This window comes from Cryobacterium sp. TMT2-15-1 (assembly GCF_004402345.1).
GTDB classification, from domain to species: Bacteria; Actinomycetota; Actinomycetes; order Actinomycetales; family Microbacteriaceae; genus Cryobacterium; species Cryobacterium sandaracinum.
Window position 1 is genome coordinate 1 of the sequence record NZ_SOGD01000022.1, and the last position, 115,343, is coordinate 115,343.

Annotated in this window: 106 protein-coding genes, 2 tRNA genes, 1 pseudogene and 1 riboswitch (1 of these 110 running past the window's edge); of the genes and pseudogenes, 73 read left to right on the forward strand and 36 right to left on the reverse strand. The window is 67.9% G+C overall.

What is annotated here, in order from left to right:
- Window positions 1-306 precede the first annotated feature (306 nt).
- Window positions 307-2,826 (forward strand): RNA helicase, encoded by a 2,520-nt coding sequence (locus E3O62_RS04765; RefSeq protein ID WP_241973325.1) that lies wholly within the window; start codon window positions 307-309, stop codon window positions 2,824-2,826.
- Window positions 2,827-2,865: 39 nt separating this feature from the next.
- Window positions 2,866-3,915 carry a Gfo/Idh/MocA family oxidoreductase gene (locus E3O62_RS04770; protein WP_134397717.1) on the forward strand — a complete coding sequence of 350 codons (1,050 nt, stop codon included), beginning with the start codon at window positions 2,866-2,868 and terminating at the stop codon, window positions 3,913-3,915.
- A gap of 98 nt (window positions 3,916-4,013) precedes the next feature.
- Here E3O62_RS04770 and E3O62_RS04775 read toward each other — a convergent pair whose 3' ends face one another.
- From E3O62_RS04775 to E3O62_RS04790, 4 genes are all read right to left on the reverse strand, one after another.
- On the reverse strand, window positions 4,014-4,505 hold the full coding sequence (locus E3O62_RS04775; protein ID WP_134397718.1) for a LysM domain-containing protein: 492 nt from the start codon (window positions 4,503-4,505) through the stop codon (window positions 4,014-4,016).
- Window positions 4,506-4,580: 75 nt separating this feature from the next.
- Window positions 4,581-5,954, reverse strand: coding sequence for an L-serine ammonia-lyase (locus E3O62_RS04780; RefSeq protein WP_134393853.1), 1,374 nt, complete (start codon window positions 5,952-5,954; stop codon window positions 4,581-4,583).
- Window positions 5,955-5,996: 42 nt separating this feature from the next.
- A complete protein-coding gene (locus tag E3O62_RS04785; protein WP_370448886.1) occupies window positions 5,997-6,515 on the reverse strand; it encodes a CoA-binding protein in 519 nt (172 codons plus the stop codon).
- A 119-nt stretch (window positions 6,516-6,634) separates the two neighbouring features.
- The gene (locus E3O62_RS04790; RefSeq protein WP_134397720.1) at window positions 6,635-7,927 is read right to left on the reverse strand and encodes an O-acetylhomoserine aminocarboxypropyltransferase/cysteine synthase family protein; all 1,293 of its coding nucleotides are present in this window, start codon (window positions 7,925-7,927) and stop codon (window positions 6,635-6,637) included.
- A 120-nt stretch (window positions 7,928-8,047) separates the two neighbouring features.
- On the opposite strand from E3O62_RS04790, the gene E3O62_RS04795 reads away from it, so the two are divergent.
- Complete coding sequence (locus E3O62_RS04795; RefSeq protein WP_134397721.1) at window positions 8,048-9,223, forward strand: FAD-dependent oxidoreductase; 1,176 nt, start codon at window positions 8,048-8,050, stop codon at window positions 9,221-9,223.
- A gap of 56 nt (window positions 9,224-9,279) precedes the next feature.
- Here the strand turns inward: E3O62_RS04795 and E3O62_RS04800 are convergent, their stop codons facing one another.
- The 3 genes from E3O62_RS04800 to E3O62_RS04810 form a co-directional block, all read right to left on the reverse strand.
- Window positions 9,280-10,272, reverse strand: a complete 993-nt coding sequence (locus tag E3O62_RS04800; RefSeq protein WP_134397722.1) for a YeiH family protein — start codon at window positions 10,270-10,272, stop codon at window positions 9,280-9,282.
- Between the two features lie 127 nt (window positions 10,273-10,399).
- Window positions 10,400-11,500 (reverse strand): acyl-CoA desaturase, encoded by a 1,101-nt coding sequence (locus E3O62_RS04805; protein ID WP_134393848.1) that lies wholly within the window; start codon window positions 11,498-11,500, stop codon window positions 10,400-10,402.
- Between the two features lie 182 nt (window positions 11,501-11,682).
- On the reverse strand, window positions 11,683-13,170 hold the full coding sequence (locus E3O62_RS04810) for a dolichyl-phosphate-mannose--protein mannosyltransferase (protein ID WP_134397723.1): 1,488 nt from the start codon (window positions 13,168-13,170) through the stop codon (window positions 11,683-11,685).
- A gap of 39 nt (window positions 13,171-13,209) precedes the next feature.
- Between E3O62_RS04810 and rsmI the strand changes: the two genes are divergently transcribed.
- The 23 genes from rsmI (at window position 13,210) to E3O62_RS04925 (ending at window position 41,792) form a co-directional block, all read left to right on the forward strand.
- Window positions 13,210-14,076: a 16S rRNA (cytidine(1402)-2'-O)-methyltransferase gene (gene rsmI, locus E3O62_RS04815; protein WP_134397724.1), complete on the forward strand. Its 867-nt coding sequence runs from the start codon at window positions 13,210-13,212 to the stop codon at window positions 14,074-14,076.
- A gap of 125 nt (window positions 14,077-14,201) precedes the next feature.
- Window positions 14,202-15,764, forward strand: coding sequence for a methionine--tRNA ligase (gene metG, locus E3O62_RS04820; protein WP_134393845.1), 1,563 nt, complete (start codon window positions 14,202-14,204; stop codon window positions 15,762-15,764).
- Complete coding sequence (locus E3O62_RS04825) at window positions 15,757-16,710, forward strand: TatD family hydrolase (RefSeq protein ID WP_241973326.1); 954 nt, start codon at window positions 15,757-15,759, stop codon at window positions 16,708-16,710. The genes metG and E3O62_RS04825 overlap by 8 nt, the downstream gene beginning before the upstream one ends.
- 236 nt (window positions 16,711-16,946) lie before the next feature.
- Window positions 16,947-17,747, forward strand: a complete 801-nt coding sequence (gene rsmA / locus E3O62_RS04830) for a 16S rRNA (adenine(1518)-N(6)/adenine(1519)-N(6))-dimethyltransferase RsmA (RefSeq protein WP_241973333.1) — start codon at window positions 16,947-16,949, stop codon at window positions 17,745-17,747.
- A 52-nt stretch (window positions 17,748-17,799) separates the two neighbouring features.
- On the forward strand, window positions 17,800-18,735 hold the full coding sequence (locus E3O62_RS04835) for a 4-(cytidine 5'-diphospho)-2-C-methyl-D-erythritol kinase (protein ID WP_134397726.1): 936 nt from the start codon (window positions 17,800-17,802) through the stop codon (window positions 18,733-18,735).
- Window positions 18,736-18,883: 148 nt separating this feature from the next.
- The gene (locus E3O62_RS04840) at window positions 18,884-20,689 is read left to right on the forward strand and encodes an ABC-F family ATP-binding cassette domain-containing protein (protein WP_134397727.1); all 1,806 of its coding nucleotides are present in this window, start codon (window positions 18,884-18,886) and stop codon (window positions 20,687-20,689) included.
- 196 nt (window positions 20,690-20,885) lie between these two features.
- On the forward strand, window positions 20,886-21,755 hold the full coding sequence (locus E3O62_RS04845) for a MetQ/NlpA family ABC transporter substrate-binding protein (RefSeq protein ID WP_134397728.1): 870 nt from the start codon (window positions 20,886-20,888) through the stop codon (window positions 21,753-21,755).
- Window positions 21,756-21,821: 66 nt separating this feature from the next.
- The gene (locus E3O62_RS04850; protein ID WP_134397729.1) at window positions 21,822-22,883 is read left to right on the forward strand and encodes a methionine ABC transporter ATP-binding protein; all 1,062 of its coding nucleotides are present in this window, start codon (window positions 21,822-21,824) and stop codon (window positions 22,881-22,883) included.
- A gap of 1 nt (window position 22,884) precedes the next feature.
- Window positions 22,885-23,544 carry a methionine ABC transporter permease gene (locus E3O62_RS04855; protein WP_134393839.1) on the forward strand — a complete coding sequence of 220 codons (660 nt, stop codon included), beginning with the start codon at window positions 22,885-22,887 and terminating at the stop codon, window positions 23,542-23,544.
- Window positions 23,545-23,801: 257 nt separating this feature from the next.
- On the forward strand, window positions 23,802-24,272 hold the full coding sequence (locus E3O62_RS04860) for a hypothetical protein (RefSeq protein ID WP_134397730.1): 471 nt from the start codon (window positions 23,802-23,804) through the stop codon (window positions 24,270-24,272).
- Window positions 24,269-25,078, forward strand: coding sequence for a lytic transglycosylase domain-containing protein (locus E3O62_RS04865; RefSeq protein ID WP_241973327.1), 810 nt, complete (start codon window positions 24,269-24,271; stop codon window positions 25,076-25,078). The genes E3O62_RS04860 and E3O62_RS04865 overlap by 4 nt, the downstream gene beginning before the upstream one ends.
- Window positions 25,079-25,086: 8 nt before the next feature.
- Entirely contained in the window at window positions 25,087-26,943 is a 1,857-nt protein-coding gene (locus E3O62_RS04870; RefSeq protein WP_166786418.1) for a PASTA domain-containing protein, read from the forward strand.
- A gap of 168 nt (window positions 26,944-27,111) precedes the next feature.
- Window positions 27,112-28,152 (forward strand): phosphate ABC transporter permease subunit PstC, encoded by a 1,041-nt coding sequence (gene pstC / locus E3O62_RS04875; protein WP_134397732.1) that lies wholly within the window; start codon window positions 27,112-27,114, stop codon window positions 28,150-28,152.
- Window positions 28,152-29,492, forward strand: a complete 1,341-nt coding sequence (gene pstA, locus E3O62_RS04880) for a phosphate ABC transporter permease PstA (RefSeq protein WP_134397733.1) — start codon at window positions 28,152-28,154, stop codon at window positions 29,490-29,492. Before pstC ends, pstA begins: the two co-directional genes overlap by 1 nt.
- Entirely contained in the window at window positions 29,489-31,141 is a 1,653-nt protein-coding gene (gene pstS, locus E3O62_RS04885; protein WP_241973328.1) for a phosphate ABC transporter substrate-binding protein PstS, read from the forward strand. Before pstA ends, pstS begins: the two co-directional genes overlap by 4 nt.
- Window positions 31,142-31,224: 83 nt before the next feature.
- On the forward strand, window positions 31,225-33,714 hold the full coding sequence (locus E3O62_RS04890) for a hypothetical protein (protein ID WP_134397734.1): 2,490 nt from the start codon (window positions 31,225-31,227) through the stop codon (window positions 33,712-33,714).
- Between the two features lie 102 nt (window positions 33,715-33,816).
- Entirely contained in the window at window positions 33,817-34,959 is a 1,143-nt protein-coding gene (locus E3O62_RS04895) for a hypothetical protein (RefSeq protein ID WP_134397735.1), read from the forward strand.
- Window positions 34,960-35,026: 67 nt separating this feature from the next.
- On the forward strand, window positions 35,027-36,091 hold the full coding sequence (locus E3O62_RS04900; RefSeq protein ID WP_134397736.1) for a hypothetical protein: 1,065 nt from the start codon (window positions 35,027-35,029) through the stop codon (window positions 36,089-36,091).
- A 107-nt stretch (window positions 36,092-36,198) separates the two neighbouring features.
- Window positions 36,199-37,293 carry a WxL protein peptidoglycan domain-containing protein gene (locus tag E3O62_RS04905; RefSeq protein WP_134397737.1) on the forward strand — a complete coding sequence of 365 codons (1,095 nt, stop codon included), beginning with the start codon at window positions 36,199-36,201 and terminating at the stop codon, window positions 37,291-37,293.
- Window positions 37,294-37,338: 45 nt separating this feature from the next.
- Window positions 37,339-38,157, forward strand: coding sequence for a hypothetical protein (locus E3O62_RS04910; RefSeq protein WP_134397738.1), 819 nt, complete (start codon window positions 37,339-37,341; stop codon window positions 38,155-38,157).
- Window positions 38,158-38,315: 158 nt separating this feature from the next.
- Window positions 38,316-39,194: a sortase gene (locus E3O62_RS04915; RefSeq protein WP_134397739.1), complete on the forward strand. Its 879-nt coding sequence runs from the start codon at window positions 38,316-38,318 to the stop codon at window positions 39,192-39,194.
- Window positions 39,195-39,414: 220 nt separating this feature from the next.
- The gene (locus E3O62_RS04920; RefSeq protein ID WP_198413762.1) at window positions 39,415-40,227 is read left to right on the forward strand and encodes a phosphate ABC transporter ATP-binding protein; all 813 of its coding nucleotides are present in this window, start codon (window positions 39,415-39,417) and stop codon (window positions 40,225-40,227) included.
- Window positions 40,228-40,271: 44 nt separating this feature from the next.
- A complete protein-coding gene (locus E3O62_RS04925; RefSeq protein WP_134397740.1) occupies window positions 40,272-41,792 on the forward strand; it encodes a CYTH and CHAD domain-containing protein in 1,521 nt (506 codons plus the stop codon).
- A 3-nt stretch (window positions 41,793-41,795) separates the two neighbouring features.
- On the opposite strand, the gene E3O62_RS04930 is transcribed toward E3O62_RS04925, so the two are convergent.
- Window positions 41,796-42,287 (reverse strand): MarR family winged helix-turn-helix transcriptional regulator, encoded by a 492-nt coding sequence (locus tag E3O62_RS04930; RefSeq protein WP_134397741.1) that lies wholly within the window; start codon window positions 42,285-42,287, stop codon window positions 41,796-41,798.
- Window positions 42,288-42,410: 123 nt separating this feature from the next.
- Here E3O62_RS04930 and E3O62_RS04935 point away from each other — a divergent pair.
- From E3O62_RS04935 to E3O62_RS04945, 3 genes are all read left to right on the forward strand, one after another.
- Window positions 42,411-42,482: transfer RNA gene (locus E3O62_RS04935), tRNA-Gln, on the forward strand.
- A gap of 62 nt (window positions 42,483-42,544) precedes the next feature.
- Window positions 42,545-43,969, forward strand: a complete 1,425-nt coding sequence (gene glmU, locus E3O62_RS04940) for a bifunctional UDP-N-acetylglucosamine diphosphorylase/glucosamine-1-phosphate N-acetyltransferase GlmU (protein WP_134397742.1) — start codon at window positions 42,545-42,547, stop codon at window positions 43,967-43,969.
- Window positions 43,970-44,947 carry a ribose-phosphate diphosphokinase gene (locus E3O62_RS04945; protein WP_104100824.1) on the forward strand — a complete coding sequence of 326 codons (978 nt, stop codon included), beginning with the start codon at window positions 43,970-43,972 and terminating at the stop codon, window positions 44,945-44,947. It begins immediately after the preceding gene.
- Window positions 44,948-45,044: 97 nt separating this feature from the next.
- Here E3O62_RS04945 and E3O62_RS04950 read toward each other — a convergent pair whose 3' ends face one another.
- Complete coding sequence (locus E3O62_RS04950; protein WP_134397743.1) at window positions 45,045-45,413, reverse strand: hypothetical protein; 369 nt, start codon at window positions 45,411-45,413, stop codon at window positions 45,045-45,047.
- Window positions 45,414-45,579: 166 nt separating this feature from the next.
- Between E3O62_RS04950 and E3O62_RS04955 the strand changes: the two genes are divergently transcribed.
- Window positions 45,580-46,539 (forward strand): hypothetical protein, encoded by a 960-nt coding sequence (locus E3O62_RS04955; RefSeq protein ID WP_134397744.1) that lies wholly within the window; start codon window positions 45,580-45,582, stop codon window positions 46,537-46,539.
- 122 nt (window positions 46,540-46,661) lie between these two features.
- Here E3O62_RS04955 and gndA read toward each other — a convergent pair whose 3' ends face one another.
- Window positions 46,662-48,065: an NADP-dependent phosphogluconate dehydrogenase gene (gene gndA, locus E3O62_RS04960; protein ID WP_241973334.1), complete on the reverse strand. Its 1,404-nt coding sequence runs from the start codon at window positions 48,063-48,065 to the stop codon at window positions 46,662-46,664.
- A 392-nt stretch (window positions 48,066-48,457) separates the two neighbouring features.
- On the opposite strand from gndA, the gene E3O62_RS04965 reads away from it, so the two are divergent.
- The 11 genes from E3O62_RS04965 (at window position 48,458) to E3O62_RS05015 (ending at window position 61,189) form a co-directional block, all read left to right on the forward strand.
- Entirely contained in the window at window positions 48,458-49,069 is a 612-nt protein-coding gene (locus E3O62_RS04965) for a 50S ribosomal protein L25/general stress protein Ctc (protein ID WP_134393822.1), read from the forward strand.
- A 38-nt stretch (window positions 49,070-49,107) separates the two neighbouring features.
- Window positions 49,108-49,689, forward strand: coding sequence for an aminoacyl-tRNA hydrolase (pth, locus tag E3O62_RS04970; protein ID WP_134393821.1), 582 nt, complete (start codon window positions 49,108-49,110; stop codon window positions 49,687-49,689).
- Window positions 49,690-49,741: 52 nt separating this feature from the next.
- Entirely contained in the window at window positions 49,742-53,368 is a 3,627-nt protein-coding gene (gene mfd / locus E3O62_RS04975) for a transcription-repair coupling factor (protein ID WP_134393820.1), read from the forward strand.
- A 49-nt stretch (window positions 53,369-53,417) separates the two neighbouring features.
- Window positions 53,418-54,137 carry a MazG family protein gene (locus tag E3O62_RS04980; protein WP_134393819.1) on the forward strand — a complete coding sequence of 240 codons (720 nt, stop codon included), beginning with the start codon at window positions 53,418-53,420 and terminating at the stop codon, window positions 54,135-54,137.
- A 287-nt stretch (window positions 54,138-54,424) separates the two neighbouring features.
- Entirely contained in the window at window positions 54,425-55,681 is a 1,257-nt protein-coding gene (gene hisS / locus E3O62_RS04985; protein ID WP_134397745.1) for a histidine--tRNA ligase, read from the forward strand.
- Between the two features lie 105 nt (window positions 55,682-55,786).
- Window positions 55,787-57,067 (forward strand): phosphopyruvate hydratase, encoded by a 1,281-nt coding sequence (gene eno, locus E3O62_RS04990; protein WP_134397746.1) that lies wholly within the window; start codon window positions 55,787-55,789, stop codon window positions 57,065-57,067.
- A 125-nt stretch (window positions 57,068-57,192) separates the two neighbouring features.
- Window positions 57,193-57,669 (forward strand): septum formation initiator family protein, encoded by a 477-nt coding sequence (locus tag E3O62_RS04995; protein ID WP_134343481.1) that lies wholly within the window; start codon window positions 57,193-57,195, stop codon window positions 57,667-57,669.
- Window positions 57,666-58,187: a DUF501 domain-containing protein gene (locus E3O62_RS05000; RefSeq protein ID WP_134397747.1), complete on the forward strand. Its 522-nt coding sequence runs from the start codon at window positions 57,666-57,668 to the stop codon at window positions 58,185-58,187. The genes E3O62_RS04995 and E3O62_RS05000 overlap by 4 nt, the downstream gene beginning before the upstream one ends.
- On the forward strand, window positions 58,184-59,464 hold the full coding sequence (locus E3O62_RS05005) for a S8 family serine peptidase (RefSeq protein ID WP_370448885.1): 1,281 nt from the start codon (window positions 58,184-58,186) through the stop codon (window positions 59,462-59,464). The genes E3O62_RS05000 and E3O62_RS05005 overlap by 4 nt, the downstream gene beginning before the upstream one ends.
- A 38-nt stretch (window positions 59,465-59,502) precedes the next feature.
- Entirely contained in the window at window positions 59,503-61,035 is a 1,533-nt protein-coding gene (locus E3O62_RS05010; RefSeq protein ID WP_134393815.1) for an NAD(P)/FAD-dependent oxidoreductase, read from the forward strand.
- Window positions 61,036-61,113: 78 nt separating this feature from the next.
- Window positions 61,114-61,189, forward strand: a tRNA-Leu gene (locus E3O62_RS05015).
- Window positions 61,190-61,576: 387 nt separating this feature from the next.
- On the opposite strand, the gene E3O62_RS05020 is transcribed toward E3O62_RS05015, so the two are convergent.
- Window positions 61,577-62,503: a Ppx/GppA phosphatase family protein gene (locus tag E3O62_RS05020; protein ID WP_134393814.1), complete on the reverse strand. Its 927-nt coding sequence runs from the start codon at window positions 62,501-62,503 to the stop codon at window positions 61,577-61,579.
- Window positions 62,504-62,622: 119 nt separating this feature from the next.
- Between E3O62_RS05020 and E3O62_RS16515 the strand changes: the two genes are divergently transcribed.
- Window positions 62,623-62,787, forward strand: coding sequence for a hypothetical protein (locus tag E3O62_RS16515; protein ID WP_166786419.1), 165 nt, complete (start codon window positions 62,623-62,625; stop codon window positions 62,785-62,787).
- A gap of 69 nt (window positions 62,788-62,856) precedes the next feature.
- On the opposite strand, the gene E3O62_RS05025 is transcribed toward E3O62_RS16515, so the two are convergent.
- Window positions 62,857-65,028, reverse strand: coding sequence for a hypothetical protein (locus E3O62_RS05025; protein ID WP_166786420.1), 2,172 nt, complete (start codon window positions 65,026-65,028; stop codon window positions 62,857-62,859).
- A gap of 219 nt (window positions 65,029-65,247) precedes the next feature.
- On the opposite strand from E3O62_RS05025, the gene E3O62_RS05030 reads away from it, so the two are divergent.
- The 5 genes from E3O62_RS05030 (at window position 65,248) to E3O62_RS05050 (ending at window position 70,864) form a co-directional block, all read left to right on the forward strand.
- Window positions 65,248-66,480, forward strand: a complete 1,233-nt coding sequence (locus E3O62_RS05030) for an alanine racemase (RefSeq protein WP_134397749.1) — start codon at window positions 65,248-65,250, stop codon at window positions 66,478-66,480.
- Window positions 66,477-67,790, forward strand: coding sequence for a D-arabinono-1,4-lactone oxidase (locus E3O62_RS05035; protein ID WP_134397750.1), 1,314 nt, complete (start codon window positions 66,477-66,479; stop codon window positions 67,788-67,790). The genes E3O62_RS05030 and E3O62_RS05035 overlap by 4 nt, the downstream gene beginning before the upstream one ends.
- A complete protein-coding gene (locus tag E3O62_RS05040; RefSeq protein WP_134397751.1) occupies window positions 67,787-69,244 on the forward strand; it encodes a glycoside hydrolase family 1 protein in 1,458 nt (485 codons plus the stop codon). Before E3O62_RS05035 ends, E3O62_RS05040 begins: the two co-directional genes overlap by 4 nt.
- A gap of 153 nt (window positions 69,245-69,397) precedes the next feature.
- Window positions 69,398-69,964, forward strand: coding sequence for a LemA family protein (locus E3O62_RS05045; RefSeq protein ID WP_134397752.1), 567 nt, complete (start codon window positions 69,398-69,400; stop codon window positions 69,962-69,964).
- 12 nt (window positions 69,965-69,976) lie between these two features.
- Window positions 69,977-70,864, forward strand: a complete 888-nt coding sequence (locus tag E3O62_RS05050; RefSeq protein ID WP_104170837.1) for a M48 family metallopeptidase — start codon at window positions 69,977-69,979, stop codon at window positions 70,862-70,864.
- Window positions 70,865-70,880: 16 nt separating this feature from the next.
- Here E3O62_RS05050 and E3O62_RS05055 read toward each other — a convergent pair whose 3' ends face one another.
- The gene (locus E3O62_RS05055) at window positions 70,881-72,080 is read right to left on the reverse strand and encodes a winged helix-turn-helix domain-containing protein (protein WP_134397753.1); all 1,200 of its coding nucleotides are present in this window, start codon (window positions 72,078-72,080) and stop codon (window positions 70,881-70,883) included.
- 160 nt (window positions 72,081-72,240) lie between these two features.
- Here E3O62_RS05055 and E3O62_RS05060 point away from each other — a divergent pair, with 160 nt between their 5' ends.
- The 6 genes from E3O62_RS05060 (at window position 72,241) to ilvA (ending at window position 78,721) form a co-directional block, all read left to right on the forward strand.
- Window positions 72,241-73,371, forward strand: coding sequence for an ABC transporter substrate-binding protein (locus E3O62_RS05060; RefSeq protein WP_134397754.1), 1,131 nt, complete (start codon window positions 72,241-72,243; stop codon window positions 73,369-73,371).
- Complete coding sequence (locus tag E3O62_RS05065; RefSeq protein WP_134397799.1) at window positions 73,361-74,221, forward strand: ABC transporter permease subunit; 861 nt, start codon at window positions 73,361-73,363, stop codon at window positions 74,219-74,221. Before E3O62_RS05060 ends, E3O62_RS05065 begins: the two co-directional genes overlap by 11 nt.
- Window positions 74,218-75,045 carry an ABC transporter permease gene (locus E3O62_RS05070; RefSeq protein WP_134397798.1) on the forward strand — a complete coding sequence of 276 codons (828 nt, stop codon included), beginning with the start codon at window positions 74,218-74,220 and terminating at the stop codon, window positions 75,043-75,045. Before E3O62_RS05065 ends, E3O62_RS05070 begins: the two co-directional genes overlap by 4 nt.
- A complete protein-coding gene (locus E3O62_RS05075; protein WP_134397755.1) occupies window positions 75,042-76,142 on the forward strand; it encodes an ABC transporter ATP-binding protein in 1,101 nt (366 codons plus the stop codon). Before E3O62_RS05070 ends, E3O62_RS05075 begins: the two co-directional genes overlap by 4 nt.
- 82 nt (window positions 76,143-76,224) lie before the next feature.
- On the forward strand, window positions 76,225-77,493 hold the full coding sequence (locus tag E3O62_RS05080) for an AI-2E family transporter (RefSeq protein ID WP_134393861.1): 1,269 nt from the start codon (window positions 76,225-76,227) through the stop codon (window positions 77,491-77,493).
- A complete protein-coding gene (gene ilvA, locus E3O62_RS05085; RefSeq protein WP_134393805.1) occupies window positions 77,486-78,721 on the forward strand; it encodes a threonine ammonia-lyase in 1,236 nt (411 codons plus the stop codon). Before E3O62_RS05080 ends, ilvA begins: the two co-directional genes overlap by 8 nt.
- A gap of 113 nt (window positions 78,722-78,834) precedes the next feature.
- Here the strand turns inward: ilvA and greA are convergent, their stop codons facing one another.
- Window positions 78,835-79,326, reverse strand: coding sequence for a transcription elongation factor GreA (gene greA, locus E3O62_RS05090; protein WP_134393804.1), 492 nt, complete (start codon window positions 79,324-79,326; stop codon window positions 78,835-78,837).
- A 107-nt stretch (window positions 79,327-79,433) separates the two neighbouring features.
- The gene (locus E3O62_RS05095) at window positions 79,434-79,835 is read right to left on the reverse strand and encodes a DUF4307 domain-containing protein (protein WP_134393803.1); all 402 of its coding nucleotides are present in this window, start codon (window positions 79,833-79,835) and stop codon (window positions 79,434-79,436) included.
- Window positions 79,836-79,905: 70 nt separating this feature from the next.
- Between E3O62_RS05095 and mca the strand changes: the two genes are divergently transcribed.
- Together mca and E3O62_RS05105 are read left to right on the forward strand one after the other, a co-directional pair.
- Entirely contained in the window at window positions 79,906-80,769 is an 864-nt protein-coding gene (gene mca, locus E3O62_RS05100) for a mycothiol conjugate amidase Mca (RefSeq protein WP_174720106.1), read from the forward strand.
- The gene (locus E3O62_RS05105) at window positions 80,766-81,026 is read left to right on the forward strand and encodes a hypothetical protein (protein WP_134397756.1); all 261 of its coding nucleotides are present in this window, start codon (window positions 80,766-80,768) and stop codon (window positions 81,024-81,026) included. Before mca ends, E3O62_RS05105 begins: the two co-directional genes overlap by 4 nt.
- Window positions 81,027-81,030: 4 nt before the next feature.
- On the opposite strand, the gene E3O62_RS05110 is transcribed toward E3O62_RS05105, so the two are convergent.
- Window positions 81,031-81,732: a hemolysin III family protein gene (locus E3O62_RS05110; RefSeq protein WP_134393801.1), complete on the reverse strand. Its 702-nt coding sequence runs from the start codon at window positions 81,730-81,732 to the stop codon at window positions 81,031-81,033.
- Window positions 81,733-81,802: 70 nt separating this feature from the next.
- On the opposite strand from E3O62_RS05110, the gene E3O62_RS05115 reads away from it, so the two are divergent.
- From E3O62_RS05115 to E3O62_RS05125, 3 genes are all read left to right on the forward strand, one after another.
- The gene (locus tag E3O62_RS05115; protein ID WP_134397757.1) at window positions 81,803-82,588 is read left to right on the forward strand and encodes an isoprenyl transferase; all 786 of its coding nucleotides are present in this window, start codon (window positions 81,803-81,805) and stop codon (window positions 82,586-82,588) included.
- 9 nt (window positions 82,589-82,597) lie between these two features.
- Window positions 82,598-83,719, forward strand: a complete 1,122-nt coding sequence (locus E3O62_RS05120) for an aminotransferase class V-fold PLP-dependent enzyme (RefSeq protein ID WP_134397758.1) — start codon at window positions 82,598-82,600, stop codon at window positions 83,717-83,719.
- Between the two features lie 199 nt (window positions 83,720-83,918).
- Window positions 83,919-85,253 (forward strand): PhoH family protein, encoded by a 1,335-nt coding sequence (locus tag E3O62_RS05125; protein ID WP_241973336.1) that lies wholly within the window; start codon window positions 83,919-83,921, stop codon window positions 85,251-85,253.
- Between the two features lie 130 nt (window positions 85,254-85,383).
- Here the strand turns inward: E3O62_RS05125 and E3O62_RS05130 are convergent, their stop codons facing one another.
- The 5 genes from E3O62_RS05130 to xseA form a co-directional block, all read right to left on the reverse strand.
- Window positions 85,384-86,799, reverse strand: a complete 1,416-nt coding sequence (locus E3O62_RS05130) for an aspartate ammonia-lyase (protein WP_134393798.1) — start codon at window positions 86,797-86,799, stop codon at window positions 85,384-85,386.
- Between the two features lie 88 nt (window positions 86,800-86,887).
- The gene (locus E3O62_RS05135; protein WP_134397760.1) at window positions 86,888-87,529 is read right to left on the reverse strand and encodes a carbonic anhydrase; all 642 of its coding nucleotides are present in this window, start codon (window positions 87,527-87,529) and stop codon (window positions 86,888-86,890) included.
- Complete coding sequence (locus tag E3O62_RS05140; RefSeq protein WP_134397761.1) at window positions 87,529-88,188, reverse strand: DUF4245 domain-containing protein; 660 nt, start codon at window positions 88,186-88,188, stop codon at window positions 87,529-87,531. Before E3O62_RS05140 ends, E3O62_RS05135 begins: the two co-directional genes overlap by 1 nt.
- Entirely contained in the window at window positions 88,185-88,418 is a 234-nt protein-coding gene (locus E3O62_RS05145; protein ID WP_347232351.1) for an exodeoxyribonuclease VII small subunit, read from the reverse strand. Before E3O62_RS05145 ends, E3O62_RS05140 begins: the two co-directional genes overlap by 4 nt.
- Window positions 88,415-89,668, reverse strand: a complete 1,254-nt coding sequence (gene xseA, locus E3O62_RS05150; RefSeq protein WP_134397762.1) for an exodeoxyribonuclease VII large subunit — start codon at window positions 89,666-89,668, stop codon at window positions 88,415-88,417. Before xseA ends, E3O62_RS05145 begins: the two co-directional genes overlap by 4 nt.
- Window positions 89,669-89,757: 89 nt before the next feature.
- Here xseA and E3O62_RS05155 point away from each other — a divergent pair, with 89 nt between their 5' ends.
- On the forward strand, window positions 89,758-90,792 hold the full coding sequence (locus tag E3O62_RS05155) for a 4-hydroxy-3-methylbut-2-enyl diphosphate reductase (protein ID WP_134393858.1): 1,035 nt from the start codon (window positions 89,758-89,760) through the stop codon (window positions 90,790-90,792).
- Window positions 90,793-90,894: 102 nt separating this feature from the next.
- Here the strand turns inward: E3O62_RS05155 and E3O62_RS05160 are convergent, their stop codons facing one another.
- Window positions 90,895-91,467 (reverse strand): DUF6264 family protein, encoded by a 573-nt coding sequence (locus E3O62_RS05160; RefSeq protein WP_134397763.1) that lies wholly within the window; start codon window positions 91,465-91,467, stop codon window positions 90,895-90,897.
- Window positions 91,468-91,476: 9 nt separating this feature from the next.
- Complete coding sequence (gene fbaA, locus E3O62_RS05165) at window positions 91,477-92,502, reverse strand: class II fructose-bisphosphate aldolase (protein WP_134397764.1); 1,026 nt, start codon at window positions 92,500-92,502, stop codon at window positions 91,477-91,479.
- Between the two features lie 219 nt (window positions 92,503-92,721).
- Here fbaA and glpX point away from each other — a divergent pair, with 219 nt between their 5' ends.
- Window positions 92,722-93,678, forward strand: a complete 957-nt coding sequence (glpX, locus tag E3O62_RS05170) for a class II fructose-bisphosphatase (RefSeq protein WP_241973338.1) — start codon at window positions 92,722-92,724, stop codon at window positions 93,676-93,678.
- Window positions 93,679-93,761: 83 nt separating this feature from the next.
- Here glpX and rmuC read toward each other — a convergent pair whose 3' ends face one another.
- Both rmuC and E3O62_RS05180 read right to left on the reverse strand, forming a co-directional pair.
- The gene (gene rmuC, locus E3O62_RS05175) at window positions 93,762-95,114 is read right to left on the reverse strand and encodes a DNA recombination protein RmuC (RefSeq protein ID WP_134397765.1); all 1,353 of its coding nucleotides are present in this window, start codon (window positions 95,112-95,114) and stop codon (window positions 93,762-93,764) included.
- Window positions 95,115-95,169: 55 nt separating this feature from the next.
- Window positions 95,170-95,787, reverse strand: coding sequence for an exonuclease domain-containing protein (locus E3O62_RS05180; RefSeq protein WP_134393790.1), 618 nt, complete (start codon window positions 95,785-95,787; stop codon window positions 95,170-95,172).
- Window positions 95,788-95,870: 83 nt separating this feature from the next.
- Between E3O62_RS05180 and ychF the strand changes: the two genes are divergently transcribed.
- The 3 genes and pseudogenes from ychF to E3O62_RS05195 all read left to right on the forward strand — a co-directional run bounded on the left by ychF (window position 95,871) and on the right by E3O62_RS05195 (window position 98,188).
- Window positions 95,871-96,944, forward strand: coding sequence for a redox-regulated ATPase YchF (ychF, locus tag E3O62_RS05185; RefSeq protein ID WP_134397766.1), 1,074 nt, complete (start codon window positions 95,871-95,873; stop codon window positions 96,942-96,944).
- 94 nt (window positions 96,945-97,038) lie between these two features.
- Window positions 97,039-97,230: pseudogene (locus E3O62_RS17055) on the forward strand (HigA family addiction module antitoxin); the annotation flags it as partial.
- A gap of 76 nt (window positions 97,231-97,306) precedes the next feature.
- Complete coding sequence (locus E3O62_RS05195; protein ID WP_134397767.1) at window positions 97,307-98,188, forward strand: hypothetical protein; 882 nt, start codon at window positions 97,307-97,309, stop codon at window positions 98,186-98,188.
- A 534-nt stretch (window positions 98,189-98,722) separates the two neighbouring features.
- Here E3O62_RS05195 and E3O62_RS05200 read toward each other — a convergent pair.
- From E3O62_RS05200 to E3O62_RS05235, 8 genes are all read right to left on the reverse strand, one after another.
- Window positions 98,723-99,595 carry an NAD(P)-dependent alcohol dehydrogenase gene (locus tag E3O62_RS05200; RefSeq protein ID WP_134397768.1) on the reverse strand — a complete coding sequence of 291 codons (873 nt, stop codon included), beginning with the start codon at window positions 99,593-99,595 and terminating at the stop codon, window positions 98,723-98,725.
- A 79-nt stretch (window positions 99,596-99,674) separates the two neighbouring features.
- The gene (locus E3O62_RS05205; protein WP_198413760.1) at window positions 99,675-99,851 is read right to left on the reverse strand and encodes a hypothetical protein; all 177 of its coding nucleotides are present in this window, start codon (window positions 99,849-99,851) and stop codon (window positions 99,675-99,677) included.
- 37 nt (window positions 99,852-99,888) lie between these two features.
- The gene (locus E3O62_RS05210; RefSeq protein ID WP_134393782.1) at window positions 99,889-100,080 is read right to left on the reverse strand and encodes a hypothetical protein; all 192 of its coding nucleotides are present in this window, start codon (window positions 100,078-100,080) and stop codon (window positions 99,889-99,891) included.
- 126 nt (window positions 100,081-100,206) lie between these two features.
- A complete protein-coding gene (locus E3O62_RS05215) occupies window positions 100,207-100,392 on the reverse strand; it encodes a response regulator transcription factor (protein ID WP_166784533.1) in 186 nt (61 codons plus the stop codon).
- A 31-nt stretch (window positions 100,393-100,423) separates the two neighbouring features.
- Window positions 100,424-100,705, reverse strand: coding sequence for a hypothetical protein (locus E3O62_RS05220; RefSeq protein WP_134397771.1), 282 nt, complete (start codon window positions 100,703-100,705; stop codon window positions 100,424-100,426).
- Window positions 100,681-101,193: a hypothetical protein gene (locus E3O62_RS05225; protein WP_134397772.1), complete on the reverse strand. Its 513-nt coding sequence runs from the start codon at window positions 101,191-101,193 to the stop codon at window positions 100,681-100,683. Before E3O62_RS05225 ends, E3O62_RS05220 begins: the two co-directional genes overlap by 25 nt.
- A gap of 105 nt (window positions 101,194-101,298) precedes the next feature.
- A complete protein-coding gene (locus E3O62_RS05230; protein ID WP_134397773.1) occupies window positions 101,299-101,517 on the reverse strand; it encodes a hypothetical protein in 219 nt (72 codons plus the stop codon).
- Window positions 101,514-102,011: a 2'-5' RNA ligase family protein gene (locus E3O62_RS05235; RefSeq protein WP_134393778.1), complete on the reverse strand. Its 498-nt coding sequence runs from the start codon at window positions 102,009-102,011 to the stop codon at window positions 101,514-101,516. The genes E3O62_RS05230 and E3O62_RS05235 overlap by 4 nt, the downstream gene beginning before the upstream one ends.
- A 53-nt stretch (window positions 102,012-102,064) precedes the next feature.
- Here E3O62_RS05235 and E3O62_RS05240 point away from each other — a divergent pair, with 53 nt between their 5' ends.
- The 4 genes from E3O62_RS05240 to E3O62_RS05255 all read left to right on the forward strand — a co-directional run bounded on the left by E3O62_RS05240 (window position 102,065) and on the right by E3O62_RS05255 (window position 105,426).
- Window positions 102,065-102,637, forward strand: a complete 573-nt coding sequence (locus tag E3O62_RS05240; protein WP_134397774.1) for an HhH-GPD-type base excision DNA repair protein — start codon at window positions 102,065-102,067, stop codon at window positions 102,635-102,637.
- A gap of 2 nt (window positions 102,638-102,639) precedes the next feature.
- Window positions 102,640-103,032 carry a phage holin family protein gene (locus tag E3O62_RS05245; protein ID WP_134397775.1) on the forward strand — a complete coding sequence of 131 codons (393 nt, stop codon included), beginning with the start codon at window positions 102,640-102,642 and terminating at the stop codon, window positions 103,030-103,032.
- 226 nt (window positions 103,033-103,258) lie between these two features.
- A complete protein-coding gene (locus E3O62_RS05250) occupies window positions 103,259-104,098 on the forward strand; it encodes a bacteriorhodopsin (protein ID WP_134393776.1) in 840 nt (279 codons plus the stop codon).
- Window positions 104,099-104,217: 119 nt separating this feature from the next.
- Window positions 104,218-105,426, forward strand: coding sequence for an FAD-binding domain-containing protein (locus tag E3O62_RS05255; protein WP_198413761.1), 1,209 nt, complete (start codon window positions 104,218-104,220; stop codon window positions 105,424-105,426).
- A gap of 22 nt (window positions 105,427-105,448) precedes the next feature.
- Here E3O62_RS05255 and E3O62_RS05260 read toward each other — a convergent pair whose 3' ends face one another.
- Window positions 105,449-105,793 carry a LysR family transcriptional regulator gene (locus E3O62_RS05260; RefSeq protein ID WP_134393980.1) on the reverse strand — a complete coding sequence of 115 codons (345 nt, stop codon included), beginning with the start codon at window positions 105,791-105,793 and terminating at the stop codon, window positions 105,449-105,451.
- Window positions 105,794-105,957: 164 nt separating this feature from the next.
- Window positions 105,958-106,055: riboswitch (glycine riboswitch) on the forward strand.
- A 182-nt stretch (window positions 106,056-106,237) separates the two neighbouring features.
- Here E3O62_RS05260 and gcvT point away from each other — a divergent pair.
- Genes gcvT through gcvP form a run of 3 tightly spaced genes read left to right on the forward strand, consistent with a single transcriptional unit; the run spans window position 106,238 to window position 110,766 of the window.
- Window positions 106,238-107,392, forward strand: a complete 1,155-nt coding sequence (gene gcvT / locus E3O62_RS05265) for a glycine cleavage system aminomethyltransferase GcvT (protein ID WP_134397776.1) — start codon at window positions 106,238-106,240, stop codon at window positions 107,390-107,392.
- 25 nt (window positions 107,393-107,417) lie between these two features.
- Entirely contained in the window at window positions 107,418-107,789 is a 372-nt protein-coding gene (gcvH, locus tag E3O62_RS05270; protein ID WP_104100875.1) for a glycine cleavage system protein GcvH, read from the forward strand.
- A 28-nt stretch (window positions 107,790-107,817) separates the two neighbouring features.
- Window positions 107,818-110,766 (forward strand): aminomethyl-transferring glycine dehydrogenase, encoded by a 2,949-nt coding sequence (gene gcvP / locus E3O62_RS05275; RefSeq protein WP_134397777.1) that lies wholly within the window; start codon window positions 107,818-107,820, stop codon window positions 110,764-110,766.
- Window positions 110,767-110,909: 143 nt separating this feature from the next.
- On the opposite strand, the gene E3O62_RS05280 is transcribed toward gcvP, so the two are convergent.
- The gene (locus tag E3O62_RS05280) at window positions 110,910-111,623 is read right to left on the reverse strand and encodes a CPBP family intramembrane glutamic endopeptidase (protein ID WP_134397803.1); all 714 of its coding nucleotides are present in this window, start codon (window positions 111,621-111,623) and stop codon (window positions 110,910-110,912) included.
- Window positions 111,624-111,676: 53 nt separating this feature from the next.
- Window positions 111,677-112,069, reverse strand: a complete 393-nt coding sequence (locus E3O62_RS05285; RefSeq protein WP_134397778.1) for a thiol-disulfide oxidoreductase DCC family protein — start codon at window positions 112,067-112,069, stop codon at window positions 111,677-111,679.
- A 239-nt stretch (window positions 112,070-112,308) separates the two neighbouring features.
- On the opposite strand from E3O62_RS05285, the gene E3O62_RS05290 reads away from it, so the two are divergent.
- The 3 genes from E3O62_RS05290 to E3O62_RS05300 all read left to right on the forward strand — a co-directional run.
- Window positions 112,309-113,904, forward strand: coding sequence for an ABC transporter substrate-binding protein (locus tag E3O62_RS05290; protein ID WP_241973329.1), 1,596 nt, complete (start codon window positions 112,309-112,311; stop codon window positions 113,902-113,904).
- 138 nt (window positions 113,905-114,042) lie between these two features.
- Window positions 114,043-114,972, forward strand: a complete 930-nt coding sequence (locus E3O62_RS05295; RefSeq protein WP_134393975.1) for an ABC transporter permease — start codon at window positions 114,043-114,045, stop codon at window positions 114,970-114,972.
- Window positions 114,962-115,343, forward strand: partial view of an ABC transporter permease gene (locus E3O62_RS05300; protein ID WP_134393974.1) — the 5' portion only. Its footprint extends 566 nt past the window's final position; only the first 382 of its 948 coding nucleotides appear in the window; the start codon lies at window positions 114,962-114,964; its stop codon lies off the right edge, out of view. Before E3O62_RS05295 ends, E3O62_RS05300 begins: the two co-directional genes overlap by 11 nt.

Sequence of the window (115,343 nt, forward strand, 5' to 3'; positions counted from 1 at the left end):
CCAGTGCGGCGGCCACGCCGGCCGTGGCGGGCCGCCCGAGCCGTGCCGAGGCCGATCGGGCCGGCGGCCCGGGCGCGGGAGGCGTCGGCGACGTCGGAAGTGAGGACGAGGAAACGTCGCGGCTGGCCATGTCGCCAGCCTAGATTTGCGGCCTGTGAGTCCTCCGCAATGGCCCGTGACGGCCGCGGTGATCGGACATATCGTCCCTGTGTTCACGCTCAGCCGGAGGAGAGACCCTGCTCGGTTCCGACCCGGCCGCCGGGCGCGGAGCGGATGCCCAGTGGAATAGGGCAGGATCGAAGGATCATGGCAACTCTCACCGCCCTCCCGCATGTCACCGATCCCGATGTGCTGTTCGAGGCCTTCGAAACGTGGGCGGGGGAGCAGGGTCTGTCCCTGTATCCCGCGCAGGAAGAGGCCCTGATCGAGATCGTCTCCGGGGCGAACCTGATCCTCAGCACCCCGACCGGCACCGGTAAGTCCCTGGTCGCCGTCGGTGCGCACTTCGCCGCGCTCTCGGCCGGCAAGCGCACCTTCTACACGGCGCCGATCAAGGCCCTCGTCAGCGAAAAGTTCTTCGCGCTGGTGGAGATCTTCGGCGCCGAGAACGTGGGCATGATGACGGGGGATTCCTCGGTCAACTCCGACGCCCCGATCATCTGCTGCACGGCGGAGATCCTGGCCAACCTCGCCCTGAGAAACGGTGCGGACACTCCTGTGGACCAGGTCGTGATGGACGAGTTCCACTTCTACGGCGACCCCGACCGCGGCTGGGCCTGGCAGGTGCCGCTGCTGCTCCTGCCCGGGGTGCAGTTCATCCTCATGTCGGCGACCCTCGGCGACGTCACGTTCATCGCCGACGACCTCTCGCGCCGCACCCGTCGGACCACCGCGGTCGTCACGGGCGTGGAGCGCCCGGTGCCGCTGCACTACTACTACGAGACCACGCCCGTGCACGAAACGGTGGAGGAGCTACTGAAGACCGGGCAGGCTCCGATCTACATCGTGCACTTCGCCCAGGCGGCCGCGCTCGAACGGGCTCAGGCCCTCAGCAGCGTCAAGGTCGCCACCAAGGAACAGAAGGAGGCGATCGCTGAGCTGATCGGCGAGTTCCGCTTCACCACGAGCTTCGGCAAGACCCTGTCCCGGCTGATCCGGATGGGCATTGGCGTGCACCACGCCGGTATGCTGCCCAAGTACCGCCGCCTGGTCGAGCAGCTCGCCCAGCGCGGCCTGCTCCGCGTAATCTGCGGCACCGACACCCTCGGCGTGGGCATCAACGTGCCGATCCGCACCGTGCTCTTCACCGCACTCACCAAGTACGATGGCGTCAAGATGCGCCAGCTGAACGCCCGCGAATTCCACCAGATCGCGGGCCGCGCGGGCCGGGCCGGCTATGACACGGCCGGCACCGTCGTCATCCAGGCGCCCGACCACGAAACCGACAACCTCAAGGCCATCGAGAAGGCCGGCGACGACCCTAAGAAGAAGCGCAAGATCATCCGCAAGAAGGCGCCCGAGGGCTTCGTGTCCTGGGGTGAGCCCTCGTTCCAGCGGCTTGTGGCGGCCGAGCCGGAAACGATGCACTCGAGCATGCAGATGACCGCGGCGATGCTGATCAACGTCATCGGGCGCGGCGGCGACGCGTTCACCCACGTCCACGACCTGATCTTCGACAACCACGAACCCTGGAATCGCCAGCTCGCGCACGCCCGGCGTGCCCTCGGGATCTACAAGACCTTGCGCGCGGCAGGGATCGTGGAGCAAAGCGCGGCCGGGGACATCCGTCTCACCGTCGACCTGCAGCCCAACTTCGCCCTCAACCAGCCACTGTCGCCGTTCGCGCTCGCCGCGTTCGACCTGCTCGACGCCGACCCCGATGTGGCCGGCCCCGGCAGCGGCCACTACGCCCTCGACATGATCTCCATCGTCGAGGCCACCCTCGACAACCCGCGCCCGGTGCTGATGGGCCAGCAGTTCGCGGCCCGCGGCGAGGCCGTGAACGCCATGAAACGCGAGGGCATCGAATACGACGAGCGGATGGCGCTGCTCGAGGAGATCACCTGGCCGAAGCCGCTCGAGGAGTTGCTGCACGTCACCTTCACCACCTACAAGGAATCCCAGCCGTGGATCGCCGACTTCGAGCTCAGCCCGAAGACGGTCGTGCGGGACATGTACGAGCGGGCCATGTCCTTCGGTGAGTTCGTGGCCTTCTACAAGCTCGCCCGCAGCGAGGGCGTCGTGCTCCGCTATCTCTCGGATGCGTACCGGGCCGCCCGGCAAACCATCCCCGACGACGCCAAGACGGAAGACCTGCTCGACCTGATCGAGTGGCTGGGCGAGCTGGTGCGCCAGGTCGACTCGAGCCTGCTCGACGAGTGGGAGGAACTCATCCACCCGGACCTCGCCGTGCACTCGGATGCTGCCCAGTCGGTGCTGCCGCCCGCGCCCCGCCGCCTGACCACCAATACCCGCGCGTTCCGCATCCTGGTGCGCAACGAGCTCTTCCGCCGGGTGCAGCTGGCCGCGCTCGAGAACTACGACGCGCTGGGCGAGCTCGACCGGGAACACGGTTTCCACACGGATGCCTGGGTCGATGCCATGGACGGCTACTTCGCCGAGCACGACGAGCTGCTGACCGGGGCGAATGCGCGCAGCGCGGACCTGATCATCTTCGACGAGGGCGCATCCGTCTGGACCGTGCGGCAGATATTCGACGACCCGGCGGGGGACCACGATTGGGGCATCAGCGCCACGGTCGACCTGGCCGACTCCGACGAGCTGGGCGCCGCCGTCGTGCGCGTCACCGGCGTCGACCGGCTGTAGCGGGCCGGGCGGAGGCCGCACCGGGAGTACCGTGGGAGCATGACGCAGTCGCCAGCATCCGTCGCCCCAATCCGCACCGGACTGATCGGGTTCGGCACGTCCGGACGCGTGTTCCACAGCCCGCTCCTCGCCGCGAACCCCGAGTTCTCGCTCGACCTGATCGTCACCCGCGACCCCGTGCGGCGAGAGCAGGCCGGTGAGCGTCACCCGGGGGCGCGCCTGATGTCGACCGCCGAGGACCTGTTCGCCGCCGCGGACGACCTGGACCTGGTCGTGATCGGCTCACCGTCGGGCACGCACGTCGAACTCGCCCACGCCGCCCTCGACGCCGGGCTCGCCGTGGTCGTCGACAAGCCCTTCTCGGTGACGGCCCGGGACGGCCGCGGCTTGATCGAGAAGGCTGTGAGCCTCGGCCTGCCGCTCACCGTGTTCCAGAATCGGCGCTGGGACGGCGATTTCCTCACCCTGCGCGGCCTAGTCGCCGCGGGGGCGCTGGGCGATGTGCGCCGGTTCGAGTCCCGGTTCGAATGGTGGAAGCCGGAGCAGACCAAGTCGTGGAAGGTCGGCGCGACCATCCAACAGGGCGGCGGGGTGCTCTTCGACCTCGGCGCCCACCTGATCGACCAGGCCCTGCAACTGTTCGGCCCGGTCGACGACGTCTACGCGGAGACCCTCATTCGACGCCCGGGTGGGGCCGCCGACGACGACACCTTCGTGGCGCTGCACCACGGGTCGGGGGTGCGCTCGCACCTGTGGATGAACGGGATCGCCGCCCAGGTCGGCCCGCGCTTCCACGTCCTCGGCTCCGAGGCGGGCTACACCAAGTGGGGCCTCGACGGACAGGAGACCGCCCTCGGGGCGGGTGCCCGACCGACCGACCCGGGTTTCGGCGTCGACCCGGAGTCCGCCTGGGGCGTGCTCGGACGGGACGGCGCGCTGACCCGGGTGCCGACCGAGCGCGGCAACTATGCGGCGTTCTACACCGGTCTGGCCGACGCGATCCTGCGTGGGGCGCCGATCCCGGTCGACCCGCGGGACTCGCTGCGCACGATCACCCTGATCGAGCGCATCAACCTGCTGACGCACTAAGGCACATGCGTCCCGGCCCCGCCGTTACGGCGGCCACAATCTCCGTCGAATTCGTACCGGAGCCGTAGCGAGACGCTGGGAACGTACCCCCGAGCGCGCTACCCGGTGGTTGTCCAGTCGAGGTTGATCACGTCCCGGATGTAGATATTCTCACCGAGACCCGACACCGACGGATTCATGCGCAACAGCTGCTGCACCGGTAGGTCGAAGCGCTGCGCGATGGCGAAGAAGTCGTCGCCCTCCAGCACGGAGTAGCTGGTCGGGGCGCCCGCACCATCGGTGACCGGGGCGCCGGTGGCCCCCGTACTGGCGCCAAGGTCGACGGCCGGGCCCTCGGGCAGCGGCTCCACGGGCACGGCATCGGCGTTGGGCGTGATAGTCGGATTCGGCACAACCGGGGCCTCGGGCTCGGGGGGCGGCGTGGGGGTGGGTGTGGGAGTCGCAGTGGGCGTCGGCGTGAAGGTGACCGTCGCGGTGACCACCGGAGCCGGGGCGCCGGCGCACCCGGTGAGGCCGAGCGGGAACAGCAGCATGGCGGCCAGAGCGACCCGCGCCCGGACAGGAGTGGTTGTCGGTCGCGCAGAATTCATCGGATGTCCCCCTCGCAGAAAGTTCCGTTCGTGCCCCCGAGCGGATGCGTCCAGCTTAGGGCGCGAGTGGCGATGTCAGCATTCGATCACGTTGACGGCGAGGCCACCCTCGCTGGTCTCCTTGTACTTGGTCGACATGTCCAGGCCGGTCTGGCGCATGGTTTCGATCACGGCGTCGAGGGAGACGAGGTGCGTGCCGTCGCCGTGCAGGGCCAGTCGGGCCGCCGACACGGCGGTCGACGCGGCGATGGCGTTGCGCTCGATGCACGGCACCTGCACGAGCCCGCCGACGGGGTCACAGGTGAGGCCCAGGTGGTGCTCCATCGCGATCTCGGCCGCGTTCTCCACCTGCCGCGGCGTGCCGCCGAGAACGGCGCAGAGTGCGCCGGACGCCATGGCGCAAGCAGAGCCGACCTCGGCCTGGCAGCCGCCCTCCGCCCCGGAGATGGAGGCATTGGCCTTCACGAGCGAACCGATGGCGACGGCGGTGAGCAGATAGCGACGGATTCCCGCGGCATCCGCCCCGGGCACGAAGCGCAGATAGTAGTGGCCGACTGCGGGGATGATGCCGGCCGCGCCGTTGGTGGGGGCGGTGACCACGCGGCCGCCGGAGGCGTTCTCCTCGTTGACGGCGAGGGCGAATGCATGCAGCCATTCGGTCGAGGTGTCGCGTTCACGCAACGGCAGCCGGTCATATTCCTCTAGCTGCATGCGCACGGCCGCCGCGCGGCGCTTGACCTGAAGGCCGCCGGGGAGGGTTCCGGTGGCCGCGAGCCCGGACTCCACGCAGTCGCTCATGGCGTTCCAAATTGCGTCGAGGCCGACGTCGAGCGTCTCGGTCCCGTGGATCGCCTCCTCGTTGGCGCGGGCGATGTCGCAGATGGCGACGGCGTAGAGGTCGCAGAGGGCGAGGAGTTCGGCGCTGGAGGAGTACTGCCGCGGCTGTGGCACGGCACTGCTCGGACCGATCGGGTCGCCGTCGCGCCGGATGAAGCCGCCACCGATCGAGTACCAGGTCTCCTCGAGCAGGGGGACGGCGTCGTGCCCCCAGGCCGTGAGGGTCAGCGCGTTGGGGTGGCCGGGCAGCCGGGTGCGCGCCTCGAAGGCCACGTCGTCCTTTCGCACGGGGATGGCATGGCTGCCGCCGAGCATCAGCACGGCGTCGTCGGCCAGGCCGGACCAGGCGGAGCGCACGTCATCCGGGTCGCAGGTCTCGGGGCGGAGCCCGGAGAGGCCGGCCAGGACTGCGTCGGGCGTGCCGTGGCCGAGTCCGGTCGAGCCGAGCGAGCCGTAGAGCGAGCAGCCGATTCGGGCCACGTCGGCGAGTAGTCCGGCATCGCGAAGGTGGTCCGCGAAGGTGAGCGCCGCCCGCATCGGGCCCACCGTGTGGGAGCTGGAGGGGCCGATGCCGATGGAGAAGAGGTCGAGTGCCGACACATACGCAGTCATCCGACCATCGTAACCGTGCCGGGGTTTCACCCCGGGGACGGATCAGCGGATGGTTTTGCGCGCCGTGATCTGGCCGGTGTCGAACCCGAGGAGGTGCAGCCCGCCGTGGAACCGGGCGTGCTCGATCTTGATGCAGCGGTCCATCACCACGGTGAGTCCCTGCGATTCGCCGTATTCGGCGGCCTCCTGGTTCCAGATGCCCAGCTGCACCCAGACGGTGGGCACCCCGATTGCGAGCACCTCGTCGATCACGGCCGGGATGTCGCCGGCGCGACGGAACACGTCGACGATGTCGGGCACCTCGGGCAGCGACGCGAGGTCCGGGTAGGCCGTCTCGCCGAGGATGGTCTTCGCGTTCGGGTTGACGAAGTAGACCCGGTAGTCGCTCGACTGCTTCAGGTAGGTACCGACGAAATAACTGGAGCGGGCCGGATTCGGCGACGCGCCGACGATGGCGATGGACTTCGCCGCCCGCAGGATCTTCAGCCGGGCCTTGGCGTCGGGACCCACCCAGGTGCGCTGGGATTTCAGCAGCTTCGCGAGGGGGGAACCGGTGGGCACTGAGCAACTGAGCCCATTGGCGAGGTGCACGGTGTCGTGCGCGGTAGCATCCGTGACCGGTGCGGCGTCGCTGTCGGGGGTGGCGCCGGGGGCGGCGTCGATGTTCACGTGGTGCTCGCTCATCTGGTCCCCGCAATCCGGCCAAGGGCCTGGTCGAGGTCGTAGATGATGTCCTCGACGTCTTCGATGCCCACGCTGATGCGGACCAGGCCGGGCAACACGCCGGCGTCGGCGAGCTGGGTCTCGTTCAGCTGAGCATGGGTGGTGGAGGCCGGGTGGATGACCAGGGTCTTGGCGTCGCCGATGTTGGCGAGGTGGCTGGCCAGGTCGACCGATTCGATGAAGGTTCGCCCGGCGTCACGGCCGCCCTTCACGCCGAAGCTGAAGACCGATCCGGGGCCCTTCGGCAGGTATTTGAGGCCGCGGTCGTAGTGCGGGTGGGCCGGCAGCCCGGCCCAGTTGACGTACTCGATCCGGGGATCGGCGTCGAGCCACTCGGCCACCGCGCGCGCGTTGTCCACGTGCGCCTGCATCCGGAACGGCAGTGTCTCGACGCCCTGGGCGAGCAGAAACGCGGAGTGCGGGGAGAGGGCCGGGCCGATGTCGCGCAGCTGCTCGGCGCGCAGGCGGGTGAGGAACGCGTACTCGCCGAAGTTGCCGGCCCACTCGAGACCGCCGTAGCTGGGCACCGGCTGGCCGAACAGCGGGAACTTGTCGCTGTGCCAGTCGAAGCGTCCACTCTCGACGACGACGCCGCCGAGAGTGGTGCCGTGCCCGCCGAGGAACTTGGTGGCGGAGTGGATCACGATATCGGCGCCCCATTCGATCGGCCGGGTCAGGTAGGGCGTGGCGATGGTCGAGTCGATCACCAGGGGGATCCCGGCCGCGTGGGCGACGGCGGCGAGACCCTCGATGTCGGCGACCTCGCCGGAGGGGTTGGCCACCGTCTCGGCGAAGATCAGCTTGGTTTTCTCGGTGATCGCGGCGGCGTAGTCGGCCGCGTCGGCGCTGCGCACGAACGTCGTCTCGACCCCGAACCGGCGCAGCGTCACGTCGAGCTGGGTGATCGAGCCGCCGTAGAGGTTGGCACTGGAGACGATGTGGTCTCCCGAGCCGGCGAGGCTGGCGAAGGTGATGTACTGCGCGGACAGGCCGCTGGCGGTGGCGACGGCGCCCAGCCCGCCCTCGAGGCTGGCCACGCGCTCCTCGAAGGCCGCCACGGTCGGGTTCGCGAGACGGGAGTAGACGTTACCGTACTTCTGCAGGGCGAAGCGGGCGGCGGCATCCGACGCGTCATCGAAGACGAATGCGCTGGTCTGGTAGATCGGCAGGGCCCGCGCGCCGGTGACGGCGTCGGGGATGTTCCCAGCGTGGATTGCCCGGGTCTTGAAACCGTACTCGCGATCAGCCATGGCCTTACGTTAGCGATGATCGCCGGGGAGACGGGACACGGGCGTAACAGTGCGAAACGGATGCCGACTCGCGGCCGCCCCGGTGCCCGCGCCTGCCGCCCGGTCGGGCAGGATAAGGGCATGGAAGAGCGCGTGGAGACGGTCGTCATCGGCGGCGGGGCAATGGGGTCGGCGACGGCCTGGCAGCTGGCGCGGCGGGGCCGGCCGGTCACCGTGCTGGAGCGGTTCACGCCCGGGCACCTCAACGGTGCCTCGCACGGCGCCTCCCGCAATTTCAACACCGCCTACGCCGAACCGACCTACGTGGCGATGCTTGCCGAGGCGTTGTCGCTCTGGCGCGAGCTGGAAGCCGAGACGCAGAGCACACTCCTGAGTCAGGTCGGCGTCGTCAATCACGGGGCGAATCCGTCGTTCGACCGAGTGGCGGCAATGCTGGCCCGGGTGGGCCTTTGCGCCGAGTTCCTCACGCCGGAGGCCGCAGCCGAACGCTGGCCGGGAATCCGCTTCGACGGCCGGGTGCTGTTCGCCCCCGACGCCGGCCGGGTGAACGCGGATGCCGCGGTGACCGCCCTGCAGACCGCCGCGGCCACCGCCGGGGCCGACGTGCGGCACGGCATCCGCGTGCAGCGCCTGGAGGTGCAGGGCGACGACCGGGTGCGGGTGACCCACGAGGCCGGCACGATCATCGCCCGCCGCGCCGTCGTCACGGTCGGCGCGTGGACCAGCGCACTGCTGGCCGGGGTGATTCCGATTCCGCGCCTCACGGTGACGCAGGAGCAGCCGGCGCACTTCGCCTTGCGCGACGCCTCCCCGGCCGCCGCCGCACACGCCGAGACCGAGTGGCCCGGCTTCAACCATGCGCCCGCCTGGTCCGACCCGCGCTACGGATACTGGTACTCGCCGGTCTATGGCATGTACACGCCCGGCCAGGGGATCAAGGCAGGCTGGCACGGCGTGGGTCCCGGCACCGACCCCGATGCGCGCAGCTTCCAGCCCGAGCCCGTTCAGCTGGCTGCCCTGGCACGCTATGTGCGCGAATGGCTGCCCGGCGCAGACCCCGACACGCTCGACCCGGTCAGTTGCACCTACACGACCACGGCCGACGAGGACTTCGTGCTCGACCGGGTGGGCCCCGTGATTGTGGGGGCCGGCTTCAGCGGCCACGGCTTCAAGTTCACGCCGACGGTCGGGCGCATCCTCGCCGACCTGACCACGGGCACCGCAGCCGCTCCGCCGCGGTTCGCCCTGCACCGGGCGCCGAACGCCGCGGCCGGGGGCTGGCTCTCCCGCCGCTGAGCGCCACCGCGCTGATCGGCGTCGAATTCGTTCGGGACGAAGCCGCGGACACCGGCTCAGGGCAGCTGCACGGCGGCGAAGGCGAGGGTGGCGATCAGCGTCCAGGAGGTCAGCCCCACGAGGAGGGCCCTGCCTCCGGTGCGCAGGATGGAACCGAGGTTCACGGCGGCGCCGAGCCCGAAGAGCGCGGCCGCGAGCAGGTAGGTCTGCACGGTGTCCGCGCCGGCCAGCACGGTGTCCGGCAGCGGGACGAACGTGCGCACGAGAACGGCGGCCAGGAAACCGGCCACGAACAGGGGCACGAGCGGTGGGCGGGACGCGGGGGCATCCGTCACCGTGGCGACGCGCGTCTCGCGGCGGCGCTCGCCGACGGCGACGACGGCGACGATCGGCGCGAGTAGCAGCACCCGGGTGAGCTTCACGACGACGGCCACGGCCAACGCGGCGGGCCCGGCGATCTGCGCGGTCGCGACGACCTGGCCGACGTCGTGCACGCCGGCGCCGACCCAGTGCCCGAACTGCAGATCGGTCAGACCGAGCGGATGCCACAGCACCGGCAGCACCGCGATGGCCAGCGTGCCGCAGAGGGTGACCAGGGCGATCGGGGTGGCGGTGTCGACATCCTTCGCCTTGACCACCCCGCTCATCGCGCCGATCGCGGACGCCCCGCAGATGGAGAAGCCGGTGGCGATCAGGATCGGTTGGCGGCCGGGCAGGCGAACCGCGCGCCCGAGCCAGTAGGTGCCGACGAAGGTGATCAGCACGATCAGGACGGTGGTCATGATTGTCACCCAGCCCAGGCCCAGAATGTCCACCAGGCTCAGCTTCAGGCCGAGCAGCACGATGCCGATGCGCATGAACCGGGTGGCCGCGAGCTTCAGGCCCGGGGAAAGGACTCCCGTCAACGCACGGTGGGCGACCGGGAGATTACCGGCGACGATTCCGAAGGTGACAGCGAGCGTGAGCAGCGGCAGGGCGGGGAAGACCGCGTGTACGATTCCGGCGAGCAGCGCGGCCGCGGCCGCGACCAGCACACCGGGCAGCCACATGCCATCGAGTTTACGGCCAGCTTTGCCTGCGGCGGGCCTGCTACCCGTAGCCGATCCATGAGAAAAGCCCCTCTCCCGCACGGGGACAGGGGCTGTGCTCACGGCTTGTCGGGGTGCGTCAGCCGATCTACCGGTGGTGGAAACGGGCGACCATCGGGCAGTCGAACGGGTCGCGAGCGCCGAGTCCGACCTTGTTCAGGTATGCGATGACGATGCCGTAGGACTCGAAGAGAGACGTCTCCGTGTAAAGGATGTCGTGCGTCTTGCAGTATTCCTTGGTGATCTCCTGGGCCTTGCGCAGGTGCGGCCGGGCCATGTTCGGGAACAGGTGATGCTCGACCTGGTAGTTGAGCCCGCCCATGAACGTGTCCATGAACGTGCCGCCGCGGATGTTTCGGGAGGTGAGCACCTGCCGGCGAAGGAAGTCCACTTTGCTCTCGTGGGGGAGCTGCGGCATGCCCTTGTGGTTCGGCGCGAAGGACGCCCCCATGTAGACACCGAAGACGGCCAGCTGCACGCCGATGAACGCGAACGCCATGCCGACGGGGAGGAAGTAGAAAATCGCGGCGACGTAGAGCACGATGCGGGTGGACAGCATACTGATCTCGAGCCAGCGCTTGTCCACCTTCTTCTTGCCGAAGACGGTTTTGAAACCCTGCACGTGCAGGTTGAACCCCTCGGCCATCAGGAGCGGGAAGAAGAGATAGCCCTGCTTGCGGGTGACGAACGAGCCGAGCCAGCTGACCTTCGCTGCGTCCTCTTCCCGGAAGACGATGAAGTCGGGGGCGATGTCCGGGTCCTTGCCGATGACGTTCGGATTAGCGTGGTGACGACTGTGCTTGTTCATCCACCAGGCGTAGCTGATGCCGACGAACAGGTTGGCGAGGATGCGCCCGGCGCGGTCATTCGCGCGGCCGCCCTCGAACACTTGGCGGTGCGACGCCTCGTGGGCGAGGAACGCGTACTGGGTGAGGATGATGCCGAGCACGCCCGCGACGATGAGCTGGTACCAGCTGTCGCCGAGCAGCACGAACGCGGTCCCGGTTCCCAGGGTGGCGAGCACCAGCATGGCGAAGACGAACCAGTAGAAACCCGTGGCACGCTTCAGCAGGCCAAGGTTGCGCACGGTGTGCAGCAGCGATGAATACTCGGTGGTGGGGTTTTTCGAATCGCCACCCGGGCGGGTCTTGACAATGCGCACCGTGGGTGCGGCAACAGCTTCCGACATGAGGCCTTTGGTTTGTATCCGGACTTCTCAGTCGGTGATAGAGCAAACACTCGTAGAACAGATACTCATATCCTATGGGCCGGACCCCTCGGACACGGGTGCTTTCACACCGCTTTCCCAGTCGCTATATGCCCACAGGGGCATATAGCTGGCTATCAGTTTCCCGGAAAAGCACGTGCAAATCAGCGCCAGCTGGGAAGCCAGATGTGCAGTTGCCAGAACGTAAACGGGGTCTGGATGCCCGTCCAGAGCGGGTAGAAATACGCGCTGAGGAGCGCGGCCGCCACCAGGAAGCCCAGCACGACCCAGCGTGCCCGGGGGAGGAGGAGACCGAGCACGAAGGTGAGGCCGAGGAGCAGATAGGGCTCGAACGCGATCGTGTAGAACTGGAACACCGTGCGGTTCAGATACATCAGCCACGGCAGGTAGCCGGCGACCAGCCCCATCAGGATCAGGCCGACCTGCCACTCGCGGTAGCGCGCCAGCCGGTACACCAGGTAGAAGGTCGCGGCCGTGGCCGCCCACCAGATCAGCGGGTTCGCGATTCCGGTAATCGCCTCGGAGCAGGTGGCGACGTCGCATCCGTTCTCGCCCAGCGCCGATCCGCGGTAGTACATGCTGGTCGGGCGCACCATGAACAGCCAGGTCAACGGGTTCGCCTGATACGGATGCGGCGTGGAGAGCCCCACGTGATAGGTGTAAGCCGCCACCTGGTAGTGCCAGAAGCTTTGCACCGAGTCGGGAATCCAGGCGAGGGCGCCGGTCCACGCGGCCTCCGGCGTAGTGGCCCAGTCGCGGTAGTAGCCTCCCCGGGTGACGAACCAGCCGGTCCAGGCGGCCAGGTAGGTGGCGACGGCTACCGGCACGATCAGCAGGAAGGTCGCCGGCGCCTGCTTGAGTACGGCGGCGCTGAACCAGAACGGAAGCCCGGCACGGCGCCGGGCGAGGGCGTCGACGAGAACAAGGTAGACGCCGAAGGCGGCGAGGAAGTAGATGCCCGACCACTTGACGCTGCAGGCGAGCCCGAAGGCAAGGCCGGCCGCGAGCAGCCAGGGCCGCCGCCACAGGGTCGGACCCCAGCCCGGCTGCCGCCCGGCCTCACGCTCCTGGACCAGGAGAGCAGACAGCCTGATGGCGTGCCGGTCCCGGTCGAGCAGCACAGCGCCGAACCCGAGAAGTGCGAAGAACATCACGGAGTTGTCCAGCAGGGCCACGCGCGACATCACGATGGCGTTGCCGTCGATGGCGAAAAGGAACCCGGCGATCACGGCCAGCACGGTCGACCCGAACAGCTTCTTCGCGATCAACATCAGCAGCACGACCGCCAGCACACCGATCAGGGCGGTGGCGATCCGCCAGCCCCAGCTGTGTTCGGGGCCGACGAGGGCCATACCCAGTGCGATCAGCCACTTGCCGAGCGGCGGATGCACCACGAACGACGGGTCGGACAGGAAGACATCGGTCTGCCCGGCGGCGAAGAGGGCGTCCGCCCCCTCGGGCCAGGTCGACTCATAGCCGAGGTTGTTGAGAGTCCACGCGTCTTTCACATAGAAGGTTTCGTCGAACACCAGCGAGCGCGGCACGCCGAGATTCCAGAGTCGCAGCACCGCCGCGAGCAGGGTCACCGCCAGCGGCCCGGCCCAATGGAAAACGCGGCTTGTCGGGAACACGTGACCATCGTAGTGAGCCGGGGCTGCGAGACTGGGATCATGATCCTCCTGGCTGCCACCCCGATCGGAAACCTGGGCGACGCGTCAACGCGTCTGATCGAGGCGCTCGGCACGATGACGATTATCGCCGCCGAGGACACCCGGGTCACCGTGCACCTGCTCAAGGCCCTGGGCATCGAGAACCGCCCGCGGCTGATCAGCCTGCACGACCACAACGAGCGCGGCAAGGCGGCCGAACTCGTCGAACTCGCCCGCGACACCGACATCCTGGTGCTCAGCGACGCAGGGATGCCGACGGTCTCCGACCCGGGTTTCCACTTGGTGGATGCCGCGGTGGCGGCCGGTGTCGTCGTGTCGGTGTTGCCCGGGCCGTCGGCCGTGCTCGCCGCGCTCGCCGTGTCCGGGCTGCCGACGGACCGGTTCACCTTCGAGGGCTTCCTGCCCCGCAAGCACGGCGACCGGGTCTCGGCCCTCCGCGAGGTGGCCGCGGAGCGGCGCACAATGGTGTTTTTCGAATCGCCCAACCGGCTGGCGGCCTCCCTGACGGATCTGGCTGCGGTGCTCGGGGCCGGGCGCCGCGTCGTGGTCTGCCGTGAGCTGACCAAGTTCTACGAGGAAGTGAAGCGCGGTACCGCGATCGAGCTGGCTGATTGGGCCGCCGGCGGGGTCAAGGGCGAGATCGCCATCGTGGTCGCCGGGGCGGAGGCACGCGTGCTGGATCTGGAGACCGGGGTGGTCGAGGTGCTCGCGCTGGTGGGGTCGGGCATCCGTCTCAAGGATGCCGCCGCCGACGTGTCCGCCGCCACCGGGCTCGGCAAGCGCGCCCTCTACGAGGCGGCGCTGGAGCGCAAGACGGGCAAGCCCGCCGCGGCCCGCACGGACTTTCAGGCTCTGCCTCTGCCCTGACGTTCCCTGCTCCGAACCGATTCGACCGAGATTTTGGCCGCCGCGGCTGCAGGACGCCCACCGCGACGAACGCGGCACAAGGTAACACGGCCAGTGGCATCCGCCGCTCCTAATAGGATAAGAGCATGTCCGACGGTTCATCTTTTTACATCACCACGCCCATTTTCTACGTGAATGATGTCCCCCACATCGGGCACGCCTATACCGAGGTGGCTGCCGACGTGCTCGCACGCTGGCACCGGCAGTCCGGCGAGGATGCCTGGCTGCTCACCGGAACGGACGAGCACGGGCAGAAGATCCTGCGCACCGCGACCGCCAACGGCGTCACGCCGAAGGAGTGGGCCGACCGTCTGGTCGAAACCGCCTGGAAGCCGCTGCTGAAGACGGTCGACATCCGAAACGACGACTTCATCCGTACCACCGATGTGCGCCACGAAGTGAACGCGCAGAAGTTCCTGCAGCACCTCTACGACTCCGGCCACATCTACACCGGCGAGTACGAGGGCTTCTACTGCGTCGGCTGTGAGGAGTACAAGCAGCCGAGCGACCTCATCGATGGGGTCGGCGAGTACGCCGGGCAGCAGGTCTGCGCCATCCACTCCATCCCCTGCGAGCTGCTGCACGAGAAGAACTACTTCTTTCGGATGAGCACGTTCGCCGACCAGCTCCTCGCCCTGTACGAGGAGAACCCGAACTTCGTACAGCCCGCGTCGGCGCGCAACGAGGTCATATCCTTCGTCAAGCAGGGCCTCAGCGACCTGTCGATCTCCCGCTCCAGTTTCGACTGGGGCATCAAGGTGCCTTGGGACGACAGCCACGTCGTCTACGTCTGGTTCGACGCCCTGCTCAACTACATCACCGCCGCCGGCTACGGCCACGACGACGAAAAGTTCAGCCGCCTCTGGCCGGCGACGCACGTCGTGGGCAAAGATATTTTGCGTTTTCACGCCGTCATCTGGCCTGCAATGCTCCTCGCCGCGGGCATCGAGGTGCCTCGCCAGGTCTTCGGCCACGGCTGGTTGCTCGTGGGCGGCGAGAAGATGAGCAAGTCCAAGCTCACCGGTATCGCCCCAAGCCAGATCACGGATACGTTCGGCTCCGACGCCTTCCGCTACTACTTCATGCGCGCGATCAGCTTCGGCCAGGACGGCTCTTTCTCCTGGGAAGACCTGTCCGCCCGGTACCAGTCCGAGCTGGCCAACGGCTTCGGCAACCTCGCCTCCCGCGTGATCGCCATGGTCGTGCGCTACTGCGACGGCGAGATCCCCACTGCCGTCGACTTCAGCGAGGCCGACGAGCTCATTCGCGGCACCGAGAAGAGGGTGACGGATGCCGCCACGCTGTCCATCGGACACCTCGCCATCCACGACGCCATCGCCGCGATTTGGGAACTGGTCGACGAGCTCAACGGCTACATCACCGCCCAGGAGCCGTGGTCGCTCGCGAAGGACCCGGCCAACCGGGACCGACTCGAAGCCGTGCTGGTCACCGCCGTGCGCGGACTGGGCACGCTCGCCGTGCTGCTCTCGCCGGTCGTACCGCAGGCCACGGCGAAGCTCTGGACCGCCCTCGGCGGCTTCGGACTGGTCACCGACCAGCGCATCGACCGGGCCTGGGAGTGGACCGGCGGCCCGCGGGTCTCCCCGCTCGAGGCGCTGTTCCCTCGCATCGAGGCCACGGTTGGCTAACGAGCCCGAGCCCGAAGCCGGCCCCGTGCGCCAGCGCGAAAAAGGCGCCGGCCGGGACCTGAGCTACCCGCCGCGGCCCGACCCGCTCGTCGTTCCGGTCTACGACAACCACACCCACTTGGAGATCGCCGACGGCGAGCAGTCGCTGAGCGTGGCCGAGCAACTCGACCGCGCGTCCAGCGTCGGCGTGCGCGGCGTCATCCAGGTCGGCGGCGACCTGAAGACCTCGCGCTGGTCGGCCGCGATGGCTGCCCGGGAGCCGCGCATGCTCGCGGCCGTCGCCATCCACCCCAACGAGGCCCCCGTCTACGAGGCCGCCGGCACCCTCGACGACGCCCTGGCCGAGATCGCCGAACTGGCGACGCGCCCGCGCGTCGTCGCCATCGGGGAGACCGGCCTGGACTTCTTCCGCACCGGCCCCGAAGGACACGCCAGCCAGCTCCGCTCCTTCGAGGCGCACATCGACATCGCCAAGCAGAACGGCCTCGCGCTGCAGATCCACGACCGCGACGCCCACGCCGCGGTGATCGAGACCCTGCTGCGGGTCGGTGCGCCCGATCGCACCGTCTTCCACTGCTTCTCCGGCGACGCCGAGATGGCCCGCATCCTCGCCGACAACGGCTGGTACCTCTCGTTCGCGGGAACCGTGACCTTCAAGAACGCCCGGAATCTGCGGGAGGCCCTGGCCGCGGTGCCGCGCGCTCTGCTGCTGGTCGAGACGGATGCCCCGTTCCTCACCCCCGCACCCTTCCGCGGCCGCCCGAACGCGCCGTACCTGCTGCCGCACACCCTGCGCGCCATGGCCGACCACCTCGAAACGGAGGCCACCATTCTCGCCACCCAGATTTCGTCCAACACCGAACTCGTCTACGGACGGTGGGACGCCGAACCGGTGACGGTCACCGAGCCAAAGCCCGACACGAGCCCGTTCGGAGGCCTCGCATGACCCCGCCCCGCCACGGCTACGCTCCCGGAGACGAACCCGAGGCCGGCACCCGACCCGTCAGCGACGAAGTGACCGGCGGCCGGCACGCCGCGCCGGCCGCCGTGCCGGAGTCGGCATCCGCTCTCGAAACGGATGCCGAGCCCGCGGACCCCGCGGCTGCACCCGCTGCGGCTCCAGCCGCCGCTCCCGGTGCACGGTCCCTCCTCGGCCCCGCCGAGATCCGCGACCTGGCCGAGATGCTGGGCGTCAACCCCACCAAGAAGCTCGGCCAGAACTTCGTCATCGACGGCAACACCGTGCGACGCATCGTCAAGGTCGCAACCGTCTCACCCGGCGACACCGTGCTGGAGGTGGGCCCCGGGCTGGGATCCCTCACGCTGGGGCTGCTCGAGACCGGCGCGACCGTCGTGGCCGTGGAGATCGATGACCGGCTCGCCGAGCAGCTGCCGCTGACGGTCGAGCTGATGCATCCCGGAGCGCCGCTCACCGTCATCCGCAACGACGCGCTCAAGATCACCGAACTGCCCGGCGACCCGAGCCGCCTCGTGGCGAACCTGCCCTACAACGTGTCGGTGCCGGTGCTGCTCTATCTGCTGGAGCACTTCTCCTCCATCCGGGCCGGAGTGGTCATGGTCCAGGCCGAGGTGGGGGAGCGTCTCGCGGCGCCATCCGGCAACAAGGTCTACGGCAGCCCGAGCGTCAAGGCCGCCTGGTACGGGGCATTCCGCACCGCCGGCAAGGTCAGCCGCCAGGTGTTCTGGCCGGTTCCCGGCGTCGATTCGATCCTGATCGCCTTCGAACGGCGCGCCCGGCCGCTCGAATCCGAGGAATTGCGCCGCGCCACCTTCGCCCTCGTCGATGCCGCGTTCCAGCAGCGCCGCAAAATGCTGCGCCAGTCGTTGTCCGCCGTTCTCGGTGACCCATCGAGTGCCACCGAGATCATGACGCGCGCCGGAATCGACCCCACCGAGCGCGGCGAGCAGCTCACGGTCGAGGACTTCCTGGCGATCGCCCGCGCCCAGCTCGCCGCACACTGACGCGTGCCGCCGCGGGGCAGTCGCGACTGTGCGGCTGGGCTAGGTTAGTCACATGACCAACCCGGCCCCTACCCCCGTGGTGCATGCGCGGGCGCCCGGAAAGATCAACGTGTTCCTCAAGGTCGGTGCGGTCCTCGAAGACGGGTACCACGAGGTGGCCACCGCTTACCAGGCCGTGTCACTGTTCGAAGACGTGCGCGCTTGGCCGGCCGACGACTTCTCGGTCGTGTTCACCGGTCCCATAGACGCCTCGGGTCTCGCCGTCGACGGCAGCAACCTCGCCATCAAGGCCGCGCGCGCCCTGGCCCGTAAGGCCGGCTATCGCGGGGGAGTGCGCCTCTCGATCGAGAAGAACGTGCCCATCGCCGGCGGCATGGGTGGCGGGTCGGCGGATGCCGCGGCCACCCTCCTCGCGTGCGACACCCTCTGGGGAACCGACGCCACCCGCGACGACCTCATCGAGATCGCCGCGACCCTCGGCGCTGACGTCCCGTTCGCCTTCACCGGCGGCACCGCCATCGGCACCGGGCGCGGCGACCAGCTCAGCCCAGCCCTGGCCAAGGGGCAGTTCCACTGGGTGCTCGCCCTCGCCGACTTCGGCCTCTCGACCCCCGGCGTCTACAACGAGCTCGACCGCCACCGCGAACGCCACGCCCAGGACATCTTCCCTGCCCAGATCCAGCCCTCCGTCGACACCAACGTGCTCCAGGCGCTTCGGGCCGGCGACCCGCGGATGCTGGCCGAGGCCCTGCACAACGACCTGCAGGCTCCCGCGCTGCACCTGGCCCCCGGCCTGGGCAAGGTGCTCGAGTTGGGTGAGGCGAACGGCGCCCTGGCCGGCCTGCTCTCCGGCTCCGGCCCGACTGTGGCTTTCCTGGTCGCGGATGCCGACAGCGCCCTCGAACTCCAGGTCGCCCTGAGTGCGTCCCGCCTGCGCGTGGTACGCGCCACCGGTCCGGTGCACGGGGCCCGGATCATCCACGACTAGCTCCCCTTTTTTTGCCGCAACTGTGGCCCGATCGGACATCTGTTGCCGGTGTGTCGGCAACAGATGTCCGATTCGGCAACAGTCAGGCCACCGGGTGCGAAACCGGTGCGCGCGGGGCTCTCAGCCGCGCCAGCTAAACTTGAAGGCTATGGCACATTTGCTCGGGGCCGAGTCCCTGCACCTTGAATTTCCCACTCGCGTCATTTTTGACAGCGTCACCGCCGGTCTCAACGAAGGCGACCGGATCGGCGTCGTCGGCCGCAACGGCGACGGCAAGTCCACCCTGATGCGCCTGCTCGCCGGCCGGATGGAACCCGACGCGGGCCGCGTCACGCGCCGGCGCGGCGTCACCATCGGCATGCTCGACCAGTCCGACGACCTCGCTTCGGGCCAGACCGTGGGCCACACCATCGTCGGCGGCATCGACGAACACGTCTGGGCGGGCGACGCCAAGGTGCGCGACGTGATTGCGGGACTCGTGCGGGACATTCCCTGGGACGCCCTCGTCGATGACCTCTCCGGTGGCCAGCGCCGCCGGGTGGCTCTGGCCGCCGTGCTGATCGGTGACCACGACGTCATCTTCCTCGACGAACCCACCAACCACCTCGACGTGGAGGGCATCTCCTGGCTGGCCGGTCACCTGAAGACCCGCTGGGCCACGAACTCCGGCGGGCTGGTGGTCGTCACCCACGACCGGTGGTTCCTCGACGAGGTCTGCAACATGACCTGGGAGGTGCACGACCGCCTGATCGAACCCTTCGAGGGAGGCTACGCCGCCTACATCCTGCAGCGCGTCGAACGCGACCGGATGAGCGCGGCCTCCGAATCCAAGCGCCAGAACCTGATGAAGAAGGAACTGGCCTGGCTGCGGCGCGGAGCCCCCGCCCGCACCGCGAAGCCCAAGTTCCGCATCGACGCCGCGAACGAGCTGATCGAGAACGAGCCGCCGCCCCGCGACACCGTGTCGATGCAGTCGATGGCCATGCAGCGCCTGGGCAAGGATGTCGTCGACCTGATCGACATCGGCGTGAAGTTCGGCGAGAAGACCGTGCTGAACGACATCACCTGGCGCATTGCACCGGGCGAGCGCACCGGCATCATGGGCGTCAACGGCGCCGGCAAGAGCACGCTCCTGAACCTGGTGGCCGGCACACTTCTGCCCACCACGGGCACCGTCAAGCGCGGCAAGACCATCAAGGTCGCCGTGCTCACCCAACAGCTGTTCGAACTCGACGACATCCAGAACGACCGCGTCAGCGAGGTCATCGGCCGTCAGAAGACGTCGTACATGGCCGGCGGCAAGGAAATCACGCCCGGCCAGATGCTCGAGCGCATGGGTTTCATGAGCGCCCAGCTGACCACCCAGGTCAAGGATCTTTCCGGTGGCCAGAAGCGCCGCCTGCAGCTGCTGCTGATCGTGCTCGACGAGCCCAATGTGCTCATCCTCGACGAGCCCACCAACGACCTGGACACCGACATGCTCGCGGCCATGGAAGACCTGCTCGACTCCTTCCCCGGCACCCTGCTCGTCGTCTCGCACGACCGGTACCTGATCGAGCGCGTCACCGACAACCAGTACGCGGTCACCGAGGGGGGCTTCCGCCACCTGCCCGGCGGCGTCGACCAGTACCTCGAGATGCGCAGGAAGCAGACGAGCGGCAACGACAAGCCCGCCGAGGCGAACGCGTCGAACACCTCCGGCGGGAAGGCGGTGCGCAAGCTCGCCATCGGCGGCGCCGACCTCCGCAACGCGCAGAAGGAACTCGCCTCCATCGACCGCAAGGTCGCCAAGCAGAACGCGCGGATCGCCGCCCTGCACGAGAGCCTCGCCGTGCACGACCAGTCCGACTTCGACGGCCTCGGTGCGCTCAGCTCCGAACTGCAGACGCTCGAGTCCGCCATCGCCGGCTTCGAGACCCGCTGGATCGAACTCTCTGAGCTGATCGAGGGTTAGTTTCGCAGATGCTGTGACCGCGTGTGACGGAGGAGCGCACGCGGCGCAGCATCTGCCGATAGCCTGGGAACGTGCCTCGCGATGCAGCGGCACAGACTCCCACCCCTTCTCGACCCGTGGTTCTTCTGTGCCCGAAAAACGCGCCGGCATCCGCCGCCGACCAGACGGCACCACAGCTGACAAAGGGAACCCCATCGTGAAGAAGAAACTGCTCGCCGCCCTCGCGGTCGTACCGCTCGCCGCCCTGCTCGCCGGTTGCTCCGGCGCGGCCGCCGACGAGACCGTTAAGATCGGCGTCGTCGGTGCGAGCGACCCCTACTGGGCCGTCTACGAGGAGGCCGCGGCGGATGCCGGCATCACGGTCGACATCGTCGACTTCGCCGAATTCGGGCAGCCGAACCCGGCCCTCTCCGCGGGCGAACTCGACCTGAACCAGTTCCAGCACATCGTCTACCTCGCCGAATACAACGTGGCCAGCAAGGACGACCTGACGCCGGTCGGCGCCACCGCGATCTACCCGCTCGCCCTGTACTCCACCCAGTACGACGACGTCAATGAGATCAAGAAGGGCGACACCGTCGCGGTGCCGAACGACGCGAGCAACCTGGCCCGCGCGCTGCTCGTGCTGCAGTCCGCGAAGCTGATCACGCTGAGCGACGGCGGCAGCATCTACTCGACCCTCGACGACATCGACACCAAGAAGTCCAAGGTCACCGTGACCGCGCTCGAGGCGTCGCTCACCGCCACATCTCTTCCTGACGTCGCCGCCGCGATCATCAACAACGACTTCGTCGAGAAGGCCGGCCTAAAGGTCGATGACGCCCTCGCCCAGGACGACCCCACCGACCCCAACGCGTTGCCGTACGTGAACGTTTTCGCGGCCCGCGCCGAGGACAAGGACAACGCCACCTACCAGAAGCTGGTCGAGATCTACCAGACCACGAAGGCCGTTCAGGATGGCGTGATCGACGTGTCCGCCGGTTCCGCGGTGATGGTCCAGATCCCGGTCGCCGACCTCGAGGCCTCCCTCGCCACGGTCGAGAAGGACACCGCAGCCCAGAAGTAGCGCTGTCCGACCTCAGCCCAGCACAGCCGCCCAGCCCGGCGCCACGCCAGTCAGTAAGGACGTCCCATGCCCGCCCCCACCCCCGTTGTCGAACTGCGTGACGTGAGTAAGGTGTACCTGCCCACGACCCGGGGCGGGGCCGAGGTCGTCGCCATCGACAAGGTCAGCCTCACGATCGACGCCGGGGACGTCTACGGCATCATCGGTTATTCGGGGGCAGGCAAGAGCACCCTGGTGCGGCTTGTGAACGCCCTCGAACGGTCGACGTCGGGCGAGATCCTGATCAACGGCACCGACATCGCCCGCCTGCCCGAGCGGGAGCTGCGCCCGGTGCGGCTGGGCATCGGGATGATCTTCCAGCAGTTCAACCTTCTGGGGTCACGCTCCGTCGCGGCGAACGTCGCCTATCCGCTCGAGGTGGCCGGCCAAACGAAGGAGAAGCGCCGGGCCCGGGTTGCCGAGATGCTCGACTTCGTCGGGCTCGGCGACAAGGCGGGCGCCTATCCCGACCAGCTCTCCGGCGGCCAGAAGCAGCGCGTGGGCATCGCGCGGGCCTTAGCCAGCCAGCCGGGCATCCTGCTCGCCGACGAGGCCACCAGCGCCCTCGACCCGGAGACCACCTCCGAGGTTCTGGACCTGCTCGGGCGGGTGAATAAGGAATTCGGGGTCACCATCATCGTGATCACGCACGAGATGGATGTCATCCAGACCCTGGCGACGAAGGTCGCCGTGATGGACCAGGGCCGGGTGATCGAGCGCGGCGACGTATTCGACGTGTTCTCGAACCCGCAGCAGGCGGCCTCCGCCCGGTTCGTCTCGACCGTGGTCAAGGGTCTCCCTTCTTCGTCGGAACTCGCCGTGCTGCGGCGGCGTCACCCGGGTCGCCTCGTCACGCTGGCGTTCCGCGACAGCAGCGTCGATCAGGCCCGCGTGTTCGGCGAGTTCGTCTCCGCCGGCGTCACCTTCGAGGTCGTCTACGGCGGTATCAACGAGATCCAGGGCCGGTCGTTCGGGCACCTGACGCTGGCACTGGCCACGCCGGGGGCGACGGATGCCGCGGCCGACGCCGCCATCGACGCCGCGCTCGACCGGGTGCGAACCCTCACGACCGTGACCGAGGTGCGCTGAGATGGACAGTCTGATCGACCTGTTGCCCGAACTCTGGATCGCCGCGGGGGAGACCCTCTACATCGTCGGTCTCACGCTCTTCTTCGGCGGGATCGGCGGCCTGCTCGTGGGCCTCGGCCTGTATCTGACCCGCGCCGGCAGCATCCTCGAGAACCGCGGGGTCTTCGTGGTGCTGAACCTGCTGGTGAACATCGTGCGGCCGATCCCGTTCATCATCTTCCTGGCCGCCGCCCAGCCGCTGGCGCGGGTCGTGGTGGGAACCGGCATCGGAAACGCGGCGATCATCTTCACGATCTCGCTCGCGGCATCCTTCGCCATGGGGCGCATCGTGGAGCAGAACCTCCTCACGGTGACGCCCGGTGTGATCGAGGCGGCCCGCAGTGTGGGGGCCGGGCCGATCCGGATCATTTTCACGGTGCTGCTGCCCGAGGCGCTCGGCCCGCTTATCCTCGGCTACACCTTCATCTTCGTGGCGCTCGTGGACATGTCGGCGGTAGCCGGCTACGTCGGCGGCGGCGGGCTCGGAAACTTCGCGCTGCTCTACGGCTACCGCCAGTTCAATCCTGTGGTGACCTGGGCGGCCGTGCTGCTGATCATCGTGCTCGTACAGCTGGTGCAGTTCCTCGGAAACTGGCTGGCCCGGAAGGCATTCCGCCGCTAGGCCCCCTGAGTGCGGGGTATCTTTCGCGACTTGTTACAGGCGCGGTCATCGCTCGTTTACCTGCGGTTCAGGTGATTTTCCAGGACCGGACATGCGTGGGCTGGAGAGTGCTCGCGGGGTCGGCCCACCCGAGCCGCGTTCACGTCACCGTGCCCCGTCACTGCCTCATCCTTGCCCTGGGAGTCACCGTGTCGTCGAGCCCAAGTATCGTTTTTTTCGCTTTCAGATCTACCGCCGACCCCCGATTGCACGGCTGGGTGGCCTTCCGGGAAAGCGTTCAGAACCTTCCCGCCCCCGTCCGGGCGGTAGAGGTGCGCGACGGGCACCGCGCCGGACCTGCGCTCACGGGAGTGCCGGGGCATTCTGGAATCTGGCGACTGCTCGCCTCGAACAGTCGCGAGCTCGGCCGCAGCTCCTCCGTCTACGGAACGTTCTCTACTGCGCGGGCCCACGTTCTCGAACTCAAGAGCCAGTGCGACTCGATGGTCACCACGGTTGTCACGGGTCCCCGAGCAGGCACGCACGGCTGGGTGATCAGCGTCGGAGGTGTTGTCGTGATGACCGCAGGTCGCTGGTACGGCGCGGCGTCGGCCAGTCGCGAGGCCTCGGCTGGGACCATCGAGGCCTTCCACACTGCGATCGTCGCCGCGGATGCCCGTCACGCGACGGAGTCCGGGCAGCGCGGCAACCGGGTGCTCTCCGACGAGGAACGGGCCCTGGCTTGGTGAGCGTAGTCACGCCCCGCGGGATGCCCATACTGGCCACGGTTGCCGGCCTCGCCGTGCTGGGGTGGCTGATATTCGGCTGGCTGGTACCCGGTTTCCGGCCACCAGAGGGCGAGCGGGCCGGTGTCGCGCCGTCCGCGGCGGTGGTCATCACCACCGTGCCGCCGGGCGCTGCCGCATCGCTGCCTGCCGGCGAACCGGCATCCGTCGCCGTCGCGGTGAAGGCCACGCCGCCGCTCGTCGGCAATGCGACGCTCGCCGATCCGGCCTGGGCCGCCCGCGCCGCCCAGACGGCCGGTATACCGGTGCGTGCCCTGCTCGGATATGCGGGGGCGTCCCTGGCCCTGGCGGCCGAGCAGCCGAGCTGCCGCCTCGGCTGGACTACCCTGGCAGCCCTCGGCAACATCGAATCCGGGCACGGCACCCACAACGGTTCGGAGCTCGGAGCCGATGGCGCCGCCCGCCCGGGCATTTTCGGCCCCGCACTCGACGGCAATGCCTTCGACGCGATGGGCGACACCGACCGTGGGGCCTGGGACGGCAGCACCGAAGGGGACCGTGCGGTCGGGCCACTGCAGTTCATCCCCGCGACCTGGCAGCGGTGGGGTGCCGATGGGAACGGCGACGGCGTCGACGACCCGCAACAAATCGATGATGCCGCCCTCGCTGCCGGCCGTTACCTTTGCCACTATGGCGAGCTGTCCCGGCCCGATCGCTGGCGCGCCGCCGTGTTCGCCTACAACCACGTCGATTCCTACGTGAACGCCGTCGCCGCGACGGCCGATTCCTACGCCGATCTGGCAGGTTGAGGAGCTTCGTGACGGACAAGACCTCGGCTGGAGACGGCCTGATCTCCGGCAGGTACCGGCTCGGCGATCTTCTCGGTACCGGTGGGTCGGCATCCGTTTTCGCCGCCGTCGACACCGCCACGTTTTCGGACGGTGACGTCGGCGCCCACCGGGTGGTCGCACTCAAGATCCTGCACCCGCACCTGTCGCGGTCCGACCACTCCCGGCGGGCGTTCCTCGCCGAGGCCACGGCGGCGGCCGGCCTGCGGCACCCGAACATCGCGCAGGTGCTCGGCATCGGCGTACACGACACGGGAGAGGAACCGCAGGCCTGGATTGCCCTCGAGCTCGTGCCCGGCATCACCCTCGCGGAGCACATCGAGCGGAACGGCGCCCTCGAGCCGGCCCAGGCGCTCACCATCGCCTCGGCCGTGCTGCGAGCGCTCGAGGCCTCACATGCTCGTGGACTGATCCACCGGGACGTGTCCCCGGCGAACATCATGGTCGACACCGACGAGGGGGGAGGATTCTTGATCGGGGATGTGCGGCTGCTCGATTTCGGTCTGGCGGATGCCGCCGGCAGGCCGGTCCTCGGAACCGACGTCCTGCGCAGCGCACCCGCGCCGCAGGCCGGGGAGGATCAGAGGGTTCCGGATCTGCCAATCGAACCCGTCGCCCCGGGCGTCCTGGGCAGTGTGTACTACATGTCGCCGGAGCAGGCCCGCGGCGGCGCCGTCGACGAACGAGGCGACCTCTACCAGCTCGGTGGCGTACTCCACTTCGTGCTCACCGGGAAGCCGCCGTTCTCGCGAGATTCGGCTGCTGCCGTGATGCGGGCTCACGTGCTGGCGCCCCCGCCGGTGCCCTCGGTCCTGCGTTCCGGTATTCCTCGCGCCGTCGACCGGATCGTAGTCAAAGCGCTGATGAAGGATCCCGCGAGCCGATTCCAGTCTGCCGCCGAGATGGCGGGCGGTATCGGAATCCTGATAGCCTCCGGCGTCGTCGGCCCGGCCGGGCGGGGCCGAGCGGCGGGAGATGAGCGCACCCGGGTATTCGGGCAGACCGCCGCACCGGCATCCGACGAACCGGCATCCGACGAACCGGGATCCGTCGCACCGGGATCCGAGGCCCCGGCCGGCGACGCACCGGGACCCGACTGGACGCGCAGCGGCCGCACCCGGAGCGGCAGCGGGCTCTGGCTTCTGGCCCTGCTGGTCGTCGGGGGCATCGCCGTCGGCTGGGTCGTGGCCGCGAGCGGGTCCGAGCCGGCGTCGATCGCCGTCGCGAGCAGTCTCCCGACGCCGCCGCCGACGCCGAGCCCGGTGCCCGCGACCGACGGCATTTCAACGGACATCCTGATTCAGAGAGTTCGGATGCCCGAGCTCACCTCCCTGACCCTCGCTGCAGCCCGAGCAGCGCTCGCCGCGGCCGGACTGGAGGTCGGCGCCGTCGAGACGCAGGCCTCGGCCCTGCCGGCCGACACCGTCCTGGCGAGCCTCCCGGCCGAGGGAACCCGCATCGATCCAGGCCGCACGGTCGACCTCGTCATCGCCTCCGGATCGAACGCGATCCCGACGGTGCGGGGACTCACCCAGGCCGCGGCTGCTGTCGCCTTCGAGGAGGCCGGTTTCGTCGTGCTGACTGAGTCCCGCGCGGACTCTACGGTGCCGCCGGGCACGGTGCTCGCAAGCCTTCCGGCGGCACAAACGGTGTGGCGTCTGGGGACAACCGTTACATTGATCGTGGCGAGCGCGGCCTTTCCCGTGCCTGAGGTACCTCCGACTCCCACCCCGACGTCCACGTCGCAGACGCCGACGCACGCGCCGACGATCGCCCCGGACGCGGGCGCGACCCCGTCGCCCGCGGCCACGTCAGCCTCCCGCTGAGCCGACTCCGCGGCGGCAGCGATCACGCGCGGTCAACTCTCCACTCCGCGTCCATCTCTAGCTGGACAAATCGACGCTCAGTGTTAACCCAGCGCCCCAAACATATGTCTCGGACGTGCTACCGCCGCGTTCGTTCCGCTCCCCACACCCGAATGTGCAAGGACACCCATGTCGTTTTCGTCCCTTTTCGACGCGCCTGCGGTCGAGCCGCCAACGATCGATCCGGCGAACCCGGACTCGTCCCCGCGCCGTTCCCTGGCAGCACGTCCTTCGGTCTCGGATTCGGTGTTCCGTTCGGTGGCCTTCCTCGCCGGCTGCATAACCGTGGCGATCATGCTCGCCGTGGGCGTGTTCCTGTCGTTGCGGGCCTCGGAGGCCCTCGGGGTCGCCGGCTTCAGCTTCCTGGTCGAGCAGGACTGGTCACCGGAGTCGCAGAAATTCGGCATCGCATCCGTCTTGTTCGGCACCATCACGATCGCGGTGATCGCGATGTGCGTCGCCGTGCCGCTCGCCCTCGGCACGGCCCTGCTCATCTCCGAGGTCGCCCAGGGCCGGATGCGCTCCACGCTCGTCACGCTCGTCGACCTGATGGCCGCCGTGCCAAGTGTGGTCTTCGGCCTCTGGGGTGTCTTCTTCCTGCAGGCCAACGTGATCCCGGTCGCCACCTGGATCTCCACCTACTTCGGCTGGATCCCGTTCTTCCGGGTCGAGGACATCACCGGCCAGACCCTGACCGAGGCGAGCGCCTTCACCTCCTCGGCGTTCATCGCCGGCATCGTGGTGGGCCTCATGGTGGTGCCCACCCAGACCTCGGTGATGCGCGAGGCCTTCTCCCAGGCTCCGATCGGCGAACGCGAGGCCGCGTTCGCCCTCGGGTCGACGCGGTGGGGCATGATCCGTGCGGTCGTGCTGCCCTTCGGTCGCGGCGGCATCATCGGCGGCACCATGCTCGGCCTCGGCCGAGCCCTCGGTGAGACCATCGCCGTCTACATGATCATTTCCCCGATCTTCACAATCAACTGGGAGGTGCTGAAGACCGGCACCAACTCCGTCTCCGCACTCATCGCCCTCCGCTACGGCGAGTCCAGCTCGTTCGGCCTCTCCGCGCTGATGGCAGCCGGGCTTGTCCTGTTCCTGATCACCCTCGTGATCAACTTCACGGCCTCGTCGATCGTGGCACGGTCCCGATCCGGGGCAGAGAGCGACTGATGACGATCCTCCTCGAACCCACCGGAACGGTCACCCCCGAACCGACACCGACGGCCCCGGCGCACACCACCACGATCCCGTCCCCCGGGGGCACCCCGATCGGCCCGCGACGCCGGGTGCGCGGCGCCCGCCTCGACGACCGGTTCAATGTGCTCGGCGCCGCCTCCGCAGGCATCGCCGTCGCTGTGCTGCTGTTCGGTTGGTTCAGTCCGCTCTCCGGCGGCGTCGGCTGGCTGCTCGTGGCCTTCATCGCCTTCATCGGCTTCTACGCCCTGCTCGTGAGCTTCGCCAGCGACTGGCAGGAGGTCAAGGACCGGGTGATGGGGGTGTTGCTCGCCAGTGCCGGGGTGGTGCTGTTCGGCGCGCTGGTCTTCGTGGTGGCGTTTACGCTGGTGCGCGGCCAGGAGGCCCTGCCGCACCTGAACTTCTTCACGCAGAGCATGGAGCTCGCCGGCCCGCTGGACGGCCTCGAGGTCGGTGGAATCGTGCACGCGATCCTGGGCACGCTGATGCAGATCTCGATGGCCCTCGCCATCACGATCCCGCTCGGAATCCTGACGGCGCTCTTCCTCAACGAGGTCGGCGGCAAGTTCGCCCGCTTCGTGCGCACGATTTCGGATGCGATGACGGCCCTGCCCTCCATCGTCGCCGGACTCTTCGTCTATTCCGCGATCATCGTGTTGATCACCCATCAGCGCTCGGGCTTCGCTGCGGCGATGGCCATCACCGTCATGATGCTGCCCATCGTCATCCGGGCCTCCGACATCGTGCTGCGGCTTGTGCCCGGCAACCTGCGCGAGGCTGCCTACGCCCTCGGGTCGACCCGGTGGCGCACGGTGTGGCACGTCGTTCTGCCGACGGCCCGGCCCGGTCTGGCCACGGCCGTGATCCTCGGTACGGCTCGCGGAATCGGCGAGACCAGTCCGGTGCTGCTCACATCCGGGGTGACCGCCGTCGTCAACTGGAACCCGTTCGAGGGTCCGATGATCTCTCTGCCGCTGCAGGTCTTCGACTTCGTCAAGTCCCCCGAGCCGAACATGATCGCCCGCGGCTTCGGCTCCGCTGCCGTCTTGATCCTGCTGGTGCTCGCACTCTTCGCGATCGCCCGCCTGATCGGGGGTATGGGTCCCGGCCAGCTGGGCCGCCGGCAGCAGGAACGGGTCGTCGCGGCATCCGCTCGCGACCTTCAGCGCATCACCCTTCAGGGCGACCGCCGAGTCCTGCTCGACGCCTCGGCCGCGCAGGACGACCACCGGCCACCGCCATCCGCGCCACCGCCATCCGCGCCTACGCCATCCGCCCCACCGGCAGACCCCAACCCGAAGGAGACGTCCTCGTGACGCGCCAGCCCCGGCGGATTCGTGCAATCCGCGCCCTGTTCGCCCTCACCGTCGTGCTGGTCAGCGTGCTCGGCACCGTGCCTGCCCAGGCCGTGAGCTACGACCCGATCACCGGCACCGGCTCGACCTGGTCGCAGAACGCCCTCGACCAGTGGCGCAAGAACGTGGCCTCGAACTATGGCATGACCGTCAACTACTCGGGCGTCGGCTCGTCGGCCGGCCGGCGTGACTTCGTCGCCGGCAACGTCGACTTCGCCGTCAGCGAGATCCCGTTCCAGACCCGGCCGGAGGACAACTCGGCCCCCGAGGTGCCGTCCCGCGGCTACGCGTACATGCCGATTGTGGCCGGCGGCTCCTCGTTCATGTACAACCTCAAGATCGGCGGGGTGCGGGTCTCCAACCTGCGCCTCAGCGGTGAGGTGATCACCAAGATCTTCACGGGCGTCATCACCAAGTGGAACGACCCGGCGATCCAGACCGACAACCCCGGCCTGGCGATGCCCGACAAGGGCATCGTGCCGGTCGTGCGCTCCGACGGCTCCGGGTCGACCGCCCAGTTCACCCTCTGGATGTCCAAGCAGCACCCTGACCTGTGGAGCGCCTTCTGCGCCAAGGCCGGCCGCACCTCCTGCGGTCTCACCTCCCAGTACCCGACTTACGGCAACGCCAAGGCACAGAGCGGCTCCTCCGGCGTGGCCGGTTATGTGAGCCAGGACTACGGCGAAGGCGCGATCACCTACGTCGAGTACTCCTACGCCCTCGAAGCCGGATTCCCGGTGGCCAAGGTGCTCAATGCGGCCGGCTACTACGTCGAACCCACCGCCGACTCGGTCGCGGTGGCCTTGCTCAAGGCGCAGATCAAGACGGATGTCCCCGTCACCAGCCCCGACTACCTCACCCAGATCCTCGACGGCGTCTACAACAACGCCGACGCGCGCAGCTACCCGTTGTCGAGCTACTCCTACATGATCGTTCCGACCGCGGTCGGCGGTGTCTTCACGGAGAAGAAGGGCCTCACCCTGGGGGCCTTCGCAAACTACATGCTCTGCGAGGGGCAGCAGCAGGCGGAGGCTCTCGGGTACTCGCCGCTGCCGATGAACCTCGTGCTGGCCGGGTTCGACCAGATCAAGCGGGTGCCCGGCGCGGATGTCTCCGGCGTGGACATCAACAAGTGCAACAACCCGACGTTCAAGCCCGGCGATTCGCCCTCGAGTAACCAGCTGGCCGTGACGGCCGCGCAGCCCGCCGAGTGTGACAAAGTCGGCACCAGCCAGTGCACGACCGGCACCGCCGGCGCGCCGGGCGATACTCCGAGCTCCGGTACGGGCACCGGCGGCACCGCCGCGGGCGGCGCGGGCGGGACGGCAGCGGTGGATGCGGCCGCTGCGGCGGCGGCCGGGCCCGCGGATGCTGTGGCTGCCGTCTACGACGAGAACGGCGCCCTGGTCTCGGGCGGCCCCGCCGGAGGCGCCGGGTCCGGTCTCGTGGGCACCGCCGTGGCGTCGACGTTCACCCTGGCCGACACCGGTTGGGGCGTCCAACAGTCCATCATGCTCGTCGCTGGAATCCTCCTCATCGGGGCGGCCGTGCTGCCGCCGGTGCTCTGGCGGCGGCTGAAACCCCTCGCCGCGAAAGTAGGACTGAAATGACGCGCCGGATTTTTAGCACCGATTCGATCTGGGCGCGAGCGGGCGCCAGCGGAATCGTCGTCGGGTTGGTCGTGGGGATCGGGGTGTCCGTGCTCGGCTCGTTCACGCCGTCGCCAGCGTCCGCCGACACCTCGAGCGGGGTCACGGTCGCGTCCAAGGATTACGACCTCGACATTACGACTGCGCCGTTCCCGGACCTCAAGGTGACTGTCTCGCAGACCAGGAATCTGGTCTCCCAAGGGATCGTGGTCAGCTGGACCGGGGGAAAGGAGTCGACGAAGCCGATCTCGGGCTCAATCGGTGGAGAGAATTTCTTGCAGATCGCGCAGTGCTGGGGAGAAGACCCTGCCCATCCAGGCCACCCTGACCGAACGACCTGCCAGTACGGAGCCTCCCGCTCCGAGGGAACGACTCGAAACTCTTCCGGAGAGAATGCGGACGTTGCTTCGCAAGACGCCGAGTACACCGTGCCTCGAACGGGTGTCTTCACCCCGGCATACACGTCGATTCCGTTCAAGGGAGTCGACGGAACTCTGATCACTGACATTGTGAAGAACGCGTCGGGCGCCACCACACGCACGCCTGAGATCGATGTGAACACCAACCAGTTCTTCACCCAGCTCACAACGAATGAGACCAAGTGGGCAGGGTCCGGACCTGCAGGAACGGGGTCCGTGCCGTTCGAGATCCAAACCGCCATGCAGTCGCCTGGCCTGGGTTGCGGTGCACCGAACACCCTGGTTACTCCGGTTGCCGGGCAGTCCTGCTGGCTGGTGGTCATTCCTCGCGGCACGGGCGACTCAGGATCATCGACAATCACCCAATCGGGACTGCTCTGGGACTCGTGGCAGCACCACGTAGCCATCAAGCTCGATTTTGAGCCCATCGGGATACGATGTGCGATCGGGGCCGCGGAACGACAGCTTTCCGGCAGCGAATTGGTGAGCGGGGCCATCTCGTCCTGGCAGCCCAAGTTGTGCACCGGCCCGACAGGGTCGGCTTTCGTCCTGAGCACCGGAAATGAGGCGGAGGCCGTCACCGGTGCGTCTCGGACGGAACCGAGCCCGCTCGCATTCACTTCACGGCCGCTTGAGACCGACGAACAGGATCCGGTCCAGTACGCCCCGGTTGCCATCGCAGGCCTCGCAGTCTCATTCGCAATCGATCGCAAGGTTTCGCCGGTCGGCGTGGTCCCTGACGAGTACGGGGCGAGCAATGGGTTACCTTTCGGCTCTCTCAACCTCACGCCGCGACTCATCGCTAAATTGCTCACCCAGTCGTACTTCGAGGCGCTTCCGCCGGGAGACAGATCTCATGTTGGATTCGTCAGCTTCGACAGCCCGGGAAAAAATGCTCGCACCCTCGTGCAGGATCCGGACTTCCTCGACGTCAACGATGAGGAGTGGGCCTACCAACTCATGGTGTCACCGTCGTTGGGAGACCTGTTGCTGCCGTCGGGACGCTCCGATCTCGCAGTTCAATTATGGCGCTATGTCCTGTCGGACGACGATGCGCGGGCCTTTCTGGATGGTCAGGCAGACCCTTGGGGGATGGTCGTCAACCCTTGGTATTCAACAAATGCGTCGGTGAACCCGACCGGAACAGGCCTCGCCGTGCCGCGCGAGTCACTCCCCAAGGCTGATCCGATTGAGAAACCTGATACGACGGTGACCGATCCGGCGAACGGCACAGGTGCCGTCAATCTCGTCACCTGGCGGCCCTATACGGCGGATTTTGAAAGCGGCGCCTACCAGACGTTGCGAGGTGACGGCCTCCTGCTTGGAACCTGGGACAAATTCTCGACCCCTCCGAAATACGGCAAGACAGCGCGAGAACTCATCGGCAGTCGAGGAGTTCTGGCTCTCACCACGACTCCTGCGGCGAATCGTTACCAGACCATAACCGCGTCGTTGCGTAATCCAGCCGGCAAGTTCGTGGCACCGAACGAAATAAGCCTTCTCGCCGCCGCCGCCGCCATGACGCCGGCTGGAACGCAGTCTCGGGTGCTCGAGTTCGATCCCGCCGGCCCGACCGCCGCTGCGGCTCCGACCGCATACGCCCTGACAATGCCCGTCTACGCCGCCATCAATCCACTCCAAACCGACTCGACGCAGCGCGCCGTCTATGCCAACCTGATCCGGTTTGCAGTCCAAAACGGGCAGACCCCCGGCACCGACGTCGGTCAGTTGCCGCCGGGATACGCGCCGCTGCCGCCGAGTTGGGTTGCCCAAGCGCTGGCAGCGGCCGCTGCGATAGAAAGCGGGATCAGCCCTCGTGCGCAAACCATCCCAGCACCCTCCACGTCGGAACTGACTCCACCATCCGCCCCCGCCTCGAGGGTTCAGTCGTACGCAAAGCCGACATTGCCCGAACCGGGTTTGGCACCGACAGCGACTGGCACGCCAGCGGACCCACTGGCCACCGGGATTTCTGCTGCCCCGCTCCTGGGCAGGCCGACTCCGACAGACCCAGATGTGGGCCCGCTGTCGGCCGCCGTCCCCGCCGGACTGCTGTCAGGTCTCTTGGCGGCTGGGATGGTTCCCCTTTACTCGCGCGCCAGACGCAAGGCCTGACGCGCTACGGCTTGGCGAGGTTTCGGGGGCACTCCGGGACCGCGTCGGGAAAGTCGAGTCCACCTGGGCTCGCCTCTTGTGCAGTACACCGAAAGGCATCACATGATCTCGAAAAAGGCAATTGCGATCTGCGCAATCGTCGGTGTTTCCGTTTCCGGCATCGTCATGGCGGCGCCGGCGAACGCTGAACCTGTGTCCAACAGCTACGCAATCGTCGGTTCAGATACGCTCCAGGACGTCGTGAACGCGGCCGTCAACGGCACGACGGTCAGCGGTTCGAACGTCCGGTCGCTGGCCAATGGGACGGCAGTCGGCTCCTTCGACGCGACGGGCGGAGTGCTGATCCAGACCAAGCCTGCTGGCGCTCGTTTCGGGCGTCCCAACGGCTCGGGCGACGGGGTCAAGGCACTAAGCCGGTCTCTTGATGGTGCCGCTTACACGTCCGCGACTCCCGGATCGCCCGCAGCGATCATCACCGGTCAGGTCGACATCGCGCGAAGCTCCTCGGGCCCGGGCAGCTCCGCGAACACGAACGGCCTGCTCGCCTACGTGCCGTTCGGTCGCGACGCGCTCACGTACGCCCACAGCGGCACAAACACGGGATTCGACAACCTCGACCTTGCCACGCTGACCGGCATCTTCAACTGCTCCATCACAGCCGTCAATGGCGTTTCGGTGACGGCTGTCATTCCTCAGGCTGGTTCCGGGACGCGTGAATCTTGGCTGTCCAAGCTCTCCCTGACGAGCGCGTACTCGACTGCCAACCCCAGCTGTGTCAAGGTCGGTCAGGAACACGACACCATAGCCCTCGCCGATGGCTCACCCTTCCCGGACAACGCGATCACTGCGATGTCCGCCGCCCAGTGGGTCGCCCAGAACACCGGCGCCGGCATCAACCGGATCGGAACGGCAACCAACAGGGTCGGGATGCTCAACCCGGCCAAGGTCGGCACGCCCATCGCCGGCACGAACGCCGTGACCGGAACCAATGCCGCAATGACTCCAAACTCGGCCTTTTACAGCAACGCCACCTGGGGACGGGACACCTATCTCGTCGTCGAGTACGCGCGCATTGAGGCGGGTAACCCGAAGTTCGATGCCACCCTGGCGAACCTGCTCGACCCGAGCAAGGCCAGCAGCCTTACCAACACCGGCACATTCGCCTCCACCACGGGAGCAGCGAAGAAGAAGTTCGGCTTCCTCGCCCCGAGCAGCACCACCCCCCTCCGCTCGAACCTGCGCTAGTTCCGCTTCGTCGCATCTCAATCGGTCCTTCACGTCACCCTAAACGCGTCAAGAAAAGGATTAACTCATGAAGCTCAACACGAAGACTCGCACTCTCGCGGTCGGGACGCTGTCCATCGCCCTGCTGGCTGGCTCGGGAGTGGCCGCGGCCTCCGCCGTGGTCCAGGCCAACGGATCCGCCGGGGCTGTCTACATGTACGACGCCGCAGACGGAAGCGCCTTGGACGCCCCCGGATACTCCTACGGGTGGGACGATCAGGTCGTCGGCTCACCCGATGGGGTAGACCCGATGGTCGACTTCTCCTGCCCCGTGGGCACCACGAACGTCTACACCTTCGCCACCACACCGGGCACGGAGCTCGGGGGAACGAACGGCTGGAAGGCATTCTCGCCCAATTCCCTGACCGCAACGGGTGGGGTTCTTCTGCCGAACACCACTCCGTCCGGCCAGATCAACGGGACAGGTCCTGCGATCAAGGCTGCCGGAGGCACCTACTCGCTCGGGTTCGCCTGCACCATTAATAACGGTGTGACTACTGTGGCCGCATACTACCGTACCGCGACCATCACCGCGGGGACGGGTGCGTACACGCTCAGCCGCAATGACGCCACCGTCGTTGTCCCGCCCGTCGTACCTGGACCGCAGAACGGCACCGTCGCTCTCGCTCCCACCACGACTGGCGCCGTCAACGGCGTGCTCGCGCTGACGGTCCCGGCCGGCGCCGCGGCGTCGTTTGGCACCCCGTCACTCGTGAACAACAAGTCGACCACGACCGGCACCCTCGGCAACATCACGGTCAACGATGGCCGGGTACTCACGAGCGAAGGCTGGAACCTCAGCGCGACCGTCGCGGACTTCAAGAACAGTACGGATGCGACGAACATCATCAGCAAGTCCCAGCTCGGCGTCGCGCCGAAGCTGGTCGTTGCCGGCACGTCCGCGACCGGCGTCACCGCCGCCGCGGTCCAGGTGGCCGGTGCGGCATCCGGGACGTACAACTTTGCCTCCGGCTCGGCAGCGAACACGGTCGGCGACAGCGTTCTCAACGCAGACCTGACCTTCGTCGCTCCTCAGGACAAGGCCGCCGGCACCTACACCTCGACGATGACCCTCACGGTCGTCTCGAAGTAGGAGCAGGCACCAGCTGAACAACGGGGGAGGAACGGCGTTCGCGCCGGTCCTCCCCTTCCTCTCACACTGTTTTCCGCCAACGCAGCATCCGCAGAAAGACCGCAGAAATGAGTACGCCGATCGTGACCCTCCGCACCGCCGCCCCCCGCCTCCTGTCTGTCACCGCCGGCGTGTTGGTCACCCTGGGATTGACCGTCAGTCTCGGCGTCTCAGGGGCCTCCGGCGCCTGGGCGGCCGACTCCGACGGCATCGCCGGCGCGCCCTCCGCCGGCGGCGGCGTCGACCAGTCCCGGTCCCGGTTCAGCTACCAAGTCGAACCCGGCCAGACGCTCCAGGACGAATACCTGGTCGAGAACACCGGCACCACCGTGCAGGCCGTCACCGTCTACGCCACCGACGCCTTCAACGCCGACGACGGCAGCTTCGCGCTCCTCGAGGGAGCCGCGCCCCCCGCGGACGCCGGAACCTGGATCGCTTTCGACAACGGGACCAACAGGATCCAGGTCACGCTCGACCCCGGCGCCCGGCAGGTGCTGCCGTTCACCGTGACGGTCCCGGCCGATGCCACGCCCGGGGACCACGCCGGCGGCGTCATCGTCTCGGCCCTCTCCCCGGCCGGACAGGTCACGGTCGACCGGCGCGTCGGCATCCGCCTGTATGTGCGCGTCAAGGGCCCGCTGCAGCCCGGCCTGACGATCAGCAGCATCGAATCGTCCTACCAGCCGAGTGTCAACCCGTTCTCGGGCGAGACCACCCTGAAAATGAGCCTGACCAACAACGGGAACGTGTCGCTCGGTGCCGACACCGTCTCGCAGGTGCGCGGCTTGTTCGGGATTCCGCTCTCCGGGCTGGTCGATCAGGAGATCTCCGAGATGCTGCCCGGCAGCTCCCGCACGGTCAGCATTGTGATTCCCGGCGTGGGCGCCTGGGTCTACCTGAACCCGCACGTGTCGCTGGCCGCGACCGTCGACGAGGACGCCCTCGCCGCGGGAGTGCTTCCGACCGGCGCGCGCAACAGCGACCTCTTCGTGGTGCCGTGGGCGTTTCTCCTTCTGGTGCTGGTCGGGGGAGGGACCTGGCTGATCGTGCGGTTCAGCCGCAAGCGCGACGCCACGCAGGCCGCCGCCTGGATCGAATACACGGAGGCCGAGGCGCGCCGCAAGGCGCGGGATGAAGCCCCGGCCGAGTTTGCCTCTCGTTAGCTTTCCCGTCAGATCATCGAAACCTTGGACGTGCTAACTAAACCGGTGCTTACCTCCCCTGCCGTGCGCCGGCTTCCGATCGTGGCTCTCATCGCTCTCCTCGCGATGACGGGCATGGTCGGTGTCGCCCTGGGCGCTGCTGCCCCCAGTGCCGTCGCCCGAAGCGCGACTGCCCCCAGTGCCACGTCGGCGACGGATGATCCGCGCGGCGTCGATCTGTCCGTCACGGTGCTCGGACCGACCGGATCCTCGTCACCGGCGTCACCGGCGGGGCCCGGCGCCACGCCCCGCACGACGGCGCCGCAGCCGGCGAAACCAGCCTCGGTGCGCGGAGTCACCCAAACGACTGCAGCAGGGTCGGCCGCGGGGACCCACGCGCTCGGAATCGACCCCACGGCCGTGGGCGGCGTCCTCTATGTCAGCGGCGTCACCGCGTTGCCGAAGCCGGACTTCGGCCCCGGCGGGGGCGACATCGTGCTGGCCTTCACCCTGAAGAATGTCACGACCACCCCGGTCACGTCGAGTCTCAAATTCTGGATCACGAACGCTGTCGGCATGCAGTTGGCCGCAGTCGACGCCGTCGAGGTCACCGACCTTTCACCAGGGGAGACCCGCACGGTCACGGCCACCCTGCCCGACGTCGGCCAGTGGACTTTGTTCACCGGTCACGTCACCTTGACGCCACCGACCGAGGTTCTCGGAACGGCGCTGGGACCGGTGTCCCGGGAGTCCCTCGTCGTCATCCCGCCCTACTTCCTCCTGCTTGTGTTCACGGCCGCCGGCGCATTGACTCTGGGCTCGCGGAAGCTGCCCGTCGTGCGTCGTGCTCGCAACCCGGCAATCGGCGATGGGATGGCGTCGTGACCATCGCAAAGCCGACGCGCCGGTTCAGGGCACCCGGTACGGTCCGCCCGCCCGGCCGTCCCGGCCGTGCGGAATCCAGTCGGCGGTCCGGACCGCCGCGGCCTCCGACGGAGCCCGGAGCACCCAAGCCGCCGAAAATCCCCAGGCCACCCCGACGGATGCCGACGCCCCCGCGACCGCCGGTCGACCTCAGCTCGCGTGATCAGGCCATCCGTTCGACCCTGACGATCCTGGCCGTGCTGATCCTCGGTCTGCTGGCCAACATCACGGTGCTCGGTCAGCTGCAACACGTCGTCAGCCAGCAGCGGCTCACCAACACGTTCCGGTACGAACTCGCCGAGGGAACCGCTCCGGTCAGCGAGGGCACGGTCGACAAGGTCCTGCTCACGGCGGGCACGCCCGTCGCACTGATCGACATTCCGTCCATCGATGTGCACGAGATCGTGGTCGAGGGCACCGACTCCGGCACCCTGCGGGCCGGGCCGGGCCACCGCCGCGACAGCGTTCTCCCGGGGCAGGCCGGGTACAGCGTCATCATGGGCCGGGCCGCAGCCTTCGGCGGACCGTTCAGCCGACTCCAGGAGTTGCGCCCCGGGCAGGAATTCACCGTCATTACCGGCCAGGGCGAACACACGTACTCCGTGCTCGGCGTTCGCTACGCCGGCGATCCGACGCCGCCCGCGCTCGGAGCCGGCAAGAGCCGCCTGGTGCTCGAGACCGCGCGCGGCCCGGCCTTCGTGCCCACCGGCGTCGCCAGAGTGGATGCGGAACTCGTCTCGGAAGCGAAGCCCGCTGGCCCCCGCCAGACCACCTATCTGACCCTGCCGCTTGCCGACAAGGAACTGGCCACGGACACGTCGACCGTGTGGGCGCTCGTCTTCGCGCTGCAGTTCCTGCTCGTGATCGAGCTCGCCGCAGTCTGGGCATTCAGACGGGTCGGCCCCCGCAAGACCTGGGCCGTGTTCCTTCCCGTGGTCACCGTTGGTGGGGTCTTCGTGGCCGACCAGCTCGTGCGCCTGCTCCCGAATCTGCTCTAGCAACCCGAAACGAGTGGTTATGAACGAGAACGTGTACGACGACGAGTTGACGCAGGTGCTTCCGGCTGTGCCGCTCTTTCCCGCAACAACGCCACCACCACGATCGGGGCAGCGCGACCGGAAGCTGCGCCTGCCTGCCCGGTCGGTGTCGAACCGGCGCAGCCGTTTGGGCGGATCGGGCTCGCCGTGGTCAAAACGCCCGGCCGGCCCAGATCTGGTCATCGACGCGCCCTCGCATCAACCGAGCGCGCGCGCCCCTCTCGCCACGCTCGAGGGCCGCAACGTTTCGGCCTGGTTCGGCGAGCGCCAGGTTCTCGACCGGGTCAACCTCGTGATGCCCGCGGGCGTCATCACCTCGCTGATCGGGCCGTCGGGTTGCGGGAAGTCGACGTTTCTGCGCATCCTGAACCGGATGCACGAGCTCGTTCCCTCGGCGAGCCTCGCCGGCCAGGTATTGCTCGAGGGCGAAGACATTTACGACCCGGAACGCAAGCTCGTCGACGCTCGCAAACACATCGGGATGGTCTTCCAGAAGCCCAATCCCTTCCCGGCGATGTCGATCTACGACAACGTGATCGCGGGCCTCACTCTCACCGGCCAGCGTGCGTCGAACGACGAGAAGGACTACCTCGTCGAGAGCTGCCTGACCAAGGCCGGTCTGTGGAAGGAGGTCCGGGACCGTCTGCGCGCCCCGGGTGGCGGGCTGTCCGGCGGCCAGCAGCAACGCCTGTGCATCGCCCGATCCCTGGCGGTGACTCCGCGCATCCTGCTCATGGACGAACCGTGCTCGGCCCTCGACCCTACGTCGACGCGGGTGATCGAGGAGACCATGCTCGAACTCGCCCGGGAGGTGACCATCGTGATCGTGACCCACAACATGCAGCAGGCGCAGCGCGTCTCGCAGAACTGCGCCTTCTTCCTCGCCGCGCAGGGTACGCCCGGCGGGATCGTGGAACACGGACCCACCGACGCCATGTTCGGCAACCCGATCGACCCGCGCACGGCGGACTACGTTAACGGCCGGTTCGGGTAGACGGTGCGGTCGGCGCTGGCGCTGTTTCGGCCTAAGCTGTGGCCATGACCACTGTGGGTTTCGCCGAGATCGAACGCAAGTACGACGTGAATCCGGCTACGGTGTTGCCGCTGCTGCACGACCTTCCCGGAGTGACGCACGTCGAGGAGCCCATCGAACACCAGCTCGACGCGGTTTACTACGACACCGAGGATTTTGTGCTCGCGGCGCGGCACCTGACCCTCCGCCGCCGCACCGGAGGGGATGACGCCGGCTGGCACCTCAAGCTTCCGGTGTCACCGGACGAGCGCCGCGAGCTGCGCGAATCGCTCGGAGACAACCCTGACCGTATCCCCGAATCGCTGCTGAACCTGGTGCGGGTCCACCTGCGCGGGCGCCAGCTCGTGCCGGTCGTGCACCTCCAGAACCGGCGCATTCTGCACCGTCTGGTCGGCGAGAACGAGGCCGTGCTGGCCGAGGTTTGCGATGACCACGTGGAGGCAGAGAGGTTCGCCCCAGTGCCGTTGACCCAGACCTGGCGGGAATGGGAGGTCGAGCTCGTGCACGGCTCTCGCGACCTGCTCGACGCCGCCCAGGAGCGGCTGTCGTCGGTCGGCGTGGAGCCATCCGTGAACCCGTCCAAACTGGCCCGCGCCCTCGGCGACAAGGTGCCGGAGTTCGTCACGGTCCCGGCGATCCGGCCGACCCGCAAGAGCTCGGCCGGCACCGTGCTGATGGCCTACGTGCAGGAACAGGTGCGTGCGATCGGCGTGCAGGATGCACGGGTGCGGGAGAACGACTCGGACGGCGTGCACCGGATGCGCGTGGCCACCCGCCGCTTGCGCTCGGCCCTGTCTACCTACCGGGACCTCCTCGACAGGTCGGTCACCGGCCCCATCCGTGGTGAGCTGCGCTGGCTGGCCGGCGCGCTCGGCGCCGCCCGGGACGCGGAGGTGATCCGGCAGCGCCTCGCCCATCGGCTCGCTCAGGAACCGGCCGGGCTGGTCGTGGGCGCGCTGGGTGAGCGAATCGACACACACTTCGCTGACGTCATCCGCGTGGCCAGGCGCCAGACCCTCGAGACCCTCGACTCCGAGCGGTACTTCCGGCTGCTCGACACGCTCGACGCCGTGCTGACCACCCCGCCGCTGCTCACCCGGGCTGACAAGCCCGCGAGCACCGTCATCCCCGAACTGATCCGTGCCGACTGGAAGCGGCTGCGCGCAGCGGTTTTCCTGGCGCAGGGAACCCCGTCCGGTGCCCTTCGCGATGAGGCGTTGCACGAGGCGCGGAAGCGGGCCAAGCAGCTGCGCTACGCGGCCGAGACGGCGGCGCCGCTGCGGCGCACCCGCGCGGCGCGGCTCGTGGCCGCGGCCCGGCAGGTGCAGGACACCCTCGGCGACCACCAGGACAGCGTCGTTGCCCGGGACGTGCTGCTCCGGCTCGGCATGGCCGCGTACCTGCAGGGGGAGAACGCCTTCAGCTACGGCCGGCTGCACGCCGTGGAACAGGGCGGGGCCGCCGCCGTGGAGACGCACTTCTTCCGCACCTGGCGGGACTTTCCGAAGGCTTCGATCTCGAAGTAACCCCTAGTCGAAGCCGAGGCTGAGCTTGCGCAGCAGGGTCGCGAGTCCGGTCTGCTCGCTCGGCGACAGCGTGGCGAGCAGCTCGGCCTCGGCGTCGACCAGCCGGGTGATGGCGGCATCCACCCGGGTCAGGCCGGCCGGGTTCATCCCCACGAAAATGCCGCGCCCGTCGTTGGGGTCCGTGCGCCGGGTGACCAGCCCCCGCTCGACGAGCCGGTCGATCCGGTTGGTCATCGTGCCGCTGGAGACCAGCGTCTGCTGCAGCAGGGCTTTCGGGCTCAGCTCGTAGGGTGCCCCCGCACGGCGCAGCGCCGAGAGCACGTCGAACTCCCAGGAGTCCAACTCTGAGCGGGAGAACGCGGTGCGGCGGGCGCGGTCCAGGTGCTTGGACAGACGGGCCACGCGTGACAGCACCTGAAGCGGTGAGAAGTCGAGGTCGGGCCGTTCGCGCAGCCAAGCGTCAACGATCCGGTCGACTTCGTCATGTGCGGGCATCCGTCTATTATCCCGCTCAGGCACGCCAACCGGCGCAGGAGCGCGTCCCAGGAGCGCCGGGGCGCGCTATCGGCGCGATATCTGGCAGACTTGTTACCGTTGGTCGGCCGTCGGTCGGCGAATTCCGCCGTGGTGTAATGGCAGCACGACAGCCTTTGGAGCTGTTAGGTCTAGGTTCGAGTCCTGGCGGCGGAGCACTGCATGGCGTCACCATCCGGTCTTCCCCGGGCGGCTCCACCGAAGCTAGAGGAAACCCCGTGACTGATTCCCGACTCGCAATCGTCGTGCTGGCCGCCGGCCAGGGCACCCGCATGAAATCAAGCACTCCGAAACTTCTGCACGAGCTGGCCGGTCTCCCCATTCTCAGCCATGTGCTGGCGACATCCCGCGCCCTCGAAGCGGCACACGTCGTCACCGTGGTGCGCCACGAGCGCGACCAGCTGGCCGCCCTCGTCGGCAAGGACCTGCCCGAGAGCCTGATCGTCGACCAGGACGAGCTGCCCGGCACCGGACGGGCCGTGGAGCAGGCCATCACCGCCCTCCCCGATGACTTCGAGGGCGACGTGCTCGTGGTCAGCGGCGACGTGCCGCTGCTGAACGCGGCCACGCTGGCCAGTTTCGTCGCCGCGCACCGCGACCGGGACGTCTCGGCCACCGTGCTCTCCTCCTTTCCGGAGGACGCCACCGGCTATGGCCGCATCGTGCGCTCCGAAGAGGGCGCCTTCGACCGCATTGTCGAGCAGAAGGATGCGACGGCCGAGGAACGTGCCATCTCCGAGACGAACGCCGGGGTCTACGTCTTCCGCGTAGCCGAGTTGCGCGAGCAGCTGGCCAACGTCACCACCGAGAACGCGCAGGGAGAGAAATACCTCACCGACGTGGTCGGGCTGCTACGCCAGGCCGGGGCCGAAGTGCGGGCCGTGCCGGTCGCGGACGCCTGGCTGGTGGCCGGCATCAACGACCGGTCCCAGCTCAGCGAGACCGCGCGCCAGCTGAACGGCCTCATCGTCTACGGCTGGCAGTTGGCCGGCGTGACCGTGCAGGATCCTGCTACCACCTGGATCGACCTCAAGGCAAAGCTGGCTCCGGATGTCATCATCCGGCCGGGTACGCAGATCCTCGGTTCGACCGTGATCGAGACCGGTGCCGTGATCGGCCCGGACACCACCCTCCTCGATTGTGAAATCGGCGAGAACGCGGTGGTGAAGCGCACGGATGCGACGCTCGCGGTCATCGGCGCCGGCGCATCCGTCGGTCCGTTCGCCTATCTGCGCCCGGGCACGAGCCTGGGCGCTGACGGCAAGATCGGCACCTTTGTCGAGACCAAGAACGCGACCATCGGCGCGGGTAGCAAAGTGCCGCACCTCAGCTACGTCGGCGACGCGACCGTGGGAGTGGGATCGAACATCGGGGCCGGCACGATCTTCGCCAACTACGACGGTGTGACCAAGAACCACACTGAGATCGGGTCCCACGTGCGCACCGGGTCGCACAACGTGTTCGTCGCGCCGATTAGGATTGGGGACGGAGCGTACACGGGTGCCGGAACAATCGTCCGTAAGGACGTGCCGGCCGGGGCCTTGGGCCTCACCGTGGCCCCACAACGCAATATGGACGGCTGGGTACAGACCAACCGCCCAGGAACCGACGCGGCGGCGGCTGCGGCAAAGAGTGGAGACTAGGTGTCTGGAATCAAGACCAGCGGCGAAAAGCGACTTGTATTGGTTTCGGGGCGAGCACACCCGCAACTGGCACTGGACATCGCCACGGAACTTGGTACCGAACTCGTTCACACCGACGCACGCACCTTCGCGAACGGCGAGATCTACGCGCGCTTCGACGAGAGCGTGCGCGGCTCGGACACCTTCGTGATCCAGTCGCACACCGACCCGATCAACGAGTGGCTGATGGAACAGCTGATCATGGTCGACGCGCTCAAGCGGGCCTCCGCCAAGCGCATCACCGTCGTGGCGCCGTTCTACCCTTACGCCCGCCAGGACAAGAAGGGCCGCGGCCGCGAGCCGATCTCGGCCCGGCTGATCGCCGACCTGTTCAAGGTCGCCGGAGCCGACCGGATCATGGCCGTCGACCTGCACGCCGCCCAGATCCAGGGTTTCTTCGACGGCCCCGTCGACCACCTCTTCGCCATGCCCGTGCTGCTCGAGCACTTCAAGGAGAAGCTCGACCCGGCCACCCTGACGGTCGTCTCGCCTGACATGGGCCGCGTGCGCGTCGCCGACATCTGGAGCGACAAGCTCGGCGCCCCGCTGGCCATCATCCATAAGCGTCGCGACCCGAAGGTCGCCAACCGGGTCTCCGTGCACGAGATCGTCGGTCAGGTCGAGGGTCGCGTCTGCCTGATCGTCGACGACATGATCGACACCGGCCGCACAATCGTTCTCGCCGCCGAGGCTTTGCGCGCCGCCGGCGCGATCGGTGTCGTCGTCGCCGCAACCCACGCCGTGTTCAGCCATCCGGCGCTGGAGCTGCTGCAGAATCCCGCGATCTCCGAGGTCGTCGTCACCGACACCCTGCCGATCCCCGAGGAGAAGCGCTTCCCCACGCTCACCGTACTGCCGATCGCGCCGCTTCTGGCGCGGGCCATCCACGAGGTCTTCGACGAGGGTTCCGTCACCTCGATGTTCGAGGGCGCCGCATAGCCGCGGGCTCTTCGCACAGCGAACCCCGGCCGGTCGTCGACGAATGTCGGTGACCGGCCATCGGTCTGTCCGGGCCCGGTCCTGATCGGGGTCGGGTCTACACGGGAATCTCGGTGCTGGGCGCCCGGGGCGCCGAGGGAATGATGCCGAGCGGCACGACATACGTCTCGCGCTCGTTCAGATCGATCGCGTAGCACTGCCAGCCGAAGCCGCCCGGACCGCTCAGCTCGAAGCGGGCGTCGAAGTCGACGGCGCCCGGATAGTACCGAGCCGTGGCCACGCTGCACGCATTGGCGGCCGTGGTCGTCGCCACCTGCACGCTCGTCAGGATGCCGGGCACGATCAGCGCCACGAGCCCGAGCACGACGACGATGCGCATCATCAGGAGGGTGCGCGGACTGCGCAGGGGCCGGCCGGCATCCAGCGGCTCGTAACCGGAGAGTTCGGGGTGGTCGTCGCTCGTCATCAGGCTCCCAGTATCGCAAACCCGGCTGCTTCGTGCTGGAGCTCCCCAACAGTTTGTCCCGCCGGGAGCGACGCGGCCACCCCTCCCCAGGCTCCCCGGGCCGCGCGGGACCCACGGAACACGGGGGAGCGGCACCGGACCCGCTTCACACCGCGACCCTCGGCAGATGGCTGACGCGCGAATCGACGAGCACACCGGGTTGTACCTCTCGGGCGGGGCCGCCACCACGGAGTCAGGTGACCGGCAGTTTCGGCGTGAGGCGCAGTTCGGGAGGAGCGCACTACGGTTACGCCGTGGTGTCTTCACCACGACGGATCACTGGGGGCCGCTCTCACCGCGACAGAGGCACCTCGCCGAGATCCGCGCGGTCGTCGCCACGCGGACGCGCGACCCTCTGATCAGCCATCAATCGGCGGCGGCCGTGTGGGGGATTCCCCTGGCTGAGGCCTGGCCGAGCACGGTGCACGTGCTCGCACCACCGCAGTCCGGGGCGCGGAGCAAGAATGGCGTGACGGTCCACCGCATCGACGTTCCCGACGGTGACATCGTCGACATCGACGGGATGCTCGTGACCAGTCCCGCGCGCACCCTGCTCGACCTGGCACGCACCACGAGTTTTGCCACAGCCGTCGTCGCGATCGACCACGCCCTCAACCCGCGAAGTGCATCCCCGGAGGTCTTCCTGACGGACGAGGTGCTGCGCGAGAAACTCCAGGAGTCGGTGTCACCCCGGGGATGGGTGAAGGCGGAACGGGCCATCCGCTTCGGACGGCCCAATGCGGACGACCCGGGTGAATCGCTCAGTCGCGTGGCGATCTTCGAGCTGGGCTTCCCCGATCCCGTGCTGCAGACGTGCCATCGCAACCCTCGCGGCGGCTTCTACTTCACCGACTTCGAGTGGCCGACCTATCGTCTGATCGGGGAGTTCGACGGGCAGGGCAAATACCTGAAGGCGGAGTACCTCCGGGGACTCACGCCCGAGGAAGCGGTCACCCGGGAGAAGGTGCGCGAGGATGACCTCCGCGCGGAAGGCAATCGCATGGCCCGCTGGGGTTCGGCCGATGTGCGCCGGCGCGGTTCGCTCCTGCGCATCCTCACAACCGCAGGGCTCCCGGTCCTCCGCTAATCTGCCGGCTGGCACACCGGTGTTGCCAGAGCATAAAACTGTTGCCGAAGCGGACAACTGTTGCCGGTGTGCGGGCAACACTCGTCCGCTCCGGCAACAGTTGCGGCACCGGAGGAGCGGGTCTAGTGCGAGGAGCCCTCGGTCTCGATCTCGCTGCGGTCCCCGGACCACAGGGTGTGGAAGGTTCCGGGCATGTCGACGCGCTTATAGGTGTGCGCGCCGAAGAAGTCGCGCTGGCCCTGCACGAGTGCGGCGGGGAGCCGCTCGCTCGCGAGCGAGTCGAAGTAGCTGAGCGCCGACGCGAAGCCGGGAACCGGGATGCCCGACAGTGCCGCGGTCGAGACCACCCGGCGCCACGCCGACTCGCCGTCGGCGACGGCCTGGGCGAAGTACGGGTCGGCGAGCAGGGAGGCGATCGACGGGTCGTTGGCGTAGGCGTCGACGATGCGGTTCAGGAACTGGGCGCGGATGATGCAGCCGCCGCGCCAGATCGTGGCGATGGCGCCCTTGTCCACGGTCCAGCCGTACTTCTTCGCACCGGCGATGATCGCGTCAAAGCCCTGGGCATAGGCAACGACTTTCGACGCGTAGAGCGCCTGGCGAACGTCGTCTTGGAAGGTGTGGCCGACGACGGCGATTTCCGGGCGGGCGGTGATGGCGGCGCGCACGGGGACGCGCTGCTCCGGGTGGCTGGACACGGCGCGGGCGAAGACGGCCTCGGCGATGCCGCCGACGGGCACGCCCAGGTCGAGCGCGTTCTGCACGGTCCACACGCCGGTGCCCTTCGAGCCGGCCTCGTCGAGCACGACATCGATAAACGGCAGGCCGGTCTTGGCGTCGACCTGGCGCAGCACCTCGGCGGTGATCTCGATCAGGTAGCTCTCGAGGTCACCCTCGTTCCACTCGGTGAACACGTCGGCGATGGCGGCGGGGGAGTGCCCGGTCACCTTGCGGAGCAGATCGTATGCCTCCGCGATGAGCTGCATGTCGGCGTATTCAATGCCGTTGTGGATCATCTTGACGAAGTGACCGGCGCCATCCGTGCCGATGTGAGTGACGCAGGGGACGCCGTCGACGACGGCCGCGATCGATTCGAGGATCGGGCCGAGGGTCTTGTAGGCCTCCACCGAGCCGCCGGGCATAATGCTGGGGCCCTTGAGAGCACCCTCTTCGCCGCCGGAGATGCCGGCGCCGACGAAGTTCACGCCCGTGGCGCGCACCTCTTTCTCGCGGCGGATGGTGTCCTGGAAGTCGGCGTTGCCACCGTCCACGATGATGTCGCCGGGCTCGAACAGGTCGGTCAGTCGGCTGATCACGGCATCCGTGCCCGCACCGGCCTGCACCATGATGATCGCGGTACGCGGCTTCTGCAGCGACGCCACGAACTCCTCGATGGTCTCTGAGGCGACGAAGCCGGCCTCGGGGTGCTCGGTCGTGAGCAGGCGGGTGCGCTCGGGGGAGCGGTTGTACACCGCCACGGTGTTGCCCGCACGGCTGGCCAAGTTGCGGGCGAGATTCGAGCCCATCACCGCCAGTCCCACTACGCCAATGTTTGCCTGTGCTGCGCCGGTTTCGGCCACGTTTGCTCCTTCAGCTATCTGTTCTCAGAACTCCTTCAAGGCTAGTCGCTCGGCCCATGGCCGTGACGTGGGGTGACGCGGGCGGCGTTGGTGACGGATGCCGCTGCGCGCGTTCGCCGCGCGCCGTCGCCTCCGCTAGACTCAGGAGTTGAACTTCGGCGAGGGCTGCCGCCCGCCGGGAAACCGAGGGTGCGGCATCCGTTATCGACGCGGCGGAATGCTTCACGGCCTTTCCTCACGCTGACACGCGTTCGAGTTGAAAATGAACCAGTACCCATCTTTGCGGGCATCGTCCGCAAACCAGATCTGGGCCGTAGCGGTCCGCAAGGAGATACACCATGGCTGACGCCACCAACAAGATTGTCGCCGACCTGCGCGTGAAGTTCGGCAAGGGCGCCGCCCGCAAGCTGCGCGTGCTGGGCAAGATCCCCGCCGTCATGTACGGCCACGGCACCACCCCGGTTCACGTTGCGCTTCCCGCGCACCAGATCGGCCTGCTGCTGCGTCGTGCGAACGCCGTCCTCGAGCTGGACATCGACGGCAAGACCCACCTGACCCTGGTCAAGGACGTGCAGAAGGACCCGTTCCTGCAGATCATCGAGCACCTCGACCTCATCGTCATCCGCAAGGGTGAGAAGGTCCAGGTCGAGGTTGCCGTGCACCTGACCGGTGAGTCGGCCTCCGGCACCATGGCTGACCTGGACTCCAAGACCCTTCTTCTCGAGGTCGAGGCCACCAGCATCCCGCAGAACGTCCAGGTCTCGATCGAGGGCCTCGAAGACGGCGACCAGATCCGCGCGAAGGACGTCGTGCTGCCCAAGGGCGCCACGCTCGTCTCCGACGAAGAAGCCGTCGTCGTGCTCGTGCACCTGCCTGCCGAGGAAGAGGAAGAGGAAACAGAAGAGGGCGAGGCCGTAGAGGGCGACGCCGAGGCTGCCCCCGCCGAGTAGTCATTCCCTTCTGGTTTCGTCGCAAGCGGAGGATTCCCCTGGACGACAATCTCTGGCTCGTAGTCGGGCTCGGCAACCCCGGGCCCGACTACGCCAGCAACCGACACAATGTCGGCCACATGGTGGCTACCGTGCTCGCCGACCGCGTGTCGGCCAACTTCAAGAACCATAAAACGAATTCCTCGGTTGCCGAAGGGCGCAGTTTCCCGGGAGGTCCGAAGCTGGTGCTGGCCAAGCCGAACACGTACATGAACGTGACCGGCGGGCCGGTGGCCGCGCTCCTGCGCTTCTACTCGCTGGAGCCGGCACGCCTGATCGTGATCCACGACGACCTCGACCTGCCGTTCGACACAATGAAGATCAAGGTCGGCGGGGGCCACGGCGGCCACAACGGCCTCCGGGACATCATCGCCGCCGCAGGCACGAACGAGTTCATCCGCATCCGCGTCGGCATTGGGCGCCCGCCCGGCCGCCAGCCCGCCGCGGACTTCGTGCTGCACGACTTCACGTCCACCGAGCGATCGGCTCTGCCCAACCTGTTGACGGATGCCGCCGACGCGATCCAACTGATCGCCGCGGAGGGCGTCGCCGCGGCGCAGCAGAAGTTCCACGCCCCCTGATGCCCTCTGGCCGCCCGGGTTGGCTGTCAGCCTGGTTGCGTAGACTTATCTGGTGACTCTTCAGGGCTTAATTGCCACACTTTCGCGCGCCTCCACATTCGACAATGCCCTCGCCTTCGCGAACCGGGACGTCGACTTCTCCCTCACCGAGGGGCTCCGCGCGCCGTTGCTCGCCGCGCTGCTCGAGCAGCGCACCCGGCTGGAGAAGGCCCCGGCCCTGCTGCTGATCACCGCCACCGGGCGGGAGTCGGAGGCGCTGCACGAGAACCTTGCCTGCTTCGCGGCCGACGCCGAGATCATCGACTTCCCGGCCTGGGAGACGCTGCCGCACGAACGGCTCAGCCCCAGCGCCGAAATCGTCGGTAAGCGGCTCTACGCCCTGCGACGGATGCGCGAGTGGGAAGAGAACGCACCGGCGGGGCGGCGCCCCCTGATCGTCATCGCGTCCGTGCGCGCCGCGCTACAGCCCGTGGCCGACAACCTCACCGACTACGAGCCGATCGACCTGGTCGCCGGCCAACGCGGCCACGACCTCTCCGCCATCGCGCGCCAACTCGTCGACGTTGCGTACGCCCGGGTGGACATGGTCACCCGGCGCGGCGAGTTCGCGGTGCGCGGCGGTATCCTCGACGTGTTCCCGTCGATCGCCCCACACCCCTTCCGGGTCGAGTTCTTCGGCGACGAGGTCGAACAGATCCGCGCGTTCTCGGTCGCTGACCAGCGCTCCTTCCCTGACCCGGTCGACTCGGTGAGCCTGCCGCCGAGCCGCGAGCTGTTGCTCAGCCCCGCCGTGCGGCAGCGGGCGCGCGAGATGCAGCACGAGTTCCCGAGCCTGTCCGGCCTGCTCGCGAAGATCGCCGAGGGCATCCCGGTCGAGGGCATGGAGAGCCTCGCGCCCGCCCTCGTCGACCGGCTCGTGCCGATCACCCACTACCTGCCCGCCGAGGCGGCCGTCGCCGTCATCTCGCCCGAGCGCGTCGCATCCCGCGCGATCAGCCTCGCCGAAACCAACCGGGAGTTCCTCGGCGCCGCGTGGAGCGCCGCGACCGCGGGCGCCGAGGCGCCGATCGACCTGGAATCCGGCGACTTCCTCACCCTCGGGCGGCTGCGCGAGGCCGTGCAGTTCAGCGCGCCCGGCGCCCCCGCGTCCGCACACGTGTGGTGGACCCTGAGCTCCTTCCAGGCGGCGCCGACGGACGCGCCAGTTCTTCCGGAGCACCGCGAAATCGACGACCTGCTCACGGTGCGGGTCGAGGGCGACGCCGTGCCGAGTTTCCAGGGCAACGTCGAGGGCGCCGTCGGTCACCTGGCCGAGCGGCTGAAGGCCGGCTGGACCGTCGGCATCGTCGCCCAGGGTGCCGGGCTGGTCGAACGTGCCGCCGACGTTCTGGCCGAGCGGGAGCTGCCCGCCCGGATCGTCACGGAATGGCCGAGCCGACCCGAGGCCGGTATCGCCTACCTGCTGAAAGCATCCGTCGACCACGGTTTCGAACTGCCGGAGACGAAATTCTCCCTGGTCAGCGAGTCAGAATTCTACGGCCGCACCGTCGGCTACGACGCGCGCCAGGTGAAGAAGCTGGCCAGCCGACGCAAGAACGTCGTCGATCCGTTGCAGTTGAAGGCCGGCGACCACGTCGTGCACCAGACGCACGGCATCGGCCGGTTCATCGAGCTCACCCAGCGTGAGGTCTCCAGCGGCGGCCGCAACCCGGTCAAGACCAAGCGCGAATACCTCGTGCTCGAGTACGCGCCGTCGAAGCGCGGGCACCCGGGAGACAAGCTCTACGTGCCCACCGACCAGCTCGACCTGGTCAGCCGCTACGTCGGCGGCGAGGCGCCGGCGCTGAGCAAAATGGGCGGCAGCGACTGGTCGGCGGCGAAGACCAAGGCGCGTCGTGCCGTGCGGGACATCGCCGTCGAGCTCGTCAAGCTCTACTCCGCACGGATGGCCAGCAAGGGTCATGCCTTCGGGCCGGACACCCCCTGGCAGCGCGAGCTGGAGGAGGCCTTCCCATTCGCGGAGACGCCCGACCAGCTCACCACCATCGACGAGGTCAAGGCCGACATGGAACGGCCCATCCCGATGGACCGGCTGCTCTCCGGCGACGTCGGGTTCGGCAAGACCGAGGTGGCCGTGCGCGCCGCGTTCAAGGCGATCCAGGACGGCAAGCAGGTCGTCATGCTCGTGCCCACCACCCTGCTCGTGCGCCAGCATATGGAGACGTTCCAGGAACGCTTCGCCGGGTTCCCGGTGCACCTGCGCGCGCTCAGCCGGTTCCAGTCCGAGAAGGAATCCCGCGAAACCATCGCGGGCATGCTCGACGGCACCGTCGACCTCGTGATCGGCACCCACCGGCTGCTGTCGGACTCCATCGTGTTCAAGGACCTGGGTCTCGTGATCATCGACGAGGAGCAGCGCTTCGGCGTGGAGCACAAGGATGCGCTGAAGAAGCTCAAGACCAACGTGGATATCCTCGCGATGAGCGCCACGCCCATCCCGCGCACGCTGGAGATGGCGGTCACCGGCATCCGGGAGATGTCCACCCTGGCCACCCCGCCGGAGGACCGGCACCCGATCCTCACCTTCGTCGGACCGTACTCCGACCGCCAGGTGGCCGCGGCCATCCGGCGGGAGCTGCTGCGGGAGGGCCAGATCTTCGTCGTGCACAACCGGGTGTCGAGCATTAACCGGGTGGCCGCGAAGCTGGCCGAGCTCGTACCCGAGGCGCGGATCGCCGTGGCGCACGGCCAGCTGCCTGAGGCCCAGCTCGAACAGGTCGTCGTGGACTTCTGGGAGCGCAAGTTCGATGTGCTCGTCTCGACCACGATCATCGAGACCGGCCTCGACATCGCCAATGCGAACACGATCATCATCGACCGGGCCGACAAGTTCGGGCTCAGCCAGCTGCACCAGCTGCGCGGGCGGGTCGGCCGTGGCCGCGAACGCGCCTACGCCTACTTCCTCTACGACGAGAACAAGCCGTTGACTGAGATCGCCCACGACCGGCTGTCGACCATCGCGGCGAACAACGAACTGGGCGCCGGCATGCAGGTCGCGCTGAAGGACCTCGAGATCCGCGGCGCCGGCAACCTGCTCGGCGGCGAGCAGGCCGGCCACATCGCCGGGGTCGGCTTCGACCTCTACCTGCGCATGATCGGCGAGGCCGTGAGCACCTTCCGCGGCGACGTCGCGGAGGGCCAGACCGAACTTCGGCTGGAACTGCCCGTCGACGCGCACATCCCCGAGGACTACGTCGACAGCGAACGGCTGCGCCTCGAGGCCTACCAGAAGCTGTCCGCCGCCAGCTCGCCGACGGCCGCGAAGGACCAGATCGACCTGGTTCTCGAGGAGCTCACCGATCGCTACGGAGAACCGCCGCAGCCGGTACAGAACCTGGTGCTGGTGTCGCGCCTGCGCTGGCTGGCCCAGCAGGCCGGCCTGGGCGAGGTCGTGGCCATGGGCTCAAACCTGCGGGTGTCGCCGGCGAACCTCGCCGACTCGATGCAGGTGCGCCTGCAGCGCATGTACCCCGGCTCGCGCTACTTCACCCAGAACGGTGCGCTGACCGTGCCCATGCCGCGCATCAACGGGGAACCGCTCGGGGATGCGGCGCTGATCGCCTGGGCCGGCAACCTGCTCGACGCTCTCTTCCCGCGTCCCGTCGCCGCGGTCGCGTAGCCCGCGGCCGGTGCAGAACCCGGCAATTCGGGACGATTAGAGTTGTCTCGTGACCCTTTCAGACATCCCCGCCGGCCCGGCACCGGCCTCCAGTCTCGATGAGCTGGTTCGCGTGGTGGCTCTGCTGCGAGCCCCGGGCGGATGCCCGTGGGATGCCGAGCAGACCCACGAGTCGCTGGTGCAGTACCTGACCGAGGAGACGCACGAACTGATCGAGGCGATCGAGTCGGGCAGCCGCGACGAGATGCTCGAGGAGCTCGGCGACGTGCTCTACCAGGTGATCTTCCACGCCGACCTGGCCGCGCACACCGACGGCGAGGGCTTCGACATCCACGATGTCGCCGCGCACATGACCGCGAAAATGGTCGGGCGGCATCCGCATGTCTTCGGCGACGTGAACCTGGAAACGGCCGACGACGTGGCCCGCGCCTGGGACGACTTCAAGGCCGCGGAGAAGCCCTCCCGCACGAGCGTGCTCGACGGGATCCCGCAGGGAATGCCGGCGCTCGCGCTCGCCGACAAGGTGCTCGGCCGAGCCCAGAAGATCGGGCTGATCGGCACCGAGGCCGCGTTCCCGCTTCCGATCGAGACCGAAGACCAGCTCGGCCCGCTGCTGCTGGCCATCGTGTCTGCGGCCAAGAGTCACGGGCTCGACTCCGAACGTGCCCTGCGCACGGCCCTCCGCGGTCTGCAGGACGAGATCCGCGAGGCCGAGACGACGGATGCCGGCGACGTTGCCGACGCCGGCATCATCGGGCTGCCCGGCTGAGGCCTGCGCGAAGGCCTGCGCGAAGGCTTGGGCTGAGGCCACGCGACGGTGCCGACAGGGCGGTGCCGGAACCGTCCAACCATGAGCCAGACATCCTTCACTGGTCCTCTGTCCGCGCAGATCGGGGCTTGTTTCGCGCCGCCCGGGGCTCGATGCCCATGCTCCTGACCATCGCCCGGGGTGCCGGTGACGACCACGTCGACATCGAGCACTACATCGTATGTGAAGCCGTGTCGGGCGTCCCGGCGGAAACGGACGGGCCGACCCGAACTGACACAATTGGGGCTATGGCAACACCAGTGACCCCTCCCCGTGGCATGCGCGACTTCCTCCCCGCCGACAAGGCATCCCGGGAGCACGCGCTGGCCGTGATCCGGCGAAGCTTCGCGGCGCACGGCTTCGACGAGATCGAGACCCCCGTGATGGAAGACGCGGCCCGGCTGCACTCCGGGCTCGGCGGCGACAACGAGAAACTCGCTTTCGCCGTGCTGAAGCGTGGGTTGAAGCCGACGGATGCCGCGGCCGCCGCCGAATCCGGCGACCTGCTCGGGCTGGCAGACCTGGGCCTGCGCTTCGACCTCACCGTGCCGCTCGCCCGGTTCTACGCGACTCACCGGGCGGAACTGCCGACGGTGTTCCGGTCCATCCAGATCGCGCCGGTCTGGCGGGCGGAGCGTCCGCAGAAGGGCCGCTACCGGCAGTTCGTGCAGTGCGACATCGACATCATCGGCGAGTCCGGCCTGCTTGCCGAGATTGAGCTGATCACCGCGACCGCCGCCGCGCTCGACGCCCTCGGCCTGACCGGGTGCTCCATCCGCGTCAACGACCGCCGCATCCTGACCACCCTGCTCGCGCATTGGCGTGTGGCGCCCGAGCTGAACGAACGCGCGCTGATCGTGATCGACAAACTCGACAAGATCGGCGTCGACGGGGTCGTCACGGAGCTCGCTGGCCTGGGCATCGCCACCGACGGCGTGGCCGATACCCTGAGCCAGATCGCCGATGCCGGTTGGACGGCCGCCGAGCCGACCCCGCCGGTCTGGCTCGACACGGATGCCTTCGCCGACCTGCTCGCGCTGCGCGCCGCGATGCCCGAGGTGCGGCTCGTGTTCGACCCGACCCTGGTGCGCGGGATGGGCTATTACACCGGCACCATCTTCGAGATTTCACACCCCGATCTGGGCTACTCCCTCGGCGGTGGCGGCCGGTACGATGGCATGATCGGCCGCTTCCTCGGCACCGAGGTGCCGGCGTGTGGGTTCTCGATCGGGTTCGAGCGTATCGTCGACCTGCTGGGCGTGGATGCGGCATCCGCTGAGAACGCCGTCGTGCTGGTGTACGACAAGGGAACAGACCCGGCCCGACTCGTGGCGCTCAAGCGAACACTGGTCGAACAGGGCCTTCGGGTGCGCCTCGAACAGCGCACCAAGAACGTCAAGGCGCTGCTGGAACGCGCGGCCGGCGCCGGTTACGGGCGCTACGCGTTCGTCGGGGCGGATGCCTCCGGCGCGGGCGAACTCGATTTCCGTCCTCTCGGCGGCTGAGGCCAGTCGCTAGACTGTTATGGGATTGGAACACGGCGCTGTCTTCCTCGATTCCTTCAGACCAACACCCCAACAATTAAAAAATATAGGAAACAGGAGATAGCTGTGGCTCTCATTGAGGCAGTAGTAGCGCGCGAGATTCTTGACTCCAGAGGCAACCCGACCGTTGAGGTCGAGGTATTGCTTGATGACGGTTCGGTCAGCCGTGCCGCCGTTCCGTCCGGCGCATCCACCGGTGCGTTCGAGGCTTACGAGCTGCACGACGGCGACAAGTCACGTTATTTGGGCAAGGGCGTCCGCAAGGCCGTTGACGCCGTCATCGACGAGCTCGGCCCGGCAGTCGAGGACCTCGACGCCGCTGACCAGCGCATCATCGACGCCGTCCTGAACGAGACCGACGGAACCGACAACAAGCACCGCGTCGGCGCCAACGCTATCCTGGGCGTCAGCCTGGCCGTCGCCAAGGCCGCCGCAACCTCGGCCGGCCTGCCGCTGTTCCGCTACCTCGGTGGCCCGAACGCACACACCCTTCCGGTCCCGATGATGAACATCATCAACGGAGGCTCCCACGCCGACAACGACGTGGACATTCAGGAATTCATGGTCGTCCCACTCGGCGCCGAGTCCTTCGCCGAGGGCCTCCGCTGGGGCACCGAGACCTACCACGCCCTCAAGGCGCTGCTCAAGTCCAAGGGCCTCTCCACCGGCCTCGGCGACGAGGGTGGCTTCGCCCCCAACCTGCCGAGCAACCGTGCCGCTCTCGACCTCATCGTCGAAGCCATTCAGAACGCCGGCTACACGCCCGGCAAGGACATCGGTCTGGCGCTCGACTGCGCCGCCTCCGAGTTCTACAAGGACGGCGTCTACCACTTCGAGGGCAAGGAACTCACCGCCCTGGAGCTGTCTGCGTACTACGTCGAGCTCGTTGCCGCCTACCCGCTCGTCTCGATCGAAGACCCGCTCGAGGAAGACGACTGGGACGGCTACGTTCACCTCACCGCCGAGCTCGGAGACAAGGTCCAGATCGTCGGCGACGACCTCTTCGTGACCAACCCGGTGCGCCTTGCCAAGGGCCTGGCCCTCGGCACCGCGAACTCCATCCTGGTCAAGGTCAACCAGATCGGCACCCTGACCGAGACGCTTGACGCGGTGTCCCTCGCGCAGCGCGCCGGATACACCGCCGTCATCTCGCACCGCTCCGGTGAGACCGAGGACACCTTCATCGCCGACCTCGCGGTTGCGACGGATGCCGGCCAGATCAAGACCGGAGCACCCGCCCGCAGCGAGCGCGTCGCCAAGTACAACCAGCTGCTCCGCATCGAGGAAGAGCTGGGCGAGGCCGCCGTGTACGCGGGCCGCTCTGCCTTCCCTCGCTTCACGGCGTAGTTCGACTGGAGCTCTCGGAGCGCGGGTTCATCCCCGCGGCTTCGGGAGCTCCATTTTTTTGTCCGATTGCGGTTAGGGTTCCAGTGCGGGACAACCGCGACCAGCGATTCACGAAGGGAGTTGCCGTGGCCAGGAAACGCGCCGAAGAACAGCCCGTCGCGCTGCCCCCGACCGAGACCGCGGCCGCGCGCTGGCTGCGCGGCCTGCGCCTGTCCGGGTTTTCTCTGGTGATGATGGGCCTCCTGATCATGGCCGTGATCGTCCTTGCGCCCGGCATCCGCACCTACGCCGACCAGCGCCAGCAGATCGAATCGCTCACGGCGGCGGTCGAGGCCCAGCAGGGCGCCGTGGAAGAGTTGAAGAGCGAGCGAGAACGCTGGAACGACCGCACCTACGTCACCACGCAGGCCAGGGACCGACTGTCCTATGTGCTTCCCGGCGACGTGAGCTTCCTCGTGATCAACGATCTGGCCCTGCCCGTCGCGGGTGACGCGGCCGCACCGGTCGCCACCCCCACCATCCAAACCACCAACGTCGATTGGCTCTCCTCCATGTTCGCCTCCGTAATGACGGCCGGTTTGGCTCCCGAGGCCGCGAAATGACCCGGCCTCCCTTCGATTCGGTCACCGAGGACGACATCACTATCGTCTCGGCTCAGCTGGGACGCCCGGCCCGCAACGTCGTGGGCATCGCCGCGCGCTGCGTTTGCGGCGCCCCGACTGTGGTGGCGACGGCGCCGCGCCTTGCCGACGGCACCCCCTTCCCCACGTTGTATTACCTGACGCACCCCGCGGCGACCGCCGCGCTGTCGTTCCTTGAGGCCACCCAGGTGATGAACGAGTACAACCAGTTGCTGGCCGACGACGAGCAGGTGCGTGCCCGCTACCGGCGTGCGCATGAGGGTTTCCTCGCCGACCGGGAGATCCTGGGCACGGTTCCGGAAATCGTCGGCATCTCCTCCGGCGGCATGCCCGAACGCGTGAAATGCCTGCACGCGCTGGCCGCGCACTCTCTGGCCGCAGGTCCCGGAGTGAACCCGATCGGTGATCTGGCCCTCGCCCGGGCAGCCTGGACGCCCGCCGTCTGCGAGTGCCTCGACTACACCACGGCCGACGAGTGACCCGCTCCGCCTGGCGTCGGATCGGCGCGGGCGTCGCCCTGGGCCTGACCATGGCGCTGGGCGGGGCTTTCGTTGCACCGACCGCGCCGGCCTTCGCGGAGAACACGCAGGTGCGTGACCTTGAGTACTGGCTCAACGACTACGGATTCACCCAGGCCTGGAATACGACCCGTGGTGCGGGTGTGACGGTGGCCGTCATCGACACGGGTGTCGCCGGCGTCGCCGACCTCACCGGTGCGGTCGTCGGCGGAACGGATGTCTCCGGGCTCGGCTCCGCCAACGGGCAGACGCCCGTCGGAGAAGGCAGCGAGCACGGAACTCTGGTGGCATCCCTGCTGGCCGGCCGCGGCACGGGTGAGGGGTCCGGCGTGCTGGGAGTGGCTCCCGAGGCGTCGATCCTGGCCGTCTCGGTGGCCTTCGGCACCAGCGACGCCACACTCAGCAACGACGACCAGATCGCCGAGGGCATCCGCTGGGCCGTCGACAACGGCGCGGACGTCATCAATATGTCCCTCACCCGCAACACCTTGGACTGGCCGCCGAGCTGGGACGACGCCTTCCTCTACGCGTTCGAGAACGACGTCGTGGTCGTGGCCGCCGCCGGGAACCGAGGCAGCGGCACCACCGAGGTCGGAGCCCCGGCCACCATCCCTGGGGTGCTGACGGTCGCCGGTGTCGACCGCAGCAAGGGCGCCAGCTTCGACGCGTCCTCGCAGGGCATCACGATCTCGGTGGCCGCGCCCAGCGAGCAACTCGTGGGCGTCGTTCCGGGCGGCGGCTACGTGCAGTGGAACGGCACCAGCGCGGCCGCGCCCATCGTGTCGGGCCTGGTCGCCCTGGTGCGCGCCGCCTATCCCCGTCTCGATGCTGCGGAGGTGATGAACCGGGTCATCGAAACTGCCGACCCGAACGGGCGGGTCGTGCCCAGCCCGATCTACGGCAACGGTCTGATCGATGCCGCGGCGGCGGTCACTGCGGTCGTGCCGGAATCCACGAGCCCGGAACCGGCCGCCCTGCTGGAGGAGTGGATCCGGGTACACCGGCGGGCGGACACCGAGGTCGAGCCCACGCCGCAGACCGCCACGCAGGTGCCGGTCGCGCCGAAGGAAGACCCGGCGTTGCCTGCCCCCAGCGTCGTCGCGGCATGGTTGCCCAGCCCGCTCACGCTGAGGTATGTCACAGTGCCGCTCTTCGTCCTGGTCGGGTTTGGTACTCTGGTAACGCTGCTCGGCACCGGGGCCACTCGGCACATCAAGCGAATCCGGTCAAAACGGTAAGTTTTCGTGCAGCCAAATCATGTAGGAGGACTTTCATAGTGCCCAAAATTCTTATTGTCGGTGGCGGCTACGCCGGGTTCTACACCGCGTGGAAGCTGGAGAAATGGCTTCGCGCCGGCGAGGCCGAGGTCACCATGGTCGACCCTCTGCCGTATATGACCTACCAGCCGTTCCTGCCGGAGGTCGCAGCCGGATCTATCGAGGGGCGCCACGCCGCAGTCGCGCACCGTCGTCACCTCAAGAAGACCAACGTCGTGACGGCCAAGGTCACCCACATCGACCACGCCACGAAAACCGCGACCATCACCCCGCCCAGTGGCGAGCCCTACGAATTCGTCTATGACGTCGTCGCGGTGACAGCCGGCGCCGTGTCGCGCACGTTCCCGATCCCCGGCGTCGCGGACCAGGCCATCGGTCTGAAGACCATTGAGGAAGCCGTCGCCATCCGTGACCGCGTGCTCACCAACTTCGACAAGGCTGCCCAACTTCCGGCCGGCCCCGAGCGCGACCGCCTGCTCACCTTCGTCGTCATCGGCGGGGGCTTCGCCGGCATCGAGGTGTTCGCAGAGCTGCGTTCCTTCGCGTCATCGCTGCTGAAGTCCTACCCGCAGATCGGGTTCGACGACACCCATTTCCACCTGATCGAGGCGATGGGGCGCATCATGCCCGAGGTCTCGCTGCCGACCAGCCTCTGGGTCATCAAGCACCTCGACGAACGCGGCGCGCAAATCCACCTGAACACGCAGCTGACCAGCTCGGTCGACGGCAAGGTCGAACTGTCCACCGGCGAGAGCTTCGAGACCGATCTGATTGTCTGGACAGCCGGAGTCATGGCTAACCCGGCCATCGTGCGCCACACCGACCTGCCGATCGAAGATCGTGGACGCCTGCAGGTGCGCCCCGACCTGCGCGTCGGAACCGAAGACGAGATCATCGCCGACGCTTGGGGCGCCGGCGATATCACCGCCGTCCCCGACCTGAGCGGCGGGGGCGTGGGCGGCTTCTGCGTGCCCAACGCTCAGCACGCGGTGCGCCAGGGCAAGCTCCTCGCGAAGAACATCGTCGCGGTGCTGCGCGGCGAGACTCCCAAGGAATACCTGCACAAGAACCTGGGTGCCGTCGCCGGCCTCGGCATCGGTTCCGGTGTCTTCCAGTCCGGCAAGATCGCCATCACGGGTCTGCCGGCCTGGTTTGCCCACCGCGGCTACCACGGCCTGGCCATGCCCAGCTGGGAGCGCAAGCTGCGCATCGTCTGGGGCTGGATGAACAACTTCTTCCTCGGTCGCGACATCGTCTCGCTGGCCGCGGTGCAGCATCCGCGGGCCACGTTCGTGGAGTTTGCCTCGCGGCCCAAGCCGGTCGTGGATTCTGCCGCTCCGGCCAAGGCTCCGGTGACCGTCGCCGCATCGGCCAAGGCAGCGGCCACCGTAGCCGCGCCCGGCACGGGTCCCGCCGCCAAGGCAACGGCGCGCGCACCCCGGGCCCCGCGAAAGACCGCGGCCGACAAGGCTGCGGAAGTCGCTTCGGCAGGGACGACCGAGAAGGCCGCGGCGACCGCACCCGTCAAGTAACAGCGTCTGCGGGCGTCACCGGGAGAAACCGAAGACGCCCGCAGCCCCTACGCTTGAGGCGTTCGGTTCACCGGGCGCGCCCCCGTAGCCCAATGGCAGAGGCAGACGACTTAAAATCGTCACAGTCTGGGTTCGACCCCCAGCGGGGGCACCACACGGTACGTCACAGCGTCACAGCCCGACGCCCGCCGTCCGGGCGGCAGCATCCGAGCCTCGTCGTTCGACCTGTGCGGCAGCCTGTCCGGCCCGGTTCGTGGCGCTACCCTCTGCGAGTGAAACGGCCGATTCCTCCTGCCACGTGCCATTCCCCGACGTAGGAACGGTGTCAGGGGCATTCTGCACGCAACGTGGGACATCAGCCGCTTCTTCTTCTGGAAGTGATCACCACGGCGAAGGCGCCGCGCCGACCAGAGCGCTCCCTCGGCGCCACCCGGTTGGAGCTCAGACGGCCGAGTGCGGAACCAATTCGACGGAGATCTTGGCCTCGGAGCCCGTTTCGCGCCATTCTCGGCAGAATCTCCGTCGAATGGGTCAGGGGCAGCTACTCCAGGTGGTCCAGATACCTCAGGATGATGCCCTCGCGGAGCGCCCACGGCGACACTTCCAGCTCGGTCACCCCGAACGCGGCCATCGCCGCGTGGAGCACGATGCCACCGGCCACGATCTGGAAGGTGCGGTCGGCGGTGATGCCGGGCAGCGCCGGGCGCGCCTCAGCCGGGATCCGAGCCAGCCGGGGGACCCAGTCGCTCAGCTGCGAGCGGCTCAGCTGCATCCGCTCGCCCGACCCGAAACCGTCCGTGGTGGAGCCGGCCAGTTTCGCCAGGGAGCGGATGGTCTTGGACGAACCGACGACGTGGTGCGGCGCCGGGAGCCCCTCGAACGCCACCAGGGCTTCCGCGAGCACGGCGGCGGCGTGCTCGCGGAGGGCGGAGACCTGCGCGGGCAGCGGCGGGTCGTTGTGCAGGAAGCCGATGGTGGAACGGCCGGCACCCAGCGGCAGCGACAGCGCGACCGCGGGCACCTCGTTCGCTCCGGCGGCGATCTCCAGGGAGCCGCCCCCGATGTCGAAGAGCAGGATGTCCCTGGCGGACCAGCCGTACCAGCGCCGCACGGCCAGGAACGTCAGTCGGGCCTCGTCCTCGCCGGACAGGACCTGCAGGGCGACCCCGGTTTCCCGTTCGACCCGGGCGAGCAGTTCGGGCCCGTTCACGGCCTCACGCAGTGCGGAGGTGGCGAACGGCAGGAGGTCGTCGACGTGGTGGTGGCGGGCCACCTCGGCCGCGTTCCGCACCGACTCGAGCACGGCGGTGCACCCCTCGTCGGTGATGGCGCCCTCGGGGGTGAGGTAGCGCATCAGGCGCAGCACGGCCTTGTCGGAGGCCATCGGCACCGGTTGGGCGCCTGCGTGCGCGTCGACGACCAGCAGGTGGACGGTGTTCGAACCGACATCAAGGACTCCGAGGCGCACGCTCTCGACGATAGCGTGCGCCGCGGACGCGCCGTGACGCTGTGACGCTGTGGCGGCTCGTCGTCAGGGTGCCGTCGACCAGGGTGGACGTCACGGCGAGCAGGCGGGCGTGCCTCTAAATGCTCCAGACCGTGAAGAATGCGCCGACGGTCAGCGCCGAGACGCCGAACAGCAGCGCCACCATGAGCAGCAGGCAGCCACACATCTACCCGAAGCTCGGGGTGTCCTCACGCACGGCGGCCGTCGCGGCCGGCCGGCAGGCCGGCCTGATCCGTCGGGCCTGACCGGCCGTGCGACCTCTCGGCGGGCCTGATCCCGCGCCCTCTCGGCGGAATCATCGAGGTGGCCGAGGCTCAGACTCGGGCGGGCGTGACGAACCGCTGCCAGACCCAGGCCCCGATGCTGACGGCGGCGAACAGAGTGCCTGCCACCCACCACAGGCTGAGGCTGCCACCTTCGTGCCAGAGTTCCACCGCCGGGGACAGCACTCCGAACATGATCGTGAAGGCGAGCACGGTCAGGCACGCCCAGATCGGCGGTGACCAGGCGAGGATGCTCCGTCCGCTGGTGCGTCCGATCGGGATCAGCACCAGCGCTGCCGAACCGATCGCGGCCAGCACCACACTGTTGATGATCTCGGCCGCCAGCGCGCTGAGGAAGCCGTCCGCGGCCGGCAGCAGGCCCAGCGTCAGCCAGCCGACCACGGCCAGCCCGATCAGGCTGCCGGCCCGAATGGCGGCGAGTGGGCCGCGCCTCGGCGTCAGCACCTCGGGGGCCACGGTGACGCTGCCGAGCAGCCCGAAGACGAGCGCCGGGTGAACGTCGAAAGCCCGGGAGGCCAACGCGGTCAGGGCGACCAGTAGCAGGTAACGGGGCAGGAAGGTCACGGACGCCTTCGTCCGCCACACGCGGGAGCTCCACCAGAGCGGAACGAGCGCTCCGACCGCGTTGACGATGAGGAGGGCCAGCGCCACGGCGAGGAGCAGCCGCAGGTAGGCTGGCTGGCTGGTGACCGGTCCGGATAGCATGACGAGGGTGGCCGCGGCCAGCACGGCGGCGCCGGCCACCAGCCACCGGTTCAGAGGTAGTTCGGGAACGGTCTCGAATTCCTCGCGGGTCCGGTTGCGGCCCGCGATCGGCATGCTCTGCCAGAGCGGGCGGCCGTCCGTGGCCCGGAACACGGTCCCGGCGAGGAGGCGCGCGGGGATGCATAACAGCAGGAGGGCGCCGAGCGCCAGCAACACCGCCTGGAACCAGGAGAGGTCGGGGGTCGACCACGGTGGCAGCACGGCCGTGGCGAACCGGGTGGGGTCGTTCCAGCCGCCCGGCAGCGGTGTGGCCAGGGCCACGGCCGGACGGTCCGCCTGCGGTGCCGGCGAGGCCGGGGCTGCAGGGCCGGGCGGGGCTTCCGCCGGTGCGGACTCCTCGGCCGGCGGTGGGGCGGCGGGGGCGTCGGCGGACGGGGCGGTCGCCTCGGGGCCGGTCGAGCCGGAGGGGGCAGGGGTGGGGACGCCGTAGCGCACGTCCACCCCGGGGCTGCCCGGGGAGAGGTTGCCGGCCAGGTCGAGTTGCACCGCGATCACCCGGAAGGTACCGGCAGCGACTCCGCCCGCCGAGCAACTCCACGACCCGGATGCCACGACGGCGCTGCAGACCGAATATGACCCGGCGAAGACGGTCACGGTCGCACCCTCTTCACCGGTTCCCGTGTACCCGGCGTCGGTGAGCGGCAGCTGGGCGCCGCTCACCGGCGTGGTCAGCGTGGGCGGCGCCGGACGGTCGAGGTCGAAGACGAGGTCGACCGGTGCGCTCGAATTGGACCATGAGGGATTGCTGTAGCTCGTCTGCTGGCTGGCCGAGACCTCGGCCTGCCCGCCGGCGAGGCCGTCGGCGAACGTGCACGACCAGTTGCCGGAGGCGTCGGCGGTGGCCGTGCAGCGCGGGCCGTCGCTCACCGTGACGACGACGGAGGCCCCCGGATAGCCGGTGCCGCGCACCGTGCCGTTGGTCAGGCTCCCACCGGTGGGACCGCCCGTCACCCGGGGGGCGGACAACACGGCTATCGTGTGCTCGTCGGTCAGGTCGGCGGCTCCGGTGACGACGACGCGAAGCGGCACGGATGGCCCGCTCGGCAGGGAAACCGCGGCGCAACTCCACTGGCCGGCTCCGTCGACCACGGCGAAGCAGAGCGGGTCCTGACCGTCGACGGGGGAGAGCAACTGGATCTCCCGGCCGGCTTCGCCCGTGCCGGAGACGGTGGTGGTTCCGCTGCCCACGAAACTGCCCGGCGGTGGGCCGACGATGGCCGGCGCGTTCGCCGGCGCCGCCATGCCGTCCCGCTCGCTTGTGGGAGTCGGCGTGGGAGTCGGCGTGGCTGCGGCAGCCGGTTCGGCGAACGCCGCGCCCGGTACGCCGAGGAGAAGCAGGCCGACCAGGGCGACGAACAGAGGCAGGGGGCCGGGCATCCACCGTCGACGACGACGCCCGGGCGTTCCGCCCGAACCGGCCATACGTGTCCCGAACATGATTCCCCCTGTGACCATTTCACGGGCCAGCGCCGCGAAAGTCAACGTGCGACACCCAATTAGACGGCGACGACACCCATTCGTGATCGGCGGGGGCCATAGGGCATACTGGCGCTGGAACATCCGTGCTGCTGCTTCCCCGCGCAAGAGCACGGGGCGGCTGTGGCTGGGCTACCGCGCCGGGTCTCCTCGGTCCCGGCTACTGAAGGCGGTGCGCTGATGCTCGACCTCTCCCACCGTCCCACGGGCCGGCCGTGGCAGACGCCGGGGCTGTTCTGGCCTGAGCTCACGGCCGCGACGGCGCACCTGGACGCCCCCGTCGCCGCCCTGCACCTGGGTGCCCTGCGCCACAACGCGCACGACCTGCTGGACCGCGCGGCCGGCACCTCCCTCCGGGTCGCGTCGAAGTCGATTCGGGTGCGCGGCGTGCTTGAGGCCATCCTGGCCATGCCCGGCTATCGGGGTGTGCTGGCCTACACCCTGGCGGAGGCGCTCTGGCTGGCTGAGACGGTGACGGATGTCGTCGTCGGCTACCCCACGGCCGACCGGTCCGCGATCCGCACGTTGGGCCGCTCGCCCGTGCTGGCCGGGGCGGTCACCCTGATGGTCGACTCGATCGCGCACCTCGACTTCATCGATGCCGTGCTTCCGCCCGGCAGACGGACCCCGATCCGGGTCTGCCTTGAACTCGACGCGGCCTGGGACGCCCCCGTGCTCGGCCACCTGGGCGTCTGGCGTTCACCCGTGCACACCCCCGGCGAGGCCCGCCGGCTCGCTGAGGACATCGTCGCCCGCCCCGGCTTCGTTCTCGTCGGCGTGATGTCCTATGAGGCGCAGGTGGCGGGGATCGGCGACGGGTCGGCCGGGAAACCGATCCGGGGCCTGGTCACCCGCTGGGTGCGGCGCCGGTCCATTGGCGAGCTCAGGGAGCGGCGCAGCGCGGCCGTCGCCGCGGTGCGGGAGGTCGCGCCCCTCGAGTTCGTGAACGGGGGCGGAACCGGCTCGGTCGAGAGCACGCGCGCCGACGCATCCGTCACCGACATTGCCGTCGGCAGCGGCTTCTTCGGCGGCCACCTCTTCGACAATTTCGCGAGCTTCCGGCCCGCGCCTGCGGCCGCGGTCGCCCTCACGGTGGTGCGGAAGCCCCGCCCCGCCACGGCCGTGCTGCTCGGCGGCGGCTGGATCGCGTCCGGCGTGCCCGGGGCCGACCGGCTGCCCCGCGTGGTCTGGCCGGAGGGCCTCGGCCTGGTGCCGCGGGAGATGGCCGGTGAGGTGCAGACCCCGCTCACCGGTGTGGGTGCGGCCCGGCTCCGCGTCGGTGACCGCGTCTGGGCGCGGCACACCAAGTCGGGGGAGTTGAGCGAGCACGTGAACGAGTTCGCGCTGGTCGAGAATGGAAAGGTGGTCGACATCCTGCCGACCTACCGGGGTGAGGGGAAGGCCTTTCTGTGAGTGCGAGCGGAGCGGTGTGGCGCAACTGGGCCCGGAACCAGGCGGTGACTCCGGTGCGCGTGGAGCGGCCGTCGAGCGTCGCCGCCGTGCAGCGCGCCGTGGTGGCGGCCGGGGCGGTGGGCCTTCGGGTCAAGGCCGTGGGCTCCGGGCACAGCTTCTCGGGCATCGCGCTCGCGCCCGGGGTGCAGCTTGACCTGTTTGACCTCGCCGGGCTGATCGGTGTGGACACCGTGGCCGGGCAGGTCACTCTGGCGGCGGGCACCCGACTGTTCGAACTGCCCCGGCTGCTGCGGCCGTACGGTCTGGCCCTGCCGAACCTGGGCGACGTGGACCGGCAGACGATTTCCGGCGCCACGTCCACCGGGACGCACGGCACGGGCGGCCGGTACGGCGGTCTGGCCACCCAGATCGTGGCGCTGACCCTGGTGGTCGGTGACGGCAGCCTGCTGCGCGTGAGCGCCACGGAGAACCCGGAGCTGCTGCCCGCGACCCGGCTCGGTCTCGGTGCGCTCGGAATCGTGGTGGACGTGACCCTGCAGTGCGTGCCCGCGTTCCTGCTGCACGCGGTGGAGGCGGCCGAGCCGCTCGCGGAGGTCCTGGAGCACTACCTCGACCGGACCGACCACAGCGATCACTACGAGTTCTTCTGGTTCCCGCACACCGAGACCGCCCTGACCAAGACCAACACCCGGCTGCCCCTGGAGTCCGGCCGGTCGCCGCTCGGCAAGGTCGCCCGCTTCGTCGACGACGAACTGCTCGCGAACGGGGTCTACCGTGGCATTTGCGCCCTGGGCGCCATGGCGCCGGCGACAGTCCCCGGATTCAACCGACTCGCCGCCCGCCTGACCGGCAGACGCGAATTCACGGATGTCTCGCACCACGTGTTCCTGACGAACCGCACGGTGCGTTTTCAAGAAATGGAATATGCCGTGCCGCGCGCCCGGGTACCGGCCGCGCTGCGGGAGGTGCGGGCGCTGATCGAGGCGCGGGGTTGGCGCATCTCGTTCCCGATCGAGGTGCGCTCGGCCGCCGCCGACGACGTCTGGCTGTCCACCGCCGCGGGCCGGGAGACCGGCTACATCGCCGTGCACCGGTACTATCGGGAGGACCCGGCGGCGTATTTCCAGGCGGTCGAGGCCATCATGCGCGCGCACGGCGGGCGTCCGCACTGGGGCAAGATGCACGACCAGGACGCGGCGTCCCTCCGCACCGACTATCCGCACTTCGACGACTTCCTTTCGGTGCGTGACAGGCTTGACCCGGAGCGCCGCTTCAGCAACAGCTATCTGGAAAGAGTTTTGGGTCGATGAGCAACAGCAACACCCCCGCCGCCCGCGCCTGGGAACACCGGGCGGGGGAACTGGGCGACCGGCTGCCCGACGGCTTCACCCTGGGCGTGGCAACCTCCGCGTTCCAAATCGAGGGTGGCGCCCGGGACGGCGGTCGCGGGGAGTCGAGCTGGGACCCGTTCACGGCCACCGCCGGGCGCATCCGTGACGGCTCCAACGCATCCGTTTCGACCGATCACTTCAATCGGCTCGACGAGGACGTCACGCTGCTCCGCGAACTGGGCGTCGACGTCTATCGGTTCTCCCTGGCCTGGTCCCGGCTGCAGCCCGATGGCCGCGGCTCGCTCAGCCGGGCCGGCCTGGCCTTCTACGACCGGCTGCTCGACGGGCTCCTGGTCGCGGGGATCAGCCCGATGGCGACCCTGTTCCACTGGGACACCCCGGTGCGGTTGCGCGGCGGCTGGCTGAACCGAGACACCGCGATGCGGTTCGGCGACTACGCCCACCAGGTCGGCGAGGTGTTCGGGGACCGGATCGACTCCTGGCTGACCCTGAACGACCCCGCGACGGTGACCCTCAACGGCTACGCCCTCGGAACGGATGCCCCGGGGGAGGCCCGGCTCTTCGGTGCCCTGCCGGCGGCGCACCACCAGCTGCTTGCTCACGGACTCGCCGTGCAGGGGCTGCGCGCCGCCGATGTGCGCGGCCGGATCGGGATTTCCAACGTGCACTCGCCCGTGCAAGCCGCCAGCGGCCGCGAAGCCGACGAGGTCGCCGCCGCGCTCTTCGACGTGCTGCACAATCGCGTCTACGCCGACGCGGTGCTGCTCGGCCGCTACCCGGAACCGCCGGAGCCCTACCAGGTGCCGATGCGGATGCTGCTGGAAACCGACCCGGACGACCTGCGCACCATCCACCAGCCGCTCGACTTCTACGGGCTGGGTTACTCCCAGCCGAGCCGGATCAAGGCCGGCGCCGCTGCCCCGAAGACCCCGAACGGGCCTCCGCCCAGCGGGCCGGCGGAGAAGCCCGTGGCCTTTCCCTTCCACGTCACCCCGTTTCGCGAGTTCCCCGTGACCAACGCCGGCACGGCCATCGCGCCCGAATACCTCGGTGTGGCCCTCGGCGAACTGCGCGACCGCTACGCGGAGAACCTGCCGCCCGTCTGCATCACGGCCGGGGGAGCGAGCTTCCCCGACGCCGCCGACACGTGGGGTGCCGTGCACGATCCGGCCCGGATCGACTACCTGGCCGAGCACATCACGGCGGCGCTCGCCGCGGTGGCCCCCGGCGGGATCGCCGACGGGGTCACCCTGCAGGGCTACCTGGTCTGGTCCCTGCTGGACAGCTTCGAATGGACGGCCGGCTACACCCAACGGTTCGGCCTCGTGCACGTCGACTTCCGGAGCGGCACCCGCACCCGCACCCCCAAGTCCTCCTACCGCTGGCTGCAGACGGTGCTTTCCACCCGCTGACGGTCGCGTGGGGCCGGTCATCGCCGCGTTTCTTGGAGTGTGTCGGGAAGCGCATGTGAGCCCCAGGGCCCGCGGTTATGATGGTGCGTGCGTCGTAAAAAACGCCGCCGCGGCCTGCTTGCCCGCCCCGCCTCACCTCAAGGAGAAGCTGCCATGGAATGGCTCATCCCGGTCCTCATCGTTGTTGCACTCGTCGTCATCATTGGGATTTACCTCTGGGCCACGTACAACTCCCTCGTCACCCTCAAAGTGCGCGTGGACGAGGCATGGAGTGATATCACCGTTCAGATGAAGCGCCGGGCCGACCTGATCCCGAACCTGATCGAGACGGTCAAGGGCTACGCGGCACACGAGCGGGCCGTTTTCGAGAACGTCACGAAGGCACGGGCCGAGTCGCTCAACGCGCAGGGTCCGTCCGAGGCCGCCGCCGCCGAGAACCACATGCAGACCGCGCTGCGCAGCATCTTCGCCGTAGCGGAGGCGTACCCGCAGCTGCAGGCCAGCCAGAACTACCTGCAGTTGCAGGGCGAGCTCGTCGACACGGAGGACAAAATCCAGGCCTCACGCCGGTTCTTCAACGGCGGCGTTCGGGAATTGAACACGAAGATCCAGGTCTTCCCCAACAACCTCATCGCCCGCAACCTCGGGTTCACCCAGCGAGACTTTTTCGAAGTGTCCGACTCCGCCGCCATCGCGGAGCCGCCTCGCGTTCAGTTCTAGCGGACGGCTGCCATGTACAGCGCTATTGCGCGCAACAAGCGCAACACCGTCTTCATCATCATCCTGTTCATCGCCATCATCGCGGGTCTCGGCTGGCTCGCCAACGCGGTCTACAGCACGCCCGGTGACTACAGCATCCTGATTTTCACGGTCGTCTTCGCCACGGGGTACGCCGTGGTGCAGTACTTCGTGGCCGGTCGCCAGGCGATCGCGATGAGCGGCGGCATCCGCATCACCAGTCAATCGGAGAATCCGAGGCTCTGGAACATCGTCGAGAACCTCTCAATCACCACCGGCACGCCGATGCCCGCGATCTATGTCATCAACGACCCGGCGCCGAACGCCTTCGCCACCGGGCGCGACCCGGAACACGCGATTGTCGCGGCCACCACCGGCCTGCTGGAGATCATGACCGACTCCGAGCTCGAGGGCGTCATGGCGCACGAGCTCGGCCACGTGCGCAACTACGACATCCGCCTGTCAATGGTCGTGTTCGGCCTCGTCGTCGCCGTCGGGTTCATCTCGGACATCTTCCTTCGAATGGCGTTCTTTGGCCGGAACAGCAAAAACAATGGCAGCCCCGTCATCATGGTGGTCGGTCTCGTCGCCATGCTCGTGGCGCCCCTGATCGCCACGATCGTGCAGCTTGCGGTGTCGAGGCAGCGCGAATACCTAGCGGATGCGACGGCCGCCCTGACCACGCGGCATCCGGACGCCCTGGCCAGCGCACTCGGCAAGCTCGAGGCCTTCGGGCGCCCGATGAAGAAGCAGAATACCTCGATGGCCCACCTCTGGATCGCCGACCCGCTCAAGCCCGGCGTGATGGACAAGCTCTTCGCCACGCACCCGCCGATCGCCGAGCGCGTCGAGCGCCTGCACACGATGGGCCGCAAGTTCTGACCATCCTCGACGGCCGCTAACGCAGCTCGGCGGCCAACGCCTCGGCGAGGTTGCCGCGCGATTCTACCTCGATCTGCGGCAGGCCCTGCCAGGCGGCGGCCTCCTTGAGAACGGCTGCGAGGCGTCCGGCCGTGTCCGATGGCGCGCCGGGCTCCGCCCAGGCCGCGCGCACCCGCAGCACCTGCGCCTGCCGGTCGTTCTTCAGGTCGACCCGGCCCACGATCGTGTCGCCGAGCAGCACGGGCAGGCAGTAGTAACCGAACACCCGCTTCGGTTCGGGCGTGTAGATCTCGATCCGGTAGTGGAATCCGAACAGGCGCAACGCGCGCGCCCGTTCCCAGACGACCGGGTCGAACGGCGACAGCAGGGCCGCGGCATCCACCCGGCGGGGGAGCCGCGCGTCGCGGTGCAGCCAGGCGCCCCCCGGTGCGCCGCCCGCACCCCAGCCCGGCACCTCGACCGGGATGAGCTCGCCGGCATCCTCGAGGTCGTGGATGGCCGCCAGGGTCGCCGGGCCGCGCAACCGGAAGTAGTCGGCGAAGTCCTTCCCCGTACCGATTCCGTGCGCCCGCGCCGAGCGACTCACCAGCTCGCGGTGCGCGTCGTCCCGGCCGACCGTTCGCTCCCGCAACTCCCGCGGGAACACCTGCTCCGGCAGCCCGTAGACCCGTTCGAACCGTTCCCGGCCCGAGATCGCCACGTCGCCCCAGCGGAACAGGGTCTCCAACCCGGTCTTCACGTCCGACCAGCCCCACCACGGGCCGCTGCGGCGGTTCGCGTCGTGCTCGATGGCGCTCGCGCGCAGGGGACCGTTGGCGGCAAGCTCGGCGAGCAGCCAGTCGAGCATCGGCCGGTTGCCCTGCGCCCACGCCTCGGTTGCCGACCGGGTCCGGAATTCGCGCATCCGCCAGCCGAAGAGCGGCCAGGCGTCGCGCGGCAGGAACGACGCCTCGTGCGCCCAGTACTCGGTGAACCGGGATTCGCGGCCCGAGGTCAGTCGGTCCAGCTGCGCCTTGTCGTAGGCGCCGAGTCGGCTGAACGCCGGCATATAGTGGCTGCGCTCGAACACGTTCACGGAGTCGATCTGCAGCAGCCCGAGCCGGTTCACCAGGGCATCCAGCTGACGGATGCCCGGCGTCACTGTCGGCGGGCGGCCGAAGCCCTGCGCGCCGAGCGCGATCCGGCGGGCAAGGGCTGGGGAGATCGTCTGCACCACTCTCCGACCCTAGTGGCACGCTTCAGACGGCATTCACCCGATGTTCAGCGGCGCACCCCCTCACGGTCGACGGCCGCTCCTAACCTCGCCTTGACCGGCTACCCGGCTCCACACGTCCGCGTTTTCGCGCGGCGGCCGCCACGGGTCCGATGGAGGAATCTTGTTCACCACGCGCATCCTGGCCGCGGCCGCGGCCACCGCCCTCGCCCTGAGCCTGTCCGCCTGCTCCGGTGCCGCGGATGCCGGTTCCGGACCCACGGGGGTCGATGCCGCCTCCGCGACCAGCCTCTCCGCCTTCGGCGACCTGGCCGCCCTCGAGGACGCGGCCCGGGCCGAAGGCGCTCTGAACGTGATCGCCCTGCCGCGGGACTGGGCCAACTACGGCGCCGTGCTTGACGCATTTTCCGAGAAGTACCCGGAAATCACCATCACCGAGGCCTCGCCGGACGCGTCCAGCGCCGAGGAGATCCTGGCCGCGGACAACCTCGCCGGGCAGGACACCGCCCCCGACGTGTTCGACCTGGGCCTCGCGGTGGCGCTGTCCAGCACCGATCGCTTCGCGCCCTACCAGGTGGCGGCCTGGGACGAAATCCCGGATGCGCTCAAGGAGGCCTCCGGGCTGTACACGGGCGACTACGGCGGTTACCTGGCGGTCGGCTACGACCCCGACGCCGTTCCCGCGCCGACCGAGCTGCGTGACCTGCTCGGCGCCGAGTACACGGGCAAGGTCGCGATCAACGGCGACCCGACACAGGCCGGGGCTGCGTTCGCCGCCGTCGGGCTGGCCACCGTGCAGAGCGGGAGCGAGGTGGGCGACTTCCAGGCCGGCATCGACTTCTTCGACGAGCTCAACCAGGCCGGCAACTTCGTCAAGATCGACCCGACGTCGGCGACCATCGCGTCGGGTGAGACCCCGGTGGTCTTCGACTGGGACTACCTCAACGTGGGCTACGGAACCAGTCTGGCCGGCGAGCGCAACTGGGAGGTCGTCGTCTTCCCGGGAACCGGTTATGCCGGCTACTACAACCAGGCCGTGAACAAGGATGCCCCGAACCCGGCCGCAGCCAGGCTCTGGCAGGAATTTCTCTACAGCGACGAGGGCCAGAACCTCTGGCTCGCCGGCGGCGCCCGCCCCGTTCGCGCCGAGGCGATGGCCGCGGCCGGCACCATCGACGCCGCGCTCTTCGCCGCACTCCCGGCGGCCCCGGCCGAGACGGTCGTCCCCTCCGAGGCGGAGAGCGCCGCGGGAGCCGCGCTCCTCGGCGCGAAGTGGGCCGCAGCTGTCCGGTAGCCGGCGCGGCACGGCGGCAGCCTTCGGGCTGCTGCCGTTCGCGGCATATGTGGTGCTCTTCCTGCTTGTTCCTACCCTGATCGCCGTCGGAAGCGGCTTCGTCGACGAGTCCGGGGTGTTCACGCTCGAGACTGTGGCCGCGCTGGGCACCCCGGTCGTGAGAGACGCCTTCGCCGCGTCATTCGGACTGTCGGCACTCACCGCCGTTGTGGGTGCGGTCGTCGGTGCCCTTGCCTGCTACGGCTTGCTCGGCGCGCGCGCGAACGGCCCCCTCCGCGCCGTCGTGGACTCCCTCAGCGGCGTGCTCGCCCAGTTCGGCGGCGTCATGCTGGCCTTCGCGTTCGTGGCGACCATCGGCATCCAGGGTCTGGTCACCGTGATCCTGCGCGACACCTTCGGTGTCGACATCTTCGCCGACGGGGTATGGCTCTACGAACTCCCCGGCCTCGTGCTGCCCTACATCTACTTTCAAGTTCCCCTGATGATCATCACCTTCCTGCCCGCCCTGCAGGCGCTCAACCCGCACTGGGCCGAGGCCAACGCAACCCTCGGCGGCAACCGGGCCACCTACTGGTTTCGGATCGCGTTCCCGGTGCTGGCGCCCTCGTTTCTCGGCAGCCTGCTGCTGCTCTTCGCCAACGCGTTCTCCTCCTATGCGACCGCCGCCGCGCTCACCAGCCAGGGATCGCAGATCGTTCCGCTGCAGATCCGCTCGGCCCTGACCAGTGAAACCTTGCTCGGCCGGGAGAATCTCGCCGGGGCGTTGGCGCTCGGCATGATCCTGGTGATGTTCGTCGTCATGTCCGGCTACTCGGCCTTGCAGGCACGGGCGGCGCGGTGGCAGCGATGAAGGCGGTGGCGCACACCCCCACCCGGCTGGCGCGCGGCCTCATCCTCGGCAGCATCGGCCTCCTCTTCGCCATCCCCATCGTCGCCATGGTCGAGTTCACCCTGCGCCGCGGCCTCGCCGGCGGCCACGACCTCTCCCGTTGGACGGCCCTGTTCCAGGGTGGCTTCGCCGGCCCGTACCGTTCGGTGCTCGTCGCGCTCGGGAACTCGGTCGGGCTGGCCGTGGGCACCGTTTCGATCGTTCTCCTGCTGCTGGTGCCGACCCTGCTGCTGGTGCACCTGCGGTTTCCCCGCCTGCGCCGCGTGATGGAGTTCGTCTGCATTCTGCCCATCAGCATCCCGGCCATCGTCCTTGTGGTCGGCCTGGCCCCGGTGTACTCGGTGCTCGGCCGCCTGCTGGGCAGCGGTGTGTGGACCCTCGCCTTCGCCTACGGCATCACGGTGCTCCCGTTCGCCTACCGGGCCATCCAGACGAACCTCGACGGCGTCGACGTGCGCACGCTCAGTGAGGCGGCCCGCACGCTCGGCGCGGGCTGGGTGAGCGTGCTCGTGCGGGTACTGATTCCGAACCTGCGCCGCGGCATCCTCGCCGGCGCGTTCATCTCGGTCGCAGTCGTGCTCGGCGAATTCACGATCGCCTCCCTGCTCAACCGCATCACCCTGCAGACAGCGCTCGTTGTCGTGAGCAAGGCTGACCCCTACACGGCCGTCATCCTGTCTCTGCTCGCACTCACCTTCGCATTCCTGCTCTTGCTCGTCATCGGGCGTCTCGGCACGGTTCGCACCGGCAGTCGGCGACGGCCCACCACCGGAGGTCAGCTATGAACCAGAACCAGCTTCGGACCCAGAATGAGAACCGGGACCGTCCGGCGGCGAACGCCCCGGCGGGTGCCTCGGTGCGCTTCGCGGGCGTGGTGAAGGACTTCACCGGCCATCGTGCCCTGGATGGCTTCGATCTCACCCTGCACGCGGGCGAGTTCGTCGCCCTGCTCGGCCCGAGCGGCAGCGGCAAGACCACCGCGCTGCGGGTATTGGCCGGGCTCGAATCCACGGATGCCGGAAGCATCCTGATCGACGGAGCCGACGTGTCGACACTGCCGACGAGCCGGCGCGACCTGGGCATGGTGTTCCAGTCCTACTCGCTGTTCCCGCACCTCAGCGCGGGTGAGAACGTCGAGTTCGGCCTGCGCATGCGGAAGGTCCGTGGCGAGGAACGGCGCGCCCGCGCGGCCGTGGCCCTCGCCCTGGTCGGGCTCGACGCCCACTACGACCGCTTCGCGCACCAGCTCTCCGGCGGTCAGCAGCAACGCGTGGCGCTGGCGCGCGCCCTCGTCACCGAGCCTCGGGTGCTCCTGCTCGACGAGCCATTGTCGGCCCTTGACGCCCAGGTTCGGGTGGTGCTGCGCGAGGAGATCCGGCGCATCCAGACCGAACTGGGCATCACGACCCTGTTCGTCACGCACGACCAGGACGAGGCGCTCGCCGTGGCCGACCGCGTCGCCGTGATGCGGGCGGGTTCCATCGAGCAGGTCGGAGCACCGGAAGAGCTCTATACCCGGCCGGCCTCGTCATTCATCGCCGACTTCGTGGGGCTCAGCAATCGACTGGTCGGCGTGGTGCGCCACGGGTTCGCGCGGGTTCACGGTGCCTCTCTGCCGCTGCTCGACCCCTCGCAGGCGGATGGCGCTGTGTCCGTCTCCGTGCGGCCGGAAGACCTCGAATTCGGCGCTGCGGGGGCACCGGGGGTCGTGCTCTCGTCGAGCTTCCACGGCTCGCTCCGGCGCACGAGGGTGCGCCTGGACGACGGAGCGTCGCTCGTCGTGCAGCACGGCGCGCGGCTGCATCCGTCGGCCGGGGACCGGGTCCTGGTGCGGTTCACGGGCGCGCCCGTCTCGGTCGACCCGCTCCCGTCTCGGGCATAGTGACCGGTCCGGGGCCTGAGGCGGCGAGCACCTTTGGCCCATACCGGAGACGGCACGTGTGATTGCCTAGACTGAGTCCGTGATGGAAACCGACGGAAAACCCGCCCGCAGCGGCTTCTTCGGCGTGTTCGGCCGCCGCCGCACCGTACCCCCGCTCCTGGTCGAGCTCCCGCCCTCGCACGGCTACGGGGTCGACGAGAACCTGCCGGCCGGCATTCGACTCGCCGCCGCCTGGTCCTGGCGCCTGCTCGCGCTCGCCGGCGCACTTGCTGTCTTCATCTTCATCGTCATCCAGCTCCGGTTGATCGTCATCCCGCTGCTCGTGGCCGTGCTGGTGTCGGCACTGCTCGTGCCCTTCGTCGGATTCCTGGTGCGACATCGATTTCCCAAGGCTCTCGCGGTCGTGATCGCTCTGATCAATACCTTCGCGATCCTCGGCGGACTGGTCACGTTGGCCGTGACGCAGATCGCCATCGGCACGGTCGGCCTGAACGACAGGCTCGCCGCCTCCTACGACAGCCTCAAGGCCGTTCTCCTGGCGTCGCCGCTGCAGCTGACCGAACCGGAGCTCAACGCGTTCCTCGGCCAGGCCTGGGACGCCATTCAGGCGGACAGCCAGGTTTTCGTTTCCGGGGCGCTCTCCGTGGGGTCCTCGCTCGGCCACCTGGTGACGGGTTTCCTTCTGGCGCTGTTCAGCCTGCTGTTCATCCTGATCGATGGCAAGGGCATCTGGTCCTGGATCGTGCGCCTGTTCCCCCAGGGCGCGCGCGCGGCCATCGACGGCGCGGGGGTGGCCGGCTGGACCACGCTGGGGAACTTCGCCAGGGTGCAGATCCTGGTGGCGTCCATCGACGCGATCGGCATCGGGGTCGGGGCCGCACTGCTGGGGGTTCCGCTCGCCATCCCGATCGGCGTGCTCGTTTTTCTCGGCTCGTTCATCCCCATCGTCGGCGCCGTGGCCACGGGCGCCGTGGCGGTCGTGATCGCCCTGATTTTCAACGACTGGGTGGTGGCCTTGCTGATGCTCGGCGTTGTGCTGCTGGTGCAGCAGGTCGAGGGTCACGTGCTCCAGCCCCTGATCATGGGTACGGCGGTCAAGGTGCATCCACTGGGTGTCGTGCTCGTGGTGGCGGCCGGCGCCCTGCTCGCGGGCATCGCCGGCGCCCTCTTCGCCGTGCCGATCGCTGCCGTGCTCAACGTCATGATCAGTTACATCAACAGCGGGGCGTGGCGATCCGAGCAGGTCGCCTCGGCACCCGTCTTCGCCTCCACGTTGTGGCAGACCGTCCCGCAACGCCCCGGTTTCCGCCGACCGGCATACCGCCTCGAGAAAAGTGCCTCCCATGACTAATGTCTCGCTCGTCGGACCGACCCTGGCCGATTTCGAGTCCGCCCGGGATGTCGTTGGTCGGGTCGCCGCCGTCACCCCGATGGAAACGTCCCGCTACCTCTCGAAGCTCCTCGGCGCGCCGGTCCTCCTCAAGTGCGAGAACCTGCAGCGCACCGGGTCATACAAGATCCGCGGTGCGTACAACCGGATGTCCAAGCTCACCAACGAAGAGAAGACCCGCGGTGTCGTGGCCGCCTCGGCCGGCAACCACGCCCAGGGCGTCGCCTTCGCGGCGCGGGAGCTCGGCATCCAGGCCACGATCTTCATGCCCGTGGGCGTCGCCCTGCCCAAGCTGCAGGCAACCCGCGACTACGGCGCGCACGTCATCCTGCGCGGCAATACGGTGGCCGAGCCGCTGCTCGCGGCCGCGGAGTGGGCCGCCGAGACCGGCGCCATCCTGATCCCCCCGTTCGACCACGCGGATGTCGTCACCGGCCAGGGCACCGTGGGTCTGGAGATCCTCGATCAGGTTCCCGACCTCGCCACCGTGATCGTTCCGATCGGTGGCGGCGGCCTCATCTCCGGTGTCGCCAGCGTGCTCAAGCAGCGCGCGCGCCGGGACGGCCGCCAGATCCGGGTGATCGGGGTGCAGGCCGCCAACGCGGCCGCCTACCCCCCGTCCCTCGAGGCCGGCCGGGTGCTGGAGATCCAGATCATGCCGACCATCGCCGACGGCATCGCGGTGGCCAAACCGGGCATGCTCAATTTTGAGATCGTGCGCGATGCCGTCGATGAGGTCGTCACCGTCACCGAGGACGACACGGCTCGTGCCCTCCTGGTGCTGCTCGAGCGCGCCAAGCTCGTGGTCGAGCCGGCCGGCGCGGTCGCCGTGGCGGCGATCCTCGCGGGCAAGGTCACCGCGACCGGCCCAACGGTCGCGATCCTCAGCGGGGGAAATATCGACCCGCTGCTGATGCAGCGCGTGATCAGCCATGGTCTCTCGGCATCCGGCCGCTATCTCACGTTGCGCATCATGCTGCCCGACCGTCCCGGGCAGCTGGCCCGCATCTCGGAGCTGCTCGCCGAGGCGCACGCCAACGTGATCGAGGTTCTGCACACGCGGCACGGTGTGGGGCTTCAGATCAGCGAGGTCGAACTCAACGTCAGCGTCGAGACTCGCGGGCCCGATCACCGCCAGCTCGTCGTGGATGTGTTGCGTGCGGCCGGATACGACCCGCAGATCGACTAGCGGGCGAGCGTCGACGCATCGAGCGTCGTGGGTTCGACGCTCGTGACGGTGCCGTGCCGCCAACGAATTCGACGGCGGGAGCCAAGCGGGGCGCGAGCGGGGAATCGGTGCTGTTAGTTGCCGGTCCAGGTCTCCACGAGGAAGATCTCGACGGCGATTTCCTTGCCGGTGGGCGTCACGTACGACGTTGTCGCTCCGACGGCCAGGCCGATGATCGCGGTGCCGAGCGGGCTCTGCTCACTGAAGACGTCGAGGTCGCTGTCCCCGGCGATCTCGCGGCTGCCGATCAGGAAGCGGGTCTCATCGCCGGCGATCGTGGCCGTGATCACGGTTCCCGGCTCGACGACGCCCCGGCTTTCCGGCGCATGGCCGACCTCGGCGTTGCGCAGCAGCAGGACGAGGGTGCGGATGCGGGCCTCCATCTTCCCCTGCTCATCCTTGGCCGCGTGGTAGCCCGAGTTCTCCTTGAGGTCGCCCTCCTCGCGAGCCGATTCGATCTTCTTCGCGATCTCGACGCGCCCGACGGTGCTGAGCGTGTCCAGCTCCGCGGCGAGGCGGTCGTGGGCCTCCTGCGTCAGCCAGGTGACCGTGGTTTCGGTAGTCATGGGTGGAATCTCCTCATGCTTGTTCGTGCTTGTTCGATGCCCGTGCGGGTGAACCCGCAGATATACAACGGACGCCCCGACGATCACGTCAGGGCGAAGCCATCAGTCTAGGTCAGCCAGCAGCGGTAAATCAATCCGGTGTTGCTCTGCTCGGTGGTGCGCACATCCGTCGTCGTCGACCGCGAATACACGGTGCTCGCGGGCAGGTCGACGACTTTCCAGCCAACCACCGTGAAACTCTCATTGAGCGCCTGAACGGCGCAGCTGGCGGTGCGGCCGACCGGGATGGACGCCTCGAACGTGACGCTCACAGTGTTCTCGTCGATGATGCTGTGACGGATGTCCCGGGTCTCGATCAAAGGCTCCGACGCCCCCAGTCCCACCCAGACCACGAAGCCCAGGAGGATTGCCGCGAGGGAGCCGGCTGAGACGAACAGAACGCGACGGTCTCTCGTGCCCCGGTTCGGGGCACGCCCGTACCGGGTGTCGAGGTTGCTGCTCAGGGCCACTCAGACTCCACACTCACGGATCAACGATTAGTCTTAGTACCAAGGATATCTGGCATTTCTGAGGAGTTTCATGACGCTGCGACTCTTGGCGGTGCACGCCCATCCCGACGACGAGTCGAGCAAGGGCGCTGCGACCTATGCCCACTACCGGAGTCTCGGCGCAGAAGTGATGATCCTGAGCTGCACGGGCGGCGAGCGGGGGAGCATCCTGAATGAGGCCCTGCTCGGCCATCCGCTGGCCGAGCGCGACCTGCCGGGACTGCGCCGTCTGGAAATGGCCGAGGCCCAGCGGGCCCTCGGCGTGCAGCACCGCTGGCTCGGCTACGAGGACTCCGGCATGAACGAAGACGGTTCGGTGCCCCCGAACTCGTTCGCGGACATCCCGGTGGCGATCTCCGCCGAACCGGTCGTCCGGCTGATCCGCGAATTTCGACCGCAGGTCCTGGTGACCTACGACGAGAAGGGCGGCTACCCGCATCCCGACCACATCCGCTGCCACGACGTGTCGATGGAGGCCTACCGTGCCGCCGCCGACGCGACCCGGTACCCGGATGCCGGTGAGCCCTGGCAGGTCAACAAGCTCTATTACGATCGGATTTTCAACCTCGAACGCGTCGACGCCATGTTCCTGGAACTGAGCGTCACGGAGCCGGACTCGCCCCTGCTGGAGCCGCTCGGGGCGGCCAGGGAGTGGATGAAAGACTACCCGAAGCTGGCCACGACCCATGTGCCCGTCGGGGACTTCCTCGAGGTGCGGGACGCGGCGCTTCGCGCCCACGCGAGTCAGGTTGCCCCCACCAGCAGTTTCTTCTTCTGGCCGAACGACCTCATCCGCGAGGCGTGGCCCTATGAAGACTTCCAGCTCGTCGAATCGAAAGTGGACACCGTGATACCTGAATCCGACCTCTTCACCGGAATCCGGGACGACTCGTGAGCGCCCTGATCCTGGCTCCGCTCGTGAGCATCGTCCTGGCCGCGACCCCATCGCCGGAGTTTGACCCGAACACGGTGACGCCGGGCCCGGAGGGCTTTGTGGCGATTGCTCTGGTCGCCGTGGGAGCGGTGCTGCTGGCGATGGACATGGCCCGCCGAGTGCGCCGCAACACCTACCGCGCCGAGATTCAGGAACGTCTGCAGGCGGAGATGGCCGCACAGAAGGCCGCAGAGGCCGGAATCGCCGAAAAAGACTAGCGAACTACGGGTGGATCGGGTTCGTCGCGATGATCATGATCGCCGCCCAGTGGCAGAGGAAGGCCACCACGGTCAGGGTATGGAAGATCTCGTGGAAGCCGAATACGCCCGGCAGCGGGTTCGGCCGCTTCATGCCGTAGATGACGGCGCCGACCGAGTAGCAGAGCCCGCCGATCATGATCAGTGTCATCATCGCTGCGTTGGCCTGGAAGAAGTCCACGATGAACATCAGCGCTCCCCAGCCGAGTGCCAGGTACAGCGGAACGTAGAGCCAACGCGGGGCGTGGATCCAGAACACCCGGAAGGCGATTCCAAGGATGGCGCCGCCCCAAACGAGCGACAGAAGCAGCGTGGACTTGGCGGGCGGCAGGGCCAGCACGGCGATGGGCGTGTAGGAGCCCGCGATCAAGAGGAAGATGTTGGCGTGGTCGATCCGTTTGAGGATGACTTTCGTGCGCGGACTCCAGTCGAACCGGTGGTACAGCGCCGAATTGCCGAACAGCAGCATCGAGCTGAGCACGAACACGAGCGAACTCCACCGGGCCGCGCTGCCCTCGGCCGACAAAAGCAGCACGATGCCGGCCACGATCGTGACCGGGAACGTGCCGGCGTGGATCCATCCCCGCCAGGTGGGCTTGACGTCCATTTGCGGGGGCAGGTCGTCCTCGAACAACGGCAGGTTGGGGATGTCATCCGCTGAGGCCATGCTGCAAGAATACGTCAGTGTGCATGCCGCGCGCGGTACGCGACCCTCCCGAGTGGGCTAGCGTAACTGTGTGGAGAAACGGGAAGTTCCTTGGGCGCGCGGCATTCTCTACGGGGTCTATCAGCGTCGACTTCGTCGCGGGCTGACTCCGGATGTGCTTCCGAACCACGTCGCCATGATCATCGACGGCAACCGGCGCTGGGCCAAACAGCTCGGGTTCGACTCCGCCGCCCACGGGCATCGGGCCGGCGCCGCCAAGATGCGGGAGTTCCTCAAGTGGTGTGACGACCTGGGCATCTCCGTCGTCACGCTTTACCTGTTGTCGTCCGACAACCTCACCAACCGGCCCAGCGAAGAACTCGCGGAGCTGACGAAGATCATCGCCAAGCTCGCGGAGGAGCTGTCCCGGTACCGCGACTGGCGGGTGCAGCAGGTCGGCTCGAAGACAGGACTGCCCGAGCCGCTGGTGGCCGCACTGAACGCCGCGGAAGCGCGCACGGCCCGCAAGAAGGGGCTGCACATCAACCTTGCCGTCGGCTACGGCGGGCGCACCGAGATCACCGACGCCATGCGGAGCATCGTGGGAGCGCACCTTGCCAGCGGCGGCGTGCTCGAAGACCTTGCGGAGACGCTGACCCCGGATCTGATCGGGGCGCACCTGTACACGGGCGGCCAGCCCGATCCGGACCTGGTCATCCGCACGTCGGGGGAGCAGCGCATCAGCGATTTCATGCTCTGGCAGAGCGCACACAGCGAGTTTTACTTCGTCGAGGCACTCGGGCCTGACCTCCGCCAGGTCGACTTTTTGCGCGCCCTGCGCGATTTTGCCCGACGCCAGCGCCGCTTCGGAGGGTAGGGGCACCTCATGACGGCTCTCGAACGGTTCCTTGACGGGTTCATCGCGGAACCCGGTTACCTCGACTATGCCCGGATCGGCCCGCTGTCGGCGGGTGTGGTCGCCGAAACCCTCGGCCAGACCGAGGCGCTCTCGCGGGCCCGGTTCGGCAGCCTGGACCACTTCCAGGCCCAGGACGAGCGGCTGCGCACCGCCGTGGCCCGGGCGACCGGATTCCGCGCCGACCAGGTCGTTTCCGAGCCCAACACCACCACCGGTGTCATGCAGGCCATGTTCGGCCTGACGGGGGCGGTGCTGCTGTCGTCGGGCGATTTTCCCACGGTCCCGTTCGCGGCCGTGCGCGCCGCGGAGGCGCTGCGGGTGGTCACCCCACTCTGGCTGGAGACCGACCACGGCCGCGTCACCCCTGGGCAGATCCGGGAGCAGCTCACCCCGGCCACTGCCGCAGTGGCGGTCTGCCTCGTCGATTCTCGCACCGGCCATCGCGTGGATCTCGAGGGCATCCGTCAAGTGATCGGCGACCGTTTGCTCATCGTCGACGCCATCCAGGGTTTCGGCGCAGTAGATGTCCCCTACGAGGTGGCAGACGTCGTCGCGTCGGGCGGGCAGAAATGGTCCAGGGCCGGCTGGGGCACCGGGTTCCTGGCTCTCAGCGACCGTGCGGTGGAACGCCTGGTCCCCGTGTTCTCCGGTTTCGCCGGCACCGACGTCCCCGAGCCGTGGGACGCAGTGTTGCCGCCGAGCCGCAGCGCAAACGCATTCCGGGTGAGCAATGGAGACGCCATCGCCCAGGCCCGGTTCGCGGCCGCCCTCGAGGAGGTGGCCGAGGTCGGTATCCGTGCCATAGAAAACGCGATCGCGGTGAACGTGTCGCTTCTGATCGATCTGGCGGACGAGTTCGCCGTGCCCGTAGTTTCCTCCCGGGACGACCGGGAGCGGGCCGGTATCCTGGTGCTCGAGCCGCCGTCGAGCCAGCTCACGCTGCTGAGCATCGCGCTGCACAACCACGGGGTGACGGCGACGACCCGCGACGGCACCGTGCGGCTGAGCACCCATGCGGCGCTCAGCCCGGACACGGTTGACATGCTGCGCGGGGCGTTCACCTCTTATGCGACCGCCGTGACCTACTGACGACGGCTCGGTGAACGTTGTTTCGAAAGGGCGTGTCGCTCTTCCCCTGGAGCGTGCGGGTAAGTAGCGTCATGCCTATCAGGTATGGCGCCTGATCGAGTCGGCCACATAAGTACGGCTCGAGAACCCTGTGGCCGCTCGCCAACACAATCTGTGCCTCACGGGGCACGGGGTGGGAGTGGTTGTGACCGCTAATCAGATCGATAACAAGGGTTCTAACCAGGGCGCGTCGGCGACGGGGCAGACCGAATGCACGTACGTTCTTGACACCTCGGTTCTGCTCTCCGATCCCAAAGCGATTTTCCGTTTCGCGGAGCACGCCGTCGTGCTCCCCGTCGTGGTGATTGCGGAGCTCGAGGCCAAGCGCAACGACCCGGAGATCGGCTACTTCGCCCGCCAGTCACTGCGGCTCCTCGACGAACTGCGGGTGAAGCACGAACGGTTGGACTTCCCGATCCCGGTCGGTGACGGCGGCAGCCTCCGCGTGGAGCTCAACCACTCGAACATGTCGGTACTGCCGTCCGGACTTCAACTCGGTGACAACGACTCCCGCATCCTCGCCGTGGCCCTGAATCTCGCCCACGACGGTTTGAACGTGACCGTCGTGTCCAAGGACCTGCCCCTGCGGGTCAAGGCGGCCTCGCTCGGCCTCACCGCAGAGGAGTACCGTCACGAACTTGCCGTGGACTCCGGCTGGACCGGCATCGACGAGATCACCCTGGGCTCGAACCTGATCGACGAGCTCTACGACAAGGAGGTCGTGCACACCCGTCTCGTGCAGGACATGCCCGTGAACACGGGCCTGGTCATCCACTCCGACCGCGGTTCGGCGCTGGGCCGGGTGACCGGCAACGGTGCGATGAAGCTCGTGCGCGGTGACCGGGACGTCTTCGGGCTGAAAGGACGCTCGGCGGAACAGCGGCTCGCCATCGACCTGCTGCTCGACCCGGAGATCGGCATCCTGTCACTGGGAGGTCGGGCCGGAACGGGGAAGTCGGCGCTCGCCCTCTGCGCCGGGCTCGAGGCCGTGCTGGAACGCCAGCAGCACCGCAAGATCATGGTCTTCCGGCCGCTTTACGCGGTCGGCGGCCAGGAGCTGGGGTACCTGCCCGGTGACGCCGCCGAGAAGATGAGCCCGTGGGCCCAGGCGGTCTTCGACACACTCGGGGCCATCGTCTCCGAGAACGTGCTGGAGGAGGTCATCGAGCGCGGCATCCTCGAAGTCCTGCCGCTGACGCACATCCGCGGCCGGTCCCTGCACGACGCCTTCGTGATCGTCGATGAGGCTCAGTCGCTCGAACGCAACGTGCTACTCACGGTGCTCAGCCGGATCGGGCAGAACTCGCGGGTGGTCCTCACCCACGATGTGGCGCAGCGGGACAACCTGCGGGTCGGCCGCTTCGACGGGGTGGCGTCGGTGATCGAGACGCTCAAGGGACATCCGCTCTTCGCCCACATGACGCTCACCCGCTCGGAGCGGAGCGCGATCGCCGCCCTCGTGACCGAGATGCTCGAAGGCAACGAGGTGCGCTAGCTGTTCTTCCGACGGAGATTTTGCCCCAGAAGCCGCTTTCAGCACGAAAACAGGCTTCTGGGAGCAAAATCTCCGTCGAATGGGTGAGCGCTGAACGGACAAGGAGCTGCGCAAGTGAGAAAGCGCGGGGCTACCTCGCCTGAGGCGGGCGGGTCATGCTCAGCACGTCGAGGGCGGTGTCGAGCAATTCGAGGGTGACCTCGCCGCGCTCAACGAAACCGAGCGCGATGACGGACTCGCGCACGGTCACCCCTTCGGCCACCGAGTACTTGGCCACCTTGGCCGCGGCCTCGTAGCCGATGACCCGGTTCAGAGGAGTGACGATCGCAGGGGAGGATTCGGCCAGCGCGCGCGCGCGCTCGACGTTCGCCGTAAGGCCGTCGACGGTCTTGTCGGCGAGCACGCGGGCCGCGTTCGAGAGCAGGCGGATCGACTCGAGCAGGGCGGTGCCCATCACCGGGATCGCGACGTTGAGCTCGAACGAGCCCGACGCGCCCGACCAGGCGATGGTGGCGTCGTTGCCGATCACGCGGGAGCAGACCATCAGCACGGCCTCGGGGATCACCGGGTTCACCTTGCCCGGCATGATCGAGGAGCCCGGCTGCAGGTCGGGGATGTTCAGCTCGCCGAAGCCCGTGTTGGGGCCCGAGCCCATCCAGCGCAGGTCGTTGCAGATCTTGGTGAGGCTCACCGCGATGGTGCGAAGGGCGCCGGATGCGTCCACCAGGCCGTCCCGGTTGGCCTGCGCCTCGAAGTGGTCGCGTGCCTCGGTGACCGGCAGCTCGGTCTCCTCGACGAGTAGCTCGATCACAAGTTGCGGGAATCCGGCGGGCGTGTTGATGCCGGTGCCGACCGCAGTGCCGCCGAGGGGGACCTCCGCGACGCGGGGAAGCGCGGTGCGCACGCGCTCGATGCCCAGGCGCATCTGCCGCGCATATCCGCCGAACTCCTGGCCGAGGGTGACCGGGGTGGCATCCATCAGGTGGGTGCGGCCGGCCTTGACCGCGCCGGCCCACAGCTCGGCCTTGGCCTCGAAGGCCACGGCCAGGTGGTCGAGTGCGGGGACGAGCTCGTCGATGAGCGCGCTCGTCACGGCGAGGTGCACGGATGTCGGGAACACGTCGTTGGAGGACTGAGACGCATTCACGTGGTCGTTCGGGTGCACCGGGCGCCCGAGGCTGCGGGTCGCCAGGGTCGCGAGGACCTCGTTCATGTTCATGTTCGAGGAGGTGCCGCTGCCGGTCTGGTAGACGTCGATCGGGAACTCGGAGTCGTAGCGACCGGTGGAGACCTCGTCGGCGGCGGCGGCGATCGCGTTGGCGATGTCGACGTCGAGTACCCCTAGTTTCGCGTTCGCCAGGGCGGCGGACTTTTTGATACGCGCCAGGGCGGCGATCTGGGCGGGCTCCAGCACCGAGCCGGAGATCGGGAAATTCTCGACGGCCCGCTGCGTCTGCGCCCCGTAGAGGGCGGCGACCGGAACCCGGACCTCGCCCATGGTGTCGTGTTCGATCCGGTACTCGGCTTCAGCGGTCTTGTCCACCACGGTGTGTATTACCTTTCGGTTGGGAATCTTTTCGGTATGGGAACGCGCGGCGACGGCCTGGGCGGCTCGCCGCGGGCGGGCTGCTCGGCTAAACCACGCCGACAACGATGTCGGGCACGGCACGGCCTGCGAGCAGCCGGTAGTTCGCCCCGACGATAGCCAATGTACCTTCTGCCACGGCCGCGCTGATCATCTCCGAGCGCTCGAGCAGTTCGGACACCGTGTCGCGAAGGTGTTCGCGGCCGACGGCGAGGGCGTCGACCAGCTCGGGATCGATCGGCGTCGCATCCTTGGACCCCGCCACCCGGCGGACGGCCGGCACGATCTTCTCGATGATCCGGCTGATGTGCGCGGGCAGTGGTTGCGCGTCGGCGGCCTGGGAATCGATGGCGGCGCGCACGGCCCCGCAGCCGTCGTGGCCGAGCACCAGGATGAGCGGCACACGCAGCACGGCGACCGCGTATTCGAGCGAGCCGAGCACCGAATCGGAGATGACCTGACCGGCATTGCGCACGACGAACAGGTCGCCGAGGCCCTTGTCGAAGATGATCTCGGCGGCCAGCCGCGAGTCGCTGCAGCCGAACAGGGCCGCGTCGGGGGTCTGTACGAAGGCGAGCTCGGCTCGGCGGTCCACATCCTGGCGCGGATGCCGCGGCTCGCCGCTCACGAAGCGGTCGTTTCCGCGCTGCAGGTCGGTCCAGACGTCTGCCGGTGTTGCTGCCTCGCCCATTACTGTCCCTCGGTGCTGTTGGAACTGATCTGTTCGGCCAGCACTGCGGCCAGAACGGCGAGTTCCTCGTCGTCGGCGGTACCGACGAGGAGGTAGGTACTGTCGCCGGCCCTGGTCACCAGAGCGGATTCGAAATTGCCGCGGTCATCTTCCGGTGCGGTGTTGCGGTAGACGTCCCAGGTGACGCCGGCGATCATGACGGTGCCGGCGACCGGAGCATCCTGCAGCTCGTCGGCGAGCCAGCTCGGGTTGGCGCCGAGCGCCTGGGTGAGGCCGATGAACTCGGTCTTGGCCGTGATCAGGCCGATGTACCAGGACGGGATCTTGTCGCTTCCGCCCAGGCGCCACTGCGCCGCGTTGGCCGTCCACCCACTCGGCAACTCCGGAACCAGCAGGGGATCGCTGAGGCCGGGTTGCACCTGCGCGGCAACGGATTGAAAATCGACGTCGCGGTTTTGCGGGGCGTCGCTACGCGGCACCAGCAGCACGAGCACCAGGACTGTGCCCAGTGTGGCCAGCAGGGACAGGATCAGATTGTTCACGGTCTTGTGGGAGCGGTACTTGCGGGAGTTCTCGGCCAGTCGGGTGCGGGTTTCATCCGGCGTCTCCGGGCGCCCCAGCTCTGCGACGATTCGGGGCGCGCGCTTGGCCGGGCTCATCCGGCTGTCGCGGCGGAGTCGACCTGGCCTGCCCGGGCGGCATCCAGTCTGGCTTTCGCGCCGATCAGCCACTCTTCGCAGCGGCGGGCGAGAGCCTCACCTCGTTCCCACAGTGCGAGCGATTCCTCCAGCGACGAGGCACCCTGCTCGAGGGCGTTCACCACGCGCACGAGCTCATCCCGGGCCTGCTCGTAGCTCAGTGCATTGATTTCGTCTGGTGCCGAGGTCATGGTGTCCATTCTAATTTCACATTCGACGGTGTCGGGTCCGAGGTTGCCGCGTTCGCGGTGGCCGCCAGAGCGCCCTCGGCGAGCGTGATCACGAGTTTCGTCTGCGACGGTGCCTGCCCGGGCGAGCGCACCACCTGGCCGCCCTGCAACTGCACGATCGAGTAGCCGCGGTCGAGGGTGCCCTGGGGGGAGAGGGCGCGCAACTGGGAACGCAGGTCGACGATCACCGCTCCGGCCCGCTCGACCGCCCGGTCGACCAGCTCGGCGCCACGGGCGACGTAGCGGGTGAGGTCCTCGGACCGGGAATCGATGATCCACTCGGGGGTGGCGAGCACCGGGCGTGAGCGAAGCTGGCCGATCCGGTCGACCTCGTGCGCGAGGATGCCGGTCAGCCGGTTGCTGAGGCGGGCCCGGGCTTGCTGTACCCGGTTGAGTTCGTCGGAGACGTCCGGCACGACGCGTTTGGCGGCATCCGTCGGCGTCGACGCGCGCAGGTCGGCCACGTCGTCGAGCAGCGGCCGGTCGGCCTCGTGGCCGATCGCGCTGACCAGCGGGGTCGTGCAGGCCGCCGCAGCCCGGATCAGCGTCTCGTCGCTGAAGCCGAGCAGGTTCTGGAAGTCGCCGCCGCCGCGGGCGACTATGATCACGTCGACCTCCGGGTCGTCGTCCAGCCGCTGGATGGCCGCGGTCACCTCGGACACCATGCGGTCACCCTGCACGGCGGCGTAGGCCAGGTTGAAAGTGACGGCCGGCCAGCGCAGCTGGGCGTTGCGGATGACGTCTTTCTCAGCGTCGGAGTCTTTGCCGGTGACCAGGCCGATGCAGTGGGGGAGGAAGGGCAGCGGCTTCTTGCGGGACGCATCGAACAGACCCTCGCCGGCCAGCCGATTGCGCAGCCGTTCGAGCCGTTCCAGCATGTCGCCGAGGCCCACGTGGCGCATCTCGAGCATCTGCATGGTGAGAGTGCCGCCCTTGACCCAGTAGTTGGGTTTGACGAGGGCGATGACCCGGTCGCCCTGCTTGAAGTCGCTGGTCAGCTTCGCGCGCACCGACGACCAGATCGTGAAGCTGACCGTGGCGTCTTCGGTGAGGTCCTTGAGCTTGCCGTAGACGTTGCCGCCGCTGGCGCCCCACTGGGTGATCTCACCCTCGACCCAGGCCGTGCCGAGGCGCTCGATGTAGCCGCGGATCTTGTTGGCCAGCAGCCCGACCGGCCAGGGGGTCTCGAGGGTGGGTGGTGCGTCCGTCATCAATCGTTCCTCCCACGGACTGCACAGTCGGCCCCCCATAAGATGAGGAAGTGACTATCAGTACGGATTCGCCTGTGATCGGCCTTGGCATGCCACGGCTTCCCCGCGCACGCAACAGGCTCAAGGATACCCCGGTGCTCGGGCACAAACGGGTGCTGCTGGCCGCCCCGCGCGGTTACTGCGCCGGCGTCGACCGTGCCGTCATCGCCGTCGAGAAGGCCCTCGAACTGTACGGCTCCCCCGTGTATGTGCGCAAGCAGATCGTGCACAACATCCACGTGGTCTCCGAGCTGGAGAAGAAGGGGGCGATCTTCGTCGAGGAAGTCGACGAGGTGCCCACCGGCTCCCACATCGTTTTCAGCGCCCACGGCGTGTCCCCGGCCGTCGTCACCGCGGCCACGGACCGAGGCCTGCTGGCAATCGACGCCACCTGCCCACTGGTCACGAAGGTGCACCGTGAGGCCGTGCGCTTCGCCCGGGACGACTTCCAGATCCTGCTGATCGGTCACGAAGGCCACGAAGAGGTCGAGGGAACCGCGGGGGAGGCACCCGAGCACACCACGCTCGTCGGGAGCCCTGACGACGCCGACACCATCGAGGTGCGCGACCCCGACAAGGTGGTCTGGCTGTCTCAGACCACGCTGAGCGTGGACGAGACCATGGAAACCGTGCGTCGCCTGCGTGCCCGTTTTCCAAATCTGCAGGATCCCCCCAGCGACGACATCTGCTACGCCACCCAAAACCGCCAGGTGGCGATCAAGAAGGTGGCCCGCGATTCGGACCTCGTCATTGTGGTCGGATCGGCGAACTCGTCCAACTCGGTGCGACTGGTCGAGGTGGCGCTGGAGCACGGTGCCCGGGCTGCCTACCGCGTGGACTTCGCCAGCGAGATCCAGCAGGAGTGGCTCGACGGGGTTGTCACCGTGGGCGTGACCAGCGGGGCATCCGTGCCCGACGAACTGGTGCACGAGGTGCTCGCCGATCTGGCCGAGGCCGGCTACGGCGACATCGAAGAGATCAAGACGGCCGAGGAGGACCTGCTGTTCTCACTGCCGAAGGAACTGCGAAAGGATCTGTCCGGCAACGCGGATGCCCGCGGTCTCGGCGGACGGGTCAGCAGCTAGGAGCCGGCCGGCCGCGTTCACCACGAAGGCCCCCGTCGATCAGATCCAGGATCTGACCGACGGGGGCCTTCGTGTACGCCGGATACGGCAGCACGGCGTTGCCTACAACGTGCCGTAGACGTCCATCAGGTTCGGGTCGTTGAGCAGCGTCGGGTCGGTGGCCAAAACCGCGGTGGTGAAGGCGATGAACACGAACGCGGACAGAACCGCACCGATCAGCGGCACGTAGAACGCGCGCTTGCCTCGGACCAGCAACAGGATCACGCCTGCCGCTGTGGCCAGCCAGACGAGGGACACACCGATGATCCCGGCCGTGACCAGCCCGGCCGCGGAGGGATCCGGCTCATACGCGGCGAGATCCAGCTGGGTATGGAGCAGTTGAATGGACTCGGTAATCATCGTGAGCATGCTGACCGCGAAGAACGTTGACAGGAGCCCGAGGACGAGCAGGCTCAGAGTCACCGGCCGGTCCCAGGCCGACGCGGTTCCGGCCGGGCGCACAGCCCGCTCGGGGGCCGCGGCCGGCCCCGCAGCCGGCGGTGTCGCGAGCGTGCGCTCATCCGGGGTAGGAGTCCAGCTCCAACCCTCGGGCGCAAGCTCACCGTACTGGGGACGGGGCCGGGAATCCTCCGGAGGGGTTCCCGAAGGAGTCGACGAAGAATTCTCGGCCATCATCATCCGGTGCTAGCTGTTCGAGTGGCCGGCGGAGCCGAGCTGGCGGGTGGCGTCAGCGACGCGAGCGGCCATGGCCGTCTCGGCAACCTTGCCCCAGGCGCGCGGGTCGTAGACCTTCTTGTTGCCGACTTCGCCGTCAACCTTGAGCACGCTGTCATAGTTGCTCAGCATGTAGCCGGCGACCGCGCGTGTGAACGCGTACTGGGTGTCGGTGTCGATGTTCATTTTGACGACACCGTTCGCGACGGCCTCGGCGATCTCGGCGTCGGTCGAGCCTGACCCACCGTGGAAGACCAGGTCGAGCGGCTTCGGACCGGTACCCAGCTTGGCGGCGACGCCGTCCTGGATCTCCTTGAGGAGCTCCGGGCGCAGCTTGACGTTGCCGGGCTTGTATACGCCGTGCACGTTGCCGAAGGTGAGGGCAGCCATGTAGCGGCCGTTCTCGCCCATGCCGAGGGAATCGATCATCGAGAGCGCGTCGTCGAGAGTCGTGTACAGATTCTCGTTGATGTCGCCCTCAACGCCGTCTTCTTCGCCGCCGACGGCGCCGATCTCGACCTCGAGGATGGCGTTGATCGCCTGGGTGCGCTTCAGGATGTCCTTGGCGATGTCCAGGTTCTCTGCCAGCGGGATGGCGGAGCCGTCCCACATGTGCGACTGGAAGATCGGGTTGCGGCCGGCCTTCACCTCGTCTTCGGAAGCGGAGATGAGCGGGAGGACGAAGTCCTCCAGCGCACCCTTGGGGCAGTGGTCCGTGTGGAGTGCAACGGTAATGGGGTAATTGTCGGCGACGGACTGTACGAAGCGCGCCATCGCGAGCGCACCGGAGGCGCGGTTCTTGACCGTGTGGCCGGCGAAGTAATCTGCGCCACCGGTGGTGACCTGGATGATGCCGTCAGAGCCGGCTTCGGTCAGGCCCTGAAGGACGGCATTAATGCTTTGAGAAGACGAAACGTTGAACGCCGGGTAGGCGAACCCCTTCGTCTTGGCCTTGTTGAGCATCTCGGCATACTGGTTTGGGGTTGCGATGGGCATTGTTGAGTCTCCTCGATTGAACCGTTTCGGTCTTCTCATCCTACCGAGGTGGGTCTCCGGCCGTGCCGGCGAGCGCACACCCCCGCGACGAAGAGCGGGCGCTAGGCTGAACGAGGCAGCACCGACACCGGTGCCGGCCCAATGATGGGTCTTGCCACTGCCGCACTCTTCGTCCGGGAAGGACCATCTGTGAACAGCCCCGAAGTCGCCCCCAATTTCATGCACCCCGACCGCAACCTTGCGATGGAATTGGTGCGGGCCACCGAGGCCGCAGCGATTCGTGCGGTCCCGTTCATCGGCCGCGGCGACAAGAATGCCGCAGACAAGGCAGCCGTCGACGCCATGCGCGTCTTCCTCGGCACCGTGAACTTCGACGGACTCATCGTCATCGGCGAGGGTGAGAAAGACGAAGCCCCGATGCTCTTCAACGGTGAGCGCGTCGGCAACGGAACCGGACCCGCCTGCGACATCGCGGTCGACCCGATCGACGGCACCAGCCTCACCGCCGCCGGACGCCAGAATGCCCTCTCCGTGATCGCGGTCTCCTCCCGGGGCACCATGCTCGACGCGTCATCCGTGTTCTACATGGACAAGATCGTCACGGGCGCCGCCGGGCGCGGAGTCGTCAGCCTCGACGCCCCGATCGGCGACAACATCCGTGAGCTGTCGAAAGCGACGGGCAAGCCGGTCGGCGAAATGGTCCTCGCCGTGCTCGACCGTCCCCGCCACGCCGAACTTATCGACGCCATCCGCAGCGCCGGAGCGGGCACGCGGCTGATGAGCGACGGCGACGTCGCCGGCGGCATCAACGCGGCCCGCTGGGAAACGCGCATCGACATGTGCGTCGGTACGGGTGGCAGCCCCGAAGGCATCACCACGGCCTGCGCGCTCAAGGCCATCGGCGGCTACATGCAGGGACGCCTGGCACCGAAGGACGACGCCGAGCGTGCGGGCGCCGTCGAGGCCGGTCTCGACGTCGACAAGCTGCTGGAGCTGGACGACATGGTCAGCGGCGACAACACCTTCTTCGTCGCCACGGGCGTGACGGATGGCGGACTCGTCGACGGCGTGCGCCGCCAGGGCCCGATCATCCGCACCGAGAGCATCGTGCTGCGGTCGAAGTCCGGCACCACGCGTCGGGTGATCGCCGAGCACCTCGCCTCGAAGTGGCTCTAGGCGCTCGGCTTTAGCTGCCCGCACGGCCGAAAATCGCCGTTTGGACGGCGATTCTCGACGTTATCGGCGATTCTCGGAGTCACTCAGTCAGTCAGTGCGGCGGCATCGAGTGCGGCGCTTTCGAGTACCGCGGCCTCCAGTTCCGACACGAACTCCCAGGCGGCCAGTTCGCGCGGGGTGTCCTCGATGCCCGCCAGCGGTGCCAGCACCTTTGACTCATCGAGGGCGTTGAGCTTGCGTGCGGTGGGCAGTACCTGGCGTTCCATCGAGCCGACGAAGCCGTTGTAGTCCTTCACCGTGCGCTCGATCGACCGGCCCAGTTTTTCGATGTGCGTGGCCGTGGTGGCCAGACGGCCGTATAACTCCCGACTGAGGTCGAACAAGACTTTTGCGTCATGCGTGAGTACGTCCTGCTGCCAGGTGAAGGCCACCGTCTTGAGCACCGACCACAGGGTCACCGGGGAGGCGAGGGCCACCCGTTTCGAGAACGCGAATTCCATGATCGAGGGGTCGGCCTCCAACGCCGAGGAGACCAGGGACTCGCTCGGGATGAAGGCGATCACGATCTCCGGGGAAGCCTCCAAGCCCTGCCAGTAGGCCTTGCTGCCGAGAGCGGTGATGTGGTCGCGCACGGCCTTGACGTGCGCCTTCATGTAGACGGCCCGCTGGGCTCCCAGGGCGCCGGTAGCGGTGACCGGGATCTGGCTGGCTTCGAGGAACGCCGTGAACGGCACCTTCGCGTCGACGGCGATGTTCTTGCCGCCGGGCAGGTGCACGACCATGTCGGGGCGGCCGACGCCGGCGTCGGAGGTGATGCTCGACTGCACGTCGAAGTCGACCCGCTCGATCAGGCCGGCGGCCTCGACCACGCTGCGCAGCTGGGTTTCGCCCCAGACCCCGCGCGTGTTGTTGGCGCGCAGGGCCGACGCGAGCGACTCGGCAGTGCTCCGTAGGCGCTCCTCCGACTCGGTCGCCGACCGCAGCTGCTGGCTGAGCTCGCCGTGTTGCAGGCTGCGCTGGGCCTCGAGCTCGGCGACCTTCTGCTGCATGTCCTGCAGGCTCTCCTTGACCGGGGCGAGGGCCTGGAGCACCTTGCTTTCCTGCTTCTGCTGCTCGGTGCGCGCGTCCTGGTCGTCGCGCTGGCGGTCGCTCAGTTCGCGGTATTGCCGCCCCGCGTCGACGACCTGCCCGCGCAGGGCGTCGACGGTGGCCTGAACTGAGGCCAGCTCTTCGCGCAGGATGGATTGGATGCCGGCCTCCCGGGCATGCACCTCGGCCAGGGCCACCTGGTGCCTGGCCTCGACGACGAGAGGATCGGTGCCGGACGAGCCTCCGTTGCGGCGCTCGGCGGAACGCGCCGTGAGGACCACCGTGAGCAGGGTGCCGAGCAGGGCGCCGACGACAAGGCCGAGAAGAAGACTGAACCAGGAATCCATGGTTCTACTCTGCCAGTGGCCACCGACATTGCCCGAAGCGGTGCTTCAAGGATGCCTAGTTCAGCGCCATCGGGCCGTGCGTGGCGGACTTCTCCTTCGTGGCGACCGGCCCGATGGCGCCGATCTTCACGCCGGTGATCTGCGCCAGCTCCTCGAGAGTGCCGGCCCCGTGCCGGTCGGCGGCGTGGATCATGATGGCCGCGCAGGCCTCCGCGTCGGCCAGGGCGTCGTGGTGGGCGAAACCCTCGAAGCCCGCGGCCATCGCGGCCACCGGAAGCCGGTAGGACTCGAGGTGGTAGGTGCGGCGGGCCACCTGGAGGCTGCAGACGTAATTGAAGTCGGGCACGACCAGCCCGGCGACAGTGGAGGACGTCTTGATGACCCCCAGGTCGAACCCGGCGTTGTGCGCCACGAGGTGGTCGTCGCCGGCGAAGGCGACCAGATCGGGAAGCTGCTGCGCCCAGGTGGCCGCACCGGCGACATCCGTCGGCCGGATGCCGTGGATCTTGATGTTCCAGGCCAGGAAGACGTCGTGCCCGACGGCCGGCTTGATGAACCAGGCGACACGGTCGACGACCTTGCCGTCACGGACCTTCACCAGCCCGACCGAGCACGCCGAAGCGCTGGAGGAGTTGGCGGTCTCGAAGTCGATGGCGGTGAAGTTGACTGGCACCGCTTCATCCTGTCACGGGCCGCCGACAGCGCGTCGCCTCTGTGCCGACCGGCCCCGGGTCGCAGACGGTACGATTGACTCTCGTGGCTCTTACTATTGCAATCGTCGGACTGCCCAATGTGGGCAAGTCCACCCTCTTCAACGCGTTGACCAAGAACAACGTGCTCGCGGCGAACTACCCGTTCGCCACCATCGAGCCTAACGTCGGCATCGTCAACCTGCCCGACCACCGCCTGGCCAAGCTGGCGGCGGTCTTCGGTAGCGAGCGTCTGCTACCTGCCCCGGTGTCGTTCGTCGACATCGCCGGCATCGTGCGCGGCGCCAGCGAGGGGGAGGGGCTCGGCAACAAGTTCCTCGCCAACATTCGGGAGGCAGACGCCATCGCTCAGGTCATCCGCGGTTTCGCCGACCCCGACGTGGTGCACGTCGATGGCGCCGTCGACCCGGCCGGCGACATGGAGACGATCAACACCGAACTCATCCTCGCCGACCTGCAGACCCTCGAGAAGGCGGTCTCCCGCTTCGAGAAAGAGGTCAAGGGGCGCAAGCTTCCCGCCATCGTGCTGGAGACCGCGCTCAAGGCGCAGGCCATCCTCGACGCCGGAGCGCCGCTGTCATCGGCCACGCTCGACATCGAGCCCATCCGGGAGCTGGGCCTGCTGACGGCCAAGCCGTTCATCTACGTGTTCAACGTCGACGAGGCGGTGCTGCAGGATGCCGGGAAGCTCGCTGTTCTGGCCGCGCTGGTGGCCCCGGCCAACGCCGTGTTCCTCGACGCGAAGCTCGAATCCGAGCTCAGTGAACTCGACGCCGAGGACGCTGCCGAGATGCTGGCGTCTACCGGCCAGGCCGAGAGCGGGCTCGACCAGCTCGCCCGCATCGGCTTCGACACCCTCGGCCTGCAGACCTACCTCACGGCCGGGCCCAAGGAAACACGCGCCTGGACCATCCACAAGGGCTGGACCGCTCCGCAGGCCGCCGGCGTCATTCACACCGACTTTCAGAAGGGCTTCATCAAGGCGGAGATCTTCTCCTTCGACGATCTGATGGTGGCCGGTTCCGTGGCGGAGGCCCGCTCCAAGGGCAAGGCCCGCATCGAGGGCAAGGAATACATCATGCAGGACGGCGACGTGGTCGAATTTAGGTTTAACGTCTAATCAGGCCGGCCAAGGCCGCTTCTTGCAGGTCGAGGAGGTCCGCCAGAGCCTTTTCTGATGGTCGAGGAGGTCCGCGAGGGCCGTCTCGAGCGCGGTGTCCGTCGGTGTGCCGCCTCGCCGCATCAACGAGGTCGTGCACGGCCAGCGTCGAATCACCGCGAACACGGCTCTCCGCCTGGCCAGGTACTTCGGCACCTCGGCGCAATTCTGGTTGACGTTGCAGGACCGGCATGACCGCGATGTTGCCGAGGATCGCATGGCTGAGCAGATTGCGGCAATCACTCCGCGCCGCCCGCGGGACAAAGACCCTTCTTTCGAGGCACGGCGAACCTGGTGGGCGGAGAGCGGACTAGCATTCGGTTATGCTCACGGTCGACTCGCTCAGGAACCTCCTCGCAACGGGCCGTTCGGGTGACCTTGCGGCCCGACTCGCTTCCGTTGAGCCGTACGAGCGCCGCGCGGCGTGCAAGCCCCTGGTTGGTCAGGCCAAGGCCATCCTGTGCGCGAGTTCAGCATCGACGGTGACTTCGTGGCTTCGCGATCTGCGAGCAGACTATCCCGGGGGGTACGCGCAATTCGTTGACGCCTGGACAGGGCCATTGGAACTAGGGCACTGGGATGCGGCGACCACCGTCCTGCTGGCCTCCAAAGTGCCCGCTCAGGCCGCGAAAGTCTGGCCGATACCAGAGGACCGTTCGTTTGCGCAGTGGGTGTACCCGGCCTTGTTCCCCAACGACCTCATCGCGTTCGTCGATCAATGGTCTTCGGATTTCGCAGCGAATCCCAAGAACTGGGACCGTAACCGGGGTCGGGCCGTGATGTATGAGTGGATTGAAGAAGGTCTCGTCGAGGCACCACATCATGATGGAGCTGTCTTGATGCTGATCAGCGGTTGGGCTGACAGGCCGGGGAAGCCGCTTTTGTACTGGCTGCTTGCGAGACCGAAAGTCACCAGGGTGCTCTTCGCTCGTCTCTTCACGACGCGTGGCGTCAAAGGTGCTTCTTTGAGGCAGAGCGACCGGAGTGATGTCAACGATCCACTTCGAACAGTGGTCGTGCCCGGGCTCGTGGAGGCTGGAGTGTGGAGTCGGAGCTTCGTCGTTCAAGGCGTCGAGTCAGCCTTGAGAAGTGATCTGCCCGCCTACCAGCGCCGCTGGTTCGTTCAGCTCGGTGCAGACCTGGGTCTGCCGGCGGCGGGGACGACCGCACTCGCTCGCTCACCCGGTTCAGGGGTTGTTCTGTAACGTAACGTGGTGGAGTTCCGCTTCAACGTGTAGAGCGTTCCGGCCGCAACTGATTCCGTTTCGGACAATTGCTGCCGGTGCGCGGGGCGCAGTTGTCCGCTGCGGCATCAGTTGCGATGGCGAGGCTCGGTGCACTTGAGCGAGTCGTGATGGTCTTCCTTGGCTTGGCCGGCTGAGTTCCCTGGTACTCGTAATGTGTTTTCGTGCGGTAAGGCGGTGGAGTTCCGCTTCAACGTCCAGCGCGTTGCGTGGGGCGTGTGGGGTGTGGCTAAATCAGGAGATCTGTCGCCCGGGGATGCCACCAGGGTGGTCTTTCAGAGTGGATCCCGCCACGGGTCGTACAATTCTCCTGAATTAGCCACCGCGCGGGGCTCCCCGCTTCAGCAAATCGTGTTGCAGGGACAGGGGAGATCCCTCGGCCGACACCTCGACTTCTCCGCGGACGAGCAACAGAATCGGGATCGGGGCCACGCTCGATGAACTCAAAACCGCGTGCCCCGATGCTCACGGACCAGAGAGACTGCCTCCGCCCCCTCAACCGGCCGGGACGCGCAGGATGACGTTGCCTTTCTTATGGCCGGCCTCGACGAAACGGTGCGCCAGAGCGACGTCGGCCAGGTCGTACGTCCGATCGATGACCGCCAGGGACCGACCCGACTCGGCAAGGTCGACCAGGTGCGCGAGAGCATCCGCGGTGCTGTCGATGTTGCCCGCGACGACCCGCCTCCCGCTCCTCCTGGTGTGCCAGGCGGCCAGAAGCAGCCCCCGGAGATCGGAGACGACGAGCAACAGGGCGCCGCCGGAAGTGAGGCACGTCGCAGCGCGTTCACAGGGGGCGTTCCTGACGCAATCCATGATGACGTCGTAGGTTTGCCCCTCGAGCAGGAAATCCTCCGTTGTGTAGTCGATCACCCGGTCGGCGCCGAGCGCGGTGACCAGCTCGCGGTTGGCGCCGCTGCACACGCCGGTGACGCGCGCGCCCATCTGCTTGGCGAGCTGCACCGCCGCCGTGCCCACGGCACCGGATGCGCCGTTCACGAGAACGGTGCTGCCCGGTTTGATCTCGGCGCGGCTGAAAAAAGCATGGGCGGTGGTCCCGCCGAAGACGAGAGTCACGGAATCCGTGAAGGTCATGTTCCGTGGCTTCGCCGTGATCGCGCCATCCTGCGGGATGCAGACGTATTCCGCGTGCCCGCCGAATCGGCTGCCGAGCATCGCGATCACCTCGTCGCCGGGCCCGAACGGCGCTCCCAGCAAGGAGAACACGGTCACGCTGAGGATATGCGTCACGATGGGCACGGGGGAGTCGAGGAACCTGGCGTTGTGCGCCGAGGCGACAGCCCCGCCCGCCTGCTCGGTCAGCCGCGCTGCCCCGGCGAGCAGCGGGATGAGGCTGAGCAGGATCAACCCGGTTGACGCACGCCACTGCCCCGCTGGGCCATCCTTCGACTGTCGTGGGGTGCCGCGGCAGTCGCGATGTCCCGGGTCATGGTTGCCTGCTTCCCAGAGCGTTGAAGGAGATCAGCGTCACACCCAGGTCACTCACTCGGCGCAGCAGCCCGTGCAGCGCGGCCTGGTCGATGACCGAGCCCGTGAGGACTGTCGTGCCGTCGCCTGTCCCGGTCAGTGTGAAGCCCTCGAACCAGTCACTCCAACTCTCCACGAGCTGCCCCTGAAGCCGAATCTCATAGCGGTCGAGTTCAGCCCGTGATGCCGACCAAGCCGAGGACGGCCATGCCGAAGCTGAGACTGTGCACCGTCACCCAGGTCTGGGTGGTGAGGGAGGCGGCCTCGTCGGCGGGGTGGATGAACTGGATGACGATATAGATCAGCCCGGACAGTGCGGCGGCGACCGCGGCCCTTCGGGTGAGAGTAGAAGGCGTGATGCTCATGAGGTGCTCCGATGCTCTGAGAAGCCCCAGGCGGATACCCGAGGATGACCCGAATCTAAGGAGACACATGCTGACGGGGCATCACCCCACGTGGTGACCGAGGTGGTGATTATGCCGACTGCCGGATTAGATCAGGCCCAGCTGGGCGGCGTGGCTGACGGCAACCGAACGGCTGTTGACGTTGAGCTTGCCGAAGATGTGCCTGCTGTGGGTGCGCAGGGTGTTGAGCGAGACGCACAATTCACGGGCGATCTGGGGACCCGTGAGTTCGGTCGCCAGGAACCGGAGTACGTGCAGCTCGCGCTCGCTCACGGGCTCAGGCAGGGTCGGCGGGCCGACTGTTTCATCGCCGGATGTTTGCAGGGCCCGGCCGATCCGTCGCACGTAGTCGGAGCTGAATCCCGCCTCGGCGGCCTACTCCGGCGGCGGCGAGAAGCCGGTCGAGCAACCGGATGGCCGACCCGATCGACCCCTCGCTCGGATCGGCCCGGTGTTGCGCGAGGAGCAGCTTCGCCAGGGTGATGTGCCCGAACTCGCTCAGGTAGGTCAGCTCGTCGTCCGCGGACAGGCCGTGCTTGTTGGCCCAGGCCCGGGCATCCGTCAGCCGTCCCTGCTGGATCCGCAACCGCGCCCGCAGGACATATGCAGAGAGGTGGTGATACCGGTACCAGCGGCGCCGGTCAACCAGGGCAACGACGAAGAGATCCTCCGCTCGAGGGACTCCAGCATCTCGCTGCTCCCCGTTTCCTCGGTGACGGCGTCACAGAGGGGGCCAGTGAGCCGGTCCAGGATGCAGGTGCGCAGCAGGAATGCCCGCACCTTCTCGGGCTGACGTTGCATCACCTCCTCGGCGAGATAGTCGATCACGAACCGGTTGCTCCCGGTGAAGCCGTGAATGAAGCCGGAGACATCCGAGCGTTCCCGTATCGAGAGGGCCGCCAGCCGGAGACCGGCGATCCAACCCTCTGTGCGTGTGTCAGGAGCGGCGATGTCCTCGGCCGAGAGCTTCAGGTCCACCATGTCCTTCAGGAAGGCGGAAGCCTCGTCCGGGGTGAAGCGCAGATCGGATGCCCGGAACTCGGTGAGCTCGTTGCCGGCGCGCAGTCGCGCCACGGGGAGGAGCGGATCGGATCGGCTCGCCACGGCCAGGTGCAGATTCGGCGGAAGGTGATCGAGGAGGAAGACCAGCGCATCGCGGATATCCGGTGCCTCAATCAGTTAGAGGTCATCGAGCACCATGATGATCTCGTGCGGACTCTGGGCGACGTCGTTGATCAGTCCCGTCAGCGCCGACTCGAACGACGTCACCGGAAGGGTCAACGCTTCTGCACCGATCGCGGGATCTGCCCGAGTGCGCGCGTGACGCCCCTGGTTGCGGAAGCCGGGGCGCAGCTCGGCGCACAGACCCGCTGCACCCGACCGGGTGTCCGCACTCACACGGGAGTAGGCAAGGGGAACGTGGCGAGCACCGTGCGGCCGCTCGCCGCCGATCGGGGCGCCATGTCCACGAGGGCGATCTGGGTGAGAGCGAGCCGCTGGCCCTCGTGCACCCGGGCGCCGTTCTTGATCGTGATGTGGGCCCGGAAGCCGGGACCCGTGAACGCGGGCTCGTCGGGGGTGGAGGCAAACGGCCGCACAGCCTCGACGAGGGCGCGGTGCAGCCGGGTCAGGCGCGGGTCGTCCCCGACGAGCGTCACCGGCACGTCCTCGCGCCGGCCGAACAGCGCGTCGGCACCCGCGACCGCCGTGAGGGCGGTGCGGCCCGATGCCGTGGCGGCGACGACGCCGGAAATGACATCCGCGATGACGGATGCAACGGCATCCGTGTGAAAGGGGGGCAGCACGGTGATGTGCAATGGCCACTCCGACACCGGGAAGCTGTCGCCTGTACGGAGCGCCGTGAGCGGGAGGACGACGACGAGGCGGGACATCCGCCGAGTCTAGGGGAATCCCGCCGGCGCGCCGCCGGTGGCACAATGGTCGCATGATGCTGCACCTCACCGGCGATGACGCCGCCGACGCCCTGCTCAGCGATGACCCCTTCGCGCTCCTCCTCGGGATGCTGCTGGACCAGCAGATCGCGATGGAGACCGCGTTCGCCGGGCCGGCCAAGATCCGCGACAGGATCGGCACGCTCAATCCGGCGACCATCGCCGGCTTCGACGCCGATGCACTCGTCGAGGTGTTCCGGGCCACGCCGGCGGTGCACCGCTTTCCGGGCTCGATGGCCGCTCGCACGCAGACCCTCGCGGGCGTGATCGCCACAGACTGGAGGGGTGATGCGTCCGCCCTGTGGACCGCCGACTCCCCGGACGGCGCCGAGATCCTGCGGCGCCTGAAAGCGCTCCCGGGATTCGGCGAGCAGAAGGCGAAGATCTTCCTTGCCCTGCTCGGCAAGCGTCAGGGTCTCACCGTGGAGGGCTGGCGTGAGGCCTCCGAGCCCTATGGTGAGGACGGCTCGTTCCGGTCCGTCGCCGACATCGTCGATCCCGAATCCCTGAACCGGGTGCGGGAAACCAAGCGGGCGGCGAAGGCGGCCGCCAAGAAGAAGGAGTAGCCATGGTGCGTTTCCTGATCCGCGCGGCCATTTTCCTCGGTTCGGCCGCGCTCGGCCTCGGGGTGGCGTCGCTGGTACTCGTGGGTTTCAGGCTTACCTGGCAGGGATTCCTGATCACGGTGCTCGTTTTCGCGGCCGCGCAGAGCATCCTGTCGCCCTCTATCACGAAATTGACGGCACGTAATACGCCGGCGTTCCTGGGCGGGGTCGGCCTAGTGTCGACCTTCGTGGTGCTACTGGTCGCATCCGTCGTCGCCAACGGGCTTGTCATCCGCGGCTGGCGGACCTGGATCCTGGCCGCCTTGGTGGTCTGGCTGGTCACCGCCCTCGCGATGGTCATTCTGCCGCTGCTGTTCCGGCGTACGGTGGCACAGCAGGTCGGCACCAGCAGGTAGGGCGGTGTCGACCACATCAGCGAGCGTATAGCGGCTGAGCGCCATCTGCACCGTAGCTATTGACCTGCTGACCGGGGGCGATACTCTATGCAAAGAATCAGGAAACGTGTACTAAATTCATAGTTAGCAATCAGATAGGCAGTTCAGTAACTGAGAAATCAATAAACACAGCAAAGCTCTTCGGCACGACTCTTTCCTGTTCTTTCTCGCTTATTCGGAGGACAACTTGATTCCCGATTCCCTCACCCAGATTCAATACGACACCGTCTACAACGTGTTCTCGCTCGTCATCGCGTCACAGCTGTTCACGGCGATCTTCATCATCATCTCGCTCAAGCGGGTCCTGCCCCGGTATCGTCAGGCGATGACCGTCGCGGCCATCGTCTGTGCGATTGCCGCCTACCACTATTTCCGCATTTTCGACTCCTTCAAGGCTGCCTTCGTCACCGAGGCCATCGGCGGGGCGGGCGACTATGTGCAGGTCGCCGGGGAGTCCTTCAATGAGGGCTACCGCTACGTCGACTGGTTGCTCACGGTCCCCCTGCTGCTGCTCGAACTGATCGCGGTTCTCGCCCTGGCCCGCAAGGTGCAAACCAGTCTCCTGTACCGGCTCATTCCGGCATCGGCCCTGATGATCATCCTCGGGTACCCCGGCGAGCTCAGCGGGGACAACGCCGTTCGCGGAATCTTCGGTCTGCTCTCCACCATCCCGTTCGCGTACATCCTCTACGTTCTGTTCGTCGAACTGACCAAGTCCCTCGACCGCCAGCCGCAGAGTGTGCGCCGCACGATCAGCCAACTGCGCCTGCTTCTGCTGCTGACCTGGGGTGTTTACCCGATCGCCTACCTACTGCCCATGCTGGGTATCGACGGCTCGGATGCCTGGGTCGGCAAACAGATCGGATACTCGGTCGCCGACATCCTCGCCAAGGCCCTCTACGGTCTGATCATCTACCGCATCGCGCGGATGAAGTCGTTCGCGGATGACCCGGCATTCGCACGCCTCGAACTGTCGGTCGATGAGGCCGAGGAGATGGCCGCCCCGGTGCACGTGCGGAACAAGTAGGCCTACCCGGCCACCTGCTCACCGCCAACGGGCCTGGGCCGATCGCGATCATCTTGATCGTGACCGGCCCAGGCCCGTTTCGCTTTCTGCTGCCCCTCGGGCGGAGTCTAATATCAAGTGTGCTCATCGCCCTGAACGACGGAACCGCGGATGCCGTGGTGCGGCGCCATCTGCACCACCTGGTCGATGACGAGGTGCGGGCGAGTCCGAGCATCCGGGGCGGCCAGACCAGCGCCGACCGTGCCCTGGCGGAATTCTCGGTGGCGGGCTATGCGGCCAGGCGCAGCCAGGTGCTGCCGGAAACCGATCGCGGGGCATCCCGGCTATCACCGTACATTCGGCACTCCTTGGTGCCGCTTCGCCGGGCCTGGGAGCACGTCGGCAAAGGACCTGCCCGAGATACCCGCAAATTCCGGGACGAGTTGCTCTGGCAGGAATACGCCCGACACCTCTATGCGCGTGTGGGTGTGGCCCTGCACCGAAACCTGCGCTTTGCGGCACCCTGGGCCGGAGAATTCGAACCTCAGGCCTGGCCGCGCCGGATGCACTGCATCGACTCGGTCGTGTCGGAACTGGAAACCGACGGCTGGCTGGTCAATCAGACCCGGATGTGGCTGGCCTCCCAGTACACGGTCCGGTCTGGCGCGGGGTGGCATGCCGGCCAGGAAGAATTCTACCGGCACCTGCTCGACGGCTCCCGCGCGGCCAACCTCCTGGGCTGGCAGTGGACCGTGGGTGCCGGCACCGGCTCCGCCTACGGCTTCGCCCGCTGGCAGGTTGAGAAACGGGCACCGCAGCTCTGCCGGGAGTGTCCGCTCGCCCGGGCCTGCCCGATCGAGCAGTTTCCGGTGGGGGCAGCGCCAGTGCCGGTGACGGATGCTCCGGCCACTCTCACGCACGATTCGCACCTGTCCGACACGCTGGGGCCCACCGACGTCGTGCGGCGCCGCGCACCCCGGTCGGTGCTGCTGACGGTCGATTCCCTGGGCGACGCCGATCCGGCGCTCGCGGCGCATCCCGCACTGCCGGCCGCCTTCATCTTCGACGAGCCGGCCCTGGCCAAGCTGCGGCTCTCAAGCAAAAGACTGATCTTCACCGTGGAAACCCTTCAGGATCTGGCCCGGCGTCGCGAGGTGGTCGTGTACCTGGGTGACCCGCGAGTGATCGTTCCGGGCCTCGACGCAGCAGTCACGTTTGCGCCGGTGCCCAGCTTCGCGCGCTACGCGGAGGGCGCGGCCGTGCTGCACCCGTGGCCGTGGCTGGTGCCGCCGCATAGCGGATCGGTGGCCAGTTTCTCGGCCTGGCGCCGTGCCTCGGCCGGCGTCTAGAGTCCGAAGTCGAGCGTGCGGGCTAGCGGCCCTGGCGGCGCTTGCCGGGACGCGGCTGGCCCTTCACCTCGGGCGCGCGGCCCTTGCCCTTCGCCGCCTTCGCCTTGCCGCCCGCCGGAAGCGGCGGCTTCCAGGGCTCATCCGAGGCGGCCAGCATGGTGCGGGCATCCGTGAGAAACAGGTTGCCCGCCGCGGTCAATCGGGTGGTTTCCGTGGTGCGGTCGATGAGCACGACGCCCAGGTTCGCCTCGAGTTTTGCGATCGAGGAGCGCAATTTCGGGGTGGAGATATTGAGGTTCATCGCGGCGCGCGGGAAGTGCAACTCCTCGGCGACGGCGATGAAATGCCGGAGGAGTGTGATGTCCACGGAACGCCTTTCTGTGTGCGCCGCACGAATCGCGGGCGAAGTGTCAAGGGTACGCGTTCCCGCTGGGGGTGTCGCCGGGGGCCACCGGAAGCGGCCGCACCACGCTTCCGGGCCCGCACGCGCTAGGCTCGGAGCGCACACCCTCAACTGAATATAGGGCCATCAAGGTCGATGCGGGAGAGTTCGACGCCCTCAGGCAGTCGAACACCGAAGGAGCAATCCTCCCCGACAATCTCTCAGGTACTCGTACCGCATCGAACTGGCCACTCTGAAAAGTAGTCGCGGCTCGGCAGCGGCTCGCCCACGGTGAAAATCGCGCCCGCCCAACGGCTGCGGTGAAGCTCTCAGGCCTGACGACAGAGGGGGAGTTCCCAGGGGTACGATCGATCGATCGCGCCCCGGAGATTCTTGCTCGGCCCCGGCCGGCGACAACCTGGAGAACTCATGACCTCGGACACTGAAGCCCACACCGATTCGACCCCCACGGTGGAGCGGTTCTCCCCGCTGCACCTGGCGCACGTGGATGCCGGCGCCAGTTTTACGGACTTCGCCGGCTGGCAGATGCCGGTGCGCTACTCGAGCGATCTCGCCGAGCACCACGCCGTGCGCACCAGCGCGGGCATCTTCGACCTCTCGCACATGGCCGAGATCCTGGTGGCCGGGCCGGACGCCGGAGCGTTCCTCGACTATGCCCTCGCCGGCCAGCTCTCCGCGATCGACCTGCTGCAGGCCAAGTACAGCCTCATCCTCAACCGCGCTGGCGGCATCATCGACGACATCGTCGTCTACCGCACGGCCGAGAACGAGTACCTCGTCATCGCCAACGCGGGCAATCGTTTCCCGGCAGTCGCGGCGCTCACGGCCCGGGCCACCCGCTTCGACGTCACCGTCACCGATCAGAGCGACGACGTCGCCCTGATCGCCGTGCAGGGGCCGAACTCGCGCGCCATCCTCGAGGCCACGGCGGACCTCAGGATCGACGGCGACCTGTCAGCGCTGAAGTACTACCGCGCCCTGGGCGGTACCTTCCAGGCCGGCCGCGTTCTCATTGCCCGCACCGGCTACACCGGTGAAGACGGCTTCGAACTTTATGTCGACGTGCCGGATGCCGCGGCGCTCTGGGACGCGCTCCGCGCGGCGGGCGCCTCTTTCCACCTCGTGCCGGCGGGGCTCGCCAGCCGGGACACCCTCCGCCTCGAGGCCGGCATGCCGCTCTACGGCCACGAACTGAGCACCTCGACCTACCCGGTGCAGGCCGGGCTCGGCCGCGTTGTGAACCTCGCCAAGGAGGTCGATTTCATCGGCCGCGAGGCCAGCGAAGAGGGTCCCAGCGCGGAGGCGCGCGTACTCGTGGGACTGGAGTCTGCCGGCAAGCGTGCCGGTCGCGCCGACTACCCGGTGTATCGCAGTGCCGACGCGACCGTGGCCGACGGCGTGATCACGAGCGGGGCGCTGTCGCCGACGCTCGGACATCCGATCGCCATGGCCTACGTGGCGCCCGGCGTGGCGCGACTCGGCACCCAGGTCTTCGTCGACGTGCGCGGCACCCGCATCCCCGCAACCGTGACCGCCCTTCCGTTCTACAAGCGTCAGAAATAGTCCACCCCTCGAGAGGAACACCCCCATGGCCGAACAGTCTGAACTCCAGTACACCGCCGAGCACGAGTGGGTTCTCGTCGACGGCGACACCGCCACCGTCGGCATCACCGCCTACGCCGCCGACAAGCTCGGCGACGTCGTCTTCGTCGAGCTGCCGGCCGTCGGCAGCGATGTCGCCGGCGGCACCGTCGTCGGCGAGATCGAGTCCACCAAGTCGGTCGGCGAGCTCTTCGCCCCCGTCACGGGCACCGTCGCCGAGACCAACGATGCCGTCGTCGAGAGCCCCGAGCTCGTCAACAGCGACCCGTTCGGCGCCGGCTGGCTGCTCAAGGTCACGTTCGCGGAGTTGCCTCCTCTCCTCAGTTACGCCGACTACTCCGCCCTCATCGGCGAGTAACGAAAACGAAAAGCCAGGTTCCGCACACATGTCACAGCCTTTCACTCAGCGCCACATCGGCACGGATGCCGACGCGCAGTCCCGCATGCTGTCCATCCTCGGTTACGACTCGGTCGACGCCCTCGTCAACGCGGCCGTGCCCGAATCGATCCAGGTGGACCAGTTCCGCACCATCGGTGACAGCACCCTGCCGCCCGCCGCCACCGAGCGGGAGGCCATCGCGGAGTTGCGGGACCTCGCCGGCCGCAACACCGTGAAGCGGTCCATGATCGGTCTCGGCTACTACGACACCGTCACCCCGGCCGTGATCAAGCGCAATGTGTTCGAGAACCCCAGCTGGTACACGGCCTACACTCCGTACCAGCCCGAAATCTCCCAGGGCCGTCTTGAGGCGCTGATCAACTTCCAGACCATGATCGCCGACCTGACCGGACTGTCCACGGCCAACGCGTCCATGCTCGACGAGTCGACCGCCGTGGTGGAGGGCATGCTGCTCACCCGTCGGGCGTCGAAGTCGAAGTCGACCCGTTTCCTCGTCGACGCCGACGCGCTGCCGCAGACGAAGGCCCTGCTCGGCAATCGCGCGGCCGCCGTCGGGATCGACCTCGTGGAGGTCGACCTGGCCGGGTCCGCTGAGGACCTCGGCGAGTACTTCGGTCTCTTCGTGCAGTACCCCGGCGCATCCGGCCGGGTCTGGAACCCGGCCGGTGTTATCGCCGCCGCCCAGGCGCAGGGGGCGCTCGCCGTCGTCGCCGCCGACCTGCTCGCCCTGACCCTGATCACCTCGCCCGGCGAGCTCGGCGCCGACGTGGCCGTGGGCACCAGCCAGCGCTTCGGTGTGCCGATGGGCTTCGGTGGTCCGCACGCGGGCTACATGGCCGTGCGCAGGGGCCTCGAGCGTCAGCTTCCCGGCCGCCTGGTCGGCGTCAGCGTTGACGCGGCCGGCCACCCGGCCTACCGCCTGTCGCTGCAAGTGCGTGAGCAGCACATCCGTAGGGACAAGGCCACCTCGAACATTTGCACCGCCCAGGTGCTGCTGGCCGTGATGGCCGGCATGTACGCGGTCTACCACGGGCCCGACGGCCTGCGGAAGATCGCCGCCCAGGTGCACGAGCGCGCCGGGCAACTCGTCGTCGCGCTCCTCGCCGCCGGTGTCGACGTCGTCACCGCGACGTTCTTCGACACGGTCCGTGCCTCCGTTCCGGGCCGCGCCGCCGAGATCGCCCGGGCCGCCGCCGCCAGCGGGGTCAACCTCTACCTGGTCGACGCGGACACCGTCGGCATCGCCGTCGACGAGACGACGACTCTCGCGGATCTCGCCCTGGTCGTCGGCGCGTTCGGCGGGCGGGATGCCTTCGGCCTGGTCGACTTCAGCATGGTCGAGGCCGGCCTTCCGCCCGAACTTCATCGCACCAGCGAGTTCCTCACCCACCCGGTGTTCAACACGCACCGCTCGGAGACGAGCATGATGCGCTATCTCAAACGCCTCGCCGACTTCGATTACGCGCTCGACCGCGGCATGATCCCGCTCGGCTCCTGCACCATGAAGCTGAACGCGGCCACCGAGATGGAGGCCGTCAGCTGGCCCGAGTTCGGCGGGCTGCACCCGTTCGCGCCGCGTGCCGACATCGAGGGCTACCTGGAACTGATCCGGCAGCTCGAATCCTGGCTGACGGATGTCACCGGCTACGATTCCGTGTCCCTCCAGCCCAACGCCGGCAGCCAGGGTGAACTCGCCGGGCTCCTCGCGATCCGCGGCTACCACCTCTCCACCGGGGATACCCAGCGCACGGTATGCCTGATCCCGTCCAGCGCGCACGGCACCAACGCGGCCTCCGCCGTGCTCGCCGGCATGAAGGTCATCGTCGTCGCCTGCGACGAGCTCGGCAACGTGGACCTGGACGACCTGCGCGCCAAGATCGCGGAGCACGCCGAGAACCTCGCCGCGCTGATGATCACCTACCCGTCGACGCACGGCGTCTACGAGCACGAGGTCGGCGCCATCTGCACGGCCGTGCACGACGCCGGCGGCCAGGTCTACGTCGACGGCGCCAACCTGAACGCCCTGCTCGGTTTCGCCCGTTACGGCGACTTCGGCGGCGACGTGTCGCACCTGAACCTGCACAAGACGTTCTGCATCCCGCACGGCGGTGGCGGGCCGGGCGTCGGTCCGGTCGGGGCCAAGGCGCACCTCGCTCCGTTCCTGCCGGGGCACCCGCTCGCTCAGAGCGACGAGCACTACCTCCTCGCCTCCCGCGATGCGGCGGCGGTCGACGGCGGTGGCGATGAAAGTGACGGCACGGTCGGCGGCACGGTCGGCGGCACGGTCGTGCATTCCGGCGGGCCGGTCTCGGCGGCGCCCTACGGCAGCCCGAGCATCCTACCGATCTCCTGGGCCTATGTGCGCATGATGGGGGCCGAGGGACTGCACGCGGCCACCGGCGCCGCGGTACTCGCGGCCAACTATGTGGCCAAGCGCCTCGAGGCTCACTACCCGGTGCTGTATTCCGGTGACAACGGCCTGGTCGCCCATGAGTGCATCCTCGATCTGCGGCCGCTCACCGAGGCCACCGGGGTCACCGTCGACGATGTGGCCAAGCGCCTCGTCGACTACGGCTTCCACGCGCCGACCATGAGCTTTCCGGTGTCCGGTACGCTCATGATCGAGCCCACCGAGAGTGAGGACCTGGTCGAGATCGACCGGTTCGTCGAGGCCATGATCGCGATCAAGGCCGAAGCGGATGCCGTAGCCGCCGGCCGCTGGCCTGCCGAGGACAACCCGCTGCACAATGCCCCGCACACGGCACAGTCGGTGATCGAGGGGGAGTGGACGCACGCCTACGACCGTGAGACCGCGGTCTACCCGGTGCGCAGTCTCATTCGTGGCAAGTACTGGCCGCCGGTGCGCCGCATCGACAACGCCTTCGGTGACCGCAATCTCGTCTGCGCCTGCCCGCCCCCCGAGGCCTTCGAGTAGACCGCCACTCCCGAACGAATTCGACGGAGATTCTGCCTGTCCGGCCGGGTTTTGGCCCGATTCGAGCCGTTCTCGGCAAAATCTCCGTCGAATTCGCGGTCCGGCAGACCGGTCAGGCAGGTCAGGCAGGTCAGGCAGGCAGGTCAGGCGGCGGGGGCGAGGAGCCCCGGCCACCAGGCGAGGGCGAGCGGGTACCCGACGAAGGAGACGATGTCGAGGATCCAGTGCGCAATCACGAGCGGCATCGTGCGTCCCCAACGCAGATAGCACCAGCCGAATAGCACCCCCATGGCCGCATTGCCGAAGAACGGCCCGATGCCCTGGTAGAGATGGTAGCTGCCGCGTAGGAGCGCCGAGGACACGATGATGGTCCAGGTGGACCAACCCAGCTCGCGCAGCCGGGTGAACAGGTAGCCGACCACGATCAGCTCCTCGACCAGTGCCGAGCGCAGCGCCGAGAGCACCAGGATCGGGATCGTCCACCAGAACGTGTCGAGCGGCGACGGCACGATCGCCACGGTGAAGCCGAGGGACCGCCCGGCGAGGTACAGCCCCAGTCCGGGGATACCGATCACGAGCATCAGCCCGAAGCCGCGCAGCAGGTCGTGCCCCGGCTCCGTGAAGTCGAAGCCCAGCCGCCGGAACGGACTCTGCCGCGGCAGCCACAGCAGGTAGAGCACCAGGGCCACGGCGAACAGGGCGAAGAAGATGCCCAAAAACTGATAGCTGAAGTCGAGCCATTCCCGCGGCGACTGCGACCCGTTCAGGGTCGCCGACTGCTCCGAGAGCGGCCGGGTGTCGGTCAGCCGGGCGATGATCGAGATGATCGAATAGAGAGCGGATGCCCCGAGCGACATTCCGAGGACGATCCCCACCTCCCAGCGGATCCCGGTTCGATTGCCGAGCAGAGTCACGCGCCCGGCTTCATCCGGCAGGCCGGTGTTCCCCCGGGCAGCCGGTGGCGGTACCGCGCCACGAGCCGGTAGCCCACTTCGGCCGCCCACGACCACGGCGGCACGGTGCCGAGCCAACCCAGGACGCGCAAAAGCGCATTCGGCTGGTGCCGAAGCAGGGCGGCCACGGCCGCGGCGCCGCCGAACCGGTGGTCGTCGACGACCAGCCAAACGCGGGACTGGGCCTCCTTCGTCGTCAGCGCATAGGACGCCAGGTCGGTCCACTGGTAGGGAGAGGAAGTCGGCATGCCGGTAATCAGACGCCTCATGGTGTTCACGGAGGTCGTGCAGAACGCGCAGTCGCCGTCGTAGATCAACAGCGGAGGGCGTACGGGGGTGGTCACGGTCATCCTCCCATCTTCCCACTGCCCGGAACGAGCAGGTTGCTGAATCCGGTGGACGGATTGCGCGCAAGAACCTGCTGTGGCGCAACTATCCTGCGCAGTTTGTTTCGCATCTGTAACGTTTCCGCAATGGATTATGCGAAGTCCGCGCCCACTCTTTAAGGTCGGTATATCCGAGATGTCTGCTCGCCCGAGGGTCACGCGGCATTTCCCTGCGCACTGGAGGAAAATTGAAAATCAGGAGAATGGGCATACCTGCCATCGCCTTGGCTGCCGCGGGAGCCCTCGTGCTCTCCGGTTGCGCCAGCGGAGACGCCCCGGCAGAGAGTGACACCGCGGCGATCATCACCACGAACGGATCCGAGCCGCAGAACCCGCTGATCCCGACGAACACCACCGAGACCGGAGGCGGCAAGATCACCACCTCGATCTTCGCCGGGCTCGTCTCGTACAACGCCAAAGGCGAGATCGAGAACGAGGTCGCCAAGTCGATCGAGTCCGACGACGCCCAGAACTGGACCGTCACGCTCAACGACGGCTGGGAGTTCACCGACGGCGAGGCCGTCACGGCTGACTCCTTCGTGGATGCCTGGAACTTCGGAGCGAAGTTCAGCAACGCCCAGAGCGCCTCGTACTTCTTTGACAACATCGCCGGCTTCAGCTACGACGCTGACGCCGAACTGACCGGGCTGAAGGTCGTCGACGAATCCACCTTCACGGTCGAGCTGGCCTCGCCCGAGGCCGACTGGCCGCTGCGCCTGGGCTACACGGCGTTCATGCCGCTGCCCTCCGCCGCGTACGACGACATGGAAGCCTTCGGCGAGAACCCGATCGGCAACGGCCCGTACATGCTGGCAAAAGAGGGCGCCTGGGAGCACGAGGTCGGAATTGACCTCGTCACCAACCCCGAGTACGACGGCGTGCGCAAGCCCGCCAACGGTGGCCTGAACATCGTCTTCTACGCCTCGATGGACGCCGCGTACGCGGATGTCCAGGGTGGCAACCTCGACGTGCTCGACGCCGTCCCGGACGCCGCGTTCGAGTCCTATGAGTCGGACTTCCCGGACCGCTTCGTGAACCAGCCGGCCGCCATCTTCCAGGGCTTCAACATGCCGTACTACCTCGAGCACTGGAGTGGTGAGGAAGGCAAGCTGCGTCGCGCCGCCATCTCGATGTCGATCGACCGCAAGGAAATCACGGACGTCATCTTCCAGGGCACCCGCACCCCCGCGACCGACTTCACTTCGCCGGTCATCGACGGTTACTCCGACTCCCTCAAGGGTGCCGAAGTCCTCGAATACAACCCGAAAGAAGCCAAGGCCAAGTGGGCCGAAGCCGACGCGATCGCGCCCTACACCGGCACGTTCGACCTCGCCTACAACTCCGACGGCGGCCATGCCGCCTGGGTCGACGCGGTGACCAACAGCATCAAGAACACGTTGGGAATCGAAGCCATCGGTAAGCCGTACCCGACGTTCGCTGCGGCGCTCGACGACCGTTCCGCCGACAAGCTGACCGGTGGCACCCGCGCCGGCTGGCAGGGTGACTACCCGTCGCTGTACAACTTCCTCGCACCGCTGTACCAGACCGGTGCCGGCTCGAACTACGAGGACTACACCAGCGAAGAGTTCGACGCGCTGCTCAAGGAAGGCGCGGCCGCGTCCTCCGTCGAGGACGCCACCGCGAAGTACCAGAAAGCACAGGAAGTCCTCCTCGTCGACCTTCCCACGATCCCGCTCTGGTACTCCAACGTCAGTGGCGTCTGGTCCGAGTCGGTCGAGAACGTCGTCTTCGGCTGGGACTCCGTGCCGATGTACACCGACATCACCAAGAGCGAGTAGCTCTCGTTCAACCAGCTCGTCAGCAGTAAATAGATAACACCTGTGGGGTTCGGGGCATACAGCCCCGGACCCCACACGTGACTAGACTCAACCAGTGATTGTGAATCTCATGTACATACGTTCCGGCTTGGGGACCTGATGATCTGGTATACCGGCAAACGCCTGCTCCAGATGATCCCGGTGTTTTTCGGTGCGACACTCCTGATCTACTTCATGGTGTTCTCTCTTCCCGGAGATCCCATCGCGGCCCTGTACGGCGATCGGCCCCCGGCTCCCGGGGTCGTCGAGCAGATCCGCGCCCAGTACAACCTGGACAAGCCGTTCATCGTGCAGTACTTCATCTACATCGGCAATTTCTTCCAGGGTGACCTGGGCACCACCTACTCCGGCCGCCCGGTCAGCGACGTGATGGCGAAGGCCTTCCCGATCACCGCCCGTCTGGCCCTGCTCGCGCTGGCCATAGAGGCCGTCTTCGGTATCCTCGTCGGCCTCGTCGCTGGGCTCCGCAAGGGCAAGCTCTTCGACACCAGCGCCCTCGTGGTCAGCCTCCTCCTGATCAGCGTCCCCACGTTCGTGATCGGTTTCGTGCTGCAGTACGTCTTCGCGGTGAAGCTCGGCTGGGCGCGCACCACGGTGAGCAGCGAAGCTCCCCTGAGTGAACTGCTGCTGCCGGCCCTTGTTCTGGCCTCCGTCTCCTTCGCCTACATTGTGCGGCTCACCCGGGCCAGTGTCTCCGACAACCTCAGCGCGGATTTCGTGCGCACCGCCACGGCGAAGGGGCTCTCCCGCCGCCGGGTGGTGGGCGTGCACGTGTTGCGCAACTCCCTGGTCCCGGTCGTAACCTTCCTCGGCGTCGACCTCGGCTCACTGATGGTCGGTGCCATCGTCACCGAGGGCATCTTCAACATCAACGGTGTCGGCGGCACCGTCTACAAGGCGATCAAGCTCGGCGAAGGACCCACCGTGGTGTCGTTCATCGCGGTGATGGTCGTGATCTTCGTGCTGGCCAACCTGCTCGTCGACCTCCTCTACGCAGCTCTGGACCCGAGGATTCGTTATGCCAAATAAGAACCCGAACGCGCAGACCCACTACGTGGCCGCGCTCGAAGAAACCCCGGTCGAAGCCGTCGACCGCCTCGATGAATCGCAGAAGGCCCGCAGCACCTGGGCGGATGCCTGGGACGCCATGCGGGTGCGGCCCACCTTCTGGATCTCTTCGGCCCTGATCCTCCTGATCGTCATCGTTGCCCTGTTCCCGAGCCTGTTCGCCCAGGTGTCGCCCACCGAGTGCGACCTCGGCGACAGCCACGACGGTCCGTCTGACGGACATCCGCTTGGCTACACCCGTCAGGGCTGCGACATCTACGCGCGAATCATCTTCGGCACGCAGGCCTCGGTCACCGTCGGCCTGCTCGCCACGATCCTGGTGACCTTCACGG

Coding starts and splice junctions, on each gene's coding strand:
- E3O62_RS04765 (WP_241973325.1), top strand. CDS start 307: ATGGCAACTCTCACCGCCCTCCCGCATGTCACCGATCCCGATGTGCTG.
- E3O62_RS04770 (WP_134397717.1), top strand. CDS start 2,866: ATGACGCAGTCGCCAGCATCCGTCGCCCCAATCCGCACCGGACTGATC.
- E3O62_RS04775 (WP_134397718.1), bottom strand. CDS start 4,505: ATGAATTCTGCGCGACCGACAACCACTCCTGTCCGGGCGCGGGTCGCT.
- E3O62_RS04780 (WP_134393853.1), bottom strand. CDS start 5,954: ATGACTGCGTATGTGTCGGCACTCGACCTCTTCTCCATCGGCATCGGC.
- E3O62_RS04790 (WP_134397720.1), bottom strand. CDS start 7,927: ATGGCTGATCGCGAGTACGGTTTCAAGACCCGGGCAATCCACGCTGGG.
- E3O62_RS04795 (WP_134397721.1), top strand. CDS start 8,048: ATGGAAGAGCGCGTGGAGACGGTCGTCATCGGCGGCGGGGCAATGGGG.
- E3O62_RS04800 (WP_134397722.1), bottom strand. CDS start 10,272: ATGTGGCTGCCCGGTGTGCTGGTCGCGGCCGCGGCCGCGCTGCTCGCC.
- E3O62_RS04805 (WP_134393848.1), bottom strand. CDS start 11,500: ATGTCGGAAGCTGTTGCCGCACCCACGGTGCGCATTGTCAAGACCCGC.
- rsmI (WP_134397724.1), top strand. CDS start 13,210: ATGATCCTCCTGGCTGCCACCCCGATCGGAAACCTGGGCGACGCGTCA.
- metG (WP_134393845.1), top strand. CDS start 14,202: ATGTCCGACGGTTCATCTTTTTACATCACCACGCCCATTTTCTACGTG.
- rsmA (WP_241973333.1), top strand. CDS start 16,947: ATGCTGGGCGTCAACCCCACCAAGAAGCTCGGCCAGAACTTCGTCATC.
- E3O62_RS04835 (WP_134397726.1), top strand. CDS start 17,800: ATGACCAACCCGGCCCCTACCCCCGTGGTGCATGCGCGGGCGCCCGGA.
- E3O62_RS04840 (WP_134397727.1), top strand. CDS start 18,884: ATGGCACATTTGCTCGGGGCCGAGTCCCTGCACCTTGAATTTCCCACT.
- E3O62_RS04850 (WP_134397729.1), top strand. CDS start 21,822: ATGCCCGCCCCCACCCCCGTTGTCGAACTGCGTGACGTGAGTAAGGTG.
- E3O62_RS04855 (WP_134393839.1), top strand. CDS start 22,885: ATGGACAGTCTGATCGACCTGTTGCCCGAACTCTGGATCGCCGCGGGG.
- pstC (WP_134397732.1), top strand. CDS start 27,112: ATGTCGTTTTCGTCCCTTTTCGACGCGCCTGCGGTCGAGCCGCCAACG.
- pstA (WP_134397733.1), top strand. CDS start 28,152: ATGACGATCCTCCTCGAACCCACCGGAACGGTCACCCCCGAACCGACA.
- E3O62_RS04895 (WP_134397735.1), top strand. CDS start 33,817: ATGATCTCGAAAAAGGCAATTGCGATCTGCGCAATCGTCGGTGTTTCC.
- E3O62_RS04900 (WP_134397736.1), top strand. CDS start 35,027: ATGAAGCTCAACACGAAGACTCGCACTCTCGCGGTCGGGACGCTGTCC.
- E3O62_RS04905 (WP_134397737.1), top strand. CDS start 36,199: ATGAGTACGCCGATCGTGACCCTCCGCACCGCCGCCCCCCGCCTCCTG.
- E3O62_RS04915 (WP_134397739.1), top strand. CDS start 38,316: ATGCCGACGCCCCCGCGACCGCCGGTCGACCTCAGCTCGCGTGATCAG.
- E3O62_RS04925 (WP_134397740.1), top strand. CDS start 40,272: ATGACCACTGTGGGTTTCGCCGAGATCGAACGCAAGTACGACGTGAAT.
- E3O62_RS04930 (WP_134397741.1), bottom strand. CDS start 42,287: ATGCCCGCACATGACGAAGTCGACCGGATCGTTGACGCTTGGCTGCGC.
- E3O62_RS04950 (WP_134397743.1), bottom strand. CDS start 45,413: ATGACGAGCGACGACCACCCCGAACTCTCCGGTTACGAGCCGCTGGAT.
- E3O62_RS04955 (WP_134397744.1), top strand. CDS start 45,580: ATGGCTGACGCGCGAATCGACGAGCACACCGGGTTGTACCTCTCGGGC.
- gndA (WP_241973334.1), bottom strand. CDS start 48,065: ATGGGCTCGAATCTCGCCCGCAACTTGGCCAGCCGTGCGGGCAACACC.
- E3O62_RS04965 (WP_134393822.1), top strand. CDS start 48,458: ATGGCTGACGCCACCAACAAGATTGTCGCCGACCTGCGCGTGAAGTTC.
- hisS (WP_134397745.1), top strand. CDS start 54,425: ATGGCAACACCAGTGACCCCTCCCCGTGGCATGCGCGACTTCCTCCCC.
- E3O62_RS05000 (WP_134397747.1), top strand. CDS start 57,666: ATGACCCGGCCTCCCTTCGATTCGGTCACCGAGGACGACATCACTATC.
- E3O62_RS16515 (WP_166786419.1), top strand. CDS start 62,623: ATGCTCCAGACCGTGAAGAATGCGCCGACGGTCAGCGCCGAGACGCCG.
- E3O62_RS05025 (WP_166786420.1), bottom strand. CDS start 65,028: ATGTTCGGGACACGTATGGCCGGTTCGGGCGGAACGCCCGGGCGTCGT.
- E3O62_RS05030 (WP_134397749.1), top strand. CDS start 65,248: ATGCTCGACCTCTCCCACCGTCCCACGGGCCGGCCGTGGCAGACGCCG.
- E3O62_RS05040 (WP_134397751.1), top strand. CDS start 67,787: ATGAGCAACAGCAACACCCCCGCCGCCCGCGCCTGGGAACACCGGGCG.
- E3O62_RS05045 (WP_134397752.1), top strand. CDS start 69,398: ATGGAATGGCTCATCCCGGTCCTCATCGTTGTTGCACTCGTCGTCATC.
- E3O62_RS05050 (WP_104170837.1), top strand. CDS start 69,977: ATGTACAGCGCTATTGCGCGCAACAAGCGCAACACCGTCTTCATCATC.
- E3O62_RS05070 (WP_134397798.1), top strand. CDS start 74,218: ATGAAGGCGGTGGCGCACACCCCCACCCGGCTGGCGCGCGGCCTCATC.
- E3O62_RS05075 (WP_134397755.1), top strand. CDS start 75,042: ATGAACCAGAACCAGCTTCGGACCCAGAATGAGAACCGGGACCGTCCG.
- E3O62_RS05080 (WP_134393861.1), top strand. CDS start 76,225: ATGGAAACCGACGGAAAACCCGCCCGCAGCGGCTTCTTCGGCGTGTTC.
- ilvA (WP_134393805.1), top strand. CDS start 77,486: ATGACTAATGTCTCGCTCGTCGGACCGACCCTGGCCGATTTCGAGTCC.
- greA (WP_134393804.1), bottom strand. CDS start 79,326: ATGACTACCGAAACCACGGTCACCTGGCTGACGCAGGAGGCCCACGAC.
- mca (WP_174720106.1), top strand. CDS start 79,906: ATGACGCTGCGACTCTTGGCGGTGCACGCCCATCCCGACGACGAGTCG.
- E3O62_RS05110 (WP_134393801.1), bottom strand. CDS start 81,732: ATGGCCTCAGCGGATGACATCCCCAACCTGCCGTTGTTCGAGGACGAC.
- E3O62_RS05120 (WP_134397758.1), top strand. CDS start 82,598: ATGACGGCTCTCGAACGGTTCCTTGACGGGTTCATCGCGGAACCCGGT.
- E3O62_RS05135 (WP_134397760.1), bottom strand. CDS start 87,529: ATGGGCGAGGCAGCAACACCGGCAGACGTCTGGACCGACCTGCAGCGC.
- E3O62_RS05140 (WP_134397761.1), bottom strand. CDS start 88,188: ATGAGCCCGGCCAAGCGCGCGCCCCGAATCGTCGCAGAGCTGGGGCGC.
- E3O62_RS05145 (WP_347232351.1), bottom strand. CDS start 88,418: ATGACCTCGGCACCAGACGAAATCAATGCACTGAGCTACGAGCAGGCC.
- xseA (WP_134397762.1), bottom strand. CDS start 89,668: ATGACGGACGCACCACCCACCCTCGAGACCCCCTGGCCGGTCGGGCTG.
- E3O62_RS05155 (WP_134393858.1), top strand. CDS start 89,758: ATGCCACGGCTTCCCCGCGCACGCAACAGGCTCAAGGATACCCCGGTG.
- E3O62_RS05160 (WP_134397763.1), bottom strand. CDS start 91,467: ATGATGGCCGAGAATTCTTCGTCGACTCCTTCGGGAACCCCTCCGGAG.
- fbaA (WP_134397764.1), bottom strand. CDS start 92,502: ATGCCCATCGCAACCCCAAACCAGTATGCCGAGATGCTCAACAAGGCC.
- glpX (WP_241973338.1), top strand. CDS start 92,722: ATGCACCCCGACCGCAACCTTGCGATGGAATTGGTGCGGGCCACCGAG.
- rmuC (WP_134397765.1), bottom strand. CDS start 95,114: ATGGATTCCTGGTTCAGTCTTCTTCTCGGCCTTGTCGTCGGCGCCCTG.
- E3O62_RS05195 (WP_134397767.1), top strand. CDS start 97,307: ATGCTCACGGTCGACTCGCTCAGGAACCTCCTCGCAACGGGCCGTTCG.
- E3O62_RS05210 (WP_134393782.1), bottom strand. CDS start 100,080: ATGAGCATCACGCCTTCTACTCTCACCCGAAGGGCCGCGGTCGCCGCC.
- E3O62_RS05235 (WP_134393778.1), bottom strand. CDS start 102,011: ATGTCCCGCCTCGTCGTCGTCCTCCCGCTCACGGCGCTCCGTACAGGC.
- E3O62_RS05240 (WP_134397774.1), top strand. CDS start 102,065: ATGATGCTGCACCTCACCGGCGATGACGCCGCCGACGCCCTGCTCAGC.
- E3O62_RS05245 (WP_134397775.1), top strand. CDS start 102,640: ATGGTGCGTTTCCTGATCCGCGCGGCCATTTTCCTCGGTTCGGCCGCG.
- gcvT (WP_134397776.1), top strand. CDS start 106,238: ATGACCTCGGACACTGAAGCCCACACCGATTCGACCCCCACGGTGGAG.
- gcvH (WP_104100875.1), top strand. CDS start 107,418: ATGGCCGAACAGTCTGAACTCCAGTACACCGCCGAGCACGAGTGGGTT.
- gcvP (WP_134397777.1), top strand. CDS start 107,818: ATGTCACAGCCTTTCACTCAGCGCCACATCGGCACGGATGCCGACGCG.
- E3O62_RS05280 (WP_134397803.1), bottom strand. CDS start 111,623: ATGTCGCTCGGGGCATCCGCTCTCTATTCGATCATCTCGATCATCGCC.
- E3O62_RS05285 (WP_134397778.1), bottom strand. CDS start 112,069: ATGACCGTGACCACCCCCGTACGCCCTCCGCTGTTGATCTACGACGGC.
- E3O62_RS05290 (WP_241973329.1), top strand. CDS start 112,309: ATGGGCATACCTGCCATCGCCTTGGCTGCCGCGGGAGCCCTCGTGCTC.
- E3O62_RS05295 (WP_134393975.1), top strand. CDS start 114,043: ATGATCTGGTATACCGGCAAACGCCTGCTCCAGATGATCCCGGTGTTT.